This is a genomic window from Streptomyces sp. NPDC053560, from assembly GCF_044544605.1.
Lineage (GTDB): Bacteria > Actinomycetota > Actinomycetes > Streptomycetales > Streptomycetaceae > Streptomyces.
Genome location: NZ_JBITXI010000002.1, coordinates 171,718 through 281,572, shown reverse-complemented (window position 1 = coordinate 281,572; position 109,855 = coordinate 171,718). Strand labels below are relative to the sequence as shown.

Genomic DNA, 109,855 nt, shown 5'->3' with positions numbered 1-109,855 from the left:
GGCCAGCCCTCCACCGTGACGTCCACGTCCTTCAGCGCGGAGAGCGCCAGGAGTTCGGGCACCGTGAACGCCGCCTGGGCGGGACCGCGGCGGCCGAGCAGGACGACCTCGCGGACCTTGCTCGTGCGGAGTGCCGCGAGCGCGCGGTCGGAGATGTCGGTACGGGCCAGGGCTTCGGGGTCGGCGGTCAGGATGCGGGCGACGTCGAGGGCCACGTTGCCGTTGCCGATGACGACGGCGCGCTCGGTGTCGAGGGAGTACGTGTCGTGCGCGCGGTCGGGGTGGCCGTTGTACCAGGCGACGAAGTCCGTCGCGGAGACGCTGCCGGGCAGGTCCTCGCCCTCGATGCCGAGGCGTTTGTCGGTCGCCGCGCCGACCGCGTAGATCACCGCGTGGTGCTCGCGCAGCAGGTCGGCGTGGGTGAGGTCCGCGCCCACCTCGACCCCCAGGCGGTAACGGAAACCGGGCTGGGACTCGATGGCCCGGAACAGCTCGGTGACCTGCTTGGTGTCCTGGTGGTCCGGTGCGACGCCGGCCCGCGCGAGTCCGTACGGGGTCGGGAGCCGGTCGTAGACGGTGACGTCCACGCCGGGGTGGCGCAGCAGTTCATCGGCCGCGAACAGACCGGCCGGACCGGCGCCGACGACGGCGACGCTCAACTCGCCTTCCGGGAGGCTGCGTCGCTTGGGTACCACGTACATCGGCGCGCGATCGTCGTGCGGATTCTCCTTGTAGTAGGAGGCGTTCAGTTCGAGGAAGGGCAGTTCCCCCTCACCGAGCGCCGTGTGGGGCTTGAGCGCGTCCACCGGGCAGGCGGTCGTGCAGGCGCCGCAGTCCACGCAGGTGCGCGGATCGACGTACAGCATCTCGGCGGTCCCGAAGCCGGGCTCCCCCGGCGCGGGGTGGATGCAGTTGACCGGGCAGGCCAGCACGCAGGAGGCGTCGGCGCAGCAGGATCGGGTGACGACGTACGGCACGGCGGACTGGTCTCCGTTCGGGTGTTCAGTGCAGGGTGGTACGCGGCGTGCGGGCGCTCAGTCGGCGTGCACGGCGGGCTCGCCGCGGAAGCGCGCGGGGCGGCCGGCGATGCGCAGGGCCCGCCAGACCGGGCGGGACACCTTGTTCATCAGGCCGATGTCCTCGGCCAGCATCCGCACGTCGGAGAAGAGGTTGCGGAGCATCTTCTCGCCGGCCTCGGACTTCCAGAAGACGTCCTTGATCACCCAGGCCGGGATGCCGACCTCCGCGGCGGACTTCCGGTCGGGGATCATGATGACATCGCACAGCACGCGCATGATCACCGGGAAGAGGACGGACAGGGCGCCGCGGCGGGCCTTGCCGTAGTTCGGGACGCGCAGCCGCAGGAACTCGTGGGCGAAGGAGATGTGCCGGGCCTCTTCGGCGATGTGGATCTGCATGATCCGCTGCGGGAGCGGGTGCACCGGCTCGCCGCTGCGCAGCGCTCCCTTCTGCAGGTGGTCGATGGGCTCCTCGCCGGCCAGGATGCCGGTGAAGAACGCCTCGGGGTACAGCGAGCCGAACAGCGGCAGTACGCGGCTGAGCTGACGGAACCAGCGCTTGCCGCCCGCGGTGTCCACGCCGGTGCGGTTGACCAGCTCCTGGAACATCTGGGTGTGGTGGGTCTCTTCGGTTATCTCGTGGGTGAGGTACCTGAACTCCTGGTTCTGGTTGCCCAGTTGGTAGATGTAGTCGAGCGCTCCGCGCATCAGCAGGTTCTCGAACTGCATGCCCACCTTGGCGATGACCGCCCAGCGCCAGATCCCGATCCGGATCTGCGTCTCGAGCGGCTGCTCCTGGTACCAGGGGTGGGCGCCCAGGGCGTCCGCCGAGGTCAGCACCCAGCGCGGGTCGCTGGTGTCCACGGCGAACTCGGGGTCGTCCCACTTGATGTCGGTGAAGGCGTTGAAGTTGACGTTGACGGAGCCCTCGGACAAGGTCCGCAGGCGCTCGTCGTACACCTTCCGGGTCAGGTTCGCAGACATCTTCGTCCTCGATTTTTTTGGGGGAGATGCGTGATGCGGTGTGCGTGGATGTGTCTGTGCGCGTGCGCGGTGTGCCGGGACCTGCCGGCCGGACACACCGGGCCGTCAGGCCGCGCGGGGCGTTTCCGGGGTCCCGGCCGGGGTCTCGGCCGCCGCGGCCGTTCCGGTCGCCTTCTCGAAGCGCAGTGGCCCGTCCTCGATGGGGGCGTCCTGGAGCATGGCGCGGTCGCGGTAGTAGTTGTTCCACAGCCGCCACGGGTCGCGGTTGCCCTGGCGCGGCATGACCTCATTGGCCCGGGCGATGTAGCCGGACGTCAGCGCCTCGCCCATGACGGAGAATTCGGAGCGGTCGCCGTCGGAGGCCACCGGGGTGGCGATGTCGTGGCCGTTGCGGCGCATATGGGTGAGCAGGCGGGCCGTGTAATCGGCCGCGAGGTCCGCCTTCAGGGTCCAGGAGGCGTTGGTGTAGCCGATGACGAGCGACATGTTGGGGACGCCCTCGAGCATGACGGCCTTGTAGAGGACGCGGTTCTTGACGTCCACGGGGCGGCCGTCGACGGAGAGGTCCATGCCGCCCATGAGGCGGACGCTCAGGCCGGTGGCGGTGACGACGATGTCGGCCTTCAGCTCCTCGCCGGACTTCAGGCGGATGCCGTCGGCGGTGAAGGTGTCGATGTGGTCGGTGGCGATGGCTGCCCTGCCGCTCTTGAGCACCTTGAACAGGTCGCCGCCGGGGACCACGCAAAGGCGCTGGTCCCAGGGCTTGTAGTGCGGGCTGAAGTGGCGCATGTCGACGCCCTTGCCGGCCTGCGCCCGTACCAGGCCGAGCAGTGCCTTGCGGGCCAGCCGCGGGTACCTGCGGCAGAAGGCGTAACTCCCGCGCTGCAGCGCGATGTTGCGGGCCCGGACGGCCTTGTATGTGAGCCGGGCCGGGGCGCGCACCTTCTGCAGCACGGAGGTGAGCGGGTCCACCTTGGGCAGGGCGAGCACGTAGGTGGGCGAGCGCTGCAGCATGGTGACGCTCGCGGCCTCGTCGGCCATCGCGGGCAGCAGCGTGATGGCGGTGGCACCGGAGCCGATGACGACCACGCGCTTGTTCTTGTAGTCGAGGTCCTCCGGCCAGTGCTGCGGGTGGACCAGGGTGCCCTGGAAGTCCTCCTCGCCGGGGAACCGCGGGCGGTAGGGCCGGTCGTAGTCGTAGTAGCCGGTCGCGCCGACGAGATAGCCCGCACTGTACGACTCGCGCTCGCCGGTGGTCTCGTCCTCGACCTCCACGTCCCATCGGCCGGTACGGTGCGAGAAGTCGGCGCTGATCGCGCGGCGGCCGAAGCGGATGCGTTCCAGCACGCCGTGGTCGGCCGCGGCGTCCTCGACGTACTGCCGGATCTGCGCGCCGTCGGCGAGGATCCGCGCGTCGCGCCAGGGGCGGAAGCCGAAGCCGAAGGTGGGCATGTCGGAGTCGGAGCGGATCCCGGGGTACCGGAAGAGGTCCCAGGTGCCGCCGACCCGGGCACGGCGCTCGAGCACGACGAGCGACGCGCCGGGCTCGTCGCGCAGGACGCGGGACGCGGCACTGATACCGGATATGCCGGCGCCGATGACCAGGACGTCGACGTGCTGCTGCTCCATGTGCGGAGGTCCTAACTCTCGCTCGCGGGGCCCTGGTCGAGAAAGATGCGGGGCCGCCGCCGCTCGGGACACTGACGACTGTTCACGTGTTCACGCGTGGTTCCACAGCTGTTGCGTTCCCGCAATTTACCTGCGACACACTGTTTCAGATACCGCCGGTAACGTGATGTGGGTCACTTTTTACGGCGTGAGGTGCCCGACCAGCGCACGGGCTTCGGGAATCTCCGCAGGGCGCAGGGCGCAGGGCGCAGGGCGCAGGGCGCAGGGCGGGGCGTGGGGCGCAGGGCGCTCGTCCAGGCCGGCGCTCCGCTGGGCCTGAAGATCTCCGCCCGGGCAGCGGTCGGTCGATCAGGGCCGGGCTCAGTCGACCAGACCGAGCACCGGGCGCAGGCCGTCCGGGCGTTCTGCGGCCGGGAGGTGGTCGACGGGGAAGTAGCCGCAGCCGAGCGTGCGGGCGCCGCCGTCCGCGTGGCGGTCGTCGCCGACCATCAGGACGTCCCGCGGGGCGAGCCCCAGCTCCCGGCAGGCCAGTTCGAAGAGGCGCGGGTCGGGCTTCTGGATGCCGTGCTCGTAGGAGAGTACGTACGCGTCGATCAGCGGGGCCAGTCCGTGTGCCCGCAGCACCGGCCGCAGGTCCCAGCCGATGTTGCTGACCACCCCGGTCGCCGCGCCGCGCTCGCGCAGCCCGCGCAGCACGTCGGCGGCGTCCGGGTACGGCGCCCAGGCGGCCGGCGACTTGTGGCGGACGTACAGCGTGTCGTACAACTCCTCGGCCGGCAGTGGCACCTGGCGGGCGAGCGCGGTGTACAGCTCGCGGTGGTGCTCCGCCGTACGGTCCCGGATGCGCCACAACTCCGCCAGCCCGTCGGGCAGCCGCTCCGGTGAGGAGCCGCCGGGCAGCGCCCCCGCGCGGTCCAACTCCCGTGCGGCGGTGGCGAATTCCTCCTCCGTCATGGTGATACCGGTCTCGTCCAGCGCGCCGCGCAGCCACGAGGCGACCGGCTCGATCCGCAGCAGCGTCCCGGAGAAGTCGAAGAGCACACCCTTGTACGCCATGACCACATCCTGACCCGTCCGGCGCCCCGTACCAAGCACGACCGCCGTGGCGGGCCGGTGCGCCGACGCCATGGGCCTGACGCCATGGGCCTGACGCAACGGGCCGGTCGCGGTAGGCGGTCGGCCCTGTGGTGCCGTCAGTCCTGGCCAGGTGGTGCAGGCGTCGCCGCCGCTGAGGCGAGCCGCGTGTACAGGCCCGTCGCCACGGCCACCAGGGCCGCGCCGAGGAGCCAGCCGGCCAGTACGTCGGAGAGCCAGTGCACGCCCAGATACAGGCGGGTGGCGCCGACACCGAGCACGGACACCGCGCCCACCGCGCCCACCACCCGCAGCCACGTCACGGGCGCGCCGCGCTCGCGCAGCACCCACAGCGCCAGTCCGGCCGCGACCATGGCGGTCATCGCGTGCCCCGAGGGGAACGCGGCGTAGTGCGCCGAGTCGACCGGGTCCGGCCAGACCGGACGCGGGCGGTCCACCGCGGCCTTGACGCCCTGCTGCAGCAGCGTCCCGGCGACGGACGTGGCCGCGACCCAGGCCGCGAGGACACGCACCCCGCACCACAACAGCCACCCCACCAGCACCACCAGCGCCGCGCGCATGGTCCAGGGGTCCCACACCCAGTCGCTGAGGACGCGGTTCACCGCGGTCCAGTCCGGCGAGGTGCGCGCGACCCGGTGCAGTTCGCCGGCGACCGTCCGGTCCGCGTCCATCAGCGGTGACCAGCGGACGATCACGAGGACGGCGAGCGCCACGGCCACCGCGGCGAGCCACCCCGCGGCGCGGAGCGCCCGCGCGCTTGTCGCGGGCCCGGACGGCACGGCGGGCCCGGAGGCCCTGTCGATCCCGGAAGACGACGGAGGAGACGGAGATCCCATGCCTCGATCCTGACGGAACGACCCCGGTCAGGGCCACTCGTGGCCGCGCGCGTCGTCCGCCGCCGTCACGTGAGGGCGCTCAGCCCCGGTACGAAGGTGACGAGCAGCGGGACGACCGGCACCAGCGCGGCCATGGCCGTCATGCCCAGACGGCGGCCCGGGGTGAGCCGGGCCGCGGGGGAGAGCAGCCGGTCGACCCGCGCCGGGACCTGCGCGCACTGGGTCGGGGTGGGGCCGAAGACCCCGCGGTCCTCGTTCAGTTCGACCAGCGCCAGGGCGGTAGTGAGCCGTCCGAAGCGCCGGGAGGCGATGTCGTCCGCGGACAGTTCCACGAGCCGGTGCACCTGGTCCTGGAACGCGGCGAAGACCGGCACCTGCGGAAAGCCGACGGCCAGCGCCGCCGCGCAGTGCAGCAGCAGGTGATGACGGGCGCGGGCGTGCCCCTTCTCGTGCGCGATCACCGCGTCGAGCTGCTGCCCCTTCAATCGGCGCAGCGCGGCGGTGGTGACCACCAGCTGGGGCGAGAGGCCGGGCAGCCACCACGCCTCGGCGCGGTCGCCCTCCAGCACCACCATCGGGTCACCGGTCCGCTCCTCGCCGGGCAGCAGCGGAGAGCGCAGCGCGACATCGGCGCGGTGCCGTTTGCGGCGCGCCCGCGCGGCCCGCACCTCCCGGGTCAGCACGACAGCGGTCCACGCCCCGCCGCAGGCGAGGAGGACGGCCAGCGGCGCGGCCCAGGAGCCGTACGCACCGAGCGCGTACGCCTCGATGACGCCGCGCGGGGCGAGCGCGAAGACGTTGCCCCGGACGGCTTCCCAGGCAGCGGCGGCGCTCAGCGACATGGCCAGCACACAGCACAGCAGCACACCGGCGACCACGCACTGCCAGACCCAGAGGGCGAGCACCGGCTCGCGGTCGGGCCAGCTCGCACGGGCCATCAGGCGCGGCGCCATTGCCGCCGCCAGCGCGCCGAGGAGGATCAGCGCGAAGGGGACCATCATGGCCGTCACTTTATGAGCGGGAGGCTACTGAGAGGTACGGTCTCGCCCAGAGAGTGACGTATACCACCGGGAGTTGAGGTGTGAGGTGCTCGGGGGAGCCGCCACGACTCGCCTCGGCCCCGCACCGCCGCGCCTCACACCGCCAGCAGCATCGTGAACATCCCCATACTCATGGCCGTCCGGCAGGCGCTCAGCAGCTCGGGCCTCGGCCCGGCCGCCACCCCGCCGCCCGGCGCGCTGCCCGCTGCCAGCACGGCGGGGGCCGGTATCAGCCGGAGGCCGGAGGCGACGGCGTGCGCGGCGTAGTAGGCGAGCAGCAGGCCGGTCAGGACGGGCACACCGCCCGCCCCGCCGTGGCCGCCGTGCCCGGTACCGGCCGGCACGGCCGTCATCGCCAGCGCCATGTAGACCATGGCGAGCGAACCCACGGCGTGGTGACGATGGCGGGTGGCGACCGCCCACACGCCCGTCGCCCCGAAGACCCCCACGAAGACCCATGCCGACCAGGCCGGCACGGGCACGGCCGGGGCGGGCAGCGCCATCACCCCCATGCCCAGCGCCATCACCGCCTCGCCGCGCGCCCGCGCGCGCAGGTCCGCGTTCCGCTCCGTCCCCGCCCGCGAGCGCACGAGGCAGTACATGCCCGCCGCTGCGCACAGCACGACCAGCAGCCAGCCGGTCGTCACCGGTCCGTGCACGGTGTACCTCCCCCTGGAGCACCTACGGACCGCGCGCGCCGGATCTCCGGCGCGAACGATCTCTTCCGCTCGCAGGATGCCCATCGGGGCCCTGCTTCACGGGAGCGCACAGGCGCACTAGGGAGCGCGTGTGCGAATGGTCGTCGGCCGCCGGATCGCCGCCGGCCGACGGCACGCGTCAGATCCCCGGCCGATACCGGATCGGGTGGTCCGCCGGGACTTCGGTGAGGACGATCCGGTGGCCGTCGGGGTCGGCGATCCACATCTCGATCAGCCCCCACGGCTCCTTGACCGGCGGCCTGAGGATCTCCACGCCGTTCGCCACCAGCTCCTCGTGCGCCGCGGCCGCGTCCGCGACCTGGAGCCAGAGCTGGAGCGTCGGGGTGGGCGGCTCCTCTGACCGGCCCGAGACCTCCAGGAAGCCGCCGCCGAGGAAGTACACGACCCCGCGCTCGGGCCCCGTACCGAACTCCCGGTACACGGGAAGGCCCAGCGCCTTGCCGTAGAACTCCCGCGACCGCTCGGGGTCGGCCGGCCGCACCAGCACTCTGCTGCTCAGTACCTGCACCATGGCACGGACCCTAAAGGTTCCCGGGCTTCGGGAACACGGCGACGTGCGGGTCCGCCCCCTTGTTAGCCTCGACACCACCGGGCGCCACGCCTGCCCGGCGCGCACCCACCGGGTCACCCGCCCGGCGCGTACGCACGGCCCCGCCCGCCCCGAGAGGACCCCCGCCCGTCATGGCCACCACGCCGGCTCCCGAGCTGACTTTCCGCCCCGCCACCGCGTCCGACGTCCCCGACCTCGTCGAGCTGGTCGAGTCGGCGTACCGGGGCGACGCCAGCCGCGCGGGCTGGACCACGGAGGCGGACCTGCTCGCGGGGCAGCGCACCGACCCCGAGGGCGTCGCCGCGGTGGTCGAGGCCGAGGGCAGCCGGCTCCTGGTCGCCGAGCAGGACGGCGAGCTGGTGGCCTGCTGCCAGCTCGAACACCGCGGGGAGCACGCGTACTTCGGCATGTTCGCGGTACGCCCCACCCGCCAGGGCGGCGGCCTGGGCAAGGTCATCATCGCCGAGGCCGAGCGCACCGTGGCCGAGGAGTGGGAGGCGCGCGAGATGCACATGACGGTCATCCGGCAGCGCGCCGAGCTGATCGCCTGGTACGAGCGCCGCGGCTACGCGCGCACCGGCCGGATGACCCCGTTCCCGTACGGCGACGAGCGGTTCGGCATCCCGCAGCGCGCCGACCTGGAGTTCGAGCTGCTGGTCAAGAAGCTGGCCTGACGCCGGTCGGGAAGCCGCCCTGACGGGGCCCGCGCCGTGGCCGTTACGCCGTGAAGCGCGTCGCCCGGCGGATCTCGGGGAAGTCGGTGATCACGCCGTCCAGGCCGAGCCCGCGGGCGATCCGCAGCTGGTCGTGGGTGTTCACGGTCCAGGCGAGCACCCGCAGGCCCGCCGCGTGCGCGCGCTCGGTCAGCTCCAGGGTGAGCCGCCGGATGTTCAGCGAGACGTAGCCGGCGCCCACCGCCTGCGCCCGGTCCACCACGTCCTTGCCGTACCGGCTGGCCACGAGGCCGGTGCGGACGCCCGGCAGCAGCGCGCTGACCGCCGCCAGCGCCTCGTCATGGAAGGAGATCACGTCGACCCGGTCGACGAGGTCCTGCTCGCGCAGCACGTCGGCCAGCGCGCGGGCCGCCGCCACGTCCTTGATCTCGGCCTGCAGCGGCGCTTTCACGGCCTCGACGACCTCTTCGAAGACGGGGATCCGTTCGCCCTCGCCCGCGTCCATCTCACGCAGCGCGGCGAGGGTGTGGTCGGCGATCGGCCCGTGCCCGTCCGTCGTACGGTCCACCTCCGCGTCGTGCATGACGACGAGCGCACCGTCCTTGCTGAGGTGCAGGTCCAGCTCGATGAGGTCGAGCCCCTCGTGTTCGGCGCGGCGGAAGGAACGCAGGGTGTTCTCCGGCTCCACGCCCATGACCCCGCGGTGTCCGATGGTCAGGAAGGACAAGGCTGCCTCGCTTCTGTGGCTGTCGGCTGTGGCTGGCAGTGCGGCACCGGCGCCCGGCTGGGGCACGGCTGCCGGAAACGGCGGCCAGCCTAACGGGCCACGCTGACGGCGAAGGGAACACCGGATGTCGTCGCGGCGTGCCCCGCGCGGGCGCTCGCGACGCCCAGCACGAGGCCGGTGATGACGGCGGCGACCAGTACGGCACGGGTGCTCACGCGGGGTGTCTCCCTCGTCGGCGGGCGGTGCGGAGGGCACCTGTCTTATCCGGGCGGGGCGCGGGGCCGCGAATCCGGTCACCCGTGCGTGGGCGCGTCCTCCGCGTGCTGACGCCGCAGCGCCGGCGGGACGCTCCGGCCCCGGCCGTCCGCCGCCCGCCGGGCCCCTTCCGGCGCCCCGCACCCCAGCCGTTCCAGGTCGGCGAGCATGGCCTCGGCCAGCTCCAGCTCGGCCAGATGCTGCCGCTCGCTCCAGCCCAGCGCGACGCGCGGGAAATCGCCCTCGCGCTCCGCCCCGATCCCGGAGAGCGCCTCCCGTACCTCCCGCAGCGCGGCCCGGGTGCGGTCGCGGTGCCGCTCCACGAGGGTGCGCAGGGTGCCGGGCACGGCGAGGTGCCCCAGCCAGACGCGCAGGACGAGCGGGTGCTTGAGGACCGGCGGGCCGCAGTCGTGCGTGCTCTCCGCCCAGGCGGTGAGCGCGTCCCGGCCGTCCGGGGTGATGGTGTAGCGGCGCTTGGCCCGCGGTTCCTCCGGGCCCGAGCGCCGGGAGGTGACCAGGCCCAGCTCCTCCAGGCGGCGCAGTTCGGCGTAGATCTGGCTGATGGCCGGCGACCAGTAGAAGAAGCGGAGCGAGGCGTCGGCCCACTTCTTGAGGTCGTAGCCGGTGCGGTCGTCACGGAAGGAGAGCAGCCCGAGCACCGCCCAGGCGGTGACGGGAAGTCGCGGGTACGTGGTGGCCCCCTGGCGGCGGTAGGGCGTGCTGGTCCCGGCCATCTTGGAGGCGCGGCGGGGCGGCGTGGCCGCGGAGCCCGAAGATCGCGTCTTTCCGCACGGTCCTGAGCGGCCGCTGATCGTGCGATGAGCGGATGATGACCGGTTCCGTCCGGTCCCGGTACGGCTGTCACCCGAATGGCCAGGTAGGACAGAAAACGCCGAGGAGCGGCCCGATCGCAGGAAAAACATCTCCGACAACGGGGGTACGACAGGATGATTTCCTTCGCTCCCCCTTGAGAGTCCGAAGCCTCCCTGGTTACGGTGTCCCCACCACACGATCTCCTGCCGGAGGGCAGTCATGACGGAAATTCTTTCGCCTGTGGGTGTCCAGGCGGGTACGTCGACCGCTGAGCGCGTCGTCGAGCACGCGGCCTGGCCGGTCCTCAAGGACGCGGTCGAGGCCCTGCGGCCCTGGCAGTCCGGCGACGGCTCCATCGACCTCGGCGCCGAGGGCGCGCCCGCGCCCGAGGACGTCCGCCGCGAGGTGGACCGCGCCATAGCCGCGGTCGAGGCGCTCTCTCCGCTGCTGCCGCACGACGCCGCGTACCACCGCGCGCTCGTCGCCGATCTGCGCCGCTGGGCCGACGGCGGCTTCGGCGTGCCGGACTTCCTGGACTCGCTGCTCGCCTTCCAGCCGGCGCGCGGCCGCGAGGACGGCCTCCAGCACCTGGTCGTCTTCCCGATGTACACCCAGAACGGCAACCCGGACCGCAACTTCGAGGCCGTCGTGCTGCGCATGGTCTGGCCCGAGTGGCTCGCGGACCTGGAGCGCACGCGCTACGACAACCCGCTGTTCTGCGGCATCACCTTCGAGGACTTCACCGCCGGGTACGACACCAACTCCGCGGTGCTCTTCCCCGAGACCATCGCCGTGCGGGAGGCCCCGGAGCGCTTCAGCTGGGGCGGCATCTTCTGCGACCGCGAGGCCGCGCGGTTCCGCCGGGTCAGCGAGGCCGCCGTGGAGGTGCTGGGCATCGAGCTCCCGGACGACGTCCGCGCGATGCTGTCCGACCAGGACCGGTGCCAGGAGGCGTTCGTCCTGTGGGACATGGTCCACGACCGTACGCACAGCCACGGTGACCTGCCCTTCGACCCCTTCATGATCAAGCAGCGGCAGCCGTTCTGGATGTACGGCCTGGAGGAGCTGCGCTGCGACCTCACCGCCTTCAAGGAGGCCGTGAAGCTGGAGGCGGAGGGCCTGCCGCAGGCCAGGGACGTGCAGTACGCGGTGATCTTCGACCGGATGTTCCGCTTCCCGGTCACCGGTGACCGCGTGAAGAACTACGACGGCCTCGGCGGCCAGCTCCTCTTCGCCTACCTGCACCAGCACGACGCCGTGCGCTGGACGGACAACACCCTGCACATCGACTGGGAGCGGATCCCGCAGGTGACGCAGGAGCTGTGCGGCGAGATCGAGAAGCTCTACCGCGACGGCATCGACCGGCCCAAGCTGGTCCACTGGTTCGCCGCCTACGACCTGGTCTCCACCTACCTCGCGCCGCACCCCGGCTCGGTCTGGGCCAAGGGTCCCGACGCCCTGGACCTGAGCCTGCCGCCGCGCAAACTCGTCGACGAGGTGCTTCCGGACGAATTCCCGCTGAGCATGTTCTATGAGGCCCTGCGCAAGAAGCTCCGTGAGGTGATTGCCTCCACCAAGGGCATCACGGCGGGTACCGCGGCCGGAGCGGCGGCGTGAGCGCGGACGAGAAGCAGCGGGAGGCGGAGATGACTACGACTTCGACCGGGAACCAGGGCGTGCTGGACGGCGCGGTCGTCGCGGTGGCCGGCGCGGGCGGCCCGGCGGGCCGGGCGGCGCTGCTGCGGCTGGCCGAGGCGGGGGCCACGGTCGTCGCCTCGGACGCGGACGCGGAGCGGCTGGCCGAGGCGGTGGACGCCGCGCGGTACGCGCACGGCGGCGCGACCGTCACGGGAGACACCGTCGACCTGCTGGACCTGGCCGCCACCCGGGAGTGGGTGGACCGTACGGAGAAGGAGTTCGGCCGGATCGACGGGCTGGTGCACCTCGTGGGCGGCTGGCGTGGCTCGGCCTCCTTCGCCGAGACCGACCTCGCCGACTGGGACCTGCTGGAGAAGTTGCTGGTCCGTACCGTCCAGCACACCTCGCTCGCCTTCGAGGGGGCGCTGCAGCGCAGCGGGAACGGCCGCTACCTGCTGATCAGCGCGGCCGGCGCGAGCAGGCCGACGGCCGGGAACGCCGCCTACGCCGCGTCGAAGGCCGCGGCCGAGGCCTGGACGCTGGCGCTGGGCGACGCCTTCCGCAAGGCCGGGGGTGAGAGCGGACCGCGTGCGGCGGCTGCGATCCTGGTGGTCAAGGCGCTCGTCAACGACCGGATGCGCGCCGAGCGACCGAACGCCAAATTCGCGGGCTTCACGGACGTGACGGAGCTGGCCGAAGCCGTCGTCGGCGTCTGGGACCGGCCCGCCCGGGAAGTGAATGGACAGCGTCTGTGGCTGACCCCCAAGCCGTGACCGAGGCAGTGACCGAGGCCGTAGCGAAGGCCGTGACCGAGGCCGTGGGCCCCGCCGTGCGCGAAGCGGTGGGCCGGGCGGAGCGGGCCACGGAATCCGCCGCCGGCACCGGCAGGACCGACGCGCGGCGCCACCACGACCCGTCGGTGCGCGGCTTCGCCAGCGACAACTACGCCGGCACGCACCCCGAGATCCTCGAAGCGCTCGCCCTCGCCAACGGCGGTCACCAGATCGCCTACGGCGGGGACGAGTACACCGAGAATCTCCAGCGTGTCATCCGGAGCCACTTCGGGCCGACCGCCGAGGCCTTCCCGGTCTTCAACGGCACCGGCGCCAACGTCGTGGCCCTCCAGGCCGTGACGGACCGCTGGGGCGCCGTGATCTGCGCGGAGTCCGCACACATCAACGTCGACGAATGCGGCGCGCCGGAGCGGGTCGGCGGCCTGAAGCTGCTGACCGTCCCCACCCCGGACGGCAAGCTCACCCCGGAGCTGATCGACCGCGAGGCGTACGGCTGGGACGACGAGCACCGGGCCATGCCGCAGGCCGTGTCGATCACGCAGAACACCGAACTGGGCACGCTCTACACCCCCGACGAGATCCGGGCCATCTGCGAGCACGCCCATGAGCGCGGCATGGTCGTCCATCTCGACGGCTCCCGGATAGCCAACGCCTCGGCGTCGCTGGACGTTCCCATGCGGGCGTTCACCAACGCCGTGGGCGTGGACATCCTCTCGCTCGGCGGCACGAAGAACGGGGCGATCTTCGGCGAGGCCGTGGTCGTCATCAACCCTGACGCCGTGCGCGCCATGAAGCACCTGCGCAAGCTGTCGATGCAACTGGCTTCCAAGATGCGCTTCGTGTCGGTGCAGCTGGAGGCGCTGCTCGCAAAGGACCTGTGGCTGCGCAACGCCCGGCACGCCAACACGATGGCGCAGCGGCTGGCCGCCGGGGTGCGCGTCGTCGACGGTGTGGAGATCCTCTACCCGGTCCAGGCCAACGCCGTCTTCGCGCGGCTGCCGCACGACGTGAGCGAGCGCCTGATGAAGCGCTACCGCTTCTACTTCTGGGACGAGGCGGCCGGCGACGTCCGGTGGATGTGCTCCTTCGACACCACGGAGGACGACGTGGACGGGTTCGTCGCCGCGCTCCGCGAGGAGATGGGCAAGCCCTGACCCGTACGGGCTGCGGACCACCCCTGGCACGGTTCAGCGAACTGTACTGTAAAGGTCAGTTTGCTGAACCGTGTCCGTGCGTGCTGGAATGCCTGGCATGAGCATTTCCGTCACCGTCTCCGACGACGTCCGGGCGCTGGCCCCCGGCTTCGCGCACCTTGTGGTCGAGGCCCGCGACCTGGTCAACGGGCCCAGCGACGAAGCCAGTTCGGCGCTCCTCGACGAAGCCGCCGCCCGGCTCGCCGTACGGCTCGGCGGTGCGCCCCCGCAGGACGAACCGCACATCGCCGCCTGGCGCGCCGCGTACACCGCCTTCGGGGCCAAGCCCTCGCGCACCCGCAATTCCGCCGAGGCGCTGGCCCGGCGTGCGCTGACCGAGGGCGGCCTGCCCCGCGTGAACCGACTCGTCGACGTCTACAACGCGATCAGCGTCGCGCACGCCATCCCGGTCGGCGGCGAGGACCTGGACCGCATCGAGGGCGACATGCGGCTCGTACGCGCCACCGGGGACGAGCCGTTCGAGACGGCCGCGGGCGGCGCACAGGCCGTCGAGCACCCCGAGCCGGGCGAGGTCGTCTGGCGGGACGCCGCCGGCGTCACCTGCCGCCGCTGGAACTGGCGGCAGGGCGTCCGCACCCGCCTCACCGAGGACTCCACCCGCGCGCTGTTCCTCCTGGAGCGCATGGCGCCGATGTCCCTCGACGCGCTGGAGGAGGCGGGTGCCGAGCTGGCCGAGGCGCTGGAGAAGTTCTCCCCGGGCGCGCGCATCCAGCTCGGCGAGATCCGCCGCTGAGGTCAGCTCACCGCGCGCGGTGCGGGTGCCGTGCCGCCCAGGTGGGCCGGTACCCACCAGGTGTCCTCCGGGCCCCTGGGGCGTACGGGGTAGGCGCGCTGGGCCGCCTCCAGCAGGTCCTGCACCCGGGTGCGCAGCCGGTCGGTGATCTTCTCCGGCTGCTCATCCGCGGGCGCGTCGAGCGGCTCGCCGACCCGGATCGTGATCGGGAAGTGGTTCCGGCCCAGGTCGCGCTTGTGGCCCTTGGTCCACAGCCGCTGGGTGCCCCACAGCGCCATCGGGAGCAGCGGCACGCCGGCCTCCTGGGCCAGCCGGGCCGCGCCGGACTTGAAGTTCTTCAGCGTGAAGGACTCGGAGATGGTGGCCTCGGGGAAGACCCCGATGATCTCGCCCCCGCGCAGCGCGCTCAGCGCGTGGCGGTAGGCGTGCACGCCCTGGGAACGGTCGACCGGTATGTGCTTCATGGCGCGCATCAGCGGGCCCGAGACCTTGTGCCGGAAGACGGAGTCCTTCGCCATGAAGCGCACCAGCCGCTTCGCGGGGCGGGCCGACAGGCCGCAGAAGACGAAGTCCAGGTAGCCGATGTGGTTGCTGACGAGGACCGCGCCACCGCGCCGCGGGATGTTCTCCGTGCCCGCGATGTCGAACTTGAGGTCGAGCGCCTTGAACGCCGTCCGGGCGAAGCCGATGACGGGCGGATAGACGAGCTCTGCCATGTCGGGGGTTCCCCTTCTGTGTGCCTGGGGAGGGGTTCTCCCGGCGGGAAGTTACGCGGCCGTAGCCTTGCGGCTTTCGGGAGATCGTGCCCGAAGAAGGCCGCAGTGGCCACCGCCGCGCCGCTTCGGGACGGGAGATCCTCGTCACGTCATGGTGCGGGGGTCACCGCACACCTACCCCGGGCGGCCCGGCGCCACGGCACCGCGCGGGTGTCCGTCCCCTCGGGAGCGGGCGGCCGGGAATGCCCGCGGGCCTGCCTACGCTGGTCCAAAAGTACGTGAGGGACGCGCGCCGGCGCGGCGACGGAAGGCCGAAGGTGGCAGGGCAGGCAGCAGGACAGCAGGGACCGGAGCGGCTGACCGCGGAGCGGATCGGTGCCGGACTGGGGGAGCGGGCCACGCTCGTGCAGTTCTCCAGCGCGTTCTGCCAGCCGTGCCGCGCCACCCGCCGCACCCTGGAGGACGTCGCCGGGATGGTGCCCGGTGTGGCCCACGTCGAGGTCGACGCCGAGGCCCACCTCGACCTCGTACGCGAGCTGCGCATCGACCGCACCCCCACCGTCCTGGTCCTGAACGGCGCCGGCGCGATCGTCCGCCGGGCCGCCGGGCAGCCGCGCAAGGCGGACGTCATCGCGGCGCTGGGCGCCGCCGTGGACTCGTGACGCCCGCGACGACGTGCTCCTTTGCACGCTGCGTGATTGTTGTCGCACCTGCCGGTGAGCACTTGACTGCATCACGCACGCATCGTCAGTCTGACGTCATGCGGCCTGACCCCCTTCTGTACGGACGCGCCCACGTGGACCTCCTGCGCACTGCGAGCGCGTGCTGTCCGGGCCGGTGAGCAGCGACGACAGCACCGCTCCGGCACGTACGCCACGGCAGAAGGACTCGTTCATGACCGTCTCGCCCGACCTCGCCGCACCCCGGCTGGCCTCTCCCGAACTGCTGCGCTCGGTCTTCCGGAAGCACGCGGCGGGAGTCGCCGTGATCACCGCACAGGGCAGCAGCGCCCCCGTCGGCTTCACCGCCACCTCCCTCACCTCCGTCGCCGCCGAGCCGCCCCTGATCTCCTTCGGGGTGGGCACCGGCAGCTCCAGCTGGCCCGTCGTCGCGGAGGCGGAGTACGTCGGCGTCCACATACTCGGCGAGGACCAGCAGGAACTGGCCGCCACCTTCGCGCGGAGCGGCGCCGACCGCTTCGCCGCGCCCACCTCCTGGCGCACCGGCCCCCAAGGCGTGCCGGTCCTCGACGGCGTGCTGGCCTGGATGGTCGGCCGGGTCGTGGCGCGGGTGCCCGCGGGGGACCACCGGATCGTGCTCGCCGAGGTCGTCGTCGGGGATCCGACGGGCCACGGCAAGCCCTTGCTGTACCACCAGGGTCGGTTCACCGCCCTACGTGATTGACGCCCCGTCCGGCGGCCCCGACACGCCAGGCCGGGGCCGTTGGCAAGGTCACAGTTCGACGAGCTTGATATCGGGGATACGCATAGGTGTACTGGCGAGTAATATTTCGGTCGGCGCGGGGACGCGCACCCGACCGGGAGCCGCCCCAACAGGCGCCTATGCTGCCAGCACAAGGCAGTTGTGAAGCGACGAAGCAGGTAGGAGAGCCGGCGTGAGCCTGAGGATCGTTGTCTGTGTGAAGTACGTGCCCGACGCCACCGGCGACCGGCACTTCGCCGAGGACCTGACCGTCGACCGCGACGACGTGGACGGTCTGCTCTCGGAGCTGGATGAGTACGCCGTCGAGCAGGCTCTCCAGATCAAGGAAGCGGCCGACGACGCGGAGATCACCGTGCTCACCGTCGGCCCCGAGGACGCCAACGACGCGATCCGCAAGGCGCTGTCGATGGGCGCCGACAAGGGCGTGCACGTCGAGGACGAGGACCTGCACGGCACCGACGCGGTGGGCACGTCGCTGGTGCTGGCCAAGGCCATCGAGAAGACCGGCTACGACCTGGTCGTCTGCGGTATGGCCTCCACCGACGGCACCATGGGCGTGCTGCCGGCGATGCTGGCCGAGCGCCTCGGCGTTCCGCAGGTCACCCAGCTCTCCGAGGTCTCCGTCGAGGACGGCACGGTCAAGGGCCGCCGCGACGGCGACACCGCCACCGAGCAGCTGGAGGCCGCGCTCCCGGCCGTCGTGTCGGTCACCGACCAGTCCGGCGAGGCGCGTTACCCCTCCTTCAAGGGCATCATGGCCGCGAAGAAGAAGCCGGTCGAGGAGCTGGAGCTCGACGACCTGGACATCGACGCGGACGAGGTCGGCCTGGACGGCGCCTGGACCAAGGTCGAGGACGCCACCGAGCGCCCGGCGCGCACCGCCGGCACGATCGTCAAGGACGAGGGCGAGGGCGCCAAGCAGCTCGCCGAGTTCCTCGCGGGCCAGAAGTTCATCTGAGGCCCCTGCGGCCGGGGTGCGTCCCCGGCTCGGTCGCCCCTCAACCGCATCGTCATTTCGCAGGAGTGCAATCCCATGGCTGAAGTCCTTGTCTACGTCGACCACGTGGACGGCGCCGTCCGCAAGCCGACCCTCGAACTGCTCACCCTCGCCCGCCGCATCGGCGACCCCGTAGCCGTCTCCCTCGGCAACGGCGCGGCCGACACCGCCGCCGCGCTCGCCGAGCACGGCGCGGTCAAGGTCCTGACCGCCGACAACGCCGAGTTCGCCGACTTCCTGGTCGCGCCGAAGGTGGACGCGCTCCAGGCCGCCGTCGAGGCCGTCTCCCCGGCCGCGGTGCTGCTGCCCTCCTCCGCCGAGGGCAAGGAGATCGGTGCCCGCCTGGCGATCCGCATCGGCTCCGGCATCATCACCGACGCCGTGGACCTGGAGGCCGGCGACGAGGGCCCGGTGGCCACCCAGTCGGTGTTCGCCGCCTCCTTCACCACCAAGTCCCGCATCACCAAGGGCACCCCGGTCATCACCGTCAAGCCCAACTCCGCCGCCGTGGAGGCCGCCCCGGCCGCCGGCGCGGTCGAGGCCCTCGCGGTGACCGTGGCCGACTCCTCCAAGGGCACCAAGGTCGTCTCCCGCACCCCGCGCGAGTCGACCGGCCGCCCGGACCTGACCGAGGCCGCGATCGTGGTCTCCGGTGGCCGCGGCGTCAACGGCGCGGAGAACTTCCCCGTCATCGAGGCCCTCGCCGACTCCCTCGGCGCGGCCGTGGGCGCCTCGCGCGCCGCGGTGGACGCCGGCTGGTACCCGCACACCAACCAGGTCGGCCAGACCGGTAAGTCGGTCTCCCCGCAGCTGTACATCGCCGCGGGCATCTCCGGCGCGATCCAGCACCGCGCCGGCATGCAGACCTCGAAGACCATCGTGGCCATCAACAAGGACGCCGAGGCCCCGATCTTCGAGCTGGTCGACTACGGCGTCGTCGGCGACCTCTTCGACGTCGTCCCCGCCCTGACCGACGAGGTCAAGACCCGCAAGGGCTGACCCGTCCCACGGCACGTCACCGGGCCCCGTACGCGTACGCCGCGTACGGGGCCCGGTGTGTGCGAGGGGTGCGTAGCGTGCGCGGCGACAAGATGGGTGTTGACCTGGACAGACGGCGCGGATAGCTTCGCTATGCGGAGTTTTGCTTCCATGAAGCGGAACTTACGCGAATCTTTAGCGAACCTCGGGACGGAAACGTCCCCCTATCGGAAGGGTGTCGAATGCCGCAGCAGGAGCCCGTGGCCACGAGCCTTGCGAGCACCGTACGCGAGGAGATCGGAACCGCCCTGGCAGCGGTCGACGCGGACCTCGCGCGGCGTTACCCGGGCGACCCGGGCACCCGCCAGCCCGTCCACACGGTCTACGTCCCCGGCGACATCTTCGCCGCCGACACCGTCCGCTCCTGGGGCGAGGCCGCGCGCACCGCGCTGGACGAGCACGCCCCGGACGCCGCCGCGCTCGCCTCCGTCCTCGGCATCTCCGACGAGCTCGCAGGCCCCGTGTACGACCGCGTACGGGCCAAGCTGGAGCGCGAGCCCATCGAGGACCTGCGCGTCGACTTCGAGGACGGCTACGGCACCCGTCCGGACGCGGAGGAGGACGAGGCCGCGGCCCGCGCCGCCGCCACCATCGCCGCCGCGTACCAGGACGGCACCGCGGCCCCGTACATGGGCATCCGCATGAAGTGCATGGAGGCCGCCGTACGCGACCGCGGCATCCGCACCCTGGACATCTTCCTCACCGGCCTCATGAAGGCCGGCGGCCTCCCCGAGGGCCTCGTGCTCACCCTCCCCAAGGTCACCTACGCCGAGCAGGTCACCGCCATGGTCCGGCTTCTGGAGGCCTTCGAGAAGGAGCACGGCCTGGAAGCGGGCCGGATCGGCTTCGAGATCCAGATCGAGACCACCCAGTCGATCCTGGGCGCCGACGGCCGGGCCACCGTCGCCCGCATGATCGAGGCCGCCGAGGGCCGCGCCACCTCGCTGCACTACGGCACCTTCGACTACAGCGCCTCGTGCGGCGTCAGCGCGGCGTACCAGTCGCTGGACCACCCGGTGGCCGACCACGCCAAGGCCGTCATGCAGGTGGCGGCAGCCGGTACGGGGGTCCGGCTGTCCGACGGTTCCACCAACGTCCTTCCGGTCGGTGCCACCGCCCAGGTCCACGACGCCTGGCGGCTCCACCACGGCCTGGTGCGCCGCTCGCTGGCCCGCGCCTACTACCAGGGCTGGGACATGCACCCGGCCCACCTGCCGACCCGGTACGCGGCCGTGTACGCCTTCTACCGCGAGGGCCTGGAGCAGGCCGCCGCGCGCCTCGCCGCGTACGTCGCGAAGACCGGCGGCGCCGTGATGGACGAGCCCGCCACGGCCAAGGCGCTCAGCGGCTACCTGCTGCGCGGCCTCGACTGCGGCGCGGTCGACACCGCCGAGGTCGCCCGGCTGACCGGCCTGACCCGCGCGGACCTGGACGGTCTCGCGGGGCGGCCGACGCAGGCCGGGTGACCCCGGTCCCCGTACGGGGCGTCAGCCGCCCAGCTCGGCCAGGGTGGCGGACAGTTCGGCCCGCGGCGCCCGGTTGTGCGGCAGCTTCGCCAGCAGCCGGGCCATGCCGCAGGTGTCGGTGACGGCCGAGAAGACCAGGCCGCCGGCGACGCCGGCCGACAGCAGCCGGGCGGCGGGCCACCGCCGCCCGGCGAGCAGGCCGCTCAGGACCAGCCCGCCGGCGGCCAGCCGTACCTGGCGTTCCATGGCCCAGACGGTGCGCGCGTCCGCCGGGCGCCGCACCTCCAGGCCGTGCCGCAGCCAGTCCTCGGTGCCGCCGGTCAGGGTGGCGGCCGGTACGTCCCGCTCGGCGAGCTCGGCGCAGGCCCGCGCCGACCGGTTGCCGGAGGCGCACACCATCAGCAGTCCGGCCCGCGACGCCGCGCTCCGCAGCGCGGGCACGGCCTCGTCGATCCGGTCCAGCGGGACGTTGTACGCGCCGGGCAGATGGCCCGCCGCGTACTCCCCGGGCGTTCGCACGTCGATGACGGTCAGTTCGCCGAGCCGGGCACTGGCCTGCTCGACGGTGAGAGCGGTGGGGGTGGAGGTCATGGGAGGTGCCTTTCGTGGTGCTGGTTCTTGCCGAACCCGTGACGTGATGAGCCCTTCGACGGGCCCGTGACGCCGCGGGTTCCTTGCCGCGCGCGGACGACGCATCGGAGCGGTACGGGTAACCGCCCGCGCGTCAGGTCACCGCGTCCACGGCCATGAATGCGGCCACCGCCAGGAGCGCGACCGCGAAGGCGCGTTGCAGCAGGGGGCCCGAAGCCCTGGCGGCCAGCCGCTTGCCGTCCCACGCGCCCAGGACCGCGGTGGCGGTGAAGGGCGCGATGACACCCCAGTCGAGGTGGCCCATGGTCGCGCCCCGAGTGGCCAGCGAGGCCAGCGAGTTCGCCGAGATGACCAGCAGGCTGGTGCCGACCGCCGCCTGCATCTCGAAGGCCAGCACGGTGACCAGGGCCGGCACGGCCAGGAAGCCGCCGCCGACGCCCAGCAGCCCGGTCAGCGCGCCCAGCCCGGCGCCGCAGCCCGCCGCCTTCGCCGGTCGCACCGAGGGCGGCTGCCCCTCGGCGTCCGGCCGGGCGCTGCGCAGCATCCGGACGGCCGCCAGCCCCGCCACGGCGGCGAAGGCCAGGGTCAGCAGCCAATGCGGCAGCCGCGCCGCCACCGCGCCCGCCAGCGCCGCCGGTACGAGCCCGGCCGCCGCGAACAGCGCCCCCGCCCGCCACCGGACATTGCCCGCCCGTGCGTGGGCGAACAGGGCGGTGAGCGAGGTGGCCGTGACGATGAGCAGGCTCGCGGTGGTCGCCGCGGCCGGCGTGAAGCCGAGCAGGTAGATCAGCGCGGGGACGGCGAGCACGCTGCCCCCGCCGCCCAGCGCGCCCAGCGCCAGGCCGACGACGGCCCCGGCGACCAGCGCGAGAATCACCGTACTCACAGGGCGTGGTCATCGCTGTCCCGCCGCTCCCGGGCGGCCGACTCCGGGCGTATCAGGGGGAGGCCGGCCGGCGCGGCGGCGTCGAAGCGGTCGTCGACGGCGACGACGTCCCGCCCCGCCGCGTCCAGCAGGGACGCCGCGATCGCGGCCCGCATCCCGCCCGCGCAGTGCACCCACACCACGCCCGGCGGCACGTCCCCGACGCGGCCGTGCAGCGCGTGGATCGGCACGTGCACGGAGCCCTCGACGTAGGCCTCGGCGCGCTCCGAGTCCCGGCGCACGTCCAGCACGACCAGGTCCCGCCGCTCCTTCTCGGGGACGGCCGCGAGGTCGGCGAAGGTGGCGCGCGGGAAGGAGCGCGGCTGCTCGCCGTCGCGCACCCACCGCTCCGGTGTCCCGGTCGCCGCGGCCGCCGGGCGGTCGATGCCCACCCGGACCAGCTCCCGCTGCGCGTCGGCGATCTGCTCGGGCGTCTCCGCCAGCAGCGTGACCGGCTTCCCCCAGGGGATCAGCCAGGCCAGGTACGTGGCGAGCTTGCCCTCGCCCTCGAAGTTGAACGATCCGGCGAGGTGACCGGCGGCGAACGCGACCCGGTTGCGCAGGTCCACCACCCACTCGCCGGCCGCCAGCCGCCGCGCGAGCTCCTCGGCGTCGGCGGGCCGCGGCGGCGTGAGGTCCACCGGAGCGGGCCCCGCCGCGTTGGCCGGCGCCATGTGCGCGTAGTAGGCCGGCACGTCCTCCAGTCCGGCCAGCAGCTCCGCGACGAAGGTGTCCACGTCCTTCGTCAGCGCGTCGTTGGACCGCCGTTCCGCGCCCATCGTGGTGGCGTCGCCCTCCGCCTGCGCGGACGAACAGAAGCTGCCGAAGCCGTGCGTCGGCAGGACGGGCACCTCGTCGGCCAGCTCGGCAGCGAGCCGGTGCGCCGAGGCGTGCTGGGCGCGGGCCAGCCGCTCGGTCAGCCGCGGCTCGACGAGGTCCGGCCGGCCGACCGTTCCGATCAGCAGGGAGCCGCCCGTGAAGGCGGCGACGTCGCGGCCCGACTCGGCCAGCACGTACGAGGTGTGGTGCGGGGTGTGCCCGGGGGTCGCCACCGCACGCAGCACCAGGTCCTGGTCGACCGGCACCGTGTCGCCGTCGGCGACCGGCGTGCGCGCGAACGCGACCGCCGCATCGGCCGGGACCAGGTAGCGGGCGCCGGTTATTCGGGCCAGCTCCGGTCCGCCGGTGACGTAGTCGTTGTGGACGTGGGTCTCCACGACGTACGCGATCCGCACCCCGCGCCGCGCGGCGGCGGCGACGATGCGGTCCACGTCGCGGGGTGGGTCGATCGCGACCGCGGCCGCCCGGCCGCCGGCCAGGTAACTGCGGTTGCCCAGACCTTCGAATTCCAGGGTGTCGACGAAGAACACGACAGTGCGCCCCTTCCCTCCGATGGAGAAATCGGTACCCCATGCTCCTGTACCCCCGGGGGTATGAGTACCACCATAACAAAGGTACCCCCGGGGGTATTTCAACGGGCAATTTTCGACTCTTGAGGGAGGTGGCGGCGGTGCGGTGAGCGGGGTCAGGCGGGCGGGAGTTCGCCCGAGCCGCGGAGGATCAGCCGGGTCGGGATGACGCGCTGCTGGGGCGGCTCGTCGGTGCCCTCCAGCCGGCGGAAGAGGAGGGTCGCGGCGGTGCGGCCCAGGCGGGCCGCGTCCTGGGCGACGACGGTGATGCCGGGCGTGATCAGGTCGGCCAGTTCGAAGTCGTCGAAGCCGACGAGGGCCACCCGGCGCGCGTGACCCGCCAGTACGCGTACGACGGTGACCGTCACGCGGTTGTTGCCCGAGAAGAGCGCGGTGACCGGCTCCGGCCCGTCGAGCATCGCCTCGGCGGCGGTCCGTACCCGCTCCGGCTCGGTCGACCCCAGCGCCACCCACGACTCGTCGACCGGCAGCCCGGCCTCCGCCATCGCCGTACGGTAGCCGCGCAGCCGCTCTATGGCGGTGTGAATACGCGGCTGGTCGCCGATGAAGCCGATCCGGCGGTGGCCGTGCGCGATCAGATGGGCGACCGCGTCCCGCGCGCCCCCGAAGCTGTCGGAGAGGACGACGTCCGCGTCGATCTCCCCGGCCGGCCGGTCCACGAAGACCGTGGCGACCCCGGCCGCTATCTCCGGCTGGAGGTAGCGGTGGTCGTCCCCGGCCGGGATGATCACCAGCCCGTCCACCCGGCGGGCGCACAGCGCCAGCACCAGCTCCTGCTCGCGTGCCGGGTCCTCGGCGCTGGAGCCGTTGATCAGCAGCGCGCCGTGGTCGCGCGCCACCTCCTCCACGGCGCGGTTCAGCGGCCCGTAGAAGGGGTCGGCGAGGTCCTCCAGAACCAGCCCGATGCTGGCCGTGCGGCCCTTGCGCAGCACCCGCGCCGAGTCGTTGCGGCGGAAGCCCAGCGCGGTGATGGCCTCCTGCACGCGCCGTTCGGTGTCCGGGGTGACGCCCGGCTCGCCGTTCACCACGCGGGAGACCGTCTTGAGGCCGACGCCGGCACGGGCCGCGACGTCCTTCATCGTGGGCCGGGTGCCGTAGCGGGTGGTGCTCCGGGCGGTGTCGGTCACGGTGCGGAGATCCTCGTCCTGTCGGGTGCGGCGGTGTGGAGCGGTGCGGTGTGGACGGTGCGGTTCGGAGTGGTGTGGATCGGTGCGGTGCGGTGTGGCCAAGAGCATAACGTCTGCACAACGCCGTCTGGACAACGTTGTCAAGAGTGACGACACTGGCCTCCTGCCCGCCGGGGCGCTCCGCCCCGGGCCACCCGCCGACCAGGAGATTCCACGCCGATGCAGACCGACCTCAACGCAGCCCTGGACATCGGCGGTACGAAGATCGCCGGGGCGCTGGTGGACGACCGGGGCCGGCTGCTCGTACGTGCCACCCGCCCCACCCCCGCCCAGGAGGACGGCGCGGCCGTGATGGGCGCGGTGGCGGCGGTGCTCGACGAGCTGACCGCGGCGCCCGAGTGGTCCCGTACGTCGGTCGTCGGCATCGGCAGCGCGGGCCCCGTGGATGCCCAGGCGGGCACGGTGAGCCCGGTCAACATCCCCGGCTGGCGCGACTTCCCGCTGGTCGCGGGCGTGCGCGAGCGCACCGGCGACCTGCCGGTGGTGCTGGTCGGCGACGGCGTGGCCATGACCGCTGCCGAGCACTGGCAGGGCGCGGCACGCGGCCACCGCAACGCCCTGTGCATGGTCGTCTCCACCGGCGTGGGCGGCGGCCTCGTCCTGAACGGCCGCCCGCACCCCGGCCCCACGGGCAACGCGGGTCACATCGGTCACATCAGCGTCGATCTCGACGGCGACCCCTGCCCCTGTGGCGGGCGCGGCTGCGTCGAACGCATCGCCAGCGGTCCGAACATCGCCCGCCGCGCGCTCGCCGAGGGCTGGCGGCCCGGCCCGGACGGTGACGCCACCGCCGCCGCCGTGGCCGCCGCGGCGCGCGCCGGGGACGCCGTCGCGCTCCGCTCCTTCGCCCGCGCGGCACAGGCCCTGGCGGCCGGCATCGCCGCCACCGCGACCCTGGTCGAGATCGAGATCGCGGTGATCGGCGGCGGCGTGGCAGGCGCCGGCGACGTCCTCTTCGCCCCGCTCCGCCGCGCCCTGCGGGAGTACGCCACGCTCTCCTTCGCCCGCGACATCACGGTCGTACCGGCACAGATGGGCACCGACGCGGGCGTGGTGGGCGCGGCTGCCGCGGCACAGCAGTACCGGGAGGACGCGCTGGCGGCGAGCTCGGCCTGAGGGAGCGGTCAGGAGGCCGTCCCGGGCGCCGGGGCGGGGGCCCGGCGCCCGGGTGGCGTGCTGCCCGTGTGCCGCTCCGCCCCTAGTCTGTCTTCCGTCACCACGCTCGCGCGGGACGGACGAGGGGAACGGACAAGGTGTCTACGGGGGAGTACGGACCACCGGGCGAGCACGAGCCCCCGGGGGACCGTCGGGACGGGGCGTCCGGCACGGACCTGACCGGGCGGGTGCTGGGCGGCCGGTACCGCGTCACCGGCATGCTCGGCCGCGGCGGCATGGGCGTGGTCTGCCGCGCCGTCGACGAGGTGCTCGGCCGTGAGGTCGCGGTCAAGGTACTGCGCGCCTTCACGGATGCCTCGGCCGCCGAACTGGCCGATCTGCGCACGCGGATGCGGCGCGAGGCACGCGCCGCCGCCCGGATCCGGCACGCCGGCGTGGTCACCGTCCACGACGTGATCGACGAGGCCGGCCGGCCCGTCATCGTCATGGAACTGGTCGAGGGCACCTCCCTGGACGACGAGATGGAGCGCCGCGGCCCGCTGGACCCGAGGGCGACCGCCCGCATCGGCGCGCAGGTCATGGACGCGCTCGACGCCGCCCACCGGGCCGGCGTCCTGCACCGCGACGTCAAGCCCGGCAACGTCCTGCTCGACCGCGACGGCCGCGTCGTGATCACCGACTTCGGCATCGCCAGCATCCACGCGCCGGACGACGGGGCGCGTACCCACCTCACTCGAAGTGGTGAACTCGTCGGCTCACTCGACTACTTGCCTCCCGAGCGCGCCCAGGACCGGGCGCCGGGGCCCGCCTCCGACATCTGGTCCCTCGGGATGACCCTGTACGCCGCGGTGGAGGGCGCCGCCCCTTTCCGCCGTACGTCGGTGTGGTCGACGCTCACCGCGATCGTCTCCGAACCGCTCCCGGAACCGCGGCGCGCCGGCCCCCTGGCGCCGGTGCTCCAGGCCCTGATGGCGAAGGACCCGGCCGCCCGCCCGTCGGCCGCGCAGGCCCGCGACATGCTGCGGGCGGTCGCCGAGGGCCGCTCCCCGGAGGTCACGGTGGTGCTCCGTGCCCCGACGGAGCGCGACGTACGGCCGCCCGGCGCGGCCCCGCCCCCGGGCTTCGGCCCGCCCCCGGACCACGCGCCGCCCGCCGCCCCCACTCCCGCGCCCGCCGCCTCTCCGGCGCCCTCTGCCTCCGCTCCCGTGCCGGGTCCTGCTTCCGCTCCCGTACCGGGCCCGGCGGGCGGCCGTGGGGGACGGCGGGTGTGGCGCGCGGCTGCCGCGGCCGTGCTGGTGCTGGCCGCCGGGGGAGCGGCGTACGCGCTGCTCGGGCAGGGGGAGCGGGGCCACCGGACCCCGGCCGCCGACGGCGCCCCGGCATCGCCCCGGGACACCTCGGCGCCGACACAGGACACCGCGTCGCCCCCGGACCCGTCCGCGCCCGCCCCCGGGAACCCCGGCCCCTCCGCCTCCTCGGCCCCGTCCGGCGACCCGGGGAATTCCGACAAGCCGGGAGATTCGGGCAAGCCGGGGGCGTCGGGCAAGCCGGGCCCGTCCGCGTCCTCGGCCCCCACCGCTTCTTCCTCCGCCGCCCCCTCCTGCACCTCCGCCGGCGGCGGCAAGTACCACTGCGAGGTCTGGCGCACCGCCGACTCCTACACCGGGAACTACGAGCGGGTCGGCACCCTCAAGGCCGGCACCAACTACTTCTATTGCCAGGCCGACCTGGACCGCCGCGAGACGTACGGCCGGTGGACCAACGTCTGGTGGGCCAAGACGGACGACGACAGCGGCAACACCGGCGTCTACATCAGCGTCGTCTACCTCAAGGGCGGCGCCAACGACCAGCCGGTACCGGGCCTGCCCACCTGCTGACGGCGGGCGGCCGCCCCGGCCGGCCCCGGCTGCCGCCCTCCTCCGGCCCTCTTGCCGTTGCCCGCGCCCGCCCCGACGCTGCCCCCATGACGAACGCGCAAAGGTGGGCCCCGATAGTCGGATTCCTCTCGCCCCTCCTGATCTCCGTCGTCAACCGGCCCCACTGGTCCAGGGCCGCGCGCCTCCGTACAAGTGGCCGTCCCGGTCCTCGTAGGCCTCGGCACGGCCGCCTTCGCGGGGGGGGGGCTTCGCCGGAAAGGACCTCGTCACCAACATCCTGATCGCTTCCGTGTCCGCCATCAGCGCCTACAAAGGCATCTTCAAGCCCACCGGAATGTCCCCCACCGTCGAACGTCTCACCTCACCCGTCCCACGGGGCTGAGCGGCCCCACGTCCACGGCGCGACCTGCGGCCCTCGACCGCCGCACTGCCTTGAAGCCCCGGCCGTCGTACGTCCGAGGTGGGGAGGCCGGCGCGGTGGTCGGCCGGTACCAGGCGGCGTCCGCGGGCGCGAGGGGCCGACTGCGGACGGAGGCGAGCGGGCGGGAGCGCCCGTATGTGGCGCGTTTCCGTGGCAGGGTGTTGCGGGCAACTCACAGGGGTCTAGGGATGAGGGGGAACCGTGATCGTCTGGCTGAACGGCGCGTTCGGTGCGGGCAAGACCACCGCGGCACAGGAACTCTTGGACCTGCTCCCCGGGAGCACGCTCTTCGACCCCGAGCTGGTCGGCCGTGGGCTGAAGGAGATGCTGCCGGCCAAGCGGCTGGACGACGTCGACGACTACCAGGACCTGCCGTCCTGGCGCAGACTCGTCGTCGACGCGGCCGCCGCGCTGCTCACGGAGGTACCGGGTCCGCTCATCGCGCCCATGACTCTGCTCCGCCAGGAGTACCGCGACGAGATCTTCGGCGGCCTGGCCTCCCGTCGCATTCCCGTACGGCATGTTCTGCTGCATGCGGAGGAAACGATCCTTCGGGAGCGGATCGCCCTGCGGGACGAGACGGCGCCGAACGGACCGAACGGGTTGGCCGATGCGGACGGGCTGGCCGCTGCGAGCGGAGTGGCCGCTTCGGGCGGTGTGGATGAGCACGACGGTGTGCGTGAGCGCGACGGGGCTCGCTCGCGTGCGTGGAGCCTGGCGCACCTGGAGCCGTACCGGCAGGCGCTGGACTGGCTGCGCACGGACGCGCACGTCATCGACACGTCGGGGATCGGGCCGCGGCAGACGGCCGAGCGCATCGCCGAAGCCGTACGGAACGGCGGCGGCGCGTGCGACATCGTGCAGACACCGGAACCGACCGCCGAGACCCTGGCCGCCGGCGTACTGCTCTTCGACGAGGAGGACCGGGTCCTGCTGGTGGACCCGACGTACAAACCCGGCTGGGAGTTTCCCGGCGGGGTCGTGGAAGCGGGCGAGCCGCCGGCCCGGGCCGGCGTACGGGAAGTGGCCGAGGAACTGGGCATCCGGCTCCCCACCACCCCGCGCCTGCTGGTGCTGGACTGGGAGGCGCCGGTGCCGCCCGGGTTCGGCGGCCTGCGGCTGCTGTTCGACGGCGGACGGCTGCCCGACGAGCAGATACGGGACCTGCTGCTGCCGGGGTCGGAGCTGCGCGCCTGGCGCTTCGTCACGGAGGAGGAGGCCGAGTCGATGCTGCCGCCGGTCCGCTGGAACCGCCTGCGGTGGGCCCTCCGGGCCCGGGCGCAGGGCCGGACGCTCAACCTGGAGGCGGGAGTTCCGGTGGGGTGAGGAGCGGGCCCGAGCGCGCTGGAGCGGGGCACCGCGCCCGCCGGCCGCCGGCCGGCCCGAGGGGCGAGGCTGCCCCGCCCCTCAGGTCGAGGCGGCCCCCGTCCCTCGGGTCGAGGCTGCTCGTGCCCCTTGGGCCGAGCGCCCCTGCCGTTACGCCTGCGCCTTGCTTCCCGCGTACTTCTGGAGGAACAGCGCCTCCGCCAGCGACAGCCGCTCCAGCTCTTCCGGCGACACGCTCTCGTTCACCGCGTGGATCTGCGCCTCCGGCTCGCTGAGGCCGATCAGCAGGATCTCCGCCTCCGGGTAGAGCGCGCCGAGCGTGTTGCACAGCGGGATCGAGCCGCCCATGCCGGCCGACTGCATCTCGGTGCCGTCGTACGCCTCGCGCAGCGCCGCCGCCATCGACTCGTACGCCGGGCTGCTCAGGTCCGCGCTGAACGGCTGGCCCTGGCCGATCTGCTCCACCGTCACGCGGGCACCCCAGGGCGCCGCCGACTCCAGGTGCGCGGTCAGCAGCTTGGCGGCCTCGGCGGCGTCCTGGCCCGGCGGTACCCGAAGGCTCACCTGCGCCCGCGCGCTCGCCTGCACGGAAGGGGTGGCGCCGACGACCGGCGGGCAGTCGATGCCGATGACGGTGACGGCCGGCCGGGCCCAGATGCGGTCGGCGACGGTGCCGGAACCGATCAGCTCCACGCCGTCCAGCACCTTGGCGTCGTTGCGGAACTCCGCCTCGTCGTACTGGAGCCCGTCCCAGGCGCCCTCCGCCGCCAGCCCCTCGACCGTCGTCGAGCCGTCCTCGGCGCGCAGCGAGTCCAGGATGCGGATCAGCGCGGCGAGCGCGTCGGGCGCGGCGCCGCCGAACTGCCCCGAGTGCAGGTTGCCCGCCAGCGTGTCCACCTGGACACGGAGCATGGCCATGCCGCGCAGGGATGCGGTGACGGTCGGCAGGCCGACACGGAAGTTGCCGGTGTCGCCGATGACGATGGCGTCCGCGGTCAGCAGGTCGGGGTGGGCCTCGGCGTACCGCTCCAGGCCGCCTGTGCCCTGCTCCTCCGAACCCTCGACGATCACCTTGACGTTGACCGGTACGCCGCCGTGCTCCTTGAGCGCGCGCAGCGCCGTCAGGTGCATGATCAGGCCGCCCTTGCAGTCGGCGGTACCGCGGCCGTACCAGCGGCCGTCGCGCTCGGTCAGCTCGAACGGCGGGCTCAGCCAGGCGCTCTCGTCCAGCGGCGGCTGCACGTCATAGTGCGCGTACAGCAGGACGGTGGGGGCGCCGGCCGGGCCGGGCAGGAAGCCGTACACGGACTCGGTGCCGTCAGGCGTCTCCAGGACCGCGATGTCCTCGAAGCCCTCGGCCCGCAGCGCGCCCGCTATCCACCGGGCCGCTGCCTCGCACTCGCTCTTCGGGAACTGCGCGGGATCGGCGACCGACTTGAAGGCCACCAGCTCGGTCAGTTCGGCCCTGGCGCGGGACTGCAGCGCGGCGACGGTCGTGGCGAGCGGGCTGTCAGGCATGGAACGCTCCTTCTGGGCGCGACGTTGTCCTGAGGGACGGTGCCCGCGCGGCCCGCCCGGGCCGTGGTCGAGGGGTGGCGCCAGGTGCCCGGAGCGGCGCGGATCCCGTCCGTGAGTGTCCGTACGGAACGCATCGGTGCGCCCGTACGTTACGCGTCCGTACGTAGGGGATGGTGCCTCCGATCTTCCCACAGGCACCTCCGCGATCAGCGAGCCGTAGGATGCGGGCGGTACGCGCAAGGTGCGGGCAGTACGCGCAATGGTGCGAGTGGTGCAAGTCCAATGGTGCGCTGAGGCGCTCGCGGTGGTGACGCACGCACGCCGCGGTGGCAGGCGCAGCCGCCGGGTCATGCCGGGGCCGGCTTCGTTCCGGTACCGGACTCGCGCCGGGGACCGGACTCGTTCCGGTACCGGACTCGTGCCGTGGAGGAGTGCCGGGTATCCGTGCCAGGGATCGATCGGGAGTAGCAGCACAGGTGAGCAGCGAGAGCGCAGACCGGGACGGCCGGACGGTGTGGGACGTGGTGGTGGTCGGCGCGGGGCCGGCGGGCGCCTCGGCGGCGTACGCCGCGGCCTGTACGGGACGCCGCGTCCTCATCCTGGAGAAGGCCGAACTTCCCCGGTACAAGACCTGCGGTGGCGGCATCATCGGCCCCTCGCGCGACGCGCTCCCGCCCGGCTTCGAGCTGCCGCTGCGGGACCGTGTGCACGCCGTGACGTTCTCGCTGAACGGCAGGCTGACGCGTACGCGCCGCTCCCGGCAGATGCTCTTCGGCCTCATCAACCGCCCCGAGTTCGACGCCCAGCTCGTCGAGGCCGCGCAGAAGGCGGGCGCCGAGCTGCGTACGGGCGTCACGGTCAGCCGCGTCGAGCAGCACGGCAGCGCCGTCCCCGACCGCCGCACCGTCGCCGTCGTGCTGAGCGGCGGCGAGACGGTGCTCGCGCGTGCGGTGGTCGGCGCCGACGGCAGCGCGAGCCGGATAGGCGCGCATGTCGGGGTGAAGCTCGACCAGGTCGACCTGGGGCTGGAGGCGGAGATCCCGGTACCGCCGACCGTCGCCGAGGACTGGGCCGGGCGGGTGCTCATCGACTGGGGCCCCATCCCGGGCAGTTACGGCTGGGTCTTCCCCAAGGGGGACACGCTGACCGTCGGCGTCATCTCCGCGCGCGGCGAGGGCGCCGCCACCAAGCGGTATCTGGAGGACTTCATCGGGCGGCTGGGACTCGCCGGCTTCGAGCCGAGCATCTCGTCGGGGCACCTGACGCGGTGCCGGGACGAGGACTCGCCGCTGTCGCGCGGGCGGGTGCTGGTCTGCGGGGACGCGGCCGGGCTGCTGGAGCCGTGGACGCGGGAGGGCATCTCCTTCGCGCTGCGGTCGGGCCGGCTGGCGGGGGAGTGGGCGGTACGGGTCGCCGAGGCGCACGACGCGGTCGACGCGCGGCGCCAGGCGCTGAACTACGCCTTCGCGATCAAGGCAGGGCTCGGCGTCGAGATGAGCGTGGGCCGCCGGATGCTGGCGGTCTTCTCCCGCCGCCCCGGCGTCCTGCACGCCGCGATCACCGGCTTCCGCCCGGCGTGGAACGCCTTCGCGAAGATCACCCGAGGCACCACCACCCTCGCCGAAATCGTCCGCACCCACCCGCTGGCCCATCGGGCGCTGTCGGCTATGGACCGGTAGGGCCGGGGACGGGGCCGGGCCCGGCCCCGGCCTCTGACGGCCGGGGCCGTGCGGTCCTGAGCCTCGCGGTCCTGGGCCTGTGCGGTCCTGAGCCTGTCGGCCCCGGGCCGGGGCGGGGTGTCGCGACGTCGGTGTGGGTGGGGCGGTGCGTGGGCTGCCGGGTCGGCCGACAGGCTAGTTGCGGCCTCCGCACGCCCGAGCCGACTGCTCCGGCCGAGGCGACTGCTCGGTCGAGCCGACTGCTCCGGCTGAGGCGACTGCTCGGTCGGGGTGGCCGTGCGGCCGGGGCGACTGCTCGGTCGGGGTGGCCGTGCGGCCGGGGCGTAGGTGACCCCTGTGCCCTCGCCCGGGATACGGGTGATGATCACTCGGTCGGGGTGATGCGGAAGACCGGGTGATTGGGGGCGGCGGCGAGGAGGACGTCGTCGGTCGAGTGGGCCGTCACCTCACCGAAGTACTGCTTCACCTCCCAGCCCCAGCGCTCCAGATACGCCCGCAGGATCGCGGGAGCCTCGTCCGGTGCCAGCTCCACGGCCGTGAACGCGCGGGTCCTGCGCCCCACTCGCAGCTGCCCGCCCCGGGCCGCCCGCATGTTGCGTACCCACTCGGAATGCCCGCGCGCCGAGACGAGGTACTGAGCACCCTCGAAAGTCAGCGGGTTCACCGGAACCCGCCGCCACTCGCCGCTCTTCCGCCCCCGCACCGCGAGATCCGCACTGCCGGCCAGGCTGACACCGCGCCGCGCCAGCCACCCGACCACCCCATTGAGCCGAGCCCCGAACCGCCCGGGCTTGAGATACCGCTGGGATCGTTCGGGTCGCAGGGGCTGCTGAGCCTGTTGGGACTCCTGGGTCTGCTGCGCCAGCTGAGCCTGAAGCGACCGTTGGCTCTTCGAAGAAGATCCCGGCTGTGACGGCTGGTGGGATTCAGGCTGCGGGAGTCGGTTACCGGTCATGGGGAGCCTTTCCTCATTCTCATTCGGTAGCGAAGCGTCGGTGGCGAAGCGGCGGAAACGGCCGGACCTGCCGGGCTTCCCCGACCTGCCGGACCTGCCGGGCTTCCCCGACCTGCAGCGCCGCCCCGACCTGCCGGACCTGCCCGGCCTATCGGACCCGCCAGAGCGGTGATGCACTGCGAGAGCAGCGCTCTCGTTTCCTGTACGAGCAGTGTGCACGGGCCGCGGCACTGAAGCAAGAGCACTGCTCTCATTTTATTCCACCGCTCTCGTTATTGGTCGGTGCTCCGCAACGTGACACACTGTTCCGCATGACTGCGATCAAGGGAGCACGGGAGCGGGCCCGCGGGGAGATCACCACCGCGATCAAGGACGAGGCCCGGCAGCAGCTCGCGGCCGAGGGGGCCGCGAAACTGTCGCTGCGCGCCGTCGCCCGCGAACTCGGCATGGTCTCCTCGGCCCTCTACCGCTACTTCCCCAGCCGCGACGACCTGCTCACGGCCCTGATCCTCGACGCGTACAACGCCTTGGGGGAGGCCGCGGAGACGGCGCTCGCCGCAGCGGACACGGCGAGCGGGACGGGAAGTGCCGCCCGCGCGGCCGCCGGCGCGCCGCCCGCTGCCCGGTGGACCGCCGTGTGCCGGGCCGTACGGGAGTGGGGGCTGGCGCACCCGCACGAGTACGCGCTGCTCTACGGGTCTCCCGTGCCCGGCTACCACGCGCCGGACGCCACCGCCGAGCCCGCCGGCCGGGTGGCCCGCGCGCTGCTCGCGGTCGTACGGGACGCGTACGGGGCGGGTGTGCTGAGGGAGCCCGCCGATCCGCTGCCGGACGCCGTGGTCGGCAACATGCTCGCGCTGTCCGCGGAACTGGGCGAGGAGCTGCCCGCCGTGGTGACGGCACGGCTGGTCGGCGCCTGGGCGCAGTTGTTCGGGCTAGTGGGCTTCGAGGTCTTCGGGCAGTTCAACCGGGTGGTCGAAGCGCGGGAGGAGTTCTTCGAGCACGCCGTCCTGCAGCTCGCCCGCTCGGTAGGGCTGCCCGTACCCGCAAAGCGCTGAACCGGCGGCACCCCACGGGCCGGTGAACCGCCGCCCTGTGAGCCACTGAACCCGGAGCCCACGACGTGCCGACCGTACTCCCGCGGGAGTACGCCGGGGGACCGCGTTCGGCGGACGTCGTGGGAGGCGGTAGCGGGCTAGCGTGGCGGTATGGACAAGGGACGGCGGTCGTGGGTGCGGCACTGCCTCGATGCCGTGCGCGGGCACCGGCCCGCGCACGCGGGTACGCCGCCGGCCTCAGCCGCCACCGCCACGGCCCTCCCTGACACCGAAGCAGAAGCCCGCGCGCCGTCCCGCCTTCCCTGGCGGTCGACGTTGCTCATCGCCCTCTTCGTGCAGGTCGGTACGAGGTTCGCCGCGCACGGGCAGCCGGAGCGGGTGGCGCTGGACGGTGCGGCCGAAGTGCTGCTGCTCGCGGGCTCCCTCCTGTTGCTCGTGCGGCATCGCTTCCCGCGCGTCGTCGCGTTCGGTACGGCGGTCGCGGCGACGCTCTACCTCGGGGGCGGCTATCCGTACGGTCCGGTCCTCCTGCTCGTGGCGGTCGGCTGTTTCGCCGCTGTCGTGGCGGGGCGGCGGATCGCCGCCTGGAGCTCCGTGGGTCTGGTCTGGGCCGGGCACCTCCTCGTCTCGCACTGGCTGTACCGGTGGCTGCCGCCCGGCACCGACGACGCGGCGCCCTGGGGGCAGGAGCTGGTCGTCACCGCCTGGGTGGTGGCGATCGTCGCCGCGTCCGAACTGGGCCGCGTACGCCGCGAACAGCTCGCCCACGCGCGGGCCGAGCGGGTCGCGGCGCAGCGGCGGCGGGCCGATGAGGAGCGACTGCGTATCGCGCGCGAGCTGCACGACGTCCTCGCGCACAGCCTCTCCGTCATCAACGTCCAGGCCGGCGTCGGACTCGCCCTGCTCGACGACGACCCCGAGCAGGCGCGTACGGCCCTGACGACGATCAAAGGGGCCAGCAAGGAGGCGCTCGGCGAGGTGCGGCAGGTGCTCGACACCCTGCGGGCGCAGCGGCGGGCACCCAGATCCCCGGCGCCCGGACTGGCCCGGCTGCCCGAACTGACCGAGCAGGCGCGGAGCGCCGGACTGGACGTGGCGGTGACGGTCGAGGGCGGGGTGGCAGGGCTGCCGCCGGGCGCCGACCTCGCTGCGTTCCGTATCGTCCAGGAGGCGTTGACGAACATCGTGCGGCACTCCGGTGCGCGCACGGCACGGGTCCATGTGGCGCGGGCGCCCGATGCCCTGCGTCTCCGCATCGACGACGACGGCCCGGCCACCGGGGACGGACCGGCCGGCGGTGAGAGCGGACCGGCCGGCGGCGGGAACGGCCTGGTCGGCATGCGGGAGCGGGCCGCCGCGCTCGGCGGTGAGGTCCGGGCGGGGCCGCGTGACGACGGCGGCTTCACCGTACGTGCCACCATGCCCCTGCGGGGCGGCAACGGTGCGGGCGGCGGCCGGACGGCGGCCGGGAACGAGGAGGAGGGCACGTGATCCGGGTACTGCTCGCCGATGACCAGGTGCTCGTACGGGCCGGCTTCCGGGCGCTGCTGGCCGCGCAGCCCGACATCGAGGTGGTCGGCGAGGCCGCCGACGGCGACGAGGCGCTGACAGCCGTGCGGGAACTGCGCCCCGACGTCGTGCTCATGGACATCCGGATGCCGGCCGTGGACGGGCTCGCCGCCACCCGGCGGATCACCGCGGACGAGCGGCTGGCCGCGGTGAAGGTGGTCGTGCTCACCACCTTCGAGCTGGACGAGTACGTGTTTGAGGCGATCCGCTCGGGAGCCTCCGGCTTCCTCGTCAAGGACACCGAGCCCGACGAACTGCTGCGCGCAGTACGCGCGGTGGTGGCCGATGACGCGCTGCTGTCCCCGGGTGTGACCCGGCGTCTGATCGCGGAGTTCGCCGCCCGGTCGAAGGAACCGGCCCCGGGGGAGGGGCTGGAGCGGCTGACCGAACGGGAGCGGGAGGTGATGGCGCTGGTCGGCATCGGGCTCTCCAACGAGGAGATCGCGCGCCGGCTCGTCGTCAGTCCGCTCACGGCAAAGACGCACGTCAGCCGCACGATGGTGAAGCTCGGCGCCCGCGACCGGGCGCAACTGGTCGTACTGGCCTACGAGTCCGGGCTGGTGCGCCCCGGGTGGCTGGGGTGACCCCAGCGCCACAGGACCCGCACCACGCGGAAAACGCAGACGGCGCCACCCAGTACGGCTGATGCCATGAGCCAGGAGCCGCGCCAGGAGGCGGCCACCGGGCCCCAGAGGGCGGGTGTCGCGCAGAGCAGGCAGACGAGGCCGCCCGCGAGCGCGCCGGTCACCACCGCGAACGCGATCTCGACGGTGACGGCGTCCCGTTGGGCCGGTGAGCGGGTCGGAGACACGGTGAGAGTCTGTCATGCGCACGGGATTGCCGCTCCCCTCCGGGCGCTCATAGGCTGAGCGTGCCCGGCCGGTCACCGGCCGGGACCAGCGCATGCACGGCGGTGGCGCACGCCTCGTGCCGCAGGTACGCGCGCCGGACGCACCGGCGCCGGAGGAAGGCGAGCGGTCATGAGGCATTGGGATGTTGCCGTACGGTCCAGTGCGCGGCTGGGCGAGGGGCCGACGTGGGACACCGCGAAGGCGCGGCTGATCTGGGTCGACATCCTCACCTGCCGGGTGCACACCTACGACCCCGCCACCGGCCGCCGGACCGTGATGGTCACCGAACAGCACGTCGGTGCTGCGAAGCCGCGCGCGGGCGGCGGCCTGGTCGTCAACCTCCGGGACGGCGTGGGCGTTTACGACGCCGACGGGGCCTTCTCCTGGCTGGTGCACGAGGTCGTGCCGGGGCGGCGCGGCAACGACGCGGCCGTGGCCCCCGACGGGGCGCTGTGGGCCGGAACCATGCGGTACGACGAGGCGGCGGGCGGCGGGACACTGGCGCGGATCGCCCCGGACGGCAGCGCCGAGCCGGCGCTGCCGGACGTCGCGGTCAGCAACGGCATCGGCTGGAGCGCGGACGGCCGGCTGATGTACTACGTCGACACCCCGACCCGGCGGATCGACGTCTTCGACGCGGGTGACGGGGTGGGCGCGGCCGCGAAGGTCGTACCGACCCGGCGTCCCTTCGTGGAGATCGAGGAGGGCGCGGGCTTCCCGGACGGCCTGTGCGTCGACGCGGAGGGCGGTGTGTGGGTGGCGCTGTGGGACGGCGGGCAGGTACGCCGCTACACGCCCGAGGGCACCCTCGACCGCACGGTCGACCTCCCCGTACGCCGCCCGACTGCCTGCGCCTTCGGCGGCAGCGACCTCACCGACCTCTTCATCACCACCGCGCAGGAGGACACCCCGCGGCACCCGCTGGAGGGCTCGGTGCTCGTCGTCCCCGGCGCGGGCCGCGGGCTGGAGCAGCCGGCCTTCGCGGGCTGAGGAGCGGAGCCGTACGACGGCGGACGCGGTCCGCTCCCCTCGTACGGCAGTCGTCCGCGGTGCCCCCGCCGAGGTGGCAGCAACCAGGCGTCGAACAGCCTCTGCCGAGGCGGCCGTCAGACGGTGAAGGCCTCCTGCCAGAGCCGGTAGGACGAGCCGTCGTCGTCCGGCTTCACCGTCACGGCGGCCGAACTCTGCCACGGCAGGCGGTTCCACAGCATCGCGTAGAGATCCGCGGCGGGGCCTTCCAGCAGGCAGTCCGGGGCCGGGCCGACGGCTTCGGGCGTCCCGTCGGCCGAGTCGGCGCCCTCGCCGGTCGCGGTCACCCGCTCCGTGTGCGGCGGCGCGTCCGAAAGCCGTACGCGCCAGGCGGCGTTGCCCGAACCGTCGGAGCCGGGCGCGTCCGTGGTGCGTATATACAACTCCTTCGCGGGCGCCGTGCGCGCGCGGCCGCGGTCGCGCGCGAGGAAGCCGGTCAGCAGCTCGTCGATGCCGTCCGCGGCGAAGGCCGGGTCCAGTGCGGAGAAGCCCTCGCCGAGGGCCGTCTCGGCGTCGATGCGGTGCACCGCGGTCTCGTGCGCCTGCCGGCGGGCCCAGAACGCCAGCGGCGAGGGAGCGGACAGGAAGGTCCAGCAGGCCAGGCCGGCGGGCGCCGCATCCAGCGCGCCGACCAGCGCGCGATGGCCGTCCCGCACCCATTCGACCAGCTCCGTGCCGTCCAGGTCGGGCGCCGCCGGCGGGCGCGTGCGGCCCTCCGACGCGCCCGTGACGTAACCCGTCGCCCAGCGGTGGACACTGCCGATGTGCGCGAGCAGGTCGCGGACCTGCCAGTCCGGGCAGGCGGGGACGGAGGCGTCCGGGCCCGCCCGGTCCGCGGCGTCCGCCAGCAACCGGCCTTCCCTGCGGAGCATTTCGACGAAGTCAGCGATCTCCATGCCGTTGAGTGTGCCAGCCGGCACTGACAACGGCCCCCGGCGCGGCGGGCCGGCCGCGCAGACCGCGGTGGACCAGGCCGAGCAGCAGCGCGTTGAGCAGCGCAGCGACGCCGAGGGTGGTGACCGTGTACCAGGCGGGCGCCCCCGCGTCGGGCCACAGCGCGTCGCCCGCGAACCACAGCGGGAAGAGGGTCGGAGAGGTCAGCAGCGCGGCCCAGACGCCCGACATGGAGGCGTCGGGCCGGCCGACGAAGAGCGAGTCGACGACGGCGAAGACCACAGCCGCAGCGAAGAGGGCCAGATAGACACGCGAGACGGGGTTGCCGAAGGTCAGCCGTCCCACGTCGCGCAGCCACGGCTTCGGGTGCGCGTGCGGGCGGGGTGTTCCGGGGTCGTGGAGCCGGGGCGTCGCGTTCATGTGTCCCCCCAGGGGCGGTCCAAGTGCGGATACAGCGGTACGCGTCCAGTCGTACGTGCTCCGGGCGGGACGGACATCCGCTCTCGTACTCACGCGGCGGTGTCCGTACTCAAGTATCGAGGCGGCTCCGGCGGATGTCAGTGCTCGGTTCCGGCCGCGTGCGCGCCGGGCCCGCGGAGCACGTGCCGACCGGACGGGTGCGGCTGCGCGGAAGACGGGAGGTAGCGTCTCGGTGTGCGGTGCGCGACGGGGCGATTTCCGTGAGGCGGCGGGCCGTGTTTTGTTCATGTCGGATACAAAGCCAGAATGGACGGCGTGACCCACACTCGGACGACCAGGCTGGAGCGGGGCCGCGGCGCGCTCGGACCCGCGCTGGAGCTCGTACACACCGGACGCGCGCCCACGCGTGCCGTGCTGACCTCCGAACTCGGTGTGACGCGTGCGACGGCCGGTGCGGTGGCCGCGGAGCTCGAAGCGCTCGGCTTCATCACCGTCGACGCGCACCCGACCGCCGCCGCGGGCACCCAGGGGCGCCCCTCGCACCGGCTGTTCATCGCGGATCAAGGGCCCGTCGTCCTGGCCATTCAGATCCACGCGGACGGCTACCGGGTCGCGCTGGTGGGTCTCGGTGGCCGGATCGTGGCCACCACGTCCGGCTGCGGCACGATCCCCGCCGACCCCGCGCACATCCTGTCCGAGGCCGTGCAGGCCGGCTCCGCGCTGCTGCGCGAGAGCGGGCGGCGCTGCCTGGGGGCGGGCCTCGCCGTGCCGTCCGCGGTCGCCGAGCCGGACGGTGAGGCGCTCAATCCGCTGCACCTCGCCTGGCCCGCCGGCGCCCCCGTACGGCGGCTGTTCCTTCAGGCGCTGGCCGACGCCGGCGTACCGGGCGTCACCCCGGACGTGGGCTTCAGCGGCAACGACGTCAACCTCACGGCCCTCGCCGAACACCGCCACGGGGCCGGCCGCGGCGCCCGCGACCTGCTCTGCGTGGCATCCGGCCACCGCGGCGTCGGCGGCGCGCTGGTCCTGGACGGGCGGCTGCACAGCGGCAGTTCCGGGCTGGCCCTGGAGGTCGGCCACCTCACCGTCAACCCCGAGGGCGCCCCCTGCCACTGCGGCAGCCGCGGCTGCCTGGACGTCGAGGCCGACCCGCTCGCCTTCCTGGGCGCGGCCCGGCGCACTCCGGGGCCCGAGGGCTCGCTCCTCAAGCAGGCGACCGATCTGCTGCGCGAGGAGTACGCGGATCCGTCGATCAGGACGGCCGGGGAGCTGCTGATCGACCGGCTCGGCCTGGGCATCGCGGGGCTGGTCAACATCCTCAACCCCGACCGCATCATCTTGGGCGGGCTGCACCGCGCGCTCCTGGAGGCCGACCCCGAGCGGCTGCGCGCCGTCGTGGCGGACCGCAGCCTCTGGGGGCGCAGCGGGAGCGTGCCGATACTGCCCTGCACCCTGGACCACAACGGGCTGGTCGGCGCGGCCGAACTGGCCTGGCAGCCGGTGCTGGACGATCCGCTGATCGTCCTCGGGGCCGACGCCACCGCTTGACGCGGCGGGGCGACCGGCCCCGCGCCCGCCGGTGCCGCCTCAGGCCCGCCACTCCGTGGCGAAGGCGCGTGCCGGGTTGTCCGTCAGCATGCGCTCGACGGCCGCCTTCTCCAGCGTGAGCGAGAGGCGGCGCGGCAGCCCGCTCACGACGTACGGCAGCCCCGGGCCGCCGTCGACCGACCGGGCCGCCGCCGTGGTCGTGTCGCCGCCCAGCAGGAGCCGGTCGCCGAACCCGGCGTCGACGAGCGCCGCCAGCGCGTCCGGCAGCCACCAGTCCGTCGCGTGGTGGGCCCGCGACGGACCGTCGAAGGCGAGATAGGCCCCCGCCTCCGCGGCCGCGCGGTGGACGGCCGCTTCGGGGGAGCGGTTCAGGTGCCCGAGCACCACGTGCTGGGGTGCCACGCCCGCCGTGCCGCACAACAGGTCCAGCATGTCGAGCGCGCCGGTGCCCAGCTCCAGATGGACGGCGATCGCCGCGCCCGTGGCGTGGTGCGCCTCGGCCGCCGCAGCGAACGTGTGCCGGGCGTGCGCGTCCAGGCCGTGGAAGCCGCCGGCCACCTTGATGAGGCCGGCCCGCGGCCCTCCGGGGCCGCCGATGCCCTCCGTGAGCTCCGCGACGAACAGGGCCGCCAGATCGCCCCGCACCCGGTCGAGGAGGTCCGGCGCGTAGTGCACCGCCTGATGCAGCCCGGTGGCCGCGACGATCCGTACGCCCGTCTCCCGTGAGAGGCGCACCAGTTCGGCTGCGCGGCGCCCCATCCCGTAGGGCGTCCACTGCATCACCGTGCCGCCCCCGGCCTCCTTGAAGGCGCGCAGCTCGGCCGCCGCGGCGACGGGATCGTCCAGCTCCTGTCCGGGCAGCCGCGGGCTGGTCAGGAAGAGATGGTCGTGGGCGTCGCAGCGGCCCTCCAGCGCAGCAGGGGGCAGGTCGCCCAGGACGGTACGAAGCGCGGCGGACGGGGGCTCTGCAAGTCGTCGAGGTATGGCCATGGAAGCACTGTACATACCAGTAGTTACAGTGTCTCGTGGATGGCGTACCTGTGGCGTACTCCCCTAGGGGTAGCCGTGGTGCCGCTGTACGTACGACGACGTGGGGCATCCGGCGGGTCAGGCTCGGAGGAGAAGCGAGGCGGCGCGACCTTCCGAGGAGCTGATCGTGATGGATGTGCTCGCAACCCCCTGGTCCGACGGTGGCCCCGGGCCCTGGATCCTGTTCTTCCCGCTGTTCTGGGCGGTCGTCGTGATCGGCGTGATCGCCCTGCTGCGGCGCACCGTCCGGCGCGGACGCGGGCCCTGGCGGGGGCCCGGCGGATCCGCCGACGCCGCGCACGCCGGCCCCTCGCCCCTCTCGGTGCTCGGCCGGCGATTCGCCTCCGGTGAGATCGACGAGGACGAATACTGGCGGCGGCTCTCGGTCCTCGAAGAGCAGTTCGGGGCACGAGGCAGGCACAAGGGAGGCCCGGAGTGACCGCGCCCGTCGCCGGGGCGAGACCGGCCGCCCCATGCGGGGTAATCGCCCCACGAACGGCTGAGCGCCCGGCCCCTTCGGGGGACCGGGCGCTCAGCCCACGTGTGCGCGGCGTGCGGCCGTGCGTACTCCGCCGCTCGCTTCTGTGTGCTCCGCCTCAGGCGGTGCCGACGGCAGGCCGGCGAGCGCGCGGCCCGGCTCCTGGCGGGCGGGGCCGAGGGCGGGGAGCGTGAACCAGACGACCTTGCCGCTGTCCTCCGGACGGGCGCCCCAGCTCTCGCTCAGCTCGGCGATCAGGGTCAGGCCCCGGCCGCCGATGTCCAGCGGGCCGGCCACGGCGGGCTGCGGCATCCGGGGGTCGAAGTCGCGCACCGAGACCGTCAACTGGTCCAGCAGGACGGACAGTTCGACCGTGCACTGCTTACTGGGAACGGCGTGCTGATGGACGTTGGCTAGCAGCTCCGTCACCCCGAGGGTCGCGGCGTCGATCAAGGCGTCGAGACGCCAGTAACGCAGCTGTGCCGATACGATTCTGCGCATCTGTCCGATGCGTGCCGGCAGAGCTTGGAGCTCCACCGCGCAGTGCCTGCTGGGTTGCCTGATCACGACCGCGACTCCCCTGATGAGGCCGGGCGCGCCCGCCGCTACGGAACGCGAGGACCGGGTCCGGCGATGTCCCGTTCACCGGAGAGTCACCGCTGGTGAACCCTCGGTGATACGAGTACCAGGGTCGGCCCGCTCACCCACTCCCGCAACCGCAGGCCACGCGCAACCCCAGCGCGTCCCACCGGACTTCACTCGAATGCAGTCGGCGTTCCCCCGCATGCGGACCCGTATGGTCCCGTCCTCGTCCGCACGCGGCCCGCAGGCCCCGTCGCCGTGCCGTGTCCGTCAGCCGCTCCGCGGCGTCAGGTGTGCGCCGCTCCGGCCGCCCGCACGGCGTCCATGAAGCGCTCGGGAGCTCCCATGGTGAGCGAATACCGGTGACCGTTGAGCGTGGCGTAGGCGCGGTCCCGCGACAACAGCCGTGGGCGGTGCGCCTGTACCGATGTCAGCGGGGCGCTGTCGATCTCCGTGCCGTAGCTCGTCAGCAGCGCCAGCCTGCCGTCACGGATGATGACCTGACCCGCACGGGTCAGCGAACGCAGCCAGCGCTCGATACGCACACCGGTCGCGTTGAACTCCGGCTCCCTCATGGAGCACCGCCTCCTCGACACACATGGCTCGGGGTGAGGCCCCCGCCCATCAAGAAGTCTGCCCGGATCGCGGCCCGGGCACCAGTTCCCCTGGTCGTGGGCCTGTCGAACACGGGTACCCAGGCTGCTCCTTGGGGATGCTCAAAGCCTTGTTTATGCAGGTGAGAAGCGTGTGGCCGATGGTTATGATCGAGGAAGGCCCGGCGGACGCGGCGGGCCGGAACGACCGCGAGGAGTACGCCCATGAGTACCGCACAGCACCTGGACGGGCGGGACGGCGGCCTCACGGGCGGCGACGGCTCCTGCGCAGCTCCGGATGCCCCCGAGGGCGCGCCGCTGTCGACCCTCGACGTCGACCGCACCGACGCCGGCTACCGCGACTGGCTGAAGGACGCCGTACGCAAGGTCCAGGCGGACGCCAACCGCAGCGCCGACACCCACCTGCTGTACTTCCCGCTGCCCGAGCAGTGGGGCATCGACCTCTACCTCAAGGACGAGTCGACGCACCCGACAGGCAGCCTCAAGCACCGCCTCGCCCGCTCCCTGTTCCTCTACGGGCTGTGCAACGGCTGGATCCGCCCCGGCAAGCCCGTCATCGAGGCGTCCAGCGGCTCCACGGCCGTCTCCGAGGCGTACTTCGCCAAGCTCATCGGGGTGCCGTTCATCGCGGTGATGCCCGCGACGACCAGCCGGGAGAAGACCCGTCTGATCGAATTCCACGGCGGCACCTGCCATCTGGTCGCCGACCCGCGGACCGTCTACGACGTCTCCGCCCGGCTCGCGGCCGAGACCGGCGGCCACTACATGGACCAGTTCACCTACGCCGAGCGGGCCACGGACTGGCGCGGCAACAACAACATCGCCGAGTCGATCTTCCAGCAGCTGCGGATGGAGCGGTATCCCGATCCCGCCTGGATCGTGGCCACCGCAGGCACCGGCGGTACGTCGGCGACCATCGCCCGCTACGTGCACTACATGCAGCACGACACCCGGGTCTGCGTCGCCGACCCCGAGAACAGCTGCTTCTTCGACGGCTGGCTGAACGGTGACGCCGAGACCGACTGCCGCACCGCCTCCCGCATCGAGGGCATCGGCCGGCCCCGGATGGAGCCCAGCTTCGTGCCCGGCGCCATCGACCGGATGATGAAGGTGCCGGACGCGGCGAGCGTGGCGGCCGTACGGGCCCTGGAGGCCGCCATCGGCCGCAAGGCGGGCGGTTCGACGGGCACGGGGCTGTGGAGCGCCTTGAAGATCGTCTCCGAGATGGTCGCTGCGGGCCGTACGGGCTCGGTGGTCACCCTGCTGTGCGACCCCGGCGACCGCTACCTCGACAAGTACTACTCCGACGGCTGGCTGGCCGAGCAGGGCCTGGACATCACGCCGTACGCCAGGACCCTGCAGACCTTCCTCGCCGAGGGGACCTGGCCCGAGTGACGGGCCGGCCGCTCAGACCGTGACCAGCCGCCGGTCCAGCTGCCGCATCGAATCGCGGAACGCGCGGCCCAGCATCGGACGGCCGAGCTGCATCACCGTACGGAACGGCGCGGGTCCGTCGGCGGCGAACGTCCAGCGCACGAGCGTGCCGCCGCCGGGGCCCTGGGCGAGCCGCCAGTCCTCCAGCAGGGCCCGCAGGCCCGGAGCGTTGGTCTCGTCGACGCGGTAGGCGTAGTGCTCGGGGCGCTCGGCGGCCATGACGCTCTCACGGAAGCGCGTGCCACCCGTCAGCCGCACCGCACGGCCCTTGCCTTCGTCGGTGGGCGTGATCCGGGAGACGCCGGTGAACCAGGCGCACCAGGAGCCGACATCGTCGGCCAGCGCGGCGTACACTGCCTCCGGAGGCGCGGACAGTCCGGCCGCGAAGACCATCCGCAGCGGCGCTGACTCGGCGAAGTCGAGCCCCACGGGGCTCAGTCGGCGCATCATCGGTACGAGCACCCCCTGCACAGAGTGACGATTCCGGTACCCGCAGTCGAACATACCGGCGACGCACACCATAGCTGGCGTCTCGTCACATGTCTGCGTCGTCCTCCGGCTCACCGGCCACCACCAGGCGCGGCGGCAACTCCGCGAACTCGGCGCGGGCCCGCGCCGGCAGCCCGGGGTCGGTGACCAGCACGTCCACCTGGTCCAGGGAGGCGAACGAACTCAGCCCGACCGTGCCCCACTTCGTGTGGTCCGCGACCACCACGACCCGGCGCGCGGACCGCACGAAGTGCCGGTTGGTCTCCGCCTCGGCGAGATTCGGCGTCGACAGCCCGGCCTCGACCGATATGCCGTGCACGCCGAGGAAGAGCACATCGAAGTGGAGCGAGCGGATCGCGGCGTCGGCGACCGGGCCCACCAGGGTGTCCGACGGCGTCCGTACGCCGCCGGTCAGCACGACCGTGGCCGCCCCGGGGCGCGGGCTGCCGGAACCGGCCGCCGCCCGCTGCGCGGCGTAGAAGACGTCCGCCACCCGGACGGAATTCGTCACCACCGTCAGGTCCGGCACGTCCAGCAGCTGATGGGCCAGCGTGAACGCCGTCGTGCCGCCCGCCAGCGCGATCGCGCTGCCCGGCGCCGCCATCTGGGCCGCCGCCTCGGCGATGGCCTCCTTCGCCGACAGCTCCAGCGCGGACTTGGCCTCGAAGCCCGGTTCGTGCGCGCTCGGCTCGCTCACCGGGACCGCGCCGCCGTGCACCTTCTCCACCACGCCCTGACGGGCCAGCGCGTCCAGGTCCCGACGGACCGTCATGTCCGAGACGCTCAGCTTGCGGGTCAGCTCGTTGACGCGGACACCGCCGCGCCGCCTCACCTCGTCCAGGATCAGGGCACGCCGCTGCTCGGCGAGGAGATTCTGGTTGTCACTCACCCGGCCTGTCCCTTCGTCCCCGGTGTGCCGCGCGCCATGCCGCACCGGCGCCGCTGTCCGGAGACATCCTCGCACGAGGCACCGACACGGACTCCCGGACCCGGATGAGGTGAATGCGCTCCCGGGGCGGGCAAGAAAGAATCCGGAGCGCACATCGAAGTACGGACAACGGGGGAAGCACTGTGGACACTACGCACAGGTCCGCGTCCGCGGCCACGACGGACCCGGACGACGACGGGGACACCGCCGCCGCGCACGGACCACGCCGGATCGCCCTGGAGCTCCGGGTGCACGGCGTCGGCGGCACCACACCGGCCGAGATGCTCGACGACCCCCGGGTCGTGCGCGTCACCGGTGACGACACCGCCGCCATCTACCGCCGCGCCGCCGACGCGGACGCCGAGGAACGCCCCCTGGGCCCGCGCGAGGGCGACCCCGAGGAACCGGTCCGCGAGGCGTACGTCTGGTGCAATCTCACCTCCGGCAACGGCAGCCGCGCCCTCTGGCTGATCCTGCTGCCCTTCATGGTCGCCAACCTCGCCCACTGGATGCGGCCCGCCGCCCCCAGAGGCCACCCCGCCCAGCGGATCTACGACGTCCTCGTACGCATCCTCGCGCTCACCCTCACCGTGCTGCTCGCCGCAGGGGCCTGCGAGGTGGCGCTGGACCTGATCGCCTGGCAGTGCGCCGGCAGCCACGCCTGTTCCAGCGACCGCTCCTGGCTCGGCTTCCTCAACACCGCGCACGACGGCTGGTGGAGCCTGCCGGGCCGCCGCCTCGTGGTCGCCGGCGCGCTGCCGCTGTTCCTCGTGGGCCTCCTCTGGTGGCTCTCGCACCGCACGTGGAGCGCGTACGAGTCGGCCTCCCCGCCCCCGCGCCGCCCCGGCACCTCGCGCGACACCCCGCCCTCGGAGCGCCCCACGCTCTGCCTGGACGGCTTCTGGTACGGCCGCCGGGTCGTCGCCCGGCTGCGCTCCGCGCACGCCGCGGCGGGGCTGCTGACCATCGCCACCGCCCTGCTGCTGACCGCGCACGACGCCGACGGCAGGGCAGGCGCCGACGCGGCGCTGCGCTGGACCGGGTACGTCCTGGCCGCGCTGGTCGCCGTGCTCGCGGTGCTCAGCGCCGTCATCGTCTGCCGCACCGCGCGCAGCGAGGCGGAGCCCGACGTGGAGACCGACCGGCCCATCGTGCGGTGGCTGCCGTGGGCCTCGCTCGGCGCACTGGGCCTGACCGCCCTGCACACCGCCTGGGCGCGTCCCGGCTGGACCTCCTCCGGGCACCTCCCGGGCGCCGGCGCCTTCGCCGTCATCGCCGTCCTCCAGGGCGTCCTGGTCGTCGGACTGCTGCTGACCGCCGCGGCGCTCCAGCGGGCCGCACACGGCACGGAGCGCACCGCCGCCGGGGGCCTGGCCGGCGCCTCCGTCGCACTGCTGGCCTGCGCGCTGGGCGGCGTCCTCACCGGGGGAGTGGCGCAGCGTGCCGCCGACTGGCTGGACCGCGGCGCCACCCCGGGAGACCCGCACGCCCCGATGGCGGGCCCGCCCGTGCTGCTCTCGTGGCAGGCCTCGGTCATCCCGGTGCTGCTGATCGTCGTCCTCGTACTGGTCGTGGTGGCCGCCTTCCAGGTGCGCGCCGTTCGCCGCAGAGTCCTTCCGGACGTCCCCGGCCTGTACGAGGACGAGGAGAAGCCCGATGCGCAGCGCGCCCGGCGCATCGCGGGCACCATCGCCCGCGCCGGGCTCACCGACCGGGCGCCGCTGCTGATCGGCGTGATCACCGCAGCCACCTTCGTGCTGGGCACGGGAGCGGTGGTCGGCGCCCGCCTCACGGGGCTGCCGCCGGGCCGCGCCCTGGACAGTGCGCCGGTCTTCGTGGACGCCCTCGCCGAGACCGCCCAGGCGCTCGGCTCCTGGCTGATGGGCGCCGGCGTCGTCCTGCTGCTCGCCATGGGGCGCCGCGCCTACAAGGACCAGTCGGCCCGCCGCACCATCGGCATCCTCTGGGACGTCGGCACCTTCTGGCCGCGCGCCGCGCACCCCTTCGCGCCGCCCTGCTACGCCGAGCGCGCCGTACCGGACCTGACCTGGCGGATGGCCACCTGGACCGAGACCCACGACGGCCGCCTGGTCCTCTCCGGGCACTCCCAGGGCAGCGTCCTCGCGGCAGCCGCGGTATGGCAGCTGGACCCGGTGACGCGCAGCCGGGTCGCGCTCCTCACCTACGGCTCACCGCTGGAGCGTCTCTACGGGCGCTGGTTCCCCGCCTTCTTCGGGCCGTCCGCGCTCACCGGGCTGCACCGCGAGATGGACGCCTGGCGCAACCTGTGGCGCTTCACCGACCCCATCGGCGGCCCGGTCCGCCTCACCTGTGAGGACGGCGCCGAGATCGACCGCGGGCCGCTCCGCGACCCGCTCGTCTTCGGACGCACCCTCCAGCACCCGCTGCCCGCCCAGATCCTCGGCCACGGTGACTACCAGGCGGACCCGGTATTCGACGCGACCCGCGCCGAACTCCTCGCCCACCTGGCACCCGGAGTGCCACCACAACCCGCCGGCCCGATTGCCGAGCGGGAGACCGGTCCCGAGGTGCCGCCCGCCGCCCCTCAAGGCAGCGTCGGCAGGTCCTCGGCGTAGAGGTGGGTGAGGTCGTCGGTGCTGGGGTCGGGGAGCTGGGCGACCCGGCCCGCGTGGCGTTCGACCATTGCCTCGAACGTCTGCCGGGCGGTGCGCCCGTTGCCGAACGACGGCCCCTTCGGGAGCGCGGTGAAGTACTTCAGCAGCGCTTCGGAGGTGCCGTCCGCGAGGTGGTACTCCTGCTCCTCGGCCTGCTGCCCGACGATCCGCAGCAGCTCCTCGGGGTCGTAGTCGCCGAATCTGATGGTCCGGGAGAAACGCGAGGCAACACCGGGGTTGACCGCGAGGAAGCGCTCCATCTCGGAGGTGTAGCCCGCCACGATGACCACCACCGCCTCCCGGTGGTCCTCCATCAGCTTCACCAGTGTGTCGATGGCCTCGCGTCCGAAGTCCCGTCCGGAGTCCTCCGGGGACAGCGCGTACGCCTCGTCGATGAAGAGCACCCCGCCGCGCGCCCGGTCGAACGCCTCCTGGGTACGGATCGCCGTCGAGCCGATGTGCTCGCCCACGAGGTCCACCCGGGAGACCTCCACGAGGTGGCCGCGCTCCAGCACCCCGAGGGACGCCAGGATCTCGCCGTACAGCCGGGCGACCGTGGTTTTGCCCGTACCGGGGGAGCCGGTGAAGACCAGGTGGCGGCGGACCGAGGCGGCCTTCAGGCCCGCCTGCTGCCGGCGCCGGCCCACCTCGATCATGTTGATCAGGCTGCGCACCTCGCGCTTGACGCTGTCCAGGCCGACGAGCGTGTCCAGCTCGCCGAGGACCTCGTCGGAGGGGCGGGTGTCCGGGACCGGCGGGGCGGTTGCCGCGGCCGCCGCCGGCGCCGCGGGGGCGCCGCCCAGCAGGCCCGCGGCAGGCTGCGCGGCGGGAGCGATCGCCGGGGCGGTAGCCGGCATGGGCGGGACGGACGGCGCAGCGGCGGCCGCCGGCTGCGTCATCCGGCTCTCGTCGCTCGTGCAGTCCACCGCCGTCGGCCCGTCCTCGGCGAACTCGTACCCACCGCGCGCGCACCGCTCCGTACGGCACCGCGTCAGCGTCGTACGGCAACCGTCGATCACATGGAAGCCGTACCCGGAGCTGCCCGTGACCCGGCAGCCGTGGAACGTGCCGCGGCCTTCCGCCGACACGTAGAAGCCCGCCTCGGCCGGTGCGCTCACCGTGCACCGCTCGATGGTCGGGTCGGCGCCCTTGGTGACGATCACGCCGGTCTGGGTGTCCTCGAACGTGCACCCCGAGAGCGTGCCGCCGCTGCCGTGGTCCCGGAACCACGCGCCGGTCGCGGCCTCCCGGATGCGGCAGTCGTCCAACTGCACGGTCGCGCCGTCGCTGACCGAGACGGCGGTGTTCCGTACCTGCGACAGATCGGAGTCGACCACATCCGCGCGCGAGCCGCGGTCCAGCACGAAGAGCGCGTCCGGCACGTCGTGCACCCGGGTCGAGTCCAGGACGGCCGTCGCGCCGTCGCTCACCCACACCGCCGGGTAGTCGCCCGTACTGTCGTGGATCTCGCACTGGTTGGCATCCACCCGCGTGCCCGGGTCCCACACGGACAGGCCGTTGCGTCCGAAGTGCCGCACCCGGCTGCGGGTCAGCGTCAGCACCGAACGCGACCGCAGGTCCAGCGCGTTCTCGGGTATGTCGTGAATGTCGCAGTCGGCGACCGTGAGCACCGCGTCCGTGTCGAGCGTGACACCGTCCGCCGAGGTGCGGTGCACCGTGCAGTCGGTGAGGTGCCCGGTCGCACGCGAGGCGACCTGCACGCCCGCGCCCTTGATCTCGTACAGCTCGCAGCCGATCGCCTCGACCGCGCTGCCCTCGCCGTTCACCGAGAGGCCCGCTCCGCTCGCGTGGTGCACCCGGCAGCGCTCCAGCCGCGGATGCGCCCCGCCGCGCACCGCTACGCCCGCCTGCCCGGCCGCCAGCACCTCGCACTCCTCGAAGACGCCGCCCGCCTCGTCCAGCACGCTGATGCCCACGCCGCCCGGATTGTCGACCGTGCACCGCCGCACCGTGGGGCGGGCGCCACCGCGCACCTCGATACCGGCCGCCGACCGCGTCACCACGCGCAGCCCGGCCAGCTCAGGCGCGCCGTCCTCCACCAGCAGGGCGGGGGCCGCCGAGTCCTGCGCCTCGACGTGCAGGTCCTGCACGGTCGCCGAGGCCCGTACGGTCAGCGCCACGCCGTCCGTGGGGGCGATCCGCACCGAACCGCGCGCCCCGTCGGGCCCGCGCAGCGTCACCGCGCGGCGCAGTACGAGGTTCTCCCGGTAGGTGCCGGCCGCGACGGTCAGTACGTCGCCGTCCCCGGCGGCTTCGAGGGCGGCGGCCAGGGAGCTGTACTCCCCGGTGCGACGTCGCCAGCGCGACGTCCCGGAGTGTGTGACCTGGACCGAGCCCTGTGCCATGGCGATGTCGTGCCCCCACCTCGTGCGGCTGTTTCCGGCCCGCGGTGGTACGCGCGTGTATGTCCGCGTACGGGCTTCGCAGGCCCCAGCCGAGCGGCTGGCTGCACCACCGTAGCGCGCTCCGGGCAAGGCAGTTGACGTGGTCGCCGGCTTGCCGCACGACGGGGTGAGGGTTGCCGCACGGAGGGGGCGGCGGGCGGCTCAGCTGCCGGCGCCGGCCCGTCCCCAGTCCTGGCCGGCGCGCTCCCAGGCCTCGTCCCAGTGGCGGTACCGGCGGCGCATCAGCTGCCACAGCACCAGTCGGCGGCCGCCCTCGACGACGGCTCCGGCGAGCGCGCCGGCGCCCAGTCCGGCGAGTACCGCGTGGGAGCTCGCGGTGGACGCGTCCATGGGGCGGGCCATGGGCCGGCCGCGGTCGTCGGTCCAGATGCGGAAGCGGTCGCCGGGCTCCACCGGGCGGGGGGCCGCGACCGGCCCGAGGTGCCGGCTGCCGTCCACGCCGCGCCAGTTGGCGAGCACCCTGCGGTGCGCGTCGCGGCGGGTGGCGGTCTCGGGATCGGGGTCCACGGGGGGATGCGGCAGCAGCCGGTCCACCTGCACCCACACCAGGTGCCGTTGGGACTGCTGGGCCCGTACGCCCTGCTGGAGCGCCTCGTCGGCGGTCCGGGCGGTGGCCCAGCCGACCGCCGTGCCCCCGAGGGCGATCAGCGCGGCGGCGGCAAGCGCCAGCCATGCTTCTGCAAGATCAGTTCTGCGCCGCAGCGGATTCCGCCGCCAACGCCACACCCCACTCATCGCTCGCACCGTCCGGCACCCCCCTCCCGTGTGCGTAACTACCTCATTCCGCGCCCTTCATGCACGGTTTTCGCGAAGTGGAGAGCAAAATCACGGGACATGACCGTGCTCCGCGGCAGCCGCTGCGGCAGGGCGCGTGGCGCGGGAGGGGCAAGGTGCTGCGGGGCGCGAGGCATCCGGCGCCCACCCGGTACGGGCCTCCATCCTATCGCCGTCGGATGCGGTGAAGGCGGTGGGGAGGTCGCGAAACGGCCACGAGAAGGCCCCGGAACGTGGACGGTGGGGGTCTTGGCGCGGGAGGCGGCGGCAGGGCGCTCAGCGGCCGTCCAGGGGCCTTCCCCGGGGTGATCAGGGCAGCCGGACGGCCAGCGTGACCATCGCGCCGTCCGCCGGCCCCGGCGTGATCGACAGCCGGTCGGCGACCAGCCGGGCCATCCACAGCCCGCGACCGGTGGGCGCACCGTCCAGCCCCGGCAGCAGTTCGGGGATGACGGCCTCGGTGAAGCCCGGACCCGAGTCGATGACCAGGCACTCCAGCTCGTGGTCGGTCCGGCGCAGCACCAGCCGGCCGCTGCCGCCCGCGTGTTCCACGGCGTTGCTCGCCACCTCGTCCACCGCCAGCACGAACTCCCCGCGCCGCGGCTCGGCCAGCCCCTCACGGGCCGCGCACTCCTCGACGAGCAGGCGCACCTGGGGGAGCAGCCGGGCCGTGAACCGCCGCTGGAGCAGGTATCTGACGCTCGGTTCGTTGCCCGTGCCCTGGGGGCGGGCGGACTCGGGGATCAGCACGGGCGTGCCACCTCCGACAGGGTCAGCCGCGGGATCGACCCCGCTCCCAGCCTCCGCAGGAGGCCGATGTGCACGGGCCCGCACCGGATCCTGACCCGGTGATGACCGCGCGCCTCCTGGACGAGTGCGAGGAGACCGGCGGCACAGCCGACCGACAGGAAGTGCAGCCGGGTCAGGTCCAGAGCGAGCCGGCCGGTGCCCGCGCTCTGCGTGAGGGCGAGTTCCAGGGCGGTGAGGAAGCGCTGCTTCGTGGCGGTGTCGGCCTCGCCCACGAAGCGCAGCGCACCGTCCGGAGCGCGCCCCGTACGCAGCGCGCCGAGCTTTTCGAGGAGGTTGCGGGGGTGCGCCTCAGCCATGGCGGTGAGCACCTCCGGCGTGAACCAGCGCCGGTCGTACGCGCAGATCTCGCTGTACGGGCGCCCCGTGAACAGGTCGTGGGCGTTCGACTCGCGGTGCATCATCGTGCGCACGTCCGCGCCGAGGGCCGGCACCCAGTGCATGTCGATGAACGTCCGCAGGCCCGTGTACCCCTCCGCTACCGCCCGCGCGGTCTCCTCGCGCAGCCGGCTCCACTGCCGGTCCGCCGTGAAGGCGGGATCGGGGCTGATGAGCCGGCGCATGCTGCTGAGCACCAACTGTCCTCTGATGCGGGCCGTGGCCGTGGTGCGGTTCGGGAAGTTCAGCCGCGCCAGGACCTCTTCCTGAGGGACGCCGGGGCGCGCAAAGACGATGACCCGCTCGCCCCGGGCCAGGCCGAGACGGGTGAAGGCGGTCAGGACTTCCCAGCGGACCTCGTCGTTGTCGTAGCTGACGAAGGCGTGGTCGCCCGGGCGCATGTGGTGCACGGGGATGAGGCGATCTCCCGTCGCGTCCCCGGCGGTCCTCCGCAAGTGAATCTCCCTGTCGCAACCGCAGTGCGTTCACTCTAGGCAGGCGGGACAGGGCCCCGCAACGCGGCTGACGAGGGGTGCTCCGTGCGCACAGCAACGGGCGTAGCCCCGCTGCGCCGCACTCCGTGGAGCGTGCACGGAAGGGTGCTGCGGCGTGGACGCGACGGCTTGCGAAGGCGCGGTGGCGGCGGCGTAAAGACACGTGCTGACGTCAGCTCAGGACCTCGAAGGGATCACCGACGCGGAGGGTGCCGCGCGACTCGGGTATGAGGTTCTGCCCGAACACGAGGTCGTCGCCGATGCGGCGGTGCCGGGCGAGCGTGCGCAGCGGCTCCTTGCCCCGCTCGGCGGTGCGCTGGTCGGTGGTGGTCACCACGCAGCGGTCGGATGGCTTGACGGCGCGGAAGGTCACCTCGCCGATCCGCACCCGCCGCCAGTCGTCCTCGGCCCATGGCGCCGTGCCCTCGACGACGACGTTCGGCCGGAAGCGGTCCATCGGCAGCGGTCCCTCGTCGGCGTGGTCGCCCTGGGCGATGAGGGAGTTGAGGGCGTCCAGTGACGACACGGTGGTGAGCAGCAGCGGGAACGCGTCCGCGAAGCTCACCGTGTCGCCCGGCCGTCCGTAGTCCTGGCGCACGGGCCGGCGGACGGCCGGGTCGTCCATGTGAACGAGCGTGACCTCGGTTTCCAGATACGTGCTGAACCAGTCCGCGGCCGCGGCGGACGCGGGCACGGCCTCCACCTTGTCGCGGAAGACCTGCACCGGCACCGTCGCGCCGGGGTCGGGGACCGGCACGGACAGGTCCGCCATCCCCGGCGCGCTGAGCCTGATTCCCCCGTCAGGCCCTGCCTCCGCCACGGCCAGCGCCAGGCGCGGCCGGGACCGCTGCGTGACGAGCCGACGTTGCTCGTCGACGACGAGCCAGCGCCGGTCTCCCGCCAGGCCCCACGGCTCCACATCGGCGGAGCCGGGGGCGGTCCCCGCAAGCGACTTCACCGGGTACAGCTGGAGGGCACGGAGGCGCGAGTTCGGCATGTGCCCATCCTGCCAGCCGGGTCGGACAATTGGCCGGGCGGCAGGACAGTTGTCCGGACGTCGGCGTCAGTACCCGCGCGGATGCTGCGGCCGGCCGTACGGGTCCTCGTACGGAGCGGGGCGCGGTGCGACCGGGGCCGCCGGGCGCATCGCCTCGTAACCGGTGCTCATCGGGCGCCTGGGCTGCTGGTGCTGGCTCGGATAGCCCTGTCCCGCGGACTGCTGCGGGATGTACGGCGCGGGTGCCGGCTGCATCGGCGCCTGGCCGGGATACCCCTGCTGGGCGGGCGTGTGGGACGGGCCGGAGGGGAGTGCGGGCAGCGCCGGCAGGGCCGGTGCGGAGTACGAGGACGACGACCCGATGTCGTACGGGGGCTGGACCCTGATCGGCGCGATCTGGGGTGTGCCGCGCTCGGCGACGAGGCTGTCATAGATCGGGGTGTCCGGGAAGGAGGGCGAAGCGTAGTAGCCGCCGCCGTAGGTAGAGCGGGGGGAGGTCATACCTCTTAAGTTAAGCCCACGATGTGCTGGTTGGGGAGCCTGAAAAGAGGGTTGTTTTACGTGTCGGTAGTGGTGGCGGATCACTAATGTGGGTGAACTTGGGAAAATCGGTCGCCAACACCCGTTTGAAACGTGTAAAGAGCCGCTCACTGGAAGGTGAAATCTTGCCTTCGCCGCCAGGTCCGGAGCATGTCGGAGACCCCCTAGGTTGGGAGGCGGCGTGCCGCGAAGCGGGCGCGCGAAACCGAAGGAGGCGGCCATGTCGATGCCCAAGGGGGGCAACGCTCCGGTGGAGGCCGGCGCGGTACGGATCGAGCTGAGCTGGCGGACCGGTCCGGGCGTCCCGGACGTGGACGCGTCCGCGCTGCTGCTGGCCGGCGGCAAGGTGCGGGACGACGGCGACTTCGTGTTCTACAACCAGCCGGCGCACGCCTCGGGCGCCGTGCGCCACGAGGGCAAGCGGACCGCGAACGGCACCGCCGCCGACGTCCTCGCCGTCGACCTCACCGCCGTGGAACCGTCAATCGAGCGGGTGGTGCTCGCGGCCTCCGCGGACGGCGGAACGTTCGGGCAGGTACCGGAGCTGAGCATTCGGGTCCTCGACGCGACAGGCACGAAGGCGGGCGGCGCCGGCTCTCCGGGGGCCGGGGTCGCAGCCTCCGTGGGCGCCGAACTCGTGCGGTTCGACAGCCAGGACGCCACCGTGGAGACCGCCTTCGTACTCGGCGAGCTCTACCGCAGGCAGGGCGGCTGGAAGTTCCGCGCGGTCGGCCAGGGCTACGACCGCGGGCTGGCCGGACTGGCCACGGACTACGGGATCAGCGTGGACGATCCGGGCCAGGCGCCCGTGCAGCCGCCCGCCTCGGCGCCCGCGCAGCCGCCCGCCTCGGCGCCCGCGCAGCCGCCTGCTCCGACGTCCTTGCAGCCGCCTGCTCCGGCGCCCGCCGCGGTCCCCGGTGCGCCCGCGGACGCACCGGCGCACTCGGCGACGCCAGGTCAACCCGGTGCGTCAACTCCCGCGCCCCCGGCGCATACCGCAAGCCCGTCCGCCCCCACCCCCGTACGTCTGTCGAAAGTCACCCTCACGAAGGACGCCCCCGCCGTCTCGCTGACGAAGCAGGGCGGCACCTCGGGCGCGCTGCGGGTGAACCTCAACTGGCAGATGCGTCCGGCGCCCCAGGGGTCGGGCTGGGGCCGCAAGCTGAGCCGCGCGCTCGCCGGTCCCGCCGCCCTCGACCTCGACCTGGGCGCGCTGTACGAACTGACCGACGGCAGCAAGGGCGTCGTACAGGCCCTGGGCAACGCCTTCGGCTCCCTGCACACGCCGCCCTACGTCCACCTCGACGGCGACGACCGCACCGGCGCCGTGGCCGCCGGCGAGAACCTCACGGTCAACCTCGACCACCAGCACCTCATCAAGCGGATCCTCTTCTTCGTCACCATCTACGAAGGCGCGCGCAGCTTCGGGGACCTCAACGCCACGGTCACCCTCACCCCGCAGCGCGGCGCGCCCGTCGACTTCTCCCTCGACGAGTGCACCGTGCCGTCCAACGTGTGCGCACTGGCGCTGCTCCTCAATACGGGCAGCGAACTGGTCGTCCAGCGGGAGGCCCGCTACCTCGTCCCCGAGCGGGGCGTCAGCCCGCAGCGCACGGTGGACCAGGCGTACGGCTGGGGAATGCGGTGGGCGCCGGGCCGGAAGTGAAGCGCGCGGCCCCGTGCCCGTCCCGGGTGCGCACCCGTCACGCCGCTAGGCGCCCTCCGACGCCTCTCCGGGGGTGGCGGTCCCCGCTCCCGAGGGCGGCGCCCCGTACGTCCGTCCCTTCCAGGCGGCGCCGCGCCCCCGGTAGTGCCGCACGGCCGAGTCGACCGTCATCAGGAGGTACAGCAGCGCCGTGAACGGCAACAGGGGCGCCGTCCACAGCGGCTGACGGTAGTAGCGCAGCATCGGCAGGTAGGTGCCCGTCATCACCGCCCAGGCGAGGCCCCCGAGGAGCGCGGCCGGCGCGCTGCCGCCCACCAGGCCGGCGACCAGCGCGACCGGCGGCGCCAGGTAGACCAGCACCAGGCCCAGGACCGTGCCCGCCAGGAGCAGCGGGCTGTGCAGCAGTTGTGCGTACGCGCTGCGCGCCACCATCCGCCACAGGTCGACTAGGCGCGGGTACGGCCGCACGCTGTCCACGTGGTCCGCGAGTCCCAGCCAGATCCGTCCCGAGCCCGGCCCGTGCCGGCCCCCGGAGCGCTTCACGGCGCGGGCCAGCGTCACGTCGTCGATCACGGCATGCCGGATGCGCTCCGGAATGCCGGCCCGCTCTGCGGCGTCCCGGCGCAGCAGGACGCAGCCGCCGGCCGCCGCCGCGGTACGCGCGCCCGGCCGGTTCACCCAGCGGAACGGGTACAGCTGGCCGAAGAAGTACACGAAGGCCGGGACGATCAGCCGCTCCCAGAAGTCCGCCACCCGCAGCCGTGCCATCTGCGACACCAGGTCCAGGTCGGCCGCGCGGGCCGCGGACACGAGGGCGCGCAGGCTGTCCGGCCCGTGCGCGATGTCCGCGTCGGTCAGCAGCACGTACTCCGCGTCCGTCCGCTCGCGGGCGAGCGCCATGCCGTGCCGCACCGCCCACAGCTTGCCCGTCCACCCCGGGGCCGGCTCGCCGGGCGAGGTCACGGTCAGCGGCAGCCCGCCGCGCCCGTCGGAGCCGGCCGCCGACGCCAGCGTCCGGGCCAGCTCGCCGGTGCCGTCCGTACTGCCGTCGTCGACGAGGACGATCTCGGCGCGGCCCGGATACGCCTGCGCCAGCAGCGACGGCAGGCTGACCGGCAGCACCTCCGCCTCGTCCCGCGCGGGGACGACGACGGCCACGGAGGGCCACTCGGCGGGCGGCTCGGGAAGCCCCCGCCCGGGCCCCGCGCGGCCGTCCGGCGGCCGTGGAGCCGTGCCGGGCGGCGGCCCTACGTCCGTCCCGGGCGGCAGCCGTACGTCCGTCCGCCAGAAGAAGCCCTGGCCCGCCAGCAGCCAGCCCCACGCCACCAGCGACGCCCCAGCGATCCACGCCATCACAGCCACCCCGGCAGTGTGCCGCACGGCGCATCCTCCGCCGTGGAACCGGCCCGGTGCGGCCCGTACCGGGTCCGGCTGAGTAAAGTGTCCGGGTGAAGATCGCGCTCATGGACTCCGGCTCCGGCCTGCTCGCGGCCGCCGCGGCCGTGCGGCGGCTGCGGCCCGACGCCGGTCTCGTGCTCTCCTCCGACCCCGACGGCATGCCCTGGGGCCCACGTACCGCTGCCGACCTCACGGAGCGCGCGCTCGCGGTCGCCCGGAACGCCGCAGCGCACCGCCCGGACGCCCTGATCGTCGCCTGCAACACGGCCTCCGTCCACGCGCTGCCCACGCTCCGCGCCGAGCTGGAGCCGGGCCTCCCGGTGATCGGGACCGTCCCCGCGATCAAGCCCGCGGCGGCGGCCGGCGGCCCGGTGGCCATCTGGGCCACGCCCGCCACCACCGGCAGCCCGTACCAGCGGGGCCTGATCCGGTCGTTCGCGGCGGACACCGAGGTCGCCGAGGTGCCGTGCCCCGGTCTCGCCGATGCGGTCGAGGCCGCCGACGACGCGGCGATCGCCGCCGCGGTCACCGCGGCGGCTGCCCTCACTCCACCGGGCGTACGCGGTGTCGTGCTCGGCTGCACCCACTACGAGCTGGTCGCCGACCGCATCAGGGACGCGCTCCAGAGCCCGGAGGGGCCCGCGCTCACCCTGTACGGCTCGGCGGAGGCGGTCGCCGCGCAGGCGCTGCGCCGCATCGGTGCCGAGCCGGCTCCCGCGGCCACTCCGAGCCGCGAGCTGACCGTCATCCTCAGCGGACGCGCCGGCTCGCTCCCGGGGACGGCGCTGGCCTACGAAGAGGGCAGGCTGCTCGCCGGTACGGACGCCGGTTCCGCCGCTCCCCGAGGCGCCGCGGTCCCCGCACCCGGAGAACCCACCGCCGAACCGGCCCGCTAGCGGCCCCGCCTCGGGCACAGCGGCCCCGTGAGGGCAGGGCACGCAACAGAGCCGCCCCGTTACGGAGGCCGCCCCATTACGGAGTGCGTCAACTGAAGGATCGGCTCCGCCTCCTTCGGCACACTCACCGCTCGGCGTCTCATGCGTCACGGGGCGTCGTGCCGCCGGCTGCCGCGCGACGGGAAGACGCGTACGCTGCGAACCATGAGGGACCACCCCCAGGAGGGGGCAGCTGCCCCCCACAGCAACGGCGCGGATGACTCGCCCTGCGCCACCGTCCCCGAGGTCTGGCACGGCCGCGCGACCAACCGCTTCCAGTGGCTGCTGGCCGCCGCCGGAGCGGCGTGCATGGCACTGGGCATCGAGCTGGCGGTCGACAACGCCTGGACGTCGGGCGTGACTCCGCTGGTGATGGCCGTCGTCGGCTGCGTCGCCGCCGGCCTGCTCGTCCTCTTCGGCACGCTCGCCTTCGTCCACGTGGCCGTACGGGTCGACAAGGACTGCCTCGAAGTGCGCTGCGGCCACATCGGACTGCCGCGCCGCCGCATCCCGCTCTCGCACGTGGTCGACGTCGACTTCGCGCCCCGCGTCACGCCCCGCCACTGGGGCGGCTGGGGCTACCGCTGGCGTCCCGAGCAGGGCACGGCCGTGATCGTGCGGCGCGGCGAGGCGGTGATCCTCCGGCTCGGCGACGGCCGTACCTTCACCGTCACCGTGGACGACGCGGAGGCCGCCGTCCGCTGCATCCGCTCCCGCCTCGGCCTGGGGCCGCACCCCGCCCCGGACACCGCGTAGCCGACGGCTCCCGGCCAGGGCACCGCCCAGCGACGCCCCGCGTCACCGGTCAGCAAAGGCCCGCGGCACCGCCCAGCGACGGCCCCCGGGCCTGGTCGCACGGACGGCGGAAAGCCCCGTAACGCGCCGGAAGTATTTCGTCCCGCCGTCGGGCGCTCGCTAGGGTGCGGGGCATGGCGACACCCGACTTCATCCGCGAGATCCGCGCGACCGCCGGCCACCAGCTGCTCTGGATGCCAGGTGTCAGCGCCATCGTCCTCGACGACGAGGGCCGGGTGCTGCTGGGACGACGCGCGGACAGCGGCCGCTGGTCGATCATCGGCGGCATTCCCGACCCCGGCGAACAGCCCGCGGTCTGCGCCGTCCGCGAGGTCCTGGAGGAGACCGCCGTCCACTGCGTCCCGGAGCGCGTCCTCCTGGTACAGGCCCTGGACCCGGTCACGTACCCCAATGGCGACCGCTGCCAGTTCATGGACATCTGCTTCCTCTGCCGTGCCACGGGCGGCGAGGCCCGTGTCAACGACGACGAGTCGCTGGAGGTCGGCTGGTTCGAGCGGGACGCGCTGCCGCCGATGGAGGCGTTCGCGCTCGACCGGATCAAGCAGGCCACGGAGGACGCGCCCACGTGGTTCGAGGGCATCGACGAGGCCTGAGCCCCGCTCACCTGCCGCGGCGGGCCCGGGGCGCTCGGCTCAGGGCCGGCCGGCGTGGAACCGGTAGTTGCGCTTGATCTTCACGCACTTGAAGGCGCACGAGGGCACATTGCCCCGGTCGTCCACGGACTGAAGTGTCCCCGCGCCGGCGGCCGGCGCCACGAGCGCCTGGAATCTGTCGGACAACCAGCCGCACCGGTCCCCCCCCGGACCTCACGGCAACGTGACCACCGTTGCCGCGTACGAGAGGCCTGCGCCGTAGCCGAGGAGGAGGGCGCGGGCGCCGGGGTTGAGGGTGCCTTGCTGGAGGAGGTGGTCCAGGGCCAGGGGGATCGAGGCGCCGGAGGTGTTGCCCGTGGTCTCGACGTCCCGGGCCACCGCGACGTGGGAGGGCAGCCGCAGCCGGTCGGCGAGGTGGTCGATGATGCGGACGTTGGCCTGGTGCGGGACGAACGCGTCGAGATCGGCGGGCGTCAGGCCGGCCGCGTCGAGGGCTTGCTGGGCCACCCTCGCCATCTCGAAGGCGGCCCAGCGGTAGACGCGCTGGCCGTCCTGGCGCAGCGCGGGACGGCGGGCGGCGTGCTCCCCGGTCGACCCGTGCCACTCGTTCCAGGGCGTGGTCTGGGCGATGGCGTCGGCCTGGGACCCGTCTGCGCCCCAGACGACGGGGCCGACGGCGTTGGCGCCCACGGGGCCCAGGACGACGGCTCCGGCGCCGTCGCCGAAGAGGAACGCGGTGGACCGGTCCGTCACGTCCAGCAGGTCGGTCATCCGTTCCGCGCCGACGACCAGGACGTACCGCGAGGTGCCCGCCCGGATCGCGTCGGCGGCGAGGGCGAGGGCGTGGACGAAGCCCGCGCAGCCCGCCGACACGTCGAATGCGGCGGCGCCGCGAATCTGGACGCGGTCGGCGATCCGGGGAGCCGCCGCCGGGGTCTGCTGCATGTGCGTGAAGGTGGCGACGATGACGCAGTCGACCTGGTCGGCCCGGACGCCGGCCTGGGCGAGCGCCTTGCCGGCGGCGTGGGCGCCCATCGCGACGAGCGTCTCCTCGGCGGACGCCCAGCGCCGGGTGCGGATGCCGCTGCGGGTCCTGATCCACTCGTCGGAGGAGTCGATGTGCCGGCAGATCTCTTCGTTGGGGACGACGCGGTGCGGTCGGTAGGCGCCGACGCCCAGGATGCCGGGGTGGGCGGTCCTGGCCGGGGCGGGAAGGGCGCTGTGGGTCACGACTGGCTCCGTCGGGCGGTGGGAGGGGCGGGCGGCAGGTCGCCGGCCGTGGGGGTGTGCGGCCACAGCGCCTGCCGCAGCGCGGCGAAGGAGTCAGCGGCCGCCGCGGCGCAGGACGGCACCGAACCGATCAGGCTCAGGAAGCCGTGCGGCATCGTGGGGCACAGGTCGAGCCGGACGGCGACCCCGGCGTCCCGCAGCCGCCGGGCGTAGTCGGCTCCTTCGTCGCGCAGCGGGTCGTACTGCGCGACCAGGACGTACGCGGCGGGCAGGTCGTGCAGGGAGGCGGCGCGGGCCGGCGCGGCCCACGCGGGCGGTTCGGCCCGCAGCCCCGGCGGCAGGTACTGGGCGTCCAGCCAGCGCAGGGCCGCGCGGGTGAGCAGCGGGGCGTGCGCGTTCTCGTGCCGGGAGGGCGTGTCACGGAAGTCGGTGCTCGGGTACCAGAGCAGCTGCAGGACCGGCAGCGCCAGGCCCGCGTCCCGGGCCCGGAGGCACAGGCCCGCCGCCAGGTTCCCGCCCGCGCTCTCCCCGCAGACGGCGATCCGGCCGGGATCGGCGCCCAGCTCCGCGGCGGCATGGCGCAACGCCCAGTGGTAGACGGTGAATGCGTCGTCGGGGGCCGCGGGGCACGGGTGTTCGGGCGCCAGCCGGTAGTCGACCGAGACGACGACGGCCTCGGCGTCCCGGGCGATACGGCGCGCCAGGGCGTCCTGGGTGTCCAGATCGCCGAGGACGAACCCGCCGCCGTGGAAGAACAGCACCAGGGGCAGATCGCGCCGGGCCGACGGCCGGTAGCAGCGCACCCGTACCGCGTGCCCGTCACCGTCGCCGGACTCCGCCCGTACCGCGTGCCCGTCGCTGCCGCCGTATTCCGCCCGCACCGCGCGACCGTCACCGCTGCCGTATTCCGCTCGTACCGTGCGGTCCTCGACCGTGTGCATCGCCAGGCCGGGCGGGACGGGGCCCGGGAGGCGGCGGCGCGCGGCGCGGAGTGCCGCCGGGTCGGGGCCCGAATCCCAGTCCACCGTCGGCAGGGTGCCGACGACGCGCCGCACCTCGGGGTCCAAAGGCATGGGGCCGTGCTCCGTTTCTCTCGTGGTGGGTCGCGGCGTACGTCAGTACGCGATGCCGCCGTCGATGCGGAGGACCGTGGCGTTGATGTCGGCGGAGTCCGGGTGGAGCAGGTACGCGATGGCGGCCGCGACCCGCTCCGCCGGGACTACGCCGGTCAGCGAGCGCGCCGCCTTCTGCTCGAAGACCTTCTCCGGCAGCGCCCCGGCCAGCCCCGTGTCGAGCAGGCCGGGGGAGACGACCACGCTGCGGATGCCGTACCGGGCGTACTCCTGGGCGACGCTGAGCGACAGGCCGTGCAGCGCGGCCTTGCTCGCCGCGTAGCTCGCCTGGCCCGCGTTGCCGGTCTGCGCGACGACGGAGGAGACGTAGACGAGGCGCCCCGAGCGGGCCCGCATCATCGGCCGCAGGGCGTGCTTCGTGGCGAGGAAGGCGCCGCGCAGATTGACGCGCTGCACCGCGTCCCAGTCCTCGGCCGGCATCCGCACCAGCGGCTGGTCCTTGGCGATGCCGGCGTTGTGGACGAGGGCGTCGAGGCGGCCGAGCCCGGCGGCACACCGCACGATCTCCTCGGCCGTGGACTCCTCGCCGATGTCGCCCCGGCAGACGTGCAGCCGGCCCCCGTGCGCGTCGCCGAGCGCTGTCAGCTCGTCCGTGGGCGTCCGTACGTTGGCGATGACGTGGGCGCCGCGTTCGAGGAGCGTCCGCGTCGTGCGGAGGCCGAGGCCGCGGCCGGCGCCGGTGAGGGCGACGACCCGGCCGTCGAGGGGGAGCGGATCAGACACAGGGGGTCTCCTGGGGCGGGAAGGCGTGAGCGGCCGCGGCCGCGAGGTGCCGCGGGGTCAGGGCGGAGGGCCGGGAACGGCGGGCGAACCGCACGTGCGGGTGGGCGCCGCGGGAGCCGTCGGCGGCCTCGCCGGCCCCGTCGAGCAGCAGCGGCGGCAGGAGGGCCGGGGGCACGTCGGCCGTACGGGCCCCGGTCGCCCGCCAGAACTCCGTACCGCGCTGCCGCAGTTCCGCCGGCAGCCAGGTCAGCGCCGGCACCCGCAGATCGAGGAGGTCGCCGTCGCCGGTGGCCAGGGCGGCGAGATCCGCCGGGGCCCGGTCCAGTTCGGCTCGCCACACGGGCACCGTGACACCGAGCCCGTCGGGCCCGGCATGCGCGTCGGGCCCGGCAGGTGCGTCGATCACGCCATGCGCATCGATCACGCCCTGCGCGCCGAACCCCTCAGGCGTGTCGAGCCCGTCGAGGACCACAAGGAGCGGCTGCCGCCGTGCCAGGCGCTCCGCGACCTCGTCGGCCTCCCGGGCGTCGGGCCAGAGCGCCACGGGTGTCCAGTCGCCCGCCCCGTCGACCGCCCAGCGGAGCCGGGCGGCACCCTCGAAGATGATCAGAACTCCCGCGCACAGGACGGTGGGCGGGGTGGGCCGATGCCCCGCCCCGGGGGCGGGTGTCGCGGCTGCCATGCGTGTCGGTCTCCAGATCGCTCACGTGCTCGGGGCGGGGCAGGCCCCGCCCCTCGGGTTCAGTGCAGGTCCTGCAGCGCACTGGCGTCGAACGGCTTCAGCTCGTCCGTACGGGCCTCGCGGACCTTGGCCACCCACTCCGGGTCGCCGAGCAGCGCGCGGCCGACGGCCACCAGGTCGAACTCGCCCGCCAGGAAGCGCTCGACCAGCGGGTCGAGCGGTGCGTTCGCCGCGCCCTTGCCCTCCAGGAGCGCGGTCTGGAACTCGCTGTTGTCCAGCCCCACCGAGCCCACGGTGATGGTCGGCAGGCCGCTGACCTTCTTCACCCAGCCGGCGAGCCCCGGGCCGGAGTCACCGAACTCCGGGAGCCAGAACCGGCGGGTGGAGCAGTGGAAGGCGTCGACACCGGCCTCGGCCAGCGGCGCGAGCAGCTCTTCGAGCTCCTGCGGGGTGGCCGCCAGCTGCGCGGAGAAGTCGGTGATCTTCCACTGCGAGAGCCGGAAGACGATCGGGAAGCCGCTGCCCACCGCGTCCCGGCAGGCGGCCACCACCTCGGCGGCGAAGCGGGCCCGCTTCCGGAGGCCGCCGCCGTAGAGGTCGGTGCGCCGGTTGGTGCCCTGCCAGAGGAACTGGTCGATCAAGTAGCCGTGCGCGCCGTGCAGTTCGATGCCGTCGAAACCGGTACGGCGCGCGTCGGCGGCGGCCCGGGCGAACGCCGCGACCAGCTCGTCGATGCCCCGCTGCGTCAGCGGCTCGCCGTTGGACGTCTGCAGGTTGAGCAGCCCGGACGGGCTGACCGGGGTGGCGTCGGGGTGCGGCAGGTCAGCGCCGTGCCGGTCGGCCCCGACGTGCCACAGCTGCGGGAAGATCTTCCCGCCGGCCCGGTGCACCTCCTCGACCACGCGCGACCAGCCGCCGAGCGCGTCCTCGCCGTGGAAGCGGGGAACGGCGGTGCCGTTGGAGGCGGCGGGGTGGTCGACGGTGACGCCTTCGGTGATGACGAGGCCGACGCCCCCGGCCGCGCGCCGGGCGTAGTACGCGGCCACGTCCTCCCCGGGCACGCCGCCGGGGGAGGCGCTGCGGGTCATGGGGGCCATCACGAAGCGGTTGTCGAGGGTGACGTCGCCCAGGGCGAGCGGCTCGAAGAGCGGCTGTACGGAGGGGTGGGTGTCGCGGGCGGGGGCGGAGGTCATGGTGAGGCTTCCGATCGGTGTAGGGGAGATGAGGGCGCGAGGGCGGGGCGTGGAGCGGCCGGGACACGGCCGGCCGCCTGCCGTGTCAGGAGGCGGTGGCCGGCGCGCGTTCGGTCTCCGGCGCGGTGTCCATCAGCGCCATCTCCTTCTCGGCGCGCAGCACGGCGTCCTCGACGGGCATGCGGACGGGCAGCCGGAGCAGCTCGACGATCTTTTCGAGGCGCGCGGGGATGCTGCCGCCCACGACGTGGTACGGAATGGCGTATTCGTCGAGGGTGTTGAGCAGCAGCTCCTCGGAGAGCTTCCGGAACCGCTCGGAGACCGGCCGGTGCCCGTCGGCCACCAGCGGGAACTCCACGGGGAGGTGTACGAACACGTCGTACGTGCGCCGGGCGTGCTGCTTCATCACCGCGCCCATGTTGTCGATGACCTCCTCGTAGAAGGCCATCTCCGCCGTGCGTTCGCCGGGCGTCTCGACGGAGTCGTCGGGGTGGATCCCGACGAGCACGCGGACCTTGCCGTAGACCCATTCGTGGATCGAGGAGCCGTCGGAGATGAAGCCGCCCGTCAAGTGGCTTTCGTGGACGGCGCGTTCCGCGTACCGGCGGATGCCCAGCTGGAAGAGCTCGGGCGCCGTGCAGTCCTCCAGGCGCTTGCCGGGCAGGGCCTCCGGCAGGATCTCCCGCATGGTCTTCGCATGCGTCCGGGGGATGCCGGTGAGGTGTGCCAGGGCGAGCGACGTGGTCGTCTTCCCGGACGAGTAGGTGCCGGATACGGCGATCTTCATGTGTGCCTCGGGTTCGGTGGGCGGCGGCGCGCACGGCGCCGCCGGGCGGCGGGCGGCCGGCGGGCCGGCCGTGGTCAGTGGGGGCGCGCGGCGGACCGGGGCAGGCGGTGCGCGAGGGCGTACTCGGCGTGGATGCCCTGCACGTCACCGGCGAAGTCCGCGGTGCGCCAGGTGTCCCCGCCCATCGGCAGCGTCTTGTGCCGCACGATGGAGGTCGCCGCGACGAAGGGGTGGAGCATGGGCTGCAGGGGGCTCTGCGCGGTCATGTGGATGCGGCGCATCCAGAGCGTGTCGCTCTCCGCGCGGCCGATGCCGTCCAGTTCGTAGAGCAGCACCTGTGCCATCTGCGCCAGCACGATGGTGCTGTCCACCATGGACACCGCCTGCGGGAAGGCGCCGCCCAGGCCCGGATCGGCCACCGTCCCCGCGGCCTCGTCGCGCACGGCGACCAGTGCGGTCAGTGCGGGCGTGCCGGCGGCTGTCGCGATGTCCTCGATCCGGTGCAGGCGCCGCTTGTACCGCTCCCCGTAGAAGCGGTGTTCCGCCGGGCCGAGCGCCTCGACGGCATCGGTGTACGTCGCCGTGCCGGTGCGGTGGTCCCCGGGCGGGTGCGCGATCTCGTACCGCACCTTGATCGAACCGACCCTGCACCGCAGTGTCGACACGGCGGCCCGGGACAGCGGGTCGGCGACCGGTTCCGTGCTGACCAGCTCGGCCGAGACGGCGAAGTCGGCCAGCTCCTCCTGCGGGTTCGCCCCGGAGCGCATCTCGAAGCCGCGCAGCCAGGTCACCCGGCGCTCCTCGGCGCCGAGGCCGTAGGCGTGCGCGAGCAGCACCTCGCACAGCTGGACGCCGATCACCAACGCGTCGACGCTGCTCAGATGCGGGCGGAGCGCTTCCTGGCCCGGCTTCGACGACCAGTCGCCCGGGTAGTGGAGGCCGACCGTGGCCCGCAGCGTGCCGGTGCCGGGGGCCGGTGCGTCGGCCGTGAGAGCGGTGAGCGTGTGCCGGATGCGGCGGAAGCCCGCGCCGAAGAACCGGCCCTCACCCGGCCCGAGAAGGTCGTCCACCCCTCGGGGCCGTGTCTGCGCCTGCACGGACATGTCGCGGTGATTCCTTTCCGGAACAGCTGGGTTCCTGCGGACGAACGTGTGTCTGCCGGGGGCGGACGGAGGTCCGGTGGCTGCGCACCGGTGCTCAGGCCGCGCTCACGTCGAGTACGGCCTTGCCGCGCAGCTGCCGGCCGAACAGGGCGTCCACCGCGTCCGCCGCCTTCTCCCACGGCGCGTGGTGGGCCACCTCCGGGCTCAGCCGACCCTGTTCGAGGAGGTGGAGCAGGACCGCCATGTCGGCGCCGAGCCGGTTGCCGATGCGGAAGGAGACCAGGGACCGGCCGGGGCCGACGGTCGAGTACGGCGGGAAGACGGCGGCCTCGCCGGACGCGCAGCCGATGCTCAGCACCGTGCCCTCGGGGGCGAGGAGTTGGTACGCCGCGACCAGCTGCGGGCCGCCCACGGTGTCGAGCACCACGTCGACGGGCTCGGTGATGCCGTCGAGGCCGACGGTCACTTGGTCGGCGCCCAGCACCGCGAGCCCGCGCCCGCGCTGTTCGGCACCGACGCTCGCGATGACCTGCGCTCCGGAGAGTGCCGCGAGCTGTACCGCGAACCGGCCTACGCCGCCCGAGGCCCCGGTGATCAGTACCCGGCGGCCCAGCAGCGGTCCGGCGGTGCGCAGCGCCCGCAGCGCGGTCACGCCCGCCACGGGCAGGGTCACGGCGCGGGCGAGGTCGACGGAGTCCGGGACCACGGCGAGTTCGTCCAGGTCGACCGCGCGCAGCTCGGCCCACGCGCCGCCCATCCCGTAGCTGAGCACCCGGGTGCCCACGGCGGGGCCCGTCCCGTTCGCTGCCGCGGCGACCACGACGCCGGCCGCGTCCCAGCCCGGGATCGCACCCGCGGGGAAGCGCGAGAGGAAGTGCAGCTCGCCGTAGTTGAGGGAGAGGTGACGGACCTCGACGAGCACCTGGTCGGGCCGGGGTTCGGGCGCGTCGACGGTGGCGAGGGCCAGGCCGGCGGGAGCGTCGGGGGCGGGCATGAGGGCACGCATGACGAATGCCTTTCGGAAAAGGGCGGACGAACTGGGAAGGCCCCGGGAGCGAGCAGCCCTCGTGGCGGAACCACTGTGCGGAAGCCGCCTATCCGGGCTGTATCCGCCGTGCATCACGGGCGTACCGCGTCTGCCGCAGGGGTGGTCGGGCCGGTCTCCGGGGCCTTCCCGAAAGCCTTTTCCGGCGCCCTTGTTTCGTATTGTTGCGCGACCCCCTAAAAGGGTTTACCTGGGCGGTAAAGATTCTCCTGTGACCCTCGTCACGAAGGTTACCCGTCGGTAAGCAGTACGCTTTCGGCCGCCGAGCTCGGCTGTCCAGAACGGGGGATACTGTGCATTCAACTGCGCAAGATAAGGTTTTTGATTTTCGAATTCTCGGGCCTATTGAATTCCATGTTTCGGGTCGGCCGGTGCCCGTGCCGGGGGCCCGGCAGCGGACGCTGCTGTGCCTGCTGCTGCTCGAATCCGGCCGGACCATGACCGCCGCCCGGCTCATTGACGGCATCTGGGGCGAGCGGCCGCCGGAGACGGCGGCGGCGCAACTGCGCATCTGCGTCTCCCGGCTTCGCAAGCTGCTCACCGAGAGCGGTCTGCCGGGCGCCATCAGCACCGAGACCGGCGGATATCGCCTGTGCGTGCCCGAGGGGTGCGTGGACGTCCGGCGGTTCGGCGGGCTGCTGCGCGAGGCCGCGGACGCGGAGTCGGGCGGGCGTCGCGCGGACGCCGCGGCGCTGCTGCGCGAGGGGCTGGCGCTGTGGCGGGGGCCCGCCGCCGACGGCCTGGAGAGCCCGTCCGTACGGGCCGCCGCCGCGCAGCTCGACGAGGAACGCGTGGCCGCGCTGGAGCGGTACTTCGACCTGGAAATCCAGCTGGGCCGGCATCATCTGGTCATTCCGGAACTGATGTCCTGCGCGGCCGCTCATCCATTCCGGGAGCAGCTGCATTCCCATTTGATGCTGGCGCTCTACCGGGCGGGCCGGCAGGTCGAGGCGCTCCATGCGTACCGCGAACTCAAGAGGCGTTTCGCGGACGAACTCGGCATTGAGCCCTCACTTCCGCTGCGCATCATGGAAACCAAGATTCTGGGGCAGAATCCGGAACTCAGCGGCGGGGAATTCATGCAACGCCTCGCGGGGTGAAACGCCTCAGGCGGTGATGCCCGCCTGAAAGACGTCCGTCGCCAGGTCCGCGTCCAGTCCGCAGGCCACGGAAGTGGTGAGCCCGCAGATGACGGCGCGCAGGTCCTCGACGGTGAGGGCCGGGCGCAGCGCCCCGTCCGCGGTCCAGGTGCCGTGCAGGGCGACGAGGCGCGGCACCAGGTCGCTCTGCTTGGTGGGTCGCTGGTCGGCGGGGAGTTCGGAGAGCAGGGAGCGGAGCTCGGCGCCGCTGCCCTGGAACACGGCGGCCAGACGGCGGAGGAACTCCCGGAGCGCCGCCGCCGCGCCGTCCTTCTCCAGGGTCTCCTCGGCGGCCGTGAGGCACCGCTCGAAGCGGCGTGCGGCGATGGCCCCGACCATGGCGTCCTTCGAGGCGAAGACCCGGTAGACCGTGGCCACGCCGACGCCGGCGCGCTCGGCGATCTGCTTCATCTGCACGTCCTTGCCGTGCCGGGTGAACAGCTCCTCCGCGATCTCGACGATCCGGTCCTGGTTGCGCCGGGCGTCCGCGCGCAGCACTTTGGTCGCCTTCGCCTCTGCGGCCGACATGTGACGCTCCTCACTTCCATCCGCATCTACGGAACCGGAACTCCGGTTCGGGTAAGTTCTCATCGGATCCGGAATTCGGGTTCTGGACAGGGTACTTACCCCCACGCGCGTGGGGCAACGAGATGTGAGGAGCCATGACCACGACGCAGACGGCGAGCACCGGCTCGCCCGCCGAGGCACCATCCGCCCGTCCGGGCGCGGCAACGGTCAGGCTCGTGGCGCTGGCCATGGGCTTCGTCATGGCCACGCTGGACGCCACCGTCGTCAACGTGGCGGGCGTGAGCATCAAGGACCGGCTCGACGCGAGCCTGTCCCAACTCGCCTGGGTGGTCGACGGCTACGTCCTCACCTTCGCCGCCTTCCTGCTCCTCGGCGGCTCCCTGGCCAACCGGGTGGGCGCCAAGAAGGCCTACTCGTGGGGCATGGGGCTGTTCGTCCTGGCCTCGCTGGCCTGCGGCCTGGCCCCCTCCGCCGAGACGCTGATCGCGGCCCGGCTGCTGCAGGGCGTCGGGGCCGCGCTGTTCATGCCCAGCTCCCTCACGCTGCTCGTGCTCTCCTTCCCGGACAAGGCCGAACGGGCCAAGATGCTCGGCATCTGGACGGCGATCGTCTCCACCGCCACGGGGCTCGGCCCGGTGGTGGGCGGTGTGCTGGTGGAACTCCTGGGCTGGCGCAGCATCTTCCTGCTCAACCTGCCCCTCGGGCTGATCGGCCTCGTCCTCACCGCGCGCCTCATCCCCGCACCGGACCCGGCGCCGGGCACCTCCGCCGTCACCGGTCATCTGCTCAGCTTCGCGACCCTCGCCGCGGCGTGCTTCGCGCTCATCGAAGGCGGGTCGTACGGCTGGACTTCGGCGGTCATCCTCGCGGCGGGCGCGGCGGCCGTGCTCTGCGGCGCGCTCTTCGTCGCGCACGAACGGCGCGCCGGTACCCCCGTCATCCCGCGCGCGCTCTACGGCGACCCCCGCTTCTCGGCCGCGAACGCCATCGGGTTCCTGCTCAACGTCGGGCTGTTCGGCGGCTCGTTCATGCTGAGCCTCTACCTCCAGCAGGGGCGCGGCGCGTCGCCGTTCGCCGCGGGCCTGCAGCTGCTGCCGGTCATGGCGGTGATCCTGGTGGGCAATCTGGCCTTCTCCAGGCTCTCCCAGAAGTGCAGCGCCAGGAGCCTGCTGATCGCCGGCTTCTCCGTGGCGGCCGTGTGCGCGCTCGCGCTGGTCACCGTCTCCGCCACCATGCCGTACTGGCTGCTCGCCGGCCTGATGGTGATCGCGAACTTCTGCGTCGGGATGATCGTTCCCGCCCTGACCGCGTCGATGATGGAGGCGGCCGGACCGCAGCAGGCCAACATCGCGGGCGCCGCGCTCAACGCCAACCGGCAGATCGGCGCGCTCGTGGGCATCGCCCTCATGGCGGTCCTGCTCGACGGGTTCGACTCGGTCCACCGCGGTGCCGCCGCCTCCTTCCTCGTCATCGGCCTCGCGTACGCCCTCTCCGCGCTGCTCACCTGGCGGTTCGTCCGTACCCCCGCCGAGACCGCCGCCTGACGCGCCCCGCCGCGGGGCGGGTGCTCCGCGCGACGGTCAGAAGGCCGGTCCGTACCTTCTGCATTGCGGAATCGATATTCCGAAATGTGTTGCACGGGTCGGTCAGTGCGTCTACCGTCCTGCATCGGGGAGCCCGCGCGGCGGGTCGGACAGCAGAGGTGGCGGATGTCCTTCAACAGTGCGTTCGTCGCCTTCGCCCTGCTCGTGGCCGGTGTCGTCGGCGCCGGCGGGCTGCTGGCCCGCCGGTCGGCCCCCGCCGAACTGCCGCACCCCGCCGGCTGGGCACTCGCCGGGCGCGAGCTGGGCACCGGCCGCGTCGCCGTCCTGCTCGGCGGCACCGTCTACACGGCCTACACGGTCGTCGCCGTGCCCGGACTCACCTACAGCACGGGCGGGTTCGGGCTCTACGCCCTGACGTACACGCTGCTCCTCACCCCCGTCGCGCTGGTCGTGCTGCCCCGGTTCCGCGACCTGGCGAGCCGCCACGGCCTGGTCACCACCGCGGACGTGGCGCTCGCGCGGCACGGGTCGCACGCACTCGCGCTGGCGGTCGCGGTCACCGGAGTCGTGGCCGCGATGCCCTACCTCGCACTCCAGGCCGTCGGCCTCGAAGCCGCGTTGCGCGCCATGGGCATCAGCCCCACGGGCGCGACCGGCGTGCTGTCCATCGTGGTGGTGTTCGCGGCCTTCGCCGCCGTACTGCTCCCCGGCGGACTGCGGCCCGGTGTCGTCTTCGCCTGCTTCAAGGCCGCGTTGCTCATGGGAACCCTGGCCGCGGCGCTGTTCCTGGTCGGCCGGCACACGGCCGGCCCGCGCCAGGTGTTCGCCGAGTCCGCCCGGCGGCTGGCCGCCGACCACCTCTCCCTGGTCACGCCGCCGAGCTCGTACTCCGCGTACGTCACGCTCGCCCTCGGCTCCGTCCTGGCGCAGCTGATGTACCCGCATCTGCTCACCGTGGCGCTGGCCGCGCGCAGTGCCGACACCGTCCGCCGCGCGACCCTGGCGCTGCCGCTGTGGACCGGCTCGCTCGGCCTCTTCGCCTATCTCGGCTTCGTGGCGCTCGCGCTGGGGGTGAAGACCCCGGCGGGACACGCGGAGCTGGCGGTGCCGGCGCTCCTCACCCGGCTCGTCCCGCACTGGCCCGCCGGACTCCTGCTGGGAGTCCTCGCCGTCGCGGCGCTCGTGCCGGCCGCGGTGATCTCCATCGGCATGGCGACCCTGGTGGCGCGCAACATCTACAGCGAGTTCTTCAACCCGACGGCGACCCCGAAGCACGAGGTGCGGGCGGCCCGGTTCGCCGCCGCCGTGCTCACCGCCGGCGCGCTCGCCTTCGCGCTGTCCCTCCCTCCGCAGGACGCGGTCAACCTCCATCTGCTGGGCGGGGTCTGGATCGTCCAGACCGTGCCCGCCGTCGGCCTCGCGCCGTTCACCCGCTGGTTCCACCACCGGGCGCTGCTCGTGGGCTGGGCCGTGGGCATGGCGGTGGGGACGGGGATGACCGTGCGCGGCGGCTTCGCGTCCGTGACCTATGTGGGGATCGGCCCGGTCGGCCTTCCCGTGTACGTCGCCGTCACGGCGCTCGTGGTGAACCTGCTCGTGGCCGTGGCCCTGACCGTGCTGCTCGACCGGATCGGTGTGCCGCGCAGGAGCGAGGCCCTGACCGAGCCCGGCGGCCGGCGGCGCAAGGGCTCCCCGTTCGCCGTACGGGTCGACTGAACAGGAGCACAGGATGCACTCCCTCACCCATGAGATGCACGGTGGCCCGTCCGCCGGGGGCTTCCCTGTGAACGGCTGCACGGCGGTGGACGACGGGCTGCCGGAGCCGGACCGGCCGTCCTCCCGGGAACCGCTCGACCTGACCGAGGCGGACCGGGACGCCGCCATCGCCCACCTCTTCGAGACGCATTATCAGGGCCTGCTCAGGCTGGCGGTCCTGCTCGGCTCCGCGGGCGAGGCCGAGGACGTGGTGGCCGAGGCGTACTACCAGCTGCACCGCCGCTGGCACCGGCTGCGGACCCCGCAGGCCGCACTCGGCTACCTCAGATCGACCGTGTGCAACCTCTCCCGTATGCGGCTGCGGCATCTGCGCGTCGTCAGGCGCTACGCCCAGCGGCACGTCGAGAGGGTGGTGCCGTCCGCCGAGAGCCAGGTCCTCGTGCGGGACGAACACCGGTTGGTGAACGAGGCGTTACGGTCCCTGCCGGGCCGTCAGCACCAGGTGCTCGTCCTGCGGTACTGGCTCAACCTCAAAGAGGCGGAGATCGCCCGGACCCTGGGCATCTCGCCGGGGGCGGTGAAGGCCCACGCCTCCAGAGGCATGGCCAGGATGAGCCGGATCATGAAGGGAACCGCCGGATGAACCGGACCCCGCCCTCCGCCGAAGAGCGGCTGCGCTCCGCGCTCCTGGGCGTCGCCGAGACCGTCGAGCAGTCTCCCGATGCCTACCGCCACGCCCGGCGGCACTGGCGGCGCAAGGAGTGGCGGCGCCGCGCCGTCCTGGCCGCGGTCGTGCTGCTGCTCGCCGTCCTCGCCTGCGCGGTCGGCCTGTGGGCGCTCTCCGGAGCCGCCTCGGACGGACATGTGATCTTCGGGGGCGAGGTCACCCGCGAGGTGTCCACGGGCCTGCCCTGATCGGTCTGTCCGCACGTGGCGAGGCCGGCACCGCGGAACAGCGCCCACCGGCATCGCGGAGCAACGGCCCGCGGAGGCCGCGTACCGGCCTCCCGTCACCCGTTCGGGGGAGTCGTGGCAGCGGGGTTTCCCCGCGCGGATCCACGGGCAACGCCGCGCCCGTACGCACCGGACCCGTTTCGGCTCGGGGCGGGCGGTAACCCACGACGTATGGCACCGATATCGCGACCGGGGGGCCGGGAGGGCCCCAGCCACCGCGCCGGCGACAGTCCCGGGGAGCCGACCGCCCGGGTGCCCACGGCGCGGCAGGAGGCAGGCGCGGCACCGGCTCCGGGCCCCGACCCGCTGGTGAAGCGGCGGGAACCGGACGAGCTGACCGCCCTGCCGAAGAAGTCCTGGTGGGCCGTGCTGCGCGGCACGGTCAAAGAGGTCAAGGGCGATGAGCTGACCGACCGGGCCGCGGCGCTGACGTACTACGGGGTGCTGTCCTTGTTCCCCGCGCTGCTCGTCCTGGTCTCCCTGCTGGGTCTGGTGGGGGAGTCGGCCAGCCGCAAGGTGGTGACCACGCTCCAGCAACTGGCACCCGAATCCGTGCGGCAGATCATCGGCGACGCCGTGCAGCAGTTGCAGGGGAACGCCGGGGTCGGCTCGCTGATCGCGGTGGTCGGCCTGCTGGGCGGTGTGTGGACGGCCTCGGGCTATGTGGCGGCGTTCATGCGCAGCTCCAATGTCGTGTACGACATGGCCGAGGGCCGCCCGATGTGGAAGGTGCTGCTGGGGCGGCTGGGCCTTACGGTGGTATTGATGTTGCTGGCTCTCCTCAGCGCGCTCATCGTGGTCTTCACCGGCGGAATCGCGCGGCAGGTCGGCGACGCGCTGGGCGTGGGAGCCATCGCGCTGACCGTCTGGTCGATCGCCAAGTGGCCGGTGCTGCTGATACTGGTCACGACGATGATCGCGATCCTCTACTGGGGCGCGCCCAACGTGAAGGGCCGCGGCCTGCGGTGGGTCACCCCGGGCAGCGCCCTCGCCCTGGTCATCTGGATGGTGGCCTCCGGCGGATTCGCCGTGTACGTGGGGAACTTCTCCTCCTACAACAAGACCTACGGGACCCTCGCCGGCGTGATCATCTTTCTCGTCTGGCTGTGGATCACCAATCTGGCCATCCTGCTCGGCCTGGAATTCGACGCCGAGATGGCACGCGAGCGGGCCGTCGCCGGTGGCCACCCCCAGGGCGACGAGCCGTACGTCGAGCCGCGCGACACCACCGCGTGGAGTGAGGAGGAACGCGAACGGGCCGAGAACCCGGGCGAAGTCTGATCCGCACAGGACGCGGCCAGGAAAGGCAGTTGATCGGTGATGAGTACTTCCGAGGACCGGGCGGTACGTCCCGGTACGCATCCGGACACGCCCCCGCGACCGCAGCACACCGAGGAGTCGGTGGGCGAACTGGTCTCCCGCGCCTCGCATCAGCTCTCCCAGCTGGTGCGCGAGGAGATGCAGTTGGCGCAGGCGGAGATGGTGCGCAAGGGCAAACGATTCGGCATCGGCGGCGGGCTGTTCGGCGGCGCGGGCGTGGTCGCATTCCTCGCGCTGGAGGCGCTGGTGGTCACCGCGATCGCGGCCCTCGCGCTGGTACTGCCGGTCTGGGCGTCGGCCCTGATCATCACCGGCGTGCTTCTCGCGCTGGCCGGGATCCTGGCGCTGGTCGGCAAGAAGGAGATCGGCCGGGCGACCCCGCCGACGCCCCAGGAGGCGATCGCCGGCATCAAGGCCGATGTCGCCGAGGTGAAGGAGAAGGCGCACCGATGACCGAAACCCAGGGCAGGAAAGAGTCGGCGTCCCTCACGCCGGAACAGCTGCGGGAGCGCGTGGAGCACACCCGCGAGGAGCTGGGCCGGACGGTGGAGGAACTGGCCGCCAAGGCGGACGTGAAGACGCGGGCGAAGGAGAAGGCCGGGGAAGCCAGGGCGAAGGTGCAGGGCAAGGCCGGCGACGCCAAGGCCAAGGTCCGGGGAGCCGTCGGCCATTCGCGCGCGCGGGCCCAGGACGGCTCGGCCCGTGCCGCTGAGCGCGGCCCCGTTCCGGCGCTGGCCGTGAGCGCCGCCGCAGCCGTCCTCATCTGGCTGCAGGTTCGCCGGCACGGCCGCGGTCACAAGGCAGGCGCCCGGACCGTCGCCGTCCGCAGCGGCCGCCCGCGCGGCCTCGGCGGGTCCCGCCGCTGCGGCAGCCGCACCAGGAGGTTCCGATGAACGCAGCGAAGGCCGTGTACACGCCGGTCGGCGTGGCACTGGGCGCCTGCAGCGGCATGATCGCGGGCGCGCTGTTCAAGCAGACGTGGAAGCGTCTCGGGCACGAGGGGGACACCCCGAGCGCCAGAGACGAGGAGCGGACCTGGAAGGAAGTGCTGCTGGCAGCCGCGCTGCAAGGTGCCATCTTCGCCACGGTCAAGGCCGCGATGGACCGCAGCGGCGCCACCGCCACCCGCCGCCTGACCGGCACCTGGCCCGGCTGACGGCCGGGCTCCCCGGATGCGGGGCGGCCGCAGAGCTGATTCGCTGAAAGGGCCCGCGTCCTCCCGGGCGCGGGCGTCTCGGACGTGGTGTCTCGGACGGGCAAGGAGTGATCATGGGTATGGACGGTGAGGTCGGCGGCCGGATCCGGCAGATGCGGGACAAGGCGAAGGAGCTGTCGGAGGCCGCGGAGCGGACCGGCGATCCGCAGGACCGCAAGCGGCTCCAGGAGAAGGCCCGCAAGCTGGAGAGCCAGGCGGAGCAGGAGTCGAGCATGGGCAGCGGGGACATCTTCCCCATGCAGTGACCCGCGCACGGACGCCGTGACCTCGTGCGGTCGTGTCCGCCCTCCCTTCCGCGGAGGGCGGACACGTGCGTGAGCGGAGGCTGGGGCCGGCCGGCCGGCCGCGGACGGGCGTGCGGGACGCCGGAGGGGCAGCCGGTAGGCTGGGGGAGCGGTGATCTCCGGATCCCGCGCGGCGGTGGGGCCCGCCGTACCCGAACCGCGGCAGCGACGCCGCCAACGGTCCCTGCTTGCGACGCGCGCCGGCGCGCCGCGTGCCTGCGCACGCGCGGCCGCCGACGCCCCCGGCGAGTAGGAGACAGCACGTGCCAGAGCCCCACCCCACCACGCTGAACGAACCGGTCGATCCCGACACCGGCCCGCGCGCCCCGACACGGCCCGCCGTACGCGGACACCGGCAGGGCCCCGTCGTGGCCGTCGTCGCGCTCGGCGGTGCCGCCGGGGCCGTCGCGCGCTACGGCGCCTCGCTCCTGTGGCCCACGCCGCCCGGCGCCTTTCCCTGGACGACGCTGCTCGTCAACGCGCTGGGCTGCGCGGCCATCGGCGTCCTCATGGCGGTGCTCGCCGCGGCCCCGTCGGCGCACCGGCTGGTCCGGCCGTTCCTCGGCACCGGCGTCCTCGGCGGCTTCACCACCTTCTCCACGTACGCCGTGGACATCCAGCGCCTGGTCGGGCACGGCGAGGTCCGCACCGGTCTCGCGTACCTGGCGCTGACCCTGCTCGCGGCGCTGGCCGCGGTGTGGGCCGCGGCCGTCGCCACCCGGTGCGTCCTGTCCTGGAGGCAGCAGTGACCACCACCCGCTCCGCCCTCCGTCTCACCGTGCTCGTCGGCGAGAGCCACACCTGGCACCACCGTCCGCTGTACTCCGAGGTCGTGCACCGGGCCCACCGCGCGGGTCTCGCGGGCGCCTCGGTCTTCCGCGGCATCGAGGGGTTCGGCGCCTCCTCGGTGATCCATACGAGCCGGCTGCTGTCGTTGAGCGAGGATCTGCCGGTGGCCGTGGTGATCGTCGACGCCGAGGACCGGATCCGGGCGTTCCTGCCGGAGCTGGAGGAGCTGGTGACCGAGGGGCTGGTCGTCGTCGACCCGTGCGAGATCGTGTTTCGGGGGGCCCCTCGGCGGACGGCCGACGACGGTCCCGAGGGCGGCCGGGGCGAGGAAGGGGGCCACACGCGGTGAACTGGCTGCTCGTGATCGCCGGGGCCATGGCCGGGGCCCCGCTGCGCTACCTCACCGACCGCGCGGTCCAGACCCGCCACGACACCGTCTTCCCCTGGGGCACCTTCACCGTCAACGTCGTCGGCTGCCTGGTCCTGGGACTGCTGACCGGCGCGGTCGCCGCGGGCGCCGCCTCCTCGCAGGTGCAGCTGCTGGCCGGCACCGGCCTGTGCGGCGCGCTGACCACATACTCGACGTTCTCGTACGAGACGCTGCGGCTGGCCGAGGGCGGGGCCCGCCTCTTCGCCGCGGCCAACGCGGTGGGGAGCGTGGTGGCCGGCCTCGGCGCCGCCTTCGCGGGAGCGGCCGTCGCCCAGGCCGTCTGGGGATAGCCCGCCGAGGGGCGACCGCCGGCCGCCCCTCGGAAGCGGGACTCACCCGGTGATGTCGATCTTCCCGTTGGAGGCGGCGGGGTCCGCGGAGGCCGGCGCGGGCGCCGGGGTGCCCTGCCGCTCCGTGATCCCCTTCAGAAGCCCCGCGAGGTCGACGCCGGTGGTGGAGCCGAGCAGTTCGACGCCCTGCGCGACGTTGTCGGCGACAGCGCGCGGCAGCCGGCCGGCGCCGTCCGTGGAGATCACGGTCAGCTTGTCCACGGCGCTCAGCGGCTCGGACGCCTTGCCGACGACGTCCGGCAGCACCTGCACCAGCATCTGCAGCACCGCGGCGTCCCCGTACTGCGCGAACGCGTCCGCCTTCTGGCGCATGGCCTCGGCCTCGGCGGAACCCTTCGCGCCGATCGCGGCGGCCTCCGCCTCGCCCTCGATGCGCACCGCCTCGGCGAGCGCCGCACGCTGCGCCTTCTCGCCCTCACCGGTGAGCCGCGCCCGCTCGGCCGCCGCCTCGGCCTCCTTGACCAGCCCGATCCGCCGGGCCTCGGCCTCCTGTTCGGCCTGGTAGCGGGCCGCGTCGGCGGGCTTGCGCACCTTCGTGTCCAGCTCGCGGTCGGTCAGCGCGGCCTGGCGCTGCGCCACCTTCTCCTGCTCGGTGAGGACTTCCTGCCGCCGCGCGGCCTCGGCCAGCGGCCCGGCCGCGTCGGCACGCGCGGCGGCCTCGTCCGTCTCGGCCTTGATCTCCGCCTGCCGCAGCGCGAACGTCCGCTGGGCGACGGCGATCTCCTCCTCCGCCTTCAGCCGGGCCTGTTCGGCCGCGCGCCGGGCCACGGCCTCGGCGATGTCGGCCTCCTGCCGGGCGCGGGCGGCCTCCGGCCGGCCGAGGTCCTCCAGGTACGAGCCCTCGGTGGTGATGTCGTGGATCTGGAAGGCGTCCAGCACCAGGCCCTGGCCCGAGAGGCTGGCCTCGGCCTCCTCGGCGACCTGCCCGGCGAACGCGGCCCGGTCCCGGATCACGTCCTCCACCGACATCCGGCCGACGATGGCCCGCAGCGCGCCGGAGAGCACCTCCTGCGTGAACCCGACGATCTCGTCCTGCTGCTGCAGGAACCGCTGGGCCGCCGCCCGGATGCAGTCCTCGGTGCCGCCGACCTTGACGATCGCGACGCCTTCGAGGTTCGCCTTCACACCGCGCAGGGTCACCGCGCCGCGCACGGCCACGGGGATCTGCCGGCTGGAGAGTGCCAGGGTGAACTTCTGCTGGACGAACGGTACGACGAAGACGCCGCCGCCGACCACGACCTTCTGGCCGCTGTTGTCGGTGAACACCCGGCCCGTCTCGGGGTCGGTGGCCTTCTTGCCGCGCCGGCCGGTGACGATGAACGCCTCGCTGGGCCCGGCGACCTTGTAGCGCGTGATCACGACCAGCGCGAGGAGGACGATCAGGACGACGATGCCGGCCACCGCTGTCAGGACTGGACTCATGTGCATTCCCCCCTGCCCCCGTGGCACGGACGGCAGATCGGTTCGGTTGGTGAAGTGGAGATGACTGGTGCGGTGGGAGAGAAGGAGGCGCGCGGAAGCGTGGGTCAGCGCTCGACGGGGCGTACCGCGACCGAAGTGGGGGAGAGCGTGGCCGCCACCCATACCTCGGTGCCGCGTTCCAGGGGGACTTCGCCCTTGGCCGCGAGTTTCACGGGCTGGCCCGCGAGCCGCAGCAGCACCTCGCCGTAGCCGTCGGCCGGGATGGCGGTGACCACCGAGCCGGCCGTGCCGAGCAGATCGTCCCCCTGCGGGGTCGCCGCGGTCTGTCCGTGCCTCAGCGCACGGCACAACCGCCAGGTCAGCCAGCCGGCCGCGAGCCCGGCGAGCGTTCCGGCCGCCGCGGCGGCCCCGGCGCCGAGGCCGGTGGTGCCGAGGACGAGCGCGCCCACGAAGCCGAGCATGGACACGAAGCCGGCGACCACCGGCAGCGACAGCACTCCGTCGAGGAGGCCGTCGAGCACGCCGAGGCCGTCGAAGAGCCCTTCCAGTACGCCGTCGAGGACGAGCGAGAGGGCCAGCACCACAATCCCCGCGATGCCGAGACCGAGAAACCAGGCCATCGGAATACCTCCCCCGTTGCGCATTCTCTCCCTGGTCAGCCACATATTGTCAGAAGTCGATCGAAAAAGTCATTGCCGGAACCCGGCAATCTTTACGCGCTCTTGATGCCGGGTCACCGGCGGTTCGCGGCGCGCGTGGCAGCGGCACATGCCCCTTTCCACGGTCGGCCACGGGGTGTGACGATCGCGTGGCAGGATGCCCGTACCAGTACGGGGCGGGTGGGCCAATGGCAGACATTGAAGAGACTCTGCGGGACATCGTGCGCATCGACGGAGTGCTGGGCGCCGCCGTCGTGGACTACTTCAGCCGCCTGACGCTGGGTGCCGTGGGCAAGGCGGGGCCCGACCTGGAGATGGCCGCGCTGGGCGACACCGATGTCGTACGCGCCAAGCTCTTCACCCTCGAACTCCTCGGCTACCGCCAGGAACGCATAGAGGACATCCTCGTCACCCTGGACAGCGAGTACCACCTCATCCGCCCGCTCGTGCGCCGCCGGTACGAAGGCGTCTTCCTCTACCTGGTACTGGACCGCGCCCTCACGAACCCCGAGATCGCCCGCGGCTGGCTGCGCGCGGTCGAGGACCGCCTGGACCTCTGACCGCCCTCGTCGCCCACACCCTGGCCGAGGAGGCCGGCAAGTAGCGCACGGGGGAAGGGCGGTGGGCCCGTCCGTGGTCGCGGGGCGGGCGCGTCAGGTGGTGCGGTAGCGGACCAGCAGCATCGCGGCGTCGTCGTGCAGGGGGCCGCCGGTGTGTTCCACGAGGTCCGCGCGGATGGCGTCCACCGCGGCCTGCGGGTCCGGCTCCTTGAGCAGTCCGGCCCGCTCGTCCAGCGGGTAGAAGCGCCCGTCGCCGTCCCGCGCCTCGGTGACCCCGTCGGTGTAGAAGAGCACCTGGTCGCCGGGGGCGAAGCCGACGTCGTACGGCTCCGGGCCGCCCTCCCCGTGCGCGGTGAGGCCGAGGGGGAGCGCCCGGCGCGGCGGTGTCAGATACGCCACGGTTCCCTCCGGGCGGGCCACCAGCGGCGCGGGGTGGCCGTAGTTCAGCAGCGTCATCGTGGGGCCCGCGCCCGTCTCGGCGAGCACGGCGGTCACGAACTTCTCGTCCGGCAGGTCGCGTTCCAGGGCGCGTTCGAGCCGGGCGCCGACGGCGGCGAGGTCCGGCTCGTCGTAAGCGGCCTCACGGAAAGCGCCGACGACCACCGCGGCCGTCTCCACCGCCTCCAGGCCCTTGCCCTGCACGTCCCCGATGAGCGCCCGCACACCGTACGGCGAGGCCACGACCTCGTAGAGGTCTCCGCCGATGCGCGCCTCGGCGACCGCCGAGGTGTAGGAGACGGCCACGCTCAGCCGTCCCGCGCCGCGCGGCACGGGACGCAGCAGGACGCGCTGCGCGACCTCGGCGATGGAGCGGACGTTCGCCAACTCCGCCTCCCGGCGCCGCCGCATGACCGCGGCCGCCACGCCCGCGACCGTGACCCCGGCGACCGAAAGGAGCGCGGTGTAGCCGCGCTGACCGGCGAAGAGTCCGTCGTACACCCCGAGGACGAGGCAGAGTACGAAGGAGACCACGCCGATCAGGGCGGTCCGCCGCCAGCTGCCGGTCAGCCCGGCGAAGGCCGGCCCCAGGGAGACCAGCGGGAGGAAGCCGGCGTCCGGTCCGGCCGTGAGGTCCACCAGTGCGACCAGGGCCATCACCGCATAGGGGAGGGCGCCGAGGGCCGCCGTGGCGGGATGTACGCGCCCGCTCACCGCTCGTTCCGCTCCGCAGTTCGCTCCACGCGCATCCGCTCCTGCTCGTCAGTCCTCTCAGTGGGGGCGGCCGCGGGGATCGGTTTCACCCGGGGCCGCCGCCAAAGTTACTTTAAGCAACATTTGCACAGTCGAACCAACACATATCCTCCACCGTTACCGAACCGAAGCCGAGTTCCCGCCGGGCGGGCGGAGAGTCCCCGGCCCGGCCGCCGCCCCGGAGGCGGACGGCCGGGCGCCGGAGGTACCCGTCAGACGGTGCGGATCGCCGGGTCGCTCACGCCCGCCTCGCCGGTCTCCACATGGCCGGCGAACCGGCGGAGGAACGCGGCATCGGCCTCGGACGTCACCGTCAGGTCGTACCAGCGTTTGGAGGGGCGCAGGTCGACGGTGTGCGTGACGGTGGCGCCCGCCCGGACCTTGAAGGTCTGCGCGGGGCTGCCGTACGCGTCGGCCAGGGTGAGGTCAGCGTCGGTGCGGCCCGGGTTGGTGAACGTCAGCGTCACGTTGCCGGAGGTGGCGTCGTGGCGCGCGGTCACCTCCGGGCCCGCGGTCTTCCCCGGGCCCTTGAAGACGCGCAGGAATCCGTTCGGGCCGAAGACCGAGAGGTCGTACACGTCCTTGGAGTAAGCGGTGTTCCAGGTGTCGGAGACCGGCTTGCCCGCGGCGGCGGTGTACGTCCAGGGGCCGTCTCCGCGGTTCGCCGCGGAGACGTAGAAGGCGGCGCCCGCCTTGTCGCCCCCGCTGAGGGTGAGCGTGTACTTGCCTGCCGCGGCATCGGCCCTGCCGTCGGCGAACGGGGCGTAGGGCAGCGCCCGGGACGGGCGGGAGCCCTTCTCCTGGCGGGGCAGGGACGGGTCGGCGGGCGGCTTGGGCACGTAGTCGTCGTGCCGGTCGCCGTCCGGCGGGCGGTAGCCCTCGGTGTCCGGCAGCCCGGCCGGCCGCGCGTCGGGATTGGCGAAGTCGAAGGCCGAGGTCAGGTCGCCGCAGACGGCGCGCCGCCAGGGCGAGATGTTCGGCTCGTGGACGCCGAAGCGGCGCTCCATGAAGCGGATGACGGAGGTGTGGTCGAAGGTCTCCGAGCAGACGTAGCCGCCCTTGCTCCAGGGCGAGAGGACCAGCATCGGCACGCGCTGGCCCAGCCCGTACGGGCCCGCGGCGTAGCCCTTGCCGCCCTTGTAGAGGTCCGGACCGACGTCCACGGTGGAGAGGCCCTGGGAGGCGGAGGACGGCGGGTACGGCGGCACGACGTGGTCGAAGAAGCCGTCGTTCTCGTCGTACGTGAGGAACAGTGCCGTCTTGCTCCACACCTCCGGGTCGGAGGTGAGCGCGTCCAGCACCTGGGAGACATACCAGGCGCCGTAGTTCGCAGGCCAGTTGGGGTGCTCGGTGAACGCCTCGGGCGCCACGATCCAGGAGATCTTCGGCAGCTTCCCGCCCTTGACGTCGGCCTTGAGCTGGTCGAACATGCCGTCGCCCTGCTTGATGTTCGTGCCCGTGCGGGCCTTGTCGTACAGCGGGTCGCCGGGCTTGGCGTTGCGGTACTGGTCGAAGTACAGCAGCGAGTTGTCGCCGTACGTGCCCCGGTACGCGTCGTCGATCCAGCCCCACTTGCCGTCCGCGTCGAGGCCGTCGCCGATGTCCTGGTAGATCTTCCAGGAGACGCCGGCCCTCTCCAGCCGCTCGGGGTAGGTGGTCCAGCTGTAGCCGGCTTCCTCGTTGCCGAGGACCGGGCCGCCGCCCTTGCCGTCGTTGCCGGTGTACCCGGACCACAGGTAGTAGCGGTTGGGGTCGGTGGAGCCGATCAGCGAGCAGTGGTACGCGTCGCAGATGGTGAAGGTGTCGGCGAGCGCGTAGTGGAACGGGATGTCCTCCCGCGTCAGATACGCCATCGTGGTCGCCGACTTGGCGGGTATCCACTGGTCGTACTTGCCGTTGTTCCACGCCTTGTGGCTGCCGGCCCAGTCGTGGTTGAGGTCCTGGATGAACTGCAGGCCCAGGTTGTCGGCCTCAGGCCGGAACGGCAGCACCTCCTTCGTGCCGTCCGACTGGTGCCACACCGGCTTGCCGCTGGGCAGATTCACGGGTCGCGGGTCGCCGAAGCCGCGTACGCCGCGGAGCGAGCCGAAGTAGTGGTCGAAGGACCGGTTCTCCTGCATCAGTACGACAATGTGCTCGACGTCCTCGATGGTGCCCGAGCGGTGCTGGGCCGGGATCGCGGCGGCGCGGGCGAGGGAGCCGGACAGCGCGGTGAAGGCGGCGGTGCCGCCGGCGAGTTGCAGGAAGCGGCGGCGGTCCAGATGCGGCATGGGCAGGTGACCTCTTCGTCGGTGGGGGGTGGACGAGGCGCATGGTGCGCAGGGCAATTCTTGCGGCGTACGAGGACGCAGCGAAACCCCGTCTCACGATCATTGCGTGACGAAGAGATGCCGATGACCCGACCGTGGGGCGAACGGCCCGTGCGTGATCGGCAACCTCTACCTCGTGACGGCCTTCGCGTTCTTCCTGTTCGCGGGGGTGCTGGCCATGCTCATGCGGACCGAACTGGCCCGGCCGGGGCTCCAGCTGGTCTCGGCCGAGCAGTACGACCAGCTGTTCACCGTCCACGGCACGATCATGATGCTGCTGTTCGCGACGCCGATGTTCGCCGGGTTCGCCAATGCCGTCATGCCGCTGCAGATCGGCGCCCCGGACGTCGCCTTCCCCCGGCTGAACGCGCTGACCTACTGGCTGTACCTCTTCGGCGGTCTGATGGTGGTCGCCGGCTTCCTCACGCCGCAGGGCGCCGCGTCCTTCGGGTGGTTCGCGTACGCACCGCTCGACGGGGCCGTGCGTACGCCCGGGGAGGGCGGGAACCTGTGGGCCGTGGGGCTGATCCTCTCCGGGCTCAGTACGACACTGGGCTCGGTGAACTTCGTCGCGACCATCATGTGCCTGCGCACGCCCGGCATGACGATGTTCCGGATGCCGATCTTCACCTGGAACGTGCTGTTCACCTCGATTCCCGCGCTGCTGGCCTTCCCGGTCCTCACGGCCGCGCTCTTCGCGGACCGGAAGTTCGGGGCGCACGTCTTCGACGCGGCGAACGGCGGGGCGATCCTCTGGCAGCACCTGTTCTGGTTCTTCGGCCATCCCGAGGTCTACATCGTGGCACTGCCGTTCTTCGGAGTGATCACCGAGATCGTGCCGGTCTTCAGCCGCAAACCGGTCTCCGGTTACGTCGGCATGGTCGGCGCGACCATCGCCATCACGATGCTCTCGGCGACCGTCTGGGCGCACCACATGTTCGCCACCGGCATGGTCCTGCTGCCGTTCTTCTCGATGATGTCCTTCCTCATCGCGGCACCCACGGGTGTGAAGTTCTTCAACTGGATCGGCACGATGTGGCGCGGCAGCCTCTCCTTCGAGACGCCGATGCTGTGGGCCGGCGGCTTCCTGGTGACCTTCCTGCTCGGCCTGTCCACGCTGCCGTTCCTCCACGACGTCTGGAAGACCGCCAGGTACGCGGCGAAGGTGCGGGTGGACGATCCGTGGGGCTGGGGCAGGTCGCTGGAGTGGGCCACGTCCTGCCCGCCGCCCCGGCGCAACTTCCACGCGCTGCCCCGTATCCGCTCCGACTCGCCCGCCTTCGACCTGCACCACCCCGAGGCGTACCGGCCCCCGGCCGGCGAGCACGGCGCACGGAAGCCGACCCCCGACCCGCAGAGCCGAGTGCATGAAGACCGAGGGCTACCTTCTCGGCGGCGTCGCGGTGTTCTTCCTCGGCGTCGACATCGTCTATGCGCTGCTCTCCCTGGAACCGGCGGGCGTGGCCGCGCTGACCGTGTCCTGCCTGGTGGCCACCCTGGTGTCCGCCTTCTGCGCGCTGAACCACCGGCGTCGGGGAGCACGGCCGGAGGACGACAGGGCGGGGGAGATCCGGCAGCGCGCCGCCCGGCTCGCCTTCTTCCCGCCGAAGAGCGGATTCCCGCCGCTGACCGCGCTGGGCGCCGCGGTGGCGGGCCTGGGCCTCGTCTACGGCCTGTGGCTCTTCCTGATCGGCTTCGGGCTGCTGGTGGCAGGCGTCTTCGGGATGGTCTTCGGGCGAGACACAGACGCTTGGTGAGGCAGAAGGCGAGGACCGGTGCCACGACCAGGGCGGTGCGCAGCACCCAGGTGAGCGCGTCGACCGAGACCCGGAAGCTGTAGGCGATCACGTCGTTGCCGCCTGCCGGCAGCAGGACCGCAGAGAAGACGGTGGCGGCCACGCCCAGCGCGGTGCGGGTGGGCCGGTTCCGCGGCCGGTCGCAGAGGTGGTGCTCGGCACGGTCCACGGTCACCCAGCGTTCGAAGAACGGATAGAGATACAGCGCGAGGAAGAGCAATCCGGGGAGCACCAGGGTGGGAATGACGACGTTCCACATGACGGTGTGGCCCCACAGGTTCGTCTCGAAAGGCGGCATGAGTCGCAGGCCGCCCTCCAGAAAACCCACGTACCAGTCCGGCTGGGCACCGGTGGCCACCTGATCCGGGCGGTACGGTCCGTGATCCCACACCGGATTGATCTGGGCCAGCCCGCCGAGGCCCGTCAGTACCCCGAAAACCATCAGGAAGAGGCCGGTGGACTTCGCGGTGAACTGCGGGAACATCGGCTGTCCGACCACGTTCCGGTTCGTGTGGCCGCGCTTGTTCCAGTGGGTGTGCTTGAGGACGACCACGAGCATCAGATGCAGGGCGACCAGCGCGAGGATGATTCCGGTGATGAGCAGGATGTGCAGCACGTAGAGCCGCGGAATGATGGCCGTACCGGGAAAGGGACCGGCCCAGAGGAAAAAGTTCAGGTAAGTGCCCGCCAGGGGGATGGAAGTGACGATCGCGTTGGCGGTGCGCAGCCCCGTGCCGGACAGCGAGTCGTCGGGAAGGGAATACCCCGCGAAACCCTCCAGCATTGCCAGCATGAACAGCGTCACGCCGACCATCCAGTTCACCTCGCGGGGCCGCCGGAACGCACCGGTGAAAAAGGCGCGGAGCAGATGGACGCCGACGGCCGCGACGAACACCAGGGACGACCAGTGGTGGATCTGCCGGATCAGCAGTCCGCCGCGCACCTCGAAACTGATGTCGAGCGTGGAGGCGTACGCCTGGGACATCCGGGTGCCGTCGAGCGGGTGGTGGCGGCCGTGATAAAAGGTCTCCGCCATGCTCGGGTCGAAGAACAGCGTGAGATAGGTGCCGGTCAGCACGAGCACCAGAAAGCTGTGGAGCGCGAGCTCGCCGAGCAGGAAGGATCAGTGGTCGGGGAAGGCCTTGCGGAGCAGCGCCCGCGCCCCGGCGGCGAAGGGAAGCCGCTGGTCGAGAGCGGTGAACGCGGCGGCGGCCGCGCCTTCGGGCCGGTTCGCCGGCCGGGCCCGCCGCCGTCGGAACACGCGCACCCCACTCCCTCCGGGCCCGTGGGCCGGCCGCCTCGTGCCTTGTCGGCATCGGCATGTCTGACCTGCCGGGCACCTGAGCAATCCGGAAAGGGGCCGCGGCGTCGCCTGCCGGTCGCGGAATTCAGCCGTCTGGCGGAACGAGCGGGCATGGCCGGGAGCGGCCTCTCACGTTCTTCGTGAGCGACCGCTCAGGGGCGGGTGGCGATACCGCGGCGCGCGCTGTCAGCCGTTACCGAAGGAGCCGCTGTGGCCTTCCTGCCATTTCGGGGGTTCGCCGTCGGAGGGGCGGGTGCCGCGGGTCTGGTCGAACTCGTACGGCATGCGACGGTGACCGTCGGAGGTGACCTCGTCGCCCGTACGCATTCCCGTTTCGTACCCGCCTGTCGTAGGCGTGCTGGGCTGATTCGGGGCCGGCTGAGAACGTCGGCGCTTGCGCCGCAGGCCGTATCCCACGGCGCCGATGAGCAGGAGCACGACGACGAGGCCCACTACGAACGGACCGATGCCGACGAGCAGATCTCGGTTGGGAGCCGCCAAGGACTCGTAGCTGGTCATGTCCGCCGGGTACCCGCGGGAACCGGAATCGACACGTGTCACACATTTGGACCAGCGCGGAATTCCGGGGCTGGGGCCGGGAGTACGCCGGGTGGTACCGGAGTGACCCCCGTCGAAGCAGTAGGACGAGCGGTGCACAAAGCCGTGTCCGCGTGCGCCGGGCGGCGAAGTGAGAAAATGTGGGCAGCGAACCGAGGGTTCGCCGTCGGGCGGTCCCGGCCTGTTCGGGTACCTGCCGAGGGTTTCGGAAACGAGTGTTTCAGTCGGAAAGCAAAAACTCTCCGGCGGTCGGGACACGGGCGGTCATGCACATTCGTTCATGGCGATTCCGCCGGTGCCGGAATCCCGACCGGAAGGGAAGAGCCATGGCTGCCTCCACCGCGCTCCGCCGCCATCCGGATACCCCGGACACCGACGCCGCATTCGCCCGTCTGGCCACGCTTCCGGACGGCCCGGTCAGGAAGCGGCTGCGCGAGGAGATCGTCTGCGGCTGGCTGCCGATGGCCAACCGGCTCGCCCGCCGCTACAGCGGCCGCGGCGAGACCGAGGAGGACCTGCGGCAGGTCGCCGCGGTCGGCCTGCTCAAGGCCGTCGACCGGTTCGACGCCGCCTCGGGCACGCCCTTTCCGGCGTACGCGATCCCCACCATCCTCGGTGAGCTGCGGCGGCACTTCCGGGACGATCTGTGGGCCGTCCACGTGCCTCGCCGGACCCAGGAGCTGCGGGCCACCGTCCACCAGGCGCGCGAGCAGCTGGAATTCCGCAACGGCACCGCCACCCTCACCATCGGCGACCTGGCCGAGCACACCGGCCTCTCCAAGGAGGACGTGGTGCTCGGGCTGGAGGCCCAGGGTGCGTACACCGCGCTGTCGCTGGAGTGCCCCATGAGCACGGACGCGGGCCACTCCTTCCACCTCGCCGACTTCCTGGGGGACGAGGACCCGGAGCTGGAGCTGGTCGAGGAGCGGCTGTGCGCGGCGCCCGTCCTGCGGGCCCTGCCGCAGCGCGAGCGGATCATCCTCTACCTGCGGTTCTTCCGTGACATGACACAGAGCCAGATCGCCGAGGAGGTCGGCATCTCGCAGATGCACGTCTCCCGCATCCTCCAGCGCTGCTGCCGGCTGGTGCGGGTCGAGGTGACACCGCGGTCCTGAGGGGCACCCGGCGGCGGTGCCCGTCACCGACCACGTCCAGGGGTGGAGAACAGCGATGAGAGATGAGCAGACCGGGCCCGGACTGCCGCAGGACAGGGGGCCGGTCTCGGCAGCCATGACCGGCGCGCTGCGCGACGGCGGCCCGCCGGCCGTGGACGACGACGCGGCCGCCGCGGCGGATCCGTACGGCGACGACCTGCAGCTGGCGCTGTACGTGGCGTACGAACTCCACTACCGCGGCTTCGCGGGCGTCGACGCCGAGCGTGAATGGGACCCGGAGCTGCTGCGGTTCCGGGGCGTACTGGAACGGCGCTTCCTCGGCGCGCTGCGGGCCGACGCCACCGTGCACACGAGCGCGGCGGACGCCCTGGCCGAGCTGCTCGTCGAACCGGTCGGCGGGGACGGCGTCTCCCATGTACTGGAGCGCGCCGGCACCCGCTCCCAGCTGCGCGAATACGCCGCCCAGCGGAGCCTGTACCACCTCAAGGAGGCCGACCCGCACGCCTGGGTGCTGCCGCGGCTGTGGGGCCGGGCGAAGGCGGGCATGGCGGCGGTGGAGTTCGACGAGTTCGGCGGCGGGCGGGCCGAGCGGGTGCACGCTCAGCTCTTCGCCGACCTGATGACGGACCTCGGCCTGGACACCACGTACGGGCGCTACCTCGACGCGGCCGGCGCGGAGATGCTGGCCGTGGTCAACCTGATGTCCCTCTTCGGGCTGCACCGGGCGATGCGCGGGGCACTGGTCGGGCACTTCGCCGCGGTGGAGGTGACCTCCTCGCCCGCCTCCCGCCGGCTGGCCGGGGCGATGCGGCGGGCCGGCGCGGGCCCGGCGGCCGAGTTCTTCTACACCGAGCACGTCGAGGCCGACGCCGTGCACGAGCAGGTCGTCCGGCACGAGGTCGTGGACGGCCTGCTGGCCGCCGAGCCGCACCTGGACCGGGACATCGCGTTCGGGATCGACGCCACCGGCTTCCTGGACGACCGCTTCGGCGAGCGGCTCCTGAGCGCCTGGCAGGCAGGGGAGTCGTCACTCCGGGTGACCATCGAACCGGACCTCGTCCACGTGCCGTGACGCCACCCGGTGCCGGGCTGGTGAAAGAGAATTATCCGGGTACTCCTGATTTGTGCCTTTGATAACGCTTCCCGGGGTCTATGCCCCGCAGGACGACACGGCCCTGCTGGCCGATGCGCTGCGCCAGGAGCCGCTGGAGCCGGGTGCGCAGGTGCTGGACATCGGCACCGGCACCGGTGCCCTGGCGCTCGCGGCCGCCCGGCGAGGCGGCGCGGTCACCGCCGTCGACATCTCCCGGCGCGCGGTTTTCGCGGCCCGCCTCAACGCCCGCCTCGCGGGCCTGCCCGTACGCGTGGTGCGCGGCAACCTCCTCGCCCCCGTGGCGGACCGCTCCTACCGGCTGATCCTCACCAACCCGCCGTACGTCCCGGCGCCCGCCGCGGTGCTGCCCCGGCGCGGCAGCGCGCGGGCCTGGGACGCCGGGCACGACGGACGGCTGCTGCTGGACCGGATCTGCCGGGACGCGCCGGGCCTGCTCGCGCCCGGCGGCGTGCTGCTCATGGTCCACTCGGCGCTCAGCGGCACCGACCCGTCGCTGCGGGCCCTGCGCGCCGCGGGGCTGGACACCGTGGCGGTCGAGCACCGCTGCGTGCCCTTCGGGCCCGTCCTGCGGTCCCGGCAGCGCTGGCTGCACAGCCAGGGCCTGACGGCACCGGACGAGGAGAAGGAAGAGCTGGTGGTGATCCGTGCCGAGCGAAGAGCCTGACCACCGGGCGCCCAGTGCAGCGCCCGGCTCCCGGGCGGGAGCGTCCGGCCCGGCAGCGGCCGGGGACGTCCGCCGCGTCACCTTGGAGAAGGACGGCCCGATGCTGGTGGAGGGCCCGGTCGAGGTACGGCTGGAGGACGGCGGCGTGGTCGCCTCCGACCGCTTCTGCGTGGCCCTGTGCAGATGCCGCCGCAGCCGCCGGTACCCGTGGTGCGACACCAGCCACCGGCGGCGGAAGCGGGACGGCTAGCCGGCGGTCCACGCGACAGCAGAGAAGGGCGGGCGGTCCTCGGACCGCCCGCCCTTCTCATGTCCCCGTGGCGCGCTCAGCGGCGCAGCGGCGGGCGGTTCCGGTGCCGGTGGGCGGCGACCGCCTCGATGAAGGCCTGCGCGAACTGCTCACTGGCCGGGCCGACCGGGTGGTGGGTGACGACGCCCTCGTCGGACACGGTGTGCTCGTGCTCGTCCGCCGTGCGCAGCCGGGCCGGGTCCAGCATCTTCAGCAGGTCGATGCCGGTACCCAGCGCGGCGATGGCCTTGCCGTGCCGGTAGGAGTCCCGGACGAACTTCAGCACCGCCGGGTCCTGCGCCGTACGGGGCACGGAGGACGGGTCGCCGGGGAGCACCACCGCGTCGTAGAGGACCGAGGCGACGGTGGGCAGCGCCCGGTCCACCGGGTGGGTCACGCCGTCGGAGCCGGTGAACTCGCCGTCGTGCGGCGCGAGCACCTCGACGTTGGCGCCCTGCGCGGTGAGTGCGGAGCGGATCGTGTCGACCTGGTCGGCGTCCACGCCGTCCGAGACGAGCACGGCGATCTGGCGGGTCGCGATCGAGCCGTCACCGCGGTTGTTCTCGAAGCTGAGCGCGGGGGACGGCGTGACGTCCGGGGTCTCCTGGCGCTCGGGCGGGGCCACGCCGATCCCCTCGGCGACCGCCACGGCGAGCGTGTGGTCGACCCGGTTCAGCTGGGCGACGGTCCGCTCGCGGATCTCCTTGGTGTTCACCTTGCCCAGTTCGAAGCGGAACGCCTCGATGATGTGCTGCTGCTCCCACTCGGTCATGGACTTCCAGAACATGGCGGCCTGGCTGTAGTGGTTCTGGAAGCTGTCGCTGCGCCGGCGGATCTTGTGTCCGGCGACCTTCTCGGTCAGGTGCCGGAAGGCGGACTCGTCGGCGCCGGCCACCGCCGGGCAGCCGCCGGCCAGGGAGTTCTTGGTGTAGCTGGTGGTACCGCGGTGGATCTCGCCCTGGTGGAAGCCGTCGCGCTGGTTGTTGCGGACCGGTGCGACCGGCCGGTTGACCGGGATCTGCGCGAAGTTCGGGCCGCCGAGGCGGAGCAGCTGGGTGTCCAGGTAGGAGAAGTTACGGGCCTGGAGCAGCGGGTCGTTGGTGAAGTCGATACCGGGGACCACGTTCGCCGTGTGGAAGGCGACCTGCTCGGTCTCGGCGAAGAAATTGTCGGGGTTGCGGTCGAGGACCATCCGCCCGATCGGCCGGACCGGCACCTGTTCCTCGGGAATGATCTTCGTGGCGTCGAGCAGGTCGAAGTCGAAGTTGTGCTCGTCCGCCTCCGGCACCAGCTGTACGCCGAGCTCCCACTCGGGGAAGTCACCGGCCTCGATGCAGTCCCACAGGTCGCGGCGGTTGAAGTCCGGGTCGCGGCCCATCGTCTCCTGCGCCTCGTCCCACACCAGGGAGTGCACCCCGAGTTTGGGCTTCCAGTGGAACTTCACGAAGGTGCCGCGGCCCTGCGCGTCCACGAAGCGGAAGGTGTGCACGCCGAAGCCCTGCATCATGCGGTAGCTGCGGGGGAGCGCGCGGTCCGACATCAGCCACATGATCGTGTGCAGTGTCTCGGGCTGCAGCGAGACGAAGTCCCACAGCGTGTCGTGGGCCGACGCGCCGGTCGGGATCTCGTTGTGCGGCTCCATCTTCACCGCGTGCACGAAGTCGGGGAATTTGATGCCGTCCTGGATGAAGAAGACCGGGAAGTTGTTGCCGACCAGGTCGTAATTGCCCTCGGAGGTGTAGAACTTGGTCGCGAAGCCGCGGACGTCGCGCACCGTGTCGGCCGAGCCGCGGGGTCCCTGGACGGTGGAGAAGCGGACGAACACCGGCGTCCGGACGCTCGGGTCCTGCAGGAACGCGGCACTGGTGAACTCCGCGCACGACTCGTACGGCTGGAAGTAGCCGTACGCGCCCGAGCCGCGCGCGTGGACCACGCGCTCCGGGATCCGTTCGTGGTCGAAGCGGGTGATCTTCTCGCGGAAGTGGAAGTCCTCCATCAGTGTGGGGCCGCGCTCGCCCGCCTGGAGGGAGTCATCGGTGTGGTCGACGGGCACGCCCTGGTCGGTGGTCAGCGGGCCGTCGCTCGCGTCGTGCGCGTAGTACCGCTCCCGTTGCTCCTGCTTCTTGTCCGCCATCTCTGAAGGCTCCTTCCCGCTCCGCGCCGTGCTGGAGTCGCCGACGAGGGCTTCTGGGCATGTGTCTCGGCTCGCCAGGTAACCGTTATCCGAAGCGGAGAAACCTCACTGGGCCAGAAGGGGGAGCGCCGCAACCCGTGCGATGACGGACCCGTGGAGTGACCACGGGTGCTCGTGAGACAGCAGATCCGCAGTAGAGCTGCAGTGAAGACGAACTGCATGAACAGTGGCATACAGGGCACCCCGGGGAGTGATGCACTCACCGCAGCGACGATGCCTTTGGAGAGCGGAAACCCGCGGCCCCCGAAGCCCGCCTTCGCGGCCCCGTACCTGGTGAACGCCCCATTTCGAGGAGGATGCGCCATGCGACTCTCGCTCCTGCAACCGATCGTCGAACGACCCGGCCCGTGGGCGTCCGTCTATGCCGATGTCAGCCATGGCACGGAGGACGCGGCCAAGCAGCAGGAGCTGTCGGCGCGCAACGCTGCCGACCAGCTGTCGGCGCTCGGCGCCGACGAGGCCACCTGCCGTGCCGTGTACGACTGCCTGACCACGATCGGCCGCCCCGGCCAGCCGCTGGCCCACTCGGGCCGCGCCGTCTTCGCCACCGGCGGCGAGGTCGTCCTGGACACCCCGCTGGCCGGGCCGCCCGTCACCCGCGGCGCCACCTGGTCGCCGGTGCCCCGGCTGGCCCCGCTGCTGGACGCGCTGGGCGAGAACCCGGTGTGCCTCGTGGCGTACGTGGACCGGACCGGCGCCGACTTCGAGCTGCGCAGCGACACGGCGCGGGACAGCGCCGGAAAGGTCAGCGGCGAGGACTACCCGATCCACCGGACCGCGAGCGGCGACTGGTCCGAGCGCCACTTCCAGCTCAAGGTCGAGAACACCTGGGAACACAACGCCGGTGAGATCGCCGAGGCCGTGGCCCAGGCCTTCGAGCACTCCGGCGCCGACCTGATCCTGCTGGCAGGGGACGCCCGCGAGCGCCGCTCCGTGCGCGACCGGCTGCCCGAGCAACTGCGCGCCGTGGCGTACGAGAGCGAGCACGGCGGCCGGGCCCGGGGCGCCGACAGCACCCGGCTGGAACGCGACATCGCGCACGTCCGCGCCGGCCTCGAACTCGACCACACCGAGGACGTCATCCAGCGCTTCCAGGCCGGGAGCGGCCGCAGCAACGGCGAGTCCGATGTCACCGCCGGTGTGCCCCAGCTGATCGAGGCCGCCCGCGAGCACCGCATCGACACGCTGCTCATCAGCCCCGACGGCGGTGACGCCGGCCGCCAGGTCTGGGTCGGCCCCGACCCCGATCAGCTGGCCGCGCGCGGCTCGGAGATGCAGTACCTGGGCGAGGTGCACCCGGCCCCGGCCCGTGCCGATGACGCGCTGCTGCGGTCCGCCGTGGCCGGCGGCGCGCAGGCCGTGATGCTGCACCACACCGATGAGATGCCGCCCGGCGGGCTCGGCGCGCTGCTGCGCTGGTCCACTCCGGTGACGCACTGACCGAACCGGTTCCGCTGCCGGGCGTTAGGGGCGGAGCCCCGCGGGCACCCGTGGGACGCCGGCGGGTCGGCGGGCAGGCGCACTGCCCCCGCCCCCGCCCTGGCGCGACGGCCGCCCGCACTCGCTGGAGGATCCGTGACCACGCCACAGCCGCCGGGACGCCCCGGCCCCACCACGCCCGACCCGGTGCCTCCGACGCCCGGCCCGGGACCGGGATCGCCCGGACCGGAGCCCGGCCCCGCACCCGGGCCGGTGCCCGCACCCGGCCCCGATCCGGTGCCCCCGGCGCCGTCCCCCGGCCCCGAGCCGGATCCGGTACCGCCGAACCCGGCACCCCCGACGCCGGGCCCGGCGCCCGGCCCCGCCCCCGACCCGCTGCCGCCCCCGCACACCTCCGAGGAGTCCGGACCGAAGGGCTGACGCCCGTTCGCCGGCCCCCGGCGAGGAGGAGACCCCGATGCCTCAGGGCCAGACCGTCGTGGTCACCGGAGCGAGCGCGGGCGTCGGCCGCGCGGTCGCCCGCCGATTCGCCCTCCGGGGCGCGCGCGTCGGACTGCTGGCGCGCGGACAGGCCGGGCTGGAGGCCGCCGCCCAAGAGGTGGCGGCGGCCGGCGGCCGGGCCCTGGCGGTGCCCCTCGATGTGGCCGATCCGGCGCAGGTCGAGGCCGCCGCCGACGCGGTCGAGGCGGAGTTCGGGCCCATCGACGTCTGGGTCAACTGCGCCTTCGCCGGGGTCTTCGCGCCCTTCACCGAGGTGCGCCCGGAGGAGTTCAAGCGGGTCACTGAGGTGACGTACCTGGGCTACGTGCACGGTACGCGGACGGCGCTGGCCCGGATGAAGCCGCGCGACGCGGGCACGATCGTGCAGGCCGGCTCCGCGCTGGGCGAGCGCTCCATCCCGCTGCAGTCCGCGTACTGCGGCGCCAAGCACGCGGTCCTGGGCTTCACGTCCTCGGTCCGCACCGAGCTGCTGCACGACCGGAGCAACGTACGGATCACGGTGGTCCAGCTGCCCGCCCTCAACACCCCGCAGTTCTCCTGGGTGCTCTCCCGGCTGCCGCGCCGTCCGCAGCCGGTCCCGCCGATCTACCAGCCGGAGGTCGCCGCGCGCGGCATCGTGCACGCGGCCGCGCACCCCCGTCGCCGGCAGTACTGCGTGGGCGGCTCGACCCTGGCCACGGTGCTCGCCAACCGGCTCGTCCCCGGTCTCCTGGACCGCTGTCTGGCGCGTACGGGGTACGACGCGCAGCAGACGGACCAGGAGTCCCGGCCGCCGGGCCCGGACAACCTCTGGAAGCCGGTCGACAGCGCGGACGGCCGGGACCACGGCGCCCACGGCTCCTTCGACGACGCGTCGCACGGACGCTCCGCCCAGCTGTGGGCCACCGAGCATGCCCGCGCCCTGATCGCGGCCGCCGCGGCCGGTGCGCTGGCCGCCGCCGGGATCGTGCGGGCGACCAGGAATCCGAGGAGCTTGTGATGACGGAATACGGCTATTTCCTGTCCTGCGAGGAGCACGGTCCGCGCGATCTGGTGGAACAGGCGCGGATGGCGGAGCAGGCCGGATTCACCTCGTTGTGGATCTCGGACCATTTCCATCCCTGGAATGACGAACAAGGGCAGTCGCCTTTCGTCTGGTCGGTGATCGGCGCGCTCGCCGAGGCCACGTCCTTGCCGGTCGAGACCGCCGTGACCTGCCCGACCAAGCGAGTGCACCCGGTGATCACGGCACAGGCCGCGGCCACCAGCGCGGTTCTCCTGGACGGCCGGTTCCGGCTCGGCGTGGGCAGCGGCGAGGCCCTCAACGAACAGGTCGTGGGCGGCGAATGGCCGCAGACCTCCGTCCGGCTGGAAATGCTGGAAGAAGCGATACAGGTGATGCGGTCGCTCTTCGAGGGCAAGGAAGTCAGCCACCACGGAAAGCACTACACCGTGCAGAACGCGCGGCTCTACACCGTGCCCGAGGAACCGGTGCGGATCGATGTCTCCGGCTTCGGCCCGACCGCCACGGAACTGGCCGCCCGGATCGGCGACGGATTCATCACCGTCGCGCCGGACGCGGACGCCATCGAGCGGTTCCGGCGGGGCGGCGGCGGTGGCAAACCGGTGCACGGCGGCCTCAAGGTCTGCTGGGGAACCGACAAGGAAGAAGCCATCAGCACCGCGCACCGGCTGTGGGCCAACGAACAACTGCCGGGCGAACTGGGACAGGTACTGCCCACCCCGCGCCATTTCGAGCAGGCCTCGACCCTGGTCACCCGCGATCAGGTGGCATCCGCCGTGACCTGCGGCGACGACGTGGACGCGCATGTCGCGGCGCTCAGTGAGTACGCGAACGCCGGATTCGACACCGTCTATGTGAACCAGATCGGGCAGGACCAGCGCGGATTCTTCGACTTCTATCGCACAAAGGTATTGCCGCAGCTGAAGGACTGAACCGACAGGCCGCCGGGAAGTAAACCCGCGGGGCGAATCCGCGTCGAATGCCGTGTGGCGGCGGGTCCTGCGGTGGCGGGGTATCGGCCCGCCGCCCTACCGTGGAATTCCTCCGAGCACGAGTGACCGGATTTCCGAACGGCACGTCAATGCTGCGGACCATGTGTGGGCAGATGCATTCCCTGCCGGTGCGGCGCGCCGGCCCGGCCGTTCAGGAGCAGTGATGACGAGTCCTCCCCGGTCTTCCTGGTGCACTCAGTCGGGTGGCGGTGCCGTGGTGCTCCGCCCGCCGGAGTTCGACTGCGCCCGCGTCACCCGGACCCGTGAGGAGATGCTCATCCTCCTCAACCGGGGCGCGGCGAGCCTCCTGGTGGACCTCGGGGCCTGCTCGCTGGTGTGCGCCTGCTGCGGGGTGCCGGCACTGATCCGGGTCTTCCGGCGGGCCCGGGCGCTGGGCACCGCCTTCCATGTCATCGCGCCGCGGGACGCTGAGGCCCGGCGGGCGCTGGAGGAGGCGCAGCGGGTGAGCCGGGAGCCGTTTCCGCTGGTGTCCACGACCGAGGCATAAGGACATCACTCGGGGCGTGCACGATGTCGTTCGTGCGCGCCCCGATGTGCTGCGATGCGCCAGCGGCGCGGCTCAGTACGGCCGGGTCCGGTCCTTGAACTCCTTGGCGGGCCGGTCCGAGGACGACTTCGGGTACGAGACGCGGTCCGGGTCGCCGTCCGAGGTGTACCGCTTCACCCCGCCGTCCCGCAGCTCGTCCAGCCAGTGCGCGGAACCGAATTGGGCGTCCTTGTCGTGCGCGCCCGCCGACCTGATCCGCGGTATGCCGACCGGGTCGAAGCCGGTGGCGTAGGGCGAGGGGGCCGGCCCCGCGCCCACGAGGTAGGCACCCTCGTACGCGTACCGCTCTCCGTCCGCCGCGCCCTTGATGTCCAGCTCCGCGGGGTTCGGCTGGACGCCGAACGGCAGGGCCATCGAGGTCACCTTCGCGCCCGGCGCGCTCTTGGTGATGACCTGCTGGCCGGCGGCTATCTGGTGCTGCGCCTCCCCGGCGGAGACATCGCGCAGGTTGGCGTGGTCCAGCGTGTGGTTGCCGATCTCGAAGCCGTGCGCGTGCAGCCACCGCAGGGCCTTCTTCGTGCCGGTGCGGGGGAAGGCGTCACCGTTCACGAAGAGGGTGGCCGCCGGGGTGAACCCCCGGTGCCGCTCGGCCACGTCGAGCAGGATGCCGATCGCGGAGTCCGGGTCCGGCCGGCCGTCGTCGCCGAGCGCGAACTGGCTGTCGGTGGAGTCGTCGAAGGTGAGGACGACGGGGTGCTTCCCGGCCGGGATGTCGATCTCCCCCTTGCTGTAGGCGCCCGCGGTGACGGGTACGTAGTCCTCCTTCGCGAGCCGTTCCAGTTCCGCGCGGAAGTCCGCCGGCTTGCGGTCGTAGTCGCTGCGCGGGTCCTTGACGATCTGGTGGTACATCAGAACCGGTACCGCTCCGAGTTCGTCGGCGTGCACCGAGGCCGGAGACTTGGCACGTGGCGGGTGTTCAGGCCGGGCCGAGGGGGAATCCTGCCGACCACCGGTGGTTTTCGGAGCCGAGGGTTCCGGCGGTGGCGCACCGCCGCGGGACTCGGCGCAGGAGACGGCCGAGGCTGCCAGGGTGAGGAGGGACAGGAGGACAAGACCCCGGCGGCGCAGGGGAACGGGACGACGGCGACGGAGATGCACGAAACCTCCTGGAAGGGGCGTGCCTGTGCGGCTCGACTGGAAGAAGCTCTTTCTCAACACCTCGGACGCCTCAGGGGCGTCCGACTCCTCGACTGCTTCTGCTGATTCCTCCAGTAACCGTTCCCCGCGCAGACCGCTGGTCATTCTTCTGGCCGGGGTGCTGGCCATGGCGCTGGTCGTCGGCGGCGTGCTCCTGGTACGGCAGCACAGCGGCGCCGACTTCCGGGTGGCGGGAGCGTCCGCCGGCGGTGTGGTGAACGCCTCCGCGGTCGGCAAGGGCGGGCTGGAGGTGACGGCGCCGGAGGGGGAGGGCCTGCACGGCGCCGAGGTCACCGTGGACGGCAAGCGGGTTCCGGTGCAGACGACGGGACGTCACCTGACGGTGGGTCTGGACGGCCTGCGGGACGGCACGCACGAACTGAAGGTCGCCACCGAGGGATCCGTGCTCGGCGGCTCCGAACTCACCCGCGAGCTGAAGGTCGACACCACACCGCCGAAGCTCGCCGTCGCCGACACCGAAGGCCGCAGCCTGCGCGGCCCGGTCACGGTCAAGGGCCGCGCGCAGGACGCCGCCGAGGTGACCGTCGCGGGCCGGACGGCGCGGGTGGGGAAGGACGGCGCGTTCGCCGTGACCCTGCCGCGGCCGCCGGCCAAGGCCACCGTGGTCGCCACCGACGAGGCCGGGAACACCGCCCGGGAGGACGCGGTGATCACCGTCCGCCGGCCGACGATGCGCGCGGTGCACGTCAGCGGCCAGGCATGGGCCTCCGACCAGCTGCGGAAGCCCGTGCTGAAGCTGCTGAAGGAGCACAAGATCAACGCCGTTCAGCTCGACATCAAGGACGAACTGGGCGAGATCAGCTACGACTCGCAGGTGCCGCTCGCGAAGAAGACAGGCGCGGCCAAGGGCTACTACGACGCGAAGAAGGCCATCAAGGAGATCCATGCGGCGGGCGGCGCGGTCGTCGGCCGCATCGTCGCCTTCCGCGACCCGGTCCTGGCCTCGGCCTCCTGGAAGGACGGCCACCGCGACCGCGTGGTCCGCACCCCGGACGGCGGCCCGTACGGCGCCGGCTCCAAGTACGGCTCCCTCTCCTTCACCAACTTCGCGAACAAGGACGTCCGCCAGTACCACCTCGACCTCGCCGCCGAGGCCGCGAAGCTCGGCTTCGACGACATCCTCTACGACTACATCCGCCGCCCCGACGGCAAGCTCAGCAGCATGTCCTTCCCCGGCCTCGGCAAGACCTCGCCGGAGGACTCCATCGCCGGCCTGGTCGCCCAAACCCGCGCGGTCGCCCGCGAACACGGCGCCTTCCTCGGCGTCTCGGTCTTCGGCGTCGCGGTCACCCGCCCGAAGGAGATCGCCCAGGACATCGGCAAGTTCGCCAAGCAGTGCGACTACATCGCGCCGATGGTCTACCCCTCGCACTGGGCCGAGGGCGAGTACGGCGTCTCCGACCCGAACTCCCACCCGTACCCCATCACCAAGAAGTCCCTCGCCGACTTCGTGAAGAAGACCCGTCACACCGACGCCCAGATCGTCCCCTGGCTCCAGGACTTCTCCCTCGGCGTCTCCTACGGCGACGCCGAAGTGGCCGCCCAGATCCGCGCCGCCGAGGACGACGGCATCCACTCCTTCCTCCTCTGGAACCCTGCGGTGCGCTACCACGGCGACGCACTGAAGCCGATGAAATGACCCCCGGCGGCCCCGCCGCCCGACGCCATAAAAGATCGCCACGGGCCGCCCGCCCTGCCAGGATGGGCGGCCCGTCCACGTGCCCGCGCGGACGGCGACCGGAGGGGGAGACACCATGACCGGGACCACGCGCGACGTCGTGACGGAACTGCTGCGCCGCATCGGCGAGGGCGACCCCGAGCGCATCGCCGAGCACCACGTCCCCGAAGCCGTCGGCACGGAGATCGAGCGCATCCTCGTCGACGGCCCGGACGCCGTCGTGACCGGCGAGATCCGCCGGACCGCCCGCGCGACACACCGCTCCTACCGCGCCCGCTTCGCCCTCCACCTCACCGTCGAGAACGGCCTCATCACCCGGCACCCCGTGTACGAGGACAGCTTGGCGGTGGCGCGGGCTTTTGCGCCGTAAGGGGAACTGACCGGGGCTGTGGTCCGTGTCCGGTGGGACCGTGATCTGGGGGTTTGCGGCGCTGTTAGGCTGCTGGGGTGTCCCGTGGGGGAAGTCCGGTGAGAGTCCGGCGCTGACCCGCAACGGTGTGCGCGAGTGCGCGGCACGGACCCGTCGGCGGGATCCGTACGTGGCGTTCGCGTGAGTCCGATGACCCGCGGGGTGGCACATCTCCCGACTGCTCGCCGCGGACTGCGAGAGGGATGACGCACGGACGACCGGCCGGTGCCGGGTGCGCCGCCCCTTGTGCGTACGGACGCGGCCCGAGGCGAAGGACGCCCGCCCGTGCCCGCCATATCCACCGCCCCGGCACCCGCCGCGGCCGGACCGCCCGCGCTCCGTCGCCTGCCGGTCCCCGCCTCGGCCGCCGTGCTCGGCGTCCTGCTGCTCGTCTCCCTCGTGTGCGGCGTCGGACTCGGCTCGGCCGGGGTGTCGTGGGGCGAGACGCTGCACTTTCTGACGGCCGGGATCACCGGCGGGACGATCGGGGCCGACGAGACCGGCGGGTACACCATCGTCTGGGAGATCCGGCTGCCCCGGGCCGTGCTCGCGGCCGTGGTAGGCGCGGGGCTCGCGTCGGTCGGCGTGGCCGTGCAGGCCATGGTGCGCAACGCGCTCGCCGACCCCTTCGTGCTCGGCGTCTCCTCCGGCGCCGCGGTCGGCGCCAACGCCGTGCTCCTGCTGGGCGCGTTCGCCGCGCTGGGCGTGTGGGCGCTGTCGGTGTCCGCGTTCCTGTCGGCACTCGCGGCGATGGCGTTGGTGTACGCCGCGGCCCGGACCGCGTACGGGCTGACGCCGCTGCGGCTCGTCCTGTCCGGTACCGCGTTGTCGTACGGCTTCTCCGCGATCACCACCCTGATGGTCTTCCACGCCGAGCGGGGCGAGGCGGCCAGGTCCGCGATGATGTGGCTGCTCGGCAGCCTGGGCGGCGCGACCTGGGGCTCGGTGCCGCTCGCCGCCGTCACCGTGCTCGCCGGGACGCTCTGCCTCGGTGCCCGCGCCGGGCAGCTCAACGCGCTGGCGATGGGGGACGAGACCGCGGCGGCACTCGGCGTGCGCGCGGGGCGGCTGCGCACCGAGCTGTTCGTGGTCACCGCCGCCGTCACCGCGGCGGTCGTCGCCGTGTCCGGCGCGATCGGGTTCGTCGGCCTGATGGTGCCGCACGTCGTACGGATGCTGGTCGGCGCCGACCACCGGCGGGTGCTGGTCCTCGCGCCGCTCGCCGGAGCCGTGCTGCTGGTCTGGGCGGACATCGTCTCCCGGCTGCTGCTCGCGCCCGCCGAGATCCCGGTCGGGGTGGTCACCGCCGTGCTCGGCGTGCCCTGCTTCCTCCTGCTGATGCGGCGCGGCGGCTACGCGTTCGGAGGTGGCCACTGATGCGTGTCGACGTCGAAGGGGTGACGGTCGAGCTCGCGGGCAGCCGGATCGTCGAGGACATCACCGTGCGCGCCGACGCAGGGCAGGTCGTCGGGGTGGTCGGGCCGAACGGCAGCGGCAAGTCCACGCTGCTGCGGTGCGTGTACCGGGCGTTGCGGCCCGCGGCGGGCACGGTCCGGCTGGACGGCGACGAGCTGCACGCGATGGACGCGCGCGCCGCCGCGCGCCGGCTGGCCGCGCTGCCCCAGGAGTCCGCCGCCGAATTCGACTTCACCGCCGCCGAGGTGGTGGCGATGGGCCGGCTGCCGTACCACCGGGGTTCTCCGTTCAGCGGGCGGTCCGCCGCCGACGCCGCGCTGTGCGACGCCGCGCTGGACCGGGTCGGCGCGGGCCACCTCGCCGGGCGCGGCTTCCGCTCGCTCTCCGGCGGCGAGAAGCAGCGCGTACTGATCGCCCGCGCCCTCGCCCAGCAGCCGCGGGTCCTGGTCCTCGACGAACCCACCAACCACCTGGACATCTCCCACCAGCTGGACGTGCTGTCCCTGGTGCGCCGCAGCGGCCTCACGGTGCTCGCCGCACTGCACGACCTGAACCTCGCCGCGTCCCACTGCGACCTGCTGTACGTGCTCGACGGCGGCCGCGTCGTCGCGGCCGGCCCGCCGTACGACGCCCTCCGGCCCGAGCTGCTGGCCGAGGTGTTCGGCGTACGGGCGCACCGCGTCACCCACCCCGTGACCGGCGCCCTCCAGCTGCTCTTCGACCGTATCGACCCCACCGAACTCCCCGACCAGGAGCCCGCATGACCGTGACCCGTATCCGCCCGGCGGCGGCCCTCGCCGGCGCCCTCTGCCTCGCCCTCGCGCTCACCGGCTGCGGCGCGCGCGTGGCGTCCCCGTCCGGGGGCGGCAAGGCCGCCGGGCAGCGGCCCGTGACCATCGAGAACTGCGGGAAGAAGGTCACCTTCGACAGGGTTCCCGAGCGGGTGGTCACCAACGACGTGGGCATCACCGAGATCATGTTCGCGCTGGGGCTGGAGAACCGGATGGCCGGCTATGTCATGCCGGACGACAAGGGCGACCTGGACCATGTGCCGTGGAAGGGCGCGTACAAGAAGACGCGGTGGCTGTCGAAGCAGGCGATCACCAAGGAGATGGCCGTCGACGCCCGCGCCGACCTGGTGTTCGCGGGCTACGGCTACGGCTTCGGCGAGAACGGGATCACCCCGGCGTCCCTGAAGAAGCTCGGCATCGGCTCGTACGTCCTCACCGAGTCCTGCCGCAATGGCCACGGCACGGCACGCGGCGTCATGCCGCCGCTGGACGCCCTCTACACCGACCTCACGCAGCTGGGGAAGCTGTTCGGCGTGGAGGACCGGGCAGAGAAGCTGATCGCGGACTTCAAGGAGCGGGTCGCGGCCGTACGGAAGAAGGCGCCGAAGGGGGACGCGCGGCCGAGCGTGTTCCTGTACGACAGCGGCCAGGACAAGCCGTTCACCAGCGGGCGGTTCGCCGCGCCGGATGACATCATCGCCAAGGCCGGCGGGCGCAGCGTCACCCACGACCTGGCGGACTCCTGGACCACGGTCGGCTGGGAGACCGTCGTCGAGCGGGACCCCGAGGTGATCGTCGTCAACGACTACGGGGACACGACCGCCGAGCAGAAGAAGCAGTTCCTGCTGCACTACAAGCCGCTGGCGAACGTCTCCGCGATCAAGCACAGGCGCATCATCACGCTGGATTACGCGGACCTGGTGGAGAGCCCGCGCAATGCGTCGGCGATCGAGCGCCTGGGCGCCTACCTGCGGTAGCAGGGGCGCCTCATCAGGGGCGCGGGGCGTGTCGATATGCGGCTTCGCCGCGTGGGCACGACCAGCCACGACGACGCGTGACTCGGGCGATTCCCCGCACCCCTACGGCGGCTGTGCCGGCTACCCGTCCGCTTCGGCGGACACCGGCTTGGGGATCAGGAACGACGTCACGAACGCCGCCGCGATGATGACGACGCCCGCGATCATCGCGGCCGTGTAGCCCGACGTCGACGCCGGATCCGAGGGGACCACGGCGGTCTTGACCGCGTACAGGACCGCGAAGCTCAGGCCGGCGCCCAGGTTGAACGCGCCCGCGTTCAGGCCCGGCAGGAAGCCGGGGTTCTCGCGCGGGGAGAGGACGATCCCGAGTCCGTTGAGCACGATGTTGGCCACGCCCGCGTAGGCGATGCCGACCATGATGGACAGCACCAGGAGCAGCACCCGGGAGTGGCCGCCGCTGGTGAGGACGAGCAGCACGATCGTCGCCACCGTGCCGACGAGCCCGAACCGCAGGATGCGGCCGTACCCGAAGGTCGCGGAGAGCCGGCCCGCCACCGGGCCCATCGCGAGTCCGGCGAGCGCGTACGGGGTCAGGGTCCACCACGCCGACGCCTCGGCCGACATGCCCAGGCCCGCCCGGGCGTCCTGCGCGAAGGCCGGGATCAGCCCGTTCATGACGGCGAAGACGCCGGTCATGGTGAGGACCGTGGTCAGCAGCAGGGCCCAGGTCGAGCGCTGCTTGAGGTGGTGGGTGGCGACCAGCGGGTGACCGCTGCGGCTCTCCGTACGCCAGAACAGCGCGAAGGCGAGCGCGGCGATCACCACGAGCACGCCGATCAGCGGCCAATTCGCGGCGGCCAGCTTGCCCGCCTCGTTGAACGCGGTCAGCAGCGTGCCGACCGAGATCACGAGGAGGACGACGCCGGGCCAGTCCATGCGGCTCTTGACGGGCGCGGTGGACTCCCGGGTCAGGGTGGCGACCAGGGCGGCGGCGACCGCCGCGACGACGGCCATGGCCCAGAAGACCGCGCCGAAGCCGTAGTGGTCGGCGAGGTAGCCGCCGGCGAGCGAGTCCACGCCCGCGATGCCGCCGTTGACCGCGGTGATCACGCCGAGCAGGGTGCCGTACTTCTTCGGCTCGACCACCTCCACCCGCAGCATGATCAGGCACAGCGGTACGGTCGGGCCGCTCACGCCCTGGATGATCCGGCCGACGAAGAGCATCGGCACGCTCGTCGCGAGCGCCGCGATGACGCAGCCGAGCACCATCAGGGCCATCATCCCGGCCAGTACCTTGCGGCGGCCGATGACGTCGCCCAGCCGCGGCAGGAAGAGGGAGAAGAGCGCCGCCGAGGTGAAGAACGCGGTCTGGGTGAGACCGATCTCCGCCGAGGTGGCGTGCAGGCTGTCCTCGATGCTCTTCAGCGCGGGGCTGAGCATGGACGCGTTGAGCTGGAAGGCGAAGCACGCCGCCAGCAGCGCGGTGACCAGGACGCCGACCCGGACGCCGGGCCGCTCCGTCAGGCCGCCGGGGGGCGGCGCCGCCGTGGTGGACGCGTTCATGCGAGGACGTCCCCGGGCTTCTGCGGGTTCTCGCCGATCAGCTCCGGATCGCCGATCCGCTCCAGCGCGTCCACGACGAGGTCCCAGAAGCGGCCGTGGTCCAGCTTCACCGCGACCTGGGTCTTGCAGTCGGCGGGTGCGGGGGCGCGGAAGTCCGCCACGGTCATGCCCTTGGTGAGGGTGCCGGTCAGCTCGATGTCCACCGGAGCCCGGCGCACCGTCATCACGTCCGGGTCGATGACGTACGCGACGGCGCACGGGTCGTGCACCGGCGGCGACTCGAAGCCCTGGTGATCGCGGTAGGCGGTGCCGAAGAACTCCAGCAGCTCCTCGACGAACTTGCCGGGCTGGGTGCCCAGCGCGGCGATCCGCTCGGCCACCTCGGGCGTCGCGAGCGCCTGGTGGGTGAGGTCCAGGCCGACCATGGTGACCGGCCAGCCCGCGTTGAAGACGATGTGCGCGGCCTCGGGGTCGATGATGATGTTGAACTCGGCGACCGCGCTCCAGTTGCCTTCGTGGTAGCCGCCGCCCATCAGGACGACCTCACGGACCCGCTCGACGATGCGCGGCTCCTTGCGGGCGGCCAGCGCGATGTTGGTGAGGCCCGCGGTCGGCACGATGGTGATCTCGCCCGGCTCGTGCGCCATCACGGTGTCGATGATCAGGTCGACGGCGTGCCGCTCGTCCAGGACACACGTCGGGTCGGGCAGCAGGGGCCCGTCCAGACCGGTCTCGCCGTGGATGTCCGGCGCGGTCTCGATGTTCCGTACGAGGGGACGCGGGCAGCCGGCGGCGAACGGTACGTCGGTGATGCCCGCGATGCGCGCCACGGAGAGCGCGTTGCGGGTGACCTTCTCCAGCGTCTGGTTGCCGACCACGGTCGTCACGGCGACGAGCTCGACGTCGGGGTTGCCGTGGGCCAGGAGCATGGCGATCGCGTCGTCGTGCCCCGGGTCGCAGTCGAGGATGATCTTTCTGGCCAACGGAAGAGCCCCTTTGCCCTGTTGAACGGTGGTGCGGTGACCCTCGGAGGAAACGATGGGAAATCGTTCTCCGAAGTGCCGCGAAGAGTTCACCCGCATACCGGGGCAGTTGTCAATGATTCATCCCACAGATCGAGGCGGGGCGCCGGTGATAACGTTTGCCCGCCGTTTCCGCAGCGTACGCCGGTGCGGGCGGCCCAGCCGAGCCGAGTGAAGGGCACGACCGTGGCCGAAGTCACCCTCAAGGATGTCGCCCGTGCCTCGGGCTGCTCCATCGCCACGGTCTCCCGTGTGCTCGCCGGCACCCGCCCCGTCGGCGCCGAGACCGCCCGCACCGTGCGGGAGGCCGCCGCTCGCCTCGGCTACCGGCCCAATCACGTCGCCCGTGCGCTGCGCCGCCGCGCCACCGGCACCGTCGGCCTGGTCCTCCCGCAGATCACCAACCCCTTCTTCCCGGAGCTCGTGCGGGAGCTGGAGCACGCGCTGCACGCCGAGGGGCGGGCCGTGCTCCTCGCCGACTGCGACGACGACCCGGCGACCGAGGCGGCCCGGATCGCGGAGTTCCTGGACCGGCAGGTGGACGCGCTGCTGCTGATACCGGTCGACGAGCGGCGCAGCCGGGACGCGGTGGCGGACGCGGCACGGCGGGTGCCGGTGGTGCTGCTGGACCGCGGCTGCGGCCCGGGCGTCGCCGACTCGGTCGCGGTGGACAACGCGGCAGGGATGGCGCTGGTGCTCGACCACCTGGCGGCCGCAGGGCGGCGCCGCCCGTGGTTCGTGGGCGCTGCCGGTACGACCACGACGGCGGCCGAGCGGCGTGCCGCGTACGAGGCGGGCGCCGCGGTGCTGGACCCGGACGCCCCCGGCCGGGTCGAGCTGGGCGACTTCTCCGTGGCCTGGGGGCGCGCGGCCGTCGACCGGATCTGGCCGTCCCGCCCGGACGCGATCGTCTGCGCCAACGACCTCATCGCGGTCGGCGCCCTCCAGCGGCTCCGCCAGCTGGGCGCCGACGTGCCCGGCGAGGTCGCGGTCACCGGCTTCGACGACGTGCCGTTCGCGGGCCTGGCCGACCCGGCGCTCACCACGGTCCGGCAGCCGGTCACCGAACTGGCGGCGGAGGCCGCGCGGTTGCTCGCCGAGCGGTCGGAGGACCGGATGTCGCACGGCGGCGCGGCCCCGAGCCGAGCGATCCGGCTCGCTCCCCGGCTGGTCGTCCGCGCGTCCGGCTGACCCGCCCCGCGGCTTGCTGCGCGCGGCCCTCGCGGGCGGCCGCCGTCGCCAGGAACACCCGCTCCGGGCTGAGCGACAGCCGCGTCACGCGGGCGCCGGTCGCTTCGTGGACGGCGTCGGCGATGGCCGCGGCCTCACCGTTGTGCAGTACGCCGTCCTCGTACCGCATCTCCTCGAAGAGCGCCTGCGCCGTGCCCCTCACGGCGGCGCCTCGCCCTGGCCGCGGCAGAGCAGCGGGTCGACCGCACGTCCGACGTCACCGCTGGCCACGAGCCGGAGGAGGGTGACCCGTCCGGTGTCGGGACCGACCTCGGCCTCGGTGCCGGCCCAGCCGATCTCCCAGAACAGGCACGGCGCCTCCAGCGGCGCTTCCAGCGGCGCCTCGTGCGAGACCGGCGCCTTGAAGCTCCCCTCGCCGGTGAACTCGTACCCGGTGGGCCCGAATTCGCGGGCGACGAGGTCGGCGAGCGGGACGGGTACGTCCGTGCCCCGGCGTACCGTCCAGGCGTTGCCGTCCATCGTGCCGGAGCCCAGCAGGTCGCCGGGGAGAGGGCCCAAGGGCCCGCCGCCGAGGTGACGTGGAGCCGGGCGCCGAGCGCGCCGAGCACGATCGAGAGTTCGTAGCGGGTGCGGCGGGCCATCAGGTTGCCGCCGAGGGTGGCGCGTTGCCGGATGCGGCGGGTGGCGATGGAGCCCCAGGCGTCGGCGAAGGAGGGCGGGGCACCCCGTACGGCGGAGTCCCGGGAGCCGGAGTGGTGGTCCGTGCCGGCGTCGAGGCGGAGCGCCCCGTCGGCGGACCGGACCCGGCGCAATGCTCCTGCTCCCGTCCGGCACGGTGGCGCCGGCCCAGCGCACCCTCCCGGACTTCTCCCTCGGCCGCAGACCCTTACCGAGGCGGTCGTCGCCGGCGCCGCCGACGGCGCGGTGTACGCACAGGGCTGCTCCGACCTGGTCGCACAGTTCGCGAAGGCCTCCCGAGGTATGTGCGGGGCAGCGCACACGTGCGTACCTCGCCGAT

The 109,855-nt window shown here is 72.9% G+C and carries 110 protein-coding genes, 3 pseudogenes and 1 riboswitch (1 of these 114 cut by a window edge); of the genes and pseudogenes, 58 read left to right on the top strand and 55 right to left on the bottom strand.

The features are described from left to right. From ACIGQF_RS04510 to ACIGQF_RS04475, 8 genes are all read right to left on the bottom strand, one after another. On the bottom strand, window positions 1-977 hold the 5' portion of the coding sequence (locus tag ACIGQF_RS04510) for an FAD-dependent oxidoreductase (RefSeq protein ID WP_399705441.1). It extends 631 nt beyond the left edge of the window; 977 of the gene's 1,608 nt are visible here — the first part of the coding sequence; it begins with the start codon at window positions 975-977; the stop codon falls past the left edge of the window. A gap of 57 nt (window positions 978-1,034) precedes the next feature. Beyond that, the gene (locus ACIGQF_RS04505) at window positions 1,035-2,003 is read right to left on the bottom strand and encodes a diiron oxygenase (RefSeq protein ID WP_399705438.1); all 969 of its coding nucleotides are present in this window, start codon (window positions 2,001-2,003) and stop codon (window positions 1,035-1,037) included. 105 nt (window positions 2,004-2,108) lie between these two features. Then, window positions 2,109-3,632, bottom strand: a complete 1,524-nt coding sequence (locus ACIGQF_RS04500; RefSeq protein WP_399705436.1) for a flavin-containing monooxygenase — start codon at window positions 3,630-3,632, stop codon at window positions 2,109-2,111. A 360-nt stretch (window positions 3,633-3,992) separates the two neighbouring features. Beyond that, on the bottom strand, window positions 3,993-4,688 hold the full coding sequence (locus ACIGQF_RS04495) for an HAD family hydrolase (protein ID WP_399705433.1): 696 nt from the start codon (window positions 4,686-4,688) through the stop codon (window positions 3,993-3,995). 137 nt (window positions 4,689-4,825) lie between these two features. Further along, complete coding sequence (locus tag ACIGQF_RS04490; RefSeq protein ID WP_399705430.1) at window positions 4,826-5,563, bottom strand: phosphatase PAP2 family protein; 738 nt, start codon at window positions 5,561-5,563, stop codon at window positions 4,826-4,828. A 65-nt stretch (window positions 5,564-5,628) separates the two neighbouring features. Continuing rightward, window positions 5,629-6,564 carry a M56 family metallopeptidase gene (locus ACIGQF_RS04485; protein ID WP_399705428.1) on the bottom strand — a complete coding sequence of 312 codons (936 nt, stop codon included), beginning with the start codon at window positions 6,562-6,564 and terminating at the stop codon, window positions 5,629-5,631. A 134-nt stretch (window positions 6,565-6,698) separates the two neighbouring features. Beyond that, window positions 6,699-7,262, bottom strand: a complete 564-nt coding sequence (locus ACIGQF_RS04480; protein ID WP_399705425.1) for a DUF5134 domain-containing protein — start codon at window positions 7,260-7,262, stop codon at window positions 6,699-6,701. A 178-nt stretch (window positions 7,263-7,440) separates the two neighbouring features. Next, entirely contained in the window at window positions 7,441-7,833 is a 393-nt protein-coding gene (locus tag ACIGQF_RS04475; RefSeq protein WP_399705422.1) for a VOC family protein, read from the bottom strand. Between the two features lie 170 nt (window positions 7,834-8,003). Here ACIGQF_RS04475 and ACIGQF_RS04470 point away from each other — a divergent pair, with 170 nt between their 5' ends. Continuing rightward, the gene (locus ACIGQF_RS04470) at window positions 8,004-8,546 is read left to right on the top strand and encodes a GNAT family N-acetyltransferase (protein ID WP_399705419.1); all 543 of its coding nucleotides are present in this window, start codon (window positions 8,004-8,006) and stop codon (window positions 8,544-8,546) included. Between the two features lie 43 nt (window positions 8,547-8,589). On the opposite strand, the gene ACIGQF_RS04465 is transcribed toward ACIGQF_RS04470, so the two are convergent. The 3 genes from ACIGQF_RS04465 to ACIGQF_RS04455 all read right to left on the bottom strand — a co-directional run bounded on the left by ACIGQF_RS04465 (window position 8,590) and on the right by ACIGQF_RS04455 (window position 10,262). After that, window positions 8,590-9,273 carry a glycerophosphodiester phosphodiesterase gene (locus ACIGQF_RS04465; RefSeq protein WP_399705417.1) on the bottom strand — a complete coding sequence of 228 codons (684 nt, stop codon included), beginning with the start codon at window positions 9,271-9,273 and terminating at the stop codon, window positions 8,590-8,592. Between the two features lie 89 nt (window positions 9,274-9,362). Further along, the gene (locus ACIGQF_RS04460; RefSeq protein WP_351598893.1) at window positions 9,363-9,488 is read right to left on the bottom strand and encodes a hypothetical protein; all 126 of its coding nucleotides are present in this window, start codon (window positions 9,486-9,488) and stop codon (window positions 9,363-9,365) included. Between the two features lie 78 nt (window positions 9,489-9,566). Then, window positions 9,567-10,262, bottom strand: a complete 696-nt coding sequence (locus tag ACIGQF_RS04455; protein ID WP_399705414.1) for a PadR family transcriptional regulator — start codon at window positions 10,260-10,262, stop codon at window positions 9,567-9,569. A 298-nt stretch (window positions 10,263-10,560) separates the two neighbouring features. Here ACIGQF_RS04455 and ACIGQF_RS04450 point away from each other — a divergent pair, with 298 nt between their 5' ends. From ACIGQF_RS04450 to ACIGQF_RS04435, 4 genes are all read left to right on the top strand, one after another. Next, the gene (locus ACIGQF_RS04450) at window positions 10,561-11,958 is read left to right on the top strand and encodes a DUF6421 family protein (RefSeq protein ID WP_399705412.1); all 1,398 of its coding nucleotides are present in this window, start codon (window positions 10,561-10,563) and stop codon (window positions 11,956-11,958) included. A gap of 29 nt (window positions 11,959-11,987) precedes the next feature. Then, entirely contained in the window at window positions 11,988-12,752 is a 765-nt protein-coding gene (locus ACIGQF_RS04445) for an SDR family NAD(P)-dependent oxidoreductase (RefSeq protein WP_399705409.1), read from the top strand. A 68-nt stretch (window positions 12,753-12,820) separates the two neighbouring features. Then, a complete protein-coding gene (locus ACIGQF_RS04440) occupies window positions 12,821-13,927 on the top strand; it encodes a threonine aldolase family protein (RefSeq protein WP_399706363.1) in 1,107 nt (368 codons plus the stop codon). 97 nt (window positions 13,928-14,024) lie between these two features. After that, a complete protein-coding gene (locus ACIGQF_RS04435; protein ID WP_399705407.1) occupies window positions 14,025-14,720 on the top strand; it encodes a B3/4 domain-containing protein in 696 nt (231 codons plus the stop codon). Between the two features lie 2 nt (window positions 14,721-14,722). On the opposite strand, the gene ACIGQF_RS04430 is transcribed toward ACIGQF_RS04435, so the two are convergent. Next, window positions 14,723-15,436 carry a lysophospholipid acyltransferase family protein gene (locus ACIGQF_RS04430; protein WP_399705404.1) on the bottom strand — a complete coding sequence of 238 codons (714 nt, stop codon included), beginning with the start codon at window positions 15,434-15,436 and terminating at the stop codon, window positions 14,723-14,725. A 317-nt stretch (window positions 15,437-15,753) separates the two neighbouring features. Here ACIGQF_RS04430 and ACIGQF_RS04425 point away from each other — a divergent pair, with 317 nt between their 5' ends. From ACIGQF_RS04425 to ACIGQF_RS04400, 6 genes are all read left to right on the top strand, one after another. Beyond that, entirely contained in the window at window positions 15,754-16,098 is a 345-nt protein-coding gene (locus ACIGQF_RS04425; protein WP_399705402.1) for a thioredoxin family protein, read from the top strand. Between the two features lie 98 nt (window positions 16,099-16,196). After that, the gene (locus ACIGQF_RS04420) at window positions 16,197-16,277 is read left to right on the top strand and encodes a putative leader peptide (RefSeq protein WP_399706361.1); all 81 of its coding nucleotides are present in this window, start codon (window positions 16,197-16,199) and stop codon (window positions 16,275-16,277) included. A 53-nt stretch (window positions 16,278-16,330) separates the two neighbouring features. Further along, a complete protein-coding gene (locus ACIGQF_RS04415) occupies window positions 16,331-16,840 on the top strand; it encodes a flavin reductase family protein (protein ID WP_399705399.1) in 510 nt (169 codons plus the stop codon). A 211-nt stretch (window positions 16,841-17,051) separates the two neighbouring features. After that, window positions 17,052-17,837 carry an electron transfer flavoprotein subunit beta/FixA family protein gene (locus ACIGQF_RS04410; RefSeq protein ID WP_399705397.1) on the top strand — a complete coding sequence of 262 codons (786 nt, stop codon included), beginning with the start codon at window positions 17,052-17,054 and terminating at the stop codon, window positions 17,835-17,837. Between the two features lie 75 nt (window positions 17,838-17,912). After that, complete coding sequence (locus ACIGQF_RS04405; protein ID WP_399705394.1) at window positions 17,913-18,875, top strand: electron transfer flavoprotein subunit alpha/FixB family protein; 963 nt, start codon at window positions 17,913-17,915, stop codon at window positions 18,873-18,875. Between the two features lie 221 nt (window positions 18,876-19,096). Then, window positions 19,097-20,380 (top strand): DUF6986 family protein, encoded by a 1,284-nt coding sequence (locus ACIGQF_RS04400; protein WP_399705392.1) that lies wholly within the window; start codon window positions 19,097-19,099, stop codon window positions 20,378-20,380. 21 nt (window positions 20,381-20,401) lie between these two features. On the opposite strand, the gene ACIGQF_RS04395 is transcribed toward ACIGQF_RS04400, so the two are convergent. From ACIGQF_RS04395 to ACIGQF_RS04380, 4 genes are all read right to left on the bottom strand, one after another. Beyond that, window positions 20,402-20,971, bottom strand: coding sequence for a rhodanese-like domain-containing protein (locus ACIGQF_RS04395; protein WP_399705390.1), 570 nt, complete (start codon window positions 20,969-20,971; stop codon window positions 20,402-20,404). 133 nt (window positions 20,972-21,104) lie between these two features. Continuing rightward, window positions 21,105-21,857 (bottom strand): sulfite exporter TauE/SafE family protein, encoded by a 753-nt coding sequence (locus tag ACIGQF_RS04390; RefSeq protein ID WP_399705389.1) that lies wholly within the window; start codon window positions 21,855-21,857, stop codon window positions 21,105-21,107. Beyond that, window positions 21,854-23,266: a rhodanese-like domain-containing protein gene (locus ACIGQF_RS04385; protein ID WP_399705386.1), complete on the bottom strand. Its 1,413-nt coding sequence runs from the start codon at window positions 23,264-23,266 to the stop codon at window positions 21,854-21,856. Before ACIGQF_RS04385 ends, ACIGQF_RS04390 begins: the two co-directional genes overlap by 4 nt. A 155-nt stretch (window positions 23,267-23,421) precedes the next feature. Beyond that, the gene (locus ACIGQF_RS04380) at window positions 23,422-24,453 is read right to left on the bottom strand and encodes a LacI family DNA-binding transcriptional regulator (protein WP_399705383.1); all 1,032 of its coding nucleotides are present in this window, start codon (window positions 24,451-24,453) and stop codon (window positions 23,422-23,424) included. Between the two features lie 219 nt (window positions 24,454-24,672). Here ACIGQF_RS04380 and ACIGQF_RS04375 point away from each other — a divergent pair, with 219 nt between their 5' ends. The 3 genes from ACIGQF_RS04375 (at window position 24,673) to ACIGQF_RS04365 (ending at window position 29,253) form a co-directional block, all read left to right on the top strand. Beyond that, window positions 24,673-25,629 (top strand): ROK family protein, encoded by a 957-nt coding sequence (locus ACIGQF_RS04375; RefSeq protein ID WP_399705381.1) that lies wholly within the window; start codon window positions 24,673-24,675, stop codon window positions 25,627-25,629. 137 nt (window positions 25,630-25,766) lie between these two features. Then, window positions 25,767-27,506, top strand: a complete 1,740-nt coding sequence (locus ACIGQF_RS04370; protein WP_399705378.1) for a serine/threonine-protein kinase — start codon at window positions 25,767-25,769, stop codon at window positions 27,504-27,506. A gap of 622 nt (window positions 27,507-28,128) precedes the next feature. Next, window positions 28,129-29,253, top strand: coding sequence for an NUDIX domain-containing protein (locus ACIGQF_RS04365; RefSeq protein WP_399705376.1), 1,125 nt, complete (start codon window positions 28,129-28,131; stop codon window positions 29,251-29,253). Window positions 29,254-29,403: 150 nt separating this feature from the next. Here the strand turns inward: ACIGQF_RS04365 and ACIGQF_RS04360 are convergent, their stop codons facing one another. After that, complete coding sequence (locus tag ACIGQF_RS04360) at window positions 29,404-30,771, bottom strand: dipeptidase (protein WP_399705373.1); 1,368 nt, start codon at window positions 30,769-30,771, stop codon at window positions 29,404-29,406. Window positions 30,772-31,247: 476 nt separating this feature from the next. Here ACIGQF_RS04360 and ACIGQF_RS04355 point away from each other — a divergent pair, with 476 nt between their 5' ends. Next, window positions 31,248-32,450 carry a geranylgeranyl reductase family protein gene (locus tag ACIGQF_RS04355; protein ID WP_361562358.1) on the top strand — a complete coding sequence of 401 codons (1,203 nt, stop codon included), beginning with the start codon at window positions 31,248-31,250 and terminating at the stop codon, window positions 32,448-32,450. 364 nt (window positions 32,451-32,814) lie between these two features. On the opposite strand, the gene ACIGQF_RS04350 is transcribed toward ACIGQF_RS04355, so the two are convergent. Then, window positions 32,815-33,210 carry a nitroreductase family deazaflavin-dependent oxidoreductase gene (locus ACIGQF_RS04350; protein WP_399705369.1) on the bottom strand — a complete coding sequence of 132 codons (396 nt, stop codon included), beginning with the start codon at window positions 33,208-33,210 and terminating at the stop codon, window positions 32,815-32,817. Window positions 33,211-33,445: 235 nt separating this feature from the next. Here ACIGQF_RS04350 and ACIGQF_RS04345 point away from each other — a divergent pair, with 235 nt between their 5' ends. The 4 genes from ACIGQF_RS04345 to ACIGQF_RS04330 all read left to right on the top strand — a co-directional run bounded on the left by ACIGQF_RS04345 (window position 33,446) and on the right by ACIGQF_RS04330 (window position 36,616). Next, on the top strand, window positions 33,446-33,577 hold the full coding sequence (locus ACIGQF_RS04345) for a hypothetical protein (protein ID WP_399705367.1): 132 nt from the start codon (window positions 33,446-33,448) through the stop codon (window positions 33,575-33,577). Between the two features lie 139 nt (window positions 33,578-33,716). After that, the gene (locus ACIGQF_RS04340; protein ID WP_399705364.1) at window positions 33,717-34,463 is read left to right on the top strand and encodes a TetR/AcrR family transcriptional regulator; all 747 of its coding nucleotides are present in this window, start codon (window positions 33,717-33,719) and stop codon (window positions 34,461-34,463) included. A gap of 150 nt (window positions 34,464-34,613) precedes the next feature. Continuing rightward, complete coding sequence (locus ACIGQF_RS04335; RefSeq protein ID WP_399705361.1) at window positions 34,614-35,954, top strand: sensor histidine kinase; 1,341 nt, start codon at window positions 34,614-34,616, stop codon at window positions 35,952-35,954. After that, window positions 35,951-36,616, top strand: a complete 666-nt coding sequence (locus ACIGQF_RS04330; RefSeq protein WP_399705358.1) for a response regulator — start codon at window positions 35,951-35,953, stop codon at window positions 36,614-36,616. Before ACIGQF_RS04335 ends, ACIGQF_RS04330 begins: the two co-directional genes overlap by 4 nt. On the opposite strand, the gene ACIGQF_RS04325 is transcribed toward ACIGQF_RS04330, so the two are convergent. After that, a complete protein-coding gene (locus ACIGQF_RS04325; protein WP_399705356.1) occupies window positions 36,577-36,843 on the bottom strand; it encodes a DUF6332 family protein in 267 nt (88 codons plus the stop codon). The genes ACIGQF_RS04330 and ACIGQF_RS04325 overlap by 40 nt on opposite strands. 169 nt (window positions 36,844-37,012) lie before the next feature. On the opposite strand from ACIGQF_RS04325, the gene ACIGQF_RS04320 reads away from it, so the two are divergent. Beyond that, entirely contained in the window at window positions 37,013-37,873 is an 861-nt protein-coding gene (locus ACIGQF_RS04320; protein WP_399705353.1) for an SMP-30/gluconolactonase/LRE family protein, read from the top strand. 116 nt (window positions 37,874-37,989) lie between these two features. Here ACIGQF_RS04320 and ACIGQF_RS04315 read toward each other — a convergent pair whose 3' ends face one another. Beyond that, on the bottom strand, window positions 37,990-38,808 hold the full coding sequence (locus ACIGQF_RS04315; RefSeq protein ID WP_399705350.1) for a maleylpyruvate isomerase family mycothiol-dependent enzyme: 819 nt from the start codon (window positions 38,806-38,808) through the stop codon (window positions 37,990-37,992). Beyond that, window positions 38,795-39,226, bottom strand: coding sequence for an SCO4225 family membrane protein (locus ACIGQF_RS04310; protein WP_399705347.1), 432 nt, complete (start codon window positions 39,224-39,226; stop codon window positions 38,795-38,797). The genes ACIGQF_RS04315 and ACIGQF_RS04310 overlap by 14 nt, the downstream gene beginning before the upstream one ends. 315 nt (window positions 39,227-39,541) lie before the next feature. Between ACIGQF_RS04310 and ACIGQF_RS04305 the strand changes: the two genes are divergently transcribed. After that, window positions 39,542-40,774, top strand: coding sequence for an ROK family protein (locus ACIGQF_RS04305; RefSeq protein ID WP_399705342.1), 1,233 nt, complete (start codon window positions 39,542-39,544; stop codon window positions 40,772-40,774). A gap of 39 nt (window positions 40,775-40,813) precedes the next feature. Here ACIGQF_RS04305 and ACIGQF_RS04300 read toward each other — a convergent pair whose 3' ends face one another. Further along, a complete protein-coding gene (locus tag ACIGQF_RS04300) occupies window positions 40,814-41,764 on the bottom strand; it encodes a phosphotriesterase (protein WP_399705339.1) in 951 nt (316 codons plus the stop codon). A gap of 169 nt (window positions 41,765-41,933) precedes the next feature. Here ACIGQF_RS04300 and ACIGQF_RS04295 point away from each other — a divergent pair, with 169 nt between their 5' ends. After that, window positions 41,934-42,242 carry an SHOCT domain-containing protein gene (locus ACIGQF_RS04295; protein ID WP_399705336.1) on the top strand — a complete coding sequence of 103 codons (309 nt, stop codon included), beginning with the start codon at window positions 41,934-41,936 and terminating at the stop codon, window positions 42,240-42,242. Window positions 42,243-42,335: 93 nt separating this feature from the next. On the opposite strand, the gene ACIGQF_RS04290 is transcribed toward ACIGQF_RS04295, so the two are convergent. Further along, complete coding sequence (locus tag ACIGQF_RS04290) at window positions 42,336-42,848, bottom strand: ATP-binding protein (RefSeq protein ID WP_399705333.1); 513 nt, start codon at window positions 42,846-42,848, stop codon at window positions 42,336-42,338. A 302-nt stretch (window positions 42,849-43,150) separates the two neighbouring features. Beyond that, window positions 43,151-43,438 (bottom strand): hypothetical protein, encoded by a 288-nt coding sequence (locus tag ACIGQF_RS04285; RefSeq protein WP_361562380.1) that lies wholly within the window; start codon window positions 43,436-43,438, stop codon window positions 43,151-43,153. 243 nt (window positions 43,439-43,681) lie between these two features. Here ACIGQF_RS04285 and ACIGQF_RS04280 point away from each other — a divergent pair, with 243 nt between their 5' ends. After that, complete coding sequence (locus tag ACIGQF_RS04280) at window positions 43,682-44,872, top strand: PLP-dependent cysteine synthase family protein (protein WP_399705330.1); 1,191 nt, start codon at window positions 43,682-43,684, stop codon at window positions 44,870-44,872. Window positions 44,873-44,884: 12 nt separating this feature from the next. Here the strand turns inward: ACIGQF_RS04280 and ACIGQF_RS04275 are convergent, their stop codons facing one another. Both ACIGQF_RS04275 and ACIGQF_RS04270 read right to left on the bottom strand, forming a co-directional pair. Beyond that, a complete protein-coding gene (locus ACIGQF_RS04275) occupies window positions 44,885-45,361 on the bottom strand; it encodes an SRPBCC family protein (protein WP_399706359.1) in 477 nt (158 codons plus the stop codon). Between the two features lie 85 nt (window positions 45,362-45,446). Next, entirely contained in the window at window positions 45,447-46,289 is an 843-nt protein-coding gene (locus ACIGQF_RS04270) for a DeoR/GlpR family DNA-binding transcription regulator (RefSeq protein ID WP_399705327.1), read from the bottom strand. A gap of 182 nt (window positions 46,290-46,471) precedes the next feature. Between ACIGQF_RS04270 and ACIGQF_RS04265 the strand changes: the two genes are divergently transcribed. Beyond that, window positions 46,472-48,925: a hypothetical protein gene (locus ACIGQF_RS04265; RefSeq protein WP_399705325.1), complete on the top strand. Its 2,454-nt coding sequence runs from the start codon at window positions 46,472-46,474 to the stop codon at window positions 48,923-48,925. Here the strand turns inward: ACIGQF_RS04265 and ACIGQF_RS04260 are convergent. The 6 genes from ACIGQF_RS04260 to ACIGQF_RS04235 all read right to left on the bottom strand — a co-directional run bounded on the left by ACIGQF_RS04260 (window position 48,895) and on the right by ACIGQF_RS04235 (window position 55,341). Further along, window positions 48,895-51,330, bottom strand: a complete 2,436-nt coding sequence (locus ACIGQF_RS04260; protein ID WP_399705322.1) for a right-handed parallel beta-helix repeat-containing protein — start codon at window positions 51,328-51,330, stop codon at window positions 48,895-48,897. The genes ACIGQF_RS04265 and ACIGQF_RS04260 overlap by 31 nt on opposite strands. Before the next feature lie 201 nt (window positions 51,331-51,531). Then, entirely contained in the window at window positions 51,532-52,125 is a 594-nt protein-coding gene (locus ACIGQF_RS04255; RefSeq protein ID WP_399705318.1) for a hypothetical protein, read from the bottom strand. Between the two features lie 348 nt (window positions 52,126-52,473). Continuing rightward, window positions 52,474-52,914 (bottom strand): ATP-binding protein, encoded by a 441-nt coding sequence (locus tag ACIGQF_RS04250; protein WP_399705315.1) that lies wholly within the window; start codon window positions 52,912-52,914, stop codon window positions 52,474-52,476. Next, on the bottom strand, window positions 52,908-53,804 hold the full coding sequence (locus ACIGQF_RS04245) for an MEDS domain-containing protein (RefSeq protein ID WP_399705312.1): 897 nt from the start codon (window positions 53,802-53,804) through the stop codon (window positions 52,908-52,910). The genes ACIGQF_RS04250 and ACIGQF_RS04245 overlap by 7 nt, the downstream gene beginning before the upstream one ends. Before the next feature lie 211 nt (window positions 53,805-54,015). Further along, window positions 54,016-54,840: an MOSC domain-containing protein gene (locus ACIGQF_RS04240; protein WP_399705309.1), complete on the bottom strand. Its 825-nt coding sequence runs from the start codon at window positions 54,838-54,840 to the stop codon at window positions 54,016-54,018. Window positions 54,841-54,906: 66 nt separating this feature from the next. Further along, window positions 54,907-55,341: a DUF6643 family protein gene (locus ACIGQF_RS04235; RefSeq protein ID WP_361562396.1), complete on the bottom strand. Its 435-nt coding sequence runs from the start codon at window positions 55,339-55,341 to the stop codon at window positions 54,907-54,909. Between the two features lie 259 nt (window positions 55,342-55,600). On the opposite strand from ACIGQF_RS04235, the gene ACIGQF_RS04230 reads away from it, so the two are divergent. Next, on the top strand, window positions 55,601-57,046 hold the full coding sequence (locus tag ACIGQF_RS04230) for a TerD family protein (RefSeq protein WP_399705305.1): 1,446 nt from the start codon (window positions 55,601-55,603) through the stop codon (window positions 57,044-57,046). 45 nt (window positions 57,047-57,091) lie between these two features. Here ACIGQF_RS04230 and ACIGQF_RS04225 read toward each other — a convergent pair whose 3' ends face one another. After that, a complete protein-coding gene (locus ACIGQF_RS04225; RefSeq protein WP_399705301.1) occupies window positions 57,092-58,399 on the bottom strand; it encodes a glycosyltransferase in 1,308 nt (435 codons plus the stop codon). Window positions 58,400-58,494: 95 nt separating this feature from the next. On the opposite strand from ACIGQF_RS04225, the gene ACIGQF_RS04220 reads away from it, so the two are divergent. From ACIGQF_RS04220 to ACIGQF_RS04210, 3 genes are all read left to right on the top strand, one after another. After that, on the top strand, window positions 58,495-59,340 hold the full coding sequence (locus ACIGQF_RS04220) for a glutamate racemase (RefSeq protein WP_399705299.1): 846 nt from the start codon (window positions 58,495-58,497) through the stop codon (window positions 59,338-59,340). Between the two features lie 204 nt (window positions 59,341-59,544). Next, window positions 59,545-60,135: a hypothetical protein gene (locus ACIGQF_RS04215; RefSeq protein ID WP_399705296.1), complete on the top strand. Its 591-nt coding sequence runs from the start codon at window positions 59,545-59,547 to the stop codon at window positions 60,133-60,135. Between the two features lie 173 nt (window positions 60,136-60,308). After that, window positions 60,309-60,788 carry an NUDIX hydrolase gene (locus tag ACIGQF_RS04210; RefSeq protein WP_399705294.1) on the top strand — a complete coding sequence of 160 codons (480 nt, stop codon included), beginning with the start codon at window positions 60,309-60,311 and terminating at the stop codon, window positions 60,786-60,788. Window positions 60,789-60,827: 39 nt separating this feature from the next. On the opposite strand, the gene ACIGQF_RS04205 is transcribed toward ACIGQF_RS04210, so the two are convergent. The 9 genes from ACIGQF_RS04205 to ACIGQF_RS04165 all read right to left on the bottom strand — a co-directional run bounded on the left by ACIGQF_RS04205 (window position 60,828) and on the right by ACIGQF_RS04165 (window position 68,645). Continuing rightward, window positions 60,828-60,974 carry a hypothetical protein gene (locus tag ACIGQF_RS04205; RefSeq protein WP_399705291.1) on the bottom strand — a complete coding sequence of 49 codons (147 nt, stop codon included), beginning with the start codon at window positions 60,972-60,974 and terminating at the stop codon, window positions 60,828-60,830. Window positions 60,975-61,001: 27 nt separating this feature from the next. Further along, window positions 61,002-62,018, bottom strand: coding sequence for a beta-ketoacyl-ACP synthase III (locus tag ACIGQF_RS04200; RefSeq protein WP_399705288.1), 1,017 nt, complete (start codon window positions 62,016-62,018; stop codon window positions 61,002-61,004). Further along, on the bottom strand, window positions 62,015-63,091 hold the full coding sequence (locus ACIGQF_RS04195; RefSeq protein ID WP_399705285.1) for an alpha/beta hydrolase fold domain-containing protein: 1,077 nt from the start codon (window positions 63,089-63,091) through the stop codon (window positions 62,015-62,017). The genes ACIGQF_RS04200 and ACIGQF_RS04195 overlap by 4 nt, the downstream gene beginning before the upstream one ends. A 42-nt stretch (window positions 63,092-63,133) precedes the next feature. Beyond that, complete coding sequence (locus ACIGQF_RS04190) at window positions 63,134-63,874, bottom strand: SDR family NAD(P)-dependent oxidoreductase (protein WP_399705283.1); 741 nt, start codon at window positions 63,872-63,874, stop codon at window positions 63,134-63,136. Then, window positions 63,867-64,556, bottom strand: coding sequence for a hypothetical protein (locus ACIGQF_RS04185; protein ID WP_399705280.1), 690 nt, complete (start codon window positions 64,554-64,556; stop codon window positions 63,867-63,869). Before ACIGQF_RS04185 ends, ACIGQF_RS04190 begins: the two co-directional genes overlap by 8 nt. 59 nt (window positions 64,557-64,615) lie before the next feature. Then, the gene (locus tag ACIGQF_RS04180; protein WP_399705277.1) at window positions 64,616-65,749 is read right to left on the bottom strand and encodes an NADH:flavin oxidoreductase; all 1,134 of its coding nucleotides are present in this window, start codon (window positions 65,747-65,749) and stop codon (window positions 64,616-64,618) included. Between the two features lie 85 nt (window positions 65,750-65,834). After that, the gene (locus ACIGQF_RS04175; protein WP_399705274.1) at window positions 65,835-66,536 is read right to left on the bottom strand and encodes an ATP-binding protein; all 702 of its coding nucleotides are present in this window, start codon (window positions 66,534-66,536) and stop codon (window positions 65,835-65,837) included. Between the two features lie 74 nt (window positions 66,537-66,610). Beyond that, window positions 66,611-67,639: an AvrD family protein gene (locus ACIGQF_RS04170; protein WP_399705271.1), complete on the bottom strand. Its 1,029-nt coding sequence runs from the start codon at window positions 67,637-67,639 to the stop codon at window positions 66,611-66,613. Between the two features lie 94 nt (window positions 67,640-67,733). Continuing rightward, a complete protein-coding gene (locus tag ACIGQF_RS04165) occupies window positions 67,734-68,645 on the bottom strand; it encodes a zinc-binding dehydrogenase (protein ID WP_399705268.1) in 912 nt (303 codons plus the stop codon). A gap of 410 nt (window positions 68,646-69,055) precedes the next feature. Between ACIGQF_RS04165 and ACIGQF_RS04160 the strand changes: the two genes are divergently transcribed. Continuing rightward, window positions 69,056-69,784: a BTAD domain-containing putative transcriptional regulator gene (locus ACIGQF_RS04160; RefSeq protein WP_399705265.1), complete on the top strand. Its 729-nt coding sequence runs from the start codon at window positions 69,056-69,058 to the stop codon at window positions 69,782-69,784. 6 nt (window positions 69,785-69,790) lie between these two features. Here ACIGQF_RS04160 and ACIGQF_RS04155 read toward each other — a convergent pair whose 3' ends face one another. Then, the gene (locus ACIGQF_RS04155) at window positions 69,791-70,351 is read right to left on the bottom strand and encodes a TetR/AcrR family transcriptional regulator (RefSeq protein WP_399705262.1); all 561 of its coding nucleotides are present in this window, start codon (window positions 70,349-70,351) and stop codon (window positions 69,791-69,793) included. A gap of 134 nt (window positions 70,352-70,485) precedes the next feature. Here ACIGQF_RS04155 and ACIGQF_RS04150 point away from each other — a divergent pair, with 134 nt between their 5' ends. From ACIGQF_RS04150 to crcB (ACIGQF_RS04095), 12 genes are all read left to right on the top strand, one after another. Further along, window positions 70,486-71,895 (top strand): MFS transporter, encoded by a 1,410-nt coding sequence (locus ACIGQF_RS04150; RefSeq protein ID WP_399705259.1) that lies wholly within the window; start codon window positions 70,486-70,488, stop codon window positions 71,893-71,895. A gap of 165 nt (window positions 71,896-72,060) precedes the next feature. Continuing rightward, window positions 72,061-73,611: a sodium:solute symporter gene (locus tag ACIGQF_RS04145; protein ID WP_399705256.1), complete on the top strand. Its 1,551-nt coding sequence runs from the start codon at window positions 72,061-72,063 to the stop codon at window positions 73,609-73,611. Window positions 73,612-73,624: 13 nt separating this feature from the next. Next, window positions 73,625-74,254, top strand: coding sequence for an RNA polymerase sigma factor (locus ACIGQF_RS04140; RefSeq protein ID WP_399705253.1), 630 nt, complete (start codon window positions 73,625-73,627; stop codon window positions 74,252-74,254). Next, window positions 74,251-74,526: a hypothetical protein gene (locus ACIGQF_RS04135; protein ID WP_399705251.1), complete on the top strand. Its 276-nt coding sequence runs from the start codon at window positions 74,251-74,253 to the stop codon at window positions 74,524-74,526. The genes ACIGQF_RS04140 and ACIGQF_RS04135 overlap by 4 nt, the downstream gene beginning before the upstream one ends. A 210-nt stretch (window positions 74,527-74,736) precedes the next feature. Next, window positions 74,737-75,846, top strand: a complete 1,110-nt coding sequence (locus ACIGQF_RS04130) for a YhjD/YihY/BrkB family envelope integrity protein (protein ID WP_399705248.1) — start codon at window positions 74,737-74,739, stop codon at window positions 75,844-75,846. A 39-nt stretch (window positions 75,847-75,885) separates the two neighbouring features. Beyond that, window positions 75,886-76,338, top strand: coding sequence for a phage holin family protein (locus ACIGQF_RS04125; protein ID WP_399705245.1), 453 nt, complete (start codon window positions 75,886-75,888; stop codon window positions 76,336-76,338). Further along, window positions 76,335-76,778 (top strand): DUF3618 domain-containing protein, encoded by a 444-nt coding sequence (locus ACIGQF_RS04120; protein WP_399705242.1) that lies wholly within the window; start codon window positions 76,335-76,337, stop codon window positions 76,776-76,778. Before ACIGQF_RS04125 ends, ACIGQF_RS04120 begins: the two co-directional genes overlap by 4 nt. Beyond that, window positions 76,775-77,041 carry a DUF4235 domain-containing protein gene (locus ACIGQF_RS04115; protein WP_399705240.1) on the top strand — a complete coding sequence of 89 codons (267 nt, stop codon included), beginning with the start codon at window positions 76,775-76,777 and terminating at the stop codon, window positions 77,039-77,041. Before ACIGQF_RS04120 ends, ACIGQF_RS04115 begins: the two co-directional genes overlap by 4 nt. A 113-nt stretch (window positions 77,042-77,154) precedes the next feature. Next, complete coding sequence (locus ACIGQF_RS04110) at window positions 77,155-77,346, top strand: DUF6381 family protein (protein WP_399705236.1); 192 nt, start codon at window positions 77,155-77,157, stop codon at window positions 77,344-77,346. A gap of 302 nt (window positions 77,347-77,648) precedes the next feature. After that, window positions 77,649-78,134 carry a fluoride efflux transporter CrcB gene (gene crcB, locus ACIGQF_RS04105; protein ID WP_399705233.1) on the top strand — a complete coding sequence of 162 codons (486 nt, stop codon included), beginning with the start codon at window positions 77,649-77,651 and terminating at the stop codon, window positions 78,132-78,134. Continuing rightward, complete coding sequence (locus ACIGQF_RS04100; RefSeq protein WP_399705230.1) at window positions 78,131-78,523, top strand: DUF190 domain-containing protein; 393 nt, start codon at window positions 78,131-78,133, stop codon at window positions 78,521-78,523. Before crcB (ACIGQF_RS04105) ends, ACIGQF_RS04100 begins: the two co-directional genes overlap by 4 nt. Then, entirely contained in the window at window positions 78,520-78,894 is a 375-nt protein-coding gene (crcB, locus tag ACIGQF_RS04095) for a fluoride efflux transporter CrcB (protein WP_399705227.1), read from the top strand. Before ACIGQF_RS04100 ends, crcB (ACIGQF_RS04095) begins: the two co-directional genes overlap by 4 nt. Window positions 78,895-78,936: 42 nt before the next feature. On the opposite strand, the gene ACIGQF_RS04090 is transcribed toward crcB (ACIGQF_RS04095), so the two are convergent. Both ACIGQF_RS04090 and ACIGQF_RS04085 read right to left on the bottom strand, forming a co-directional pair. After that, a complete protein-coding gene (locus tag ACIGQF_RS04090) occupies window positions 78,937-80,376 on the bottom strand; it encodes a flotillin family protein (protein ID WP_399705224.1) in 1,440 nt (479 codons plus the stop codon). A 104-nt stretch (window positions 80,377-80,480) separates the two neighbouring features. Continuing rightward, the gene (locus ACIGQF_RS04085; protein WP_361562445.1) at window positions 80,481-80,996 is read right to left on the bottom strand and encodes a hypothetical protein; all 516 of its coding nucleotides are present in this window, start codon (window positions 80,994-80,996) and stop codon (window positions 80,481-80,483) included. Window positions 80,997-81,223: 227 nt separating this feature from the next. Here ACIGQF_RS04085 and ACIGQF_RS04080 point away from each other — a divergent pair, with 227 nt between their 5' ends. Next, window positions 81,224-81,595 (top strand): hypothetical protein, encoded by a 372-nt coding sequence (locus tag ACIGQF_RS04080; RefSeq protein ID WP_399705220.1) that lies wholly within the window; start codon window positions 81,224-81,226, stop codon window positions 81,593-81,595. A gap of 93 nt (window positions 81,596-81,688) precedes the next feature. Here the strand turns inward: ACIGQF_RS04080 and ACIGQF_RS04075 are convergent, their stop codons facing one another. Both ACIGQF_RS04075 and ACIGQF_RS04070 read right to left on the bottom strand, forming a co-directional pair. Further along, a complete protein-coding gene (locus ACIGQF_RS04075; RefSeq protein WP_399706356.1) occupies window positions 81,689-82,690 on the bottom strand; it encodes a PP2C family protein-serine/threonine phosphatase in 1,002 nt (333 codons plus the stop codon). Between the two features lie 308 nt (window positions 82,691-82,998). Next, window positions 82,999-85,056: a phosphocholine-specific phospholipase C gene (locus tag ACIGQF_RS04070; protein ID WP_399705217.1), complete on the bottom strand. Its 2,058-nt coding sequence runs from the start codon at window positions 85,054-85,056 to the stop codon at window positions 82,999-83,001. A 154-nt stretch (window positions 85,057-85,210) separates the two neighbouring features. Here ACIGQF_RS04070 and ACIGQF_RS04065 point away from each other — a divergent pair. Together ACIGQF_RS04065 and ACIGQF_RS04060 are read left to right on the top strand one after the other, a co-directional pair. Next, window positions 85,211-86,449: pseudogene (locus ACIGQF_RS04065) on the top strand (cbb3-type cytochrome c oxidase subunit I); the annotation flags it as partial. Between the two features lie 13 nt (window positions 86,450-86,462). Continuing rightward, entirely contained in the window at window positions 86,463-86,852 is a 390-nt protein-coding gene (locus ACIGQF_RS04060; RefSeq protein WP_399706354.1) for a cytochrome c oxidase subunit 4, read from the top strand. On the opposite strand, the pseudogene ACIGQF_RS04055 reads toward ACIGQF_RS04060, so the two are convergent. Both ACIGQF_RS04055 and ACIGQF_RS04050 read right to left on the bottom strand, forming a co-directional pair. After that, window positions 86,806-88,152: pseudogene (locus tag ACIGQF_RS04055) on the bottom strand (cytochrome bc complex cytochrome b subunit); the annotation flags it as partial. The gene ACIGQF_RS04060 and the pseudogene ACIGQF_RS04055 sit on opposite strands and share 47 nt — an antisense overlap. 228 nt (window positions 88,153-88,380) lie before the next feature. After that, window positions 88,381-88,713: a DUF6479 family protein gene (locus ACIGQF_RS04050; protein ID WP_399705213.1), complete on the bottom strand. Its 333-nt coding sequence runs from the start codon at window positions 88,711-88,713 to the stop codon at window positions 88,381-88,383. Window positions 88,714-89,078: 365 nt separating this feature from the next. Between ACIGQF_RS04050 and ACIGQF_RS04045 the strand changes: the two genes are divergently transcribed. The 4 genes from ACIGQF_RS04045 (at window position 89,079) to ACIGQF_RS04030 (ending at window position 91,895) form a co-directional block, all read left to right on the top strand. Further along, on the top strand, window positions 89,079-89,867 hold the full coding sequence (locus ACIGQF_RS04045; RefSeq protein WP_399705210.1) for a SigB/SigF/SigG family RNA polymerase sigma factor: 789 nt from the start codon (window positions 89,079-89,081) through the stop codon (window positions 89,865-89,867). A 55-nt stretch (window positions 89,868-89,922) separates the two neighbouring features. After that, complete coding sequence (locus tag ACIGQF_RS04040; protein ID WP_399705207.1) at window positions 89,923-90,939, top strand: iron-containing redox enzyme family protein; 1,017 nt, start codon at window positions 89,923-89,925, stop codon at window positions 90,937-90,939. 52 nt (window positions 90,940-90,991) lie between these two features. Further along, complete coding sequence (locus tag ACIGQF_RS04035; protein WP_399705204.1) at window positions 90,992-91,645, top strand: HemK2/MTQ2 family protein methyltransferase; 654 nt, start codon at window positions 90,992-90,994, stop codon at window positions 91,643-91,645. A gap of 82 nt (window positions 91,646-91,727) precedes the next feature. Then, on the top strand, window positions 91,728-91,895 hold the full coding sequence (locus ACIGQF_RS04030) for a CDGSH iron-sulfur domain-containing protein (RefSeq protein ID WP_399706353.1): 168 nt from the start codon (window positions 91,728-91,730) through the stop codon (window positions 91,893-91,895). A 76-nt stretch (window positions 91,896-91,971) separates the two neighbouring features. On the opposite strand, the gene ACIGQF_RS04025 is transcribed toward ACIGQF_RS04030, so the two are convergent. After that, window positions 91,972-94,068, bottom strand: a complete 2,097-nt coding sequence (locus tag ACIGQF_RS04025; RefSeq protein ID WP_399705201.1) for a catalase — start codon at window positions 94,066-94,068, stop codon at window positions 91,972-91,974. Window positions 94,069-94,431: 363 nt separating this feature from the next. On the opposite strand from ACIGQF_RS04025, the gene ACIGQF_RS04020 reads away from it, so the two are divergent. The 4 genes from ACIGQF_RS04020 to ACIGQF_RS04005 all read left to right on the top strand — a co-directional run bounded on the left by ACIGQF_RS04020 (window position 94,432) and on the right by ACIGQF_RS04005 (window position 98,572). Further along, a complete protein-coding gene (locus tag ACIGQF_RS04020) occupies window positions 94,432-95,568 on the top strand; it encodes a Vms1/Ankzf1 family peptidyl-tRNA hydrolase (protein WP_399705199.1) in 1,137 nt (378 codons plus the stop codon). 457 nt (window positions 95,569-96,025) lie between these two features. Further along, window positions 96,026-97,048 carry an SDR family oxidoreductase gene (locus tag ACIGQF_RS04015; RefSeq protein WP_399705197.1) on the top strand — a complete coding sequence of 341 codons (1,023 nt, stop codon included), beginning with the start codon at window positions 96,026-96,028 and terminating at the stop codon, window positions 97,046-97,048. Then, window positions 97,048-98,004 carry an LLM class F420-dependent oxidoreductase gene (locus tag ACIGQF_RS04010; RefSeq protein WP_399705194.1) on the top strand — a complete coding sequence of 319 codons (957 nt, stop codon included), beginning with the start codon at window positions 97,048-97,050 and terminating at the stop codon, window positions 98,002-98,004. Before ACIGQF_RS04015 ends, ACIGQF_RS04010 begins: the two co-directional genes overlap by 1 nt. Window positions 98,005-98,227: 223 nt before the next feature. Then, entirely contained in the window at window positions 98,228-98,572 is a 345-nt protein-coding gene (locus tag ACIGQF_RS04005; RefSeq protein WP_399705192.1) for an STAS domain-containing protein, read from the top strand. Window positions 98,573-98,644: 72 nt separating this feature from the next. Here ACIGQF_RS04005 and ACIGQF_RS04000 read toward each other — a convergent pair whose 3' ends face one another. Continuing rightward, complete coding sequence (locus ACIGQF_RS04000) at window positions 98,645-99,517, bottom strand: polysaccharide deacetylase family protein (RefSeq protein ID WP_399705189.1); 873 nt, start codon at window positions 99,515-99,517, stop codon at window positions 98,645-98,647. A 232-nt stretch (window positions 99,518-99,749) separates the two neighbouring features. Here ACIGQF_RS04000 and ACIGQF_RS03995 point away from each other — a divergent pair, with 232 nt between their 5' ends. The 5 genes from ACIGQF_RS03995 to ACIGQF_RS03975 all read left to right on the top strand — a co-directional run bounded on the left by ACIGQF_RS03995 (window position 99,750) and on the right by ACIGQF_RS03975 (window position 105,061). Beyond that, a complete protein-coding gene (locus tag ACIGQF_RS03995; RefSeq protein WP_399705186.1) occupies window positions 99,750-101,429 on the top strand; it encodes a putative glycoside hydrolase in 1,680 nt (559 codons plus the stop codon). Between the two features lie 115 nt (window positions 101,430-101,544). Then, entirely contained in the window at window positions 101,545-101,838 is a 294-nt protein-coding gene (locus ACIGQF_RS03990; RefSeq protein WP_399705183.1) for a nuclear transport factor 2 family protein, read from the top strand. Window positions 101,839-101,925: 87 nt separating this feature from the next. Next, window positions 101,926-102,034, top strand: a riboswitch (cobalamin riboswitch). A 137-nt stretch (window positions 102,035-102,171) separates the two neighbouring features. Then, entirely contained in the window at window positions 102,172-103,254 is a 1,083-nt protein-coding gene (locus ACIGQF_RS03985; RefSeq protein WP_399706351.1) for a FecCD family ABC transporter permease, read from the top strand. Further along, window positions 103,254-104,057, top strand: a complete 804-nt coding sequence (locus ACIGQF_RS03980; RefSeq protein ID WP_399705180.1) for an ABC transporter ATP-binding protein — start codon at window positions 103,254-103,256, stop codon at window positions 104,055-104,057. The genes ACIGQF_RS03985 and ACIGQF_RS03980 overlap by 1 nt, the downstream gene beginning before the upstream one ends. Then, window positions 104,054-105,061 (top strand): ABC transporter substrate-binding protein, encoded by a 1,008-nt coding sequence (locus ACIGQF_RS03975; protein WP_399705177.1) that lies wholly within the window; start codon window positions 104,054-104,056, stop codon window positions 105,059-105,061. The genes ACIGQF_RS03980 and ACIGQF_RS03975 overlap by 4 nt, the downstream gene beginning before the upstream one ends. 120 nt (window positions 105,062-105,181) lie before the next feature. Here the strand turns inward: ACIGQF_RS03975 and ACIGQF_RS03970 are convergent, their stop codons facing one another. Together ACIGQF_RS03970 and ACIGQF_RS03965 are read right to left on the bottom strand one after the other, a co-directional pair. Beyond that, window positions 105,182-106,624, bottom strand: a complete 1,443-nt coding sequence (locus ACIGQF_RS03970) for an MFS transporter (protein WP_399705174.1) — start codon at window positions 106,622-106,624, stop codon at window positions 105,182-105,184. Beyond that, on the bottom strand, window positions 106,621-107,607 hold the full coding sequence (locus ACIGQF_RS03965) for a nucleoside hydrolase (RefSeq protein ID WP_399705171.1): 987 nt from the start codon (window positions 107,605-107,607) through the stop codon (window positions 106,621-106,623). The genes ACIGQF_RS03970 and ACIGQF_RS03965 overlap by 4 nt, the downstream gene beginning before the upstream one ends. Before the next feature lie 225 nt (window positions 107,608-107,832). On the opposite strand from ACIGQF_RS03965, the gene ACIGQF_RS03960 reads away from it, so the two are divergent. Then, entirely contained in the window at window positions 107,833-108,837 is a 1,005-nt protein-coding gene (locus tag ACIGQF_RS03960) for a LacI family DNA-binding transcriptional regulator (RefSeq protein WP_399705168.1), read from the top strand. Between the two features lie 198 nt (window positions 108,838-109,035). On the opposite strand, the gene ACIGQF_RS03955 is transcribed toward ACIGQF_RS03960, so the two are convergent. Continuing rightward, window positions 109,036-109,395, bottom strand: a complete 360-nt coding sequence (locus ACIGQF_RS03955; protein WP_399705165.1) for a molybdopterin cofactor-binding domain-containing protein — start codon at window positions 109,393-109,395, stop codon at window positions 109,036-109,038. Between the two features lie 62 nt (window positions 109,396-109,457). Continuing rightward, window positions 109,458-109,838, bottom strand: a pseudogene (locus ACIGQF_RS03950) (FAD binding domain-containing protein); the annotation flags it as partial. Window positions 109,839-109,855 lie beyond the last annotated feature (17 nt).

What these genes read in the sequence shown, in the direction of transcription:
- ACIGQF_RS04505 (WP_399705438.1), bottom strand. Translation starts at nt 2,003, where the DNA reads ATGTCTGCGAACCTGACCCGGAAGGTGTACGACGAGCGCCTGCGGACC.
- ACIGQF_RS04500 (WP_399705436.1), bottom strand. Translation starts at nt 3,632, where the DNA reads ATGGAGCAGCAGCACGTCGACGTCCTGGTCATCGGCGCCGGCATATCC.
- ACIGQF_RS04495 (WP_399705433.1), bottom strand. Translation starts at nt 4,688, where the DNA reads ATGGCGTACAAGGGTGTGCTCTTCGACTTCTCCGGGACGCTGCTGCGG.
- ACIGQF_RS04490 (WP_399705430.1), bottom strand. Translation starts at nt 5,563, where the DNA reads ATGGGATCTCCGTCTCCTCCGTCGTCTTCCGGGATCGACAGGGCCTCC.
- ACIGQF_RS04485 (WP_399705428.1), bottom strand. Translation starts at nt 6,564, where the DNA reads ATGATGGTCCCCTTCGCGCTGATCCTCCTCGGCGCGCTGGCGGCGGCA.
- ACIGQF_RS04475 (WP_399705422.1), bottom strand. Translation starts at nt 7,833, where the DNA reads ATGGTGCAGGTACTGAGCAGCAGAGTGCTGGTGCGGCCGGCCGACCCC.
- ACIGQF_RS04470 (WP_399705419.1), top strand. Translation starts at nt 8,004, where the DNA reads ATGGCCACCACGCCGGCTCCCGAGCTGACTTTCCGCCCCGCCACCGCG.
- ACIGQF_RS04455 (WP_399705414.1), bottom strand. Translation starts at nt 10,262, where the DNA reads ATGGCCGGGACCAGCACGCCCTACCGCCGCCAGGGGGCCACCACGTAC.
- ACIGQF_RS04450 (WP_399705412.1), top strand. Translation starts at nt 10,561, where the DNA reads ATGACGGAAATTCTTTCGCCTGTGGGTGTCCAGGCGGGTACGTCGACC.
- ACIGQF_RS04445 (WP_399705409.1), top strand. Translation starts at nt 11,988, where the DNA reads ATGACTACGACTTCGACCGGGAACCAGGGCGTGCTGGACGGCGCGGTC.
- ACIGQF_RS04435 (WP_399705407.1), top strand. Translation starts at nt 14,025, where the DNA reads ATGAGCATTTCCGTCACCGTCTCCGACGACGTCCGGGCGCTGGCCCCC.
- ACIGQF_RS04430 (WP_399705404.1), bottom strand. Translation starts at nt 15,436, where the DNA reads ATGGCAGAGCTCGTCTATCCGCCCGTCATCGGCTTCGCCCGGACGGCG.
- ACIGQF_RS04420 (WP_399706361.1), top strand. Translation starts at nt 16,197, where the DNA reads ATGCGGCCTGACCCCCTTCTGTACGGACGCGCCCACGTGGACCTCCTG.
- ACIGQF_RS04415 (WP_399705399.1), top strand. Translation starts at nt 16,331, where the DNA reads ATGACCGTCTCGCCCGACCTCGCCGCACCCCGGCTGGCCTCTCCCGAA.
- ACIGQF_RS04405 (WP_399705394.1), top strand. Translation starts at nt 17,913, where the DNA reads ATGGCTGAAGTCCTTGTCTACGTCGACCACGTGGACGGCGCCGTCCGC.
- ACIGQF_RS04400 (WP_399705392.1), top strand. Translation starts at nt 19,097, where the DNA reads ATGCCGCAGCAGGAGCCCGTGGCCACGAGCCTTGCGAGCACCGTACGC.
- ACIGQF_RS04395 (WP_399705390.1), bottom strand. Translation starts at nt 20,971, where the DNA reads ATGACCTCCACCCCCACCGCTCTCACCGTCGAGCAGGCCAGTGCCCGG.
- ACIGQF_RS04375 (WP_399705381.1), top strand. Translation starts at nt 24,673, where the DNA reads ATGCAGACCGACCTCAACGCAGCCCTGGACATCGGCGGTACGAAGATC.
- ACIGQF_RS04360 (WP_399705373.1), bottom strand. Translation starts at nt 30,771, where the DNA reads ATGCCTGACAGCCCGCTCGCCACGACCGTCGCCGCGCTGCAGTCCCGC.
- ACIGQF_RS04340 (WP_399705364.1), top strand. Translation starts at nt 33,717, where the DNA reads ATGACTGCGATCAAGGGAGCACGGGAGCGGGCCCGCGGGGAGATCACC.
- ACIGQF_RS04335 (WP_399705361.1), top strand. Translation starts at nt 34,614, where the DNA reads ATGGACAAGGGACGGCGGTCGTGGGTGCGGCACTGCCTCGATGCCGTG.
- ACIGQF_RS04320 (WP_399705353.1), top strand. Translation starts at nt 37,013, where the DNA reads ATGAGGCATTGGGATGTTGCCGTACGGTCCAGTGCGCGGCTGGGCGAG.
- ACIGQF_RS04315 (WP_399705350.1), bottom strand. Translation starts at nt 38,808, where the DNA reads ATGGAGATCGCTGACTTCGTCGAAATGCTCCGCAGGGAAGGCCGGTTG.
- ACIGQF_RS04310 (WP_399705347.1), bottom strand. Translation starts at nt 39,226, where the DNA reads ATGAACGCGACGCCCCGGCTCCACGACCCCGGAACACCCCGCCCGCAC.
- ACIGQF_RS04300 (WP_399705339.1), bottom strand. Translation starts at nt 41,764, where the DNA reads ATGGCCATACCTCGACGACTTGCAGAGCCCCCGTCCGCCGCGCTTCGT.
- ACIGQF_RS04295 (WP_399705336.1), top strand. Translation starts at nt 41,934, where the DNA reads ATGGATGTGCTCGCAACCCCCTGGTCCGACGGTGGCCCCGGGCCCTGG.
- ACIGQF_RS04285 (WP_361562380.1), bottom strand. Translation starts at nt 43,438, where the DNA reads ATGAGGGAGCCGGAGTTCAACGCGACCGGTGTGCGTATCGAGCGCTGG.
- ACIGQF_RS04280 (WP_399705330.1), top strand. Translation starts at nt 43,682, where the DNA reads ATGAGTACCGCACAGCACCTGGACGGGCGGGACGGCGGCCTCACGGGC.
- ACIGQF_RS04275 (WP_399706359.1), bottom strand. Translation starts at nt 45,361, where the DNA reads ATGATGCGCCGACTGAGCCCCGTGGGGCTCGACTTCGCCGAGTCAGCG.
- ACIGQF_RS04260 (WP_399705322.1), bottom strand. Translation starts at nt 51,330, where the DNA reads ATGGCACAGGGCTCGGTCCAGGTCACACACTCCGGGACGTCGCGCTGG.
- ACIGQF_RS04255 (WP_399705318.1), bottom strand. Translation starts at nt 52,125, where the DNA reads ATGAGTGGGGTGTGGCGTTGGCGGCGGAATCCGCTGCGGCGCAGAACT.
- ACIGQF_RS04240 (WP_399705309.1), bottom strand. Translation starts at nt 54,840, where the DNA reads ATGCCGAACTCGCGCCTCCGTGCCCTCCAGCTGTACCCGGTGAAGTCG.
- ACIGQF_RS04235 (WP_361562396.1), bottom strand. Translation starts at nt 55,341, where the DNA reads ATGACCTCCCCCCGCTCTACCTACGGCGGCGGCTACTACGCTTCGCCC.
- ACIGQF_RS04230 (WP_399705305.1), top strand. Translation starts at nt 55,601, where the DNA reads ATGTCGATGCCCAAGGGGGGCAACGCTCCGGTGGAGGCCGGCGCGGTA.
- ACIGQF_RS04225 (WP_399705301.1), bottom strand. Translation starts at nt 58,399, where the DNA reads ATGGCGTGGATCGCTGGGGCGTCGCTGGTGGCGTGGGGCTGGCTGCTG.
- ACIGQF_RS04215 (WP_399705296.1), top strand. Translation starts at nt 59,545, where the DNA reads ATGAGGGACCACCCCCAGGAGGGGGCAGCTGCCCCCCACAGCAACGGC.
- ACIGQF_RS04210 (WP_399705294.1), top strand. Translation starts at nt 60,309, where the DNA reads ATGGCGACACCCGACTTCATCCGCGAGATCCGCGCGACCGCCGGCCAC.
- ACIGQF_RS04195 (WP_399705285.1), bottom strand. Translation starts at nt 63,091, where the DNA reads ATGCCTTTGGACCCCGAGGTGCGGCGCGTCGTCGGCACCCTGCCGACG.
- ACIGQF_RS04185 (WP_399705280.1), bottom strand. Translation starts at nt 64,556, where the DNA reads ATGGCAGCCGCGACACCCGCCCCCGGGGCGGGGCATCGGCCCACCCCG.
- ACIGQF_RS04180 (WP_399705277.1), bottom strand. Translation starts at nt 65,749, where the DNA reads ATGACCTCCGCCCCCGCCCGCGACACCCACCCCTCCGTACAGCCGCTC.
- ACIGQF_RS04175 (WP_399705274.1), bottom strand. Translation starts at nt 66,536, where the DNA reads ATGAAGATCGCCGTATCCGGCACCTACTCGTCCGGGAAGACGACCACG.
- ACIGQF_RS04170 (WP_399705271.1), bottom strand. Translation starts at nt 67,639, where the DNA reads ATGTCCGTGCAGGCGCAGACACGGCCCCGAGGGGTGGACGACCTTCTC.
- ACIGQF_RS04165 (WP_399705268.1), bottom strand. Translation starts at nt 68,645, where the DNA reads ATGCGTGCCCTCATGCCCGCCCCCGACGCTCCCGCCGGCCTGGCCCTC.
- ACIGQF_RS04155 (WP_399705262.1), bottom strand. Translation starts at nt 70,351, where the DNA reads ATGTCGGCCGCAGAGGCGAAGGCGACCAAAGTGCTGCGCGCGGACGCC.
- ACIGQF_RS04150 (WP_399705259.1), top strand. Translation starts at nt 70,486, where the DNA reads ATGACCACGACGCAGACGGCGAGCACCGGCTCGCCCGCCGAGGCACCA.
- ACIGQF_RS04145 (WP_399705256.1), top strand. Translation starts at nt 72,061, where the DNA reads ATGTCCTTCAACAGTGCGTTCGTCGCCTTCGCCCTGCTCGTGGCCGGT.
- ACIGQF_RS04140 (WP_399705253.1), top strand. Translation starts at nt 73,625, where the DNA reads ATGCACTCCCTCACCCATGAGATGCACGGTGGCCCGTCCGCCGGGGGC.
- ACIGQF_RS04135 (WP_399705251.1), top strand. Translation starts at nt 74,251, where the DNA reads ATGAACCGGACCCCGCCCTCCGCCGAAGAGCGGCTGCGCTCCGCGCTC.
- ACIGQF_RS04130 (WP_399705248.1), top strand. Translation starts at nt 74,737, where the DNA reads ATGGCACCGATATCGCGACCGGGGGGCCGGGAGGGCCCCAGCCACCGC.
- ACIGQF_RS04125 (WP_399705245.1), top strand. Translation starts at nt 75,886, where the DNA reads ATGAGTACTTCCGAGGACCGGGCGGTACGTCCCGGTACGCATCCGGAC.
- ACIGQF_RS04120 (WP_399705242.1), top strand. Translation starts at nt 76,335, where the DNA reads ATGACCGAAACCCAGGGCAGGAAAGAGTCGGCGTCCCTCACGCCGGAA.
- ACIGQF_RS04115 (WP_399705240.1), top strand. Translation starts at nt 76,775, where the DNA reads ATGAACGCAGCGAAGGCCGTGTACACGCCGGTCGGCGTGGCACTGGGC.
- ACIGQF_RS04110 (WP_399705236.1), top strand. Translation starts at nt 77,155, where the DNA reads ATGGGTATGGACGGTGAGGTCGGCGGCCGGATCCGGCAGATGCGGGAC.
- ACIGQF_RS04090 (WP_399705224.1), bottom strand. Translation starts at nt 80,376, where the DNA reads ATGAGTCCAGTCCTGACAGCGGTGGCCGGCATCGTCGTCCTGATCGTC.
- ACIGQF_RS04085 (WP_361562445.1), bottom strand. Translation starts at nt 80,996, where the DNA reads ATGGCCTGGTTTCTCGGTCTCGGCATCGCGGGGATTGTGGTGCTGGCC.
- ACIGQF_RS04080 (WP_399705220.1), top strand. Translation starts at nt 81,224, where the DNA reads ATGGCAGACATTGAAGAGACTCTGCGGGACATCGTGCGCATCGACGGA.
- ACIGQF_RS04075 (WP_399706356.1), bottom strand. Translation starts at nt 82,690, where the DNA reads ATGGCCCTGGTCGCACTGGTGGACCTCACGGCCGGACCGGACGCCGGC.
- ACIGQF_RS04070 (WP_399705217.1), bottom strand. Translation starts at nt 85,056, where the DNA reads ATGCCGCATCTGGACCGCCGCCGCTTCCTGCAACTCGCCGGCGGCACC.
- ACIGQF_RS04060 (WP_399706354.1), top strand. Translation starts at nt 86,463, where the DNA reads ATGAAGACCGAGGGCTACCTTCTCGGCGGCGTCGCGGTGTTCTTCCTC.
- ACIGQF_RS04050 (WP_399705213.1), bottom strand. Translation starts at nt 88,713, where the DNA reads ATGACCAGCTACGAGTCCTTGGCGGCTCCCAACCGAGATCTGCTCGTC.
- ACIGQF_RS04045 (WP_399705210.1), top strand. Translation starts at nt 89,079, where the DNA reads ATGGCTGCCTCCACCGCGCTCCGCCGCCATCCGGATACCCCGGACACC.
- ACIGQF_RS04040 (WP_399705207.1), top strand. Translation starts at nt 89,923, where the DNA reads ATGAGAGATGAGCAGACCGGGCCCGGACTGCCGCAGGACAGGGGGCCG.
- ACIGQF_RS04025 (WP_399705201.1), bottom strand. Translation starts at nt 94,068, where the DNA reads ATGGCGGACAAGAAGCAGGAGCAACGGGAGCGGTACTACGCGCACGAC.
- ACIGQF_RS04020 (WP_399705199.1), top strand. Translation starts at nt 94,432, where the DNA reads ATGCGACTCTCGCTCCTGCAACCGATCGTCGAACGACCCGGCCCGTGG.
- ACIGQF_RS04015 (WP_399705197.1), top strand. Translation starts at nt 96,026, where the DNA reads ATGCCTCAGGGCCAGACCGTCGTGGTCACCGGAGCGAGCGCGGGCGTC.
- ACIGQF_RS04010 (WP_399705194.1), top strand. Translation starts at nt 97,048, where the DNA reads ATGACGGAATACGGCTATTTCCTGTCCTGCGAGGAGCACGGTCCGCGC.
- ACIGQF_RS04005 (WP_399705192.1), top strand. Translation starts at nt 98,228, where the DNA reads ATGACGAGTCCTCCCCGGTCTTCCTGGTGCACTCAGTCGGGTGGCGGT.
- ACIGQF_RS03990 (WP_399705183.1), top strand. Translation starts at nt 101,545, where the DNA reads ATGACCGGGACCACGCGCGACGTCGTGACGGAACTGCTGCGCCGCATC.
- ACIGQF_RS03980 (WP_399705180.1), top strand. Translation starts at nt 103,254, where the DNA reads ATGCGTGTCGACGTCGAAGGGGTGACGGTCGAGCTCGCGGGCAGCCGG.
- ACIGQF_RS03975 (WP_399705177.1), top strand. Translation starts at nt 104,054, where the DNA reads ATGACCGTGACCCGTATCCGCCCGGCGGCGGCCCTCGCCGGCGCCCTC.
- ACIGQF_RS03970 (WP_399705174.1), bottom strand. Translation starts at nt 106,624, where the DNA reads ATGAACGCGTCCACCACGGCGGCGCCGCCCCCCGGCGGCCTGACGGAG.